This window comes from Rhizobium sp. CSW-27, assembly GCF_018760785.1.
GTDB lineage: Bacteria > Pseudomonadota > Alphaproteobacteria > Rhizobiales > Rhizobiaceae > Neorhizobium.
The window spans coordinates 553,107-667,237 of the sequence record NZ_JAHHZO010000001.1; the positions used below are offsets into that span (position 1 = coordinate 553,107).

Genomic DNA, 114,131 nt, shown 5'->3' on the forward strand with positions numbered 1-114,131 from the left:
GGGGCCGTTTTGCCGATGATGCAACTGTCTTCAGGACATGGCGACGGCTGGGGCAGGCCTGCACCCGAGGGCGAGACGCTGCTGTCGCCTGCTTCGAGATGACATCCGACGCACGCTTCCCTCCTCGCCGCAGCCCTGTCTTGTCCGAAAAAACCGGCGCCGACCCTCTGTCTGTCTTTCGCCCTGTCTTTCGTCAGTCCGTCTCGCCCTGCCAGTTCGGCAGGTAGTCGATCCGCTCGACGCCGGCAAAGCGGGCGAGCCGGAGAAGTTCCGCCTCCAGCCGCTCCAGCCGGCCGGCGGAGGGACGAAGGCCTGGCTCCCACCAGAGGCGCCGGACCGCAAGCGTGCCCGCCTTTCGATCCGCCTTCATGTCGATGCGGCCGACCAGACGCTCGCCCTCAAGCAGCGGGAAGACATAATAGCCGTATTGCCGCTTCGCCTCCGGCACGAAGACCTCGATCCGGTAGGTGAAACCGAACAGGCGCTCGGCGCGGTCGCGGTCGCGCAGCAGCGGGTCGAAGGGGCTCAGCACCCGCAGCCGGGCCGGTGGTTCCGGCGGCGACAGCAGGGTCGAGATCCCCTCGACAAAGGCGAAGGACGGCCGACGGCGGCCATCCACCGTTGCAACCTCCACCTCTTCCAATTCGGCCCGATGCGCGTTCACCCAGGCCTTTGCCTCCTGCGGCGTGACGAGATCCCAGAAGGCGGAAATCTCACCCGATGTCGCAAAGCCGAGCCGGCGCAACGCCTGCCGGCAGGCCCAGTCGACAAAGTCCGGATGGCTGACATCGGCGGCAAAATGGTCGGGCGGGATGACCCGTTCGGCCAGATCGTAGACCTTCTGGAAATTCTCCCGCCGGGCGATCGCCAGCTTGCCGGTATGCCAGAGGAATTCCAGCGCCGTCTTGGACGGATGCCAGTTCCACCAGCCGCCGGAACTGTGATCGTCCGCCTTCACCTCTCGGGCCATCACCGGGCCCTGCGTGCGGATGCGGTCATAGGTCTCGGCAAAGGCCGAATCGAAATCCCTGCCCTGCCACTTCGCCCAGTTTTCCCGGATCTTCGCCTCCCGGCGCACGAAACGGTGCTTCCAGTAGGGAAAGAAGGCGGAGGGAATGACGGAGGCGTCATGCGTCCAGTGTTCGAAAAGGCTGCGCTCCTCCTCCAGCAGTGCCGTCAGATGTTCGCGGCGATAGGTCTGGTTGCGCGAAAACAGGATCTGATGATGGGCGCGCTCCACGATCTGGATGCTGTCGACCTGCACGAATCCGAGATCATGGATCAGGTCCAGCAGGCCGTCACGACCAAGCTGCCTGTTGGGCGGCCGGGAAAGCCCCTGCCGCTCCAGAAACATGTGCCGGGCCTGCCGGTTTTCGATCAGAATCGCCATGATCCGAGGCTAGGTCATGTTCTTCTTTTGTTCAACCCGTCTTCATGCAGGGCAGCGTCTTTTCCGGCGCCTCACCGCAGGCCGACCACCCGCTGGTCCACGGCCGCCAGCGCCCGGTCCACATGGCCGGCAAAGACGAGGGAGGATTCGTCCGCCTCCACGGTCATCCTTGGCAGCCCGTTGAGACGCACATGCAGCGACTGGCGCAGCCCCTCCTCGATGCCGGGCTGCATCAGATCATAAAAGCGCGTGCCGGGACCGGTGACAATGACCGGCAGATCATCGTGCAGGCTCAGCACCCGTGACAGCCCCTGCCCCAGTGCCAGCCCCGCCTGCCGGAAAGCGTGCTGGGCCATGCGGGCGCCCTGCCTGGCGGAGGCGGCGATCTTCTCGATCTCCGCCAGCGGCACGAACCTGGCCGGTATGGTGTTGGGCGGCACCTGGAAGGCGATGCGCAGGATGCCGTAGAAGCCGGCGGTCGCCTCGATGCAGCCGCGCAGGCCGCAGCGACACAACCGATCATCCACCGCATTCAGCATATGGCCGAAGTTCGGTGCGCTGACATTGAGCTCGCCCTGGCTGATGCGGGCAATGCCAAGCCCGATGCTGTGGCCGAGCGAAAGCGCGATCAGCCCTGCCCCGCCCTCGGCTCCATTCTCCACCCCGCCCTGCATCCCGCTATGCACCCCTCTGGCGGTCGCGGGTTCGGCGAGCCGCCGCCGGGCCGCCGCATGCGCGACCAGCAGCGTCTCGTTACTGACGAACAAGGTCGCGGCGGGACAGGTTTCAAGCAGGACGGAGAACTCCACGCAGCGCTCGCCGAAGACCGGCGACCAGACCAGCCGCCCGCCCTCCACATCGACGATGCCCTTCGACGACAGCGAAATGGCGCCGATATCGGCCGGCTGCAGCCGGGAACGCTGGATCAGCCGGCCAAGGGCCGCGCCCATGTCGCCAAGCAGGCTGTCCGGCGTGCCGGCGGCAATGTCGCGCGGCCGGCTGAAGCGGTCGATCATCGTGCCGCCGTAATCGGCGAGGCCGTAATGCAGCGCATCGGAGGAAATCTGTACCGCCACCACATGCGAGAATTGGCGGCGGCGGGCAAACAGCACGCGCGGACGCCCCCGCCCGCCGGAGCCGGACTGCTCCTGCCGCTCGATGGCGCCGGCCCGTTCCAGATCGCCGGTGACGGCCGTGACCGTGGCGGATGCCAGCCCCGTGCGCTCCGATAGCTCGGTATGCGAAAGTCCCCCCTCCTCGCGAAGGGCGGCCAGCACCACAGCCAGATTATGCCGGCGCAGCTGTTCCGTCCCCGCGCGGGCGGCGGAGGCATGGACGGCAGGCGGTGGTGAAGACGATGCGGAAGACATTGTTTCGATGGTCGTCGCTAACTCTAAAATCCCGGTGTTGACAGCATGAAAATCATCTGCCAGTTATTTTCTCGACTGTCGAGAAAAACAATTCTCAGTTGGGATGACGGGGGTTTCGACGGTAATCGGCGGGGGGCCGAGCGGACAAGGAGGTCTGCAGCGACCCGCATTCACTCGGGAGGTAATCATGAAATCAGTTCTCAAGCTGATGGCCTGCGCGGCTGTCATCGCATCCGTTCACGCTCCGGCCTTCGCCAAGGATCTGGTCGTCGGCGTATCCTGGTCTAACTTCCAGGAAGAGCGCTGGAAGACCGACGAAGCCGCGATCAAGAAGGCGCTCGAAGCTGCCGGCGCCAAGTATATTTCCGCCGACGCCCAGACCTCTGCCGCCAAGCAGCTGACCGACATCGAAAGCCTGATCGCGCAGGGAGCCAATGCGCTGATCGTTCTGGCGCAGGATGCCGATGCCATCGGCCCTGCCATCGAAAAGGCCTCGAACGAAGGCATTCCGGTCATCGGCTATGACCGCCTGATCGAAAATCCGACGACCTACTACATCACCTTCGACAACAAGGAAGTCGGCCGCCTGCAGGCCAAGGAAGTGTTCAAGGTCAAGCCGACCGGCAATTACGTGTTCATCAAGGGCGGTTCCACCGACCCCAATGCCGATTTCGTCTTCTCCGGCCAGATGGAAGTGCTGAAGGACGCGATCGCCTCCGGCAAGGTGAAGAATGTCGGCGAGTCCTACACGGACGGCTGGAAGCCGGAAATCGCCCAGAAGAACATGGAGCAGTTCCTCACCAAGAACAACAACAAGGTCGATGCGGTCGTCTCTTCGAACGACGGCATGGCCGGCGGCGTGGTGGCGGCTCTCGAAGCCCAGGGCATGGCCGGCTCCGTTCCGGTCTCGGGCCAGGACGGCGACAAGGCGGCTCTGAACCGCATCGCGCTCGGCACGCAGACCGTATCGGTCTGGAAGGACAGCCGCGAACTGGGCAAGAAGGCCGGTGAAGTGGCCGTGGCGCTTGCCAAGGGCACCAAGATGACCGACCTGCCGGGCACGGTGAAGTTCAAGGGCGGCGCCAAGGGCATCGAGATGAACTCGGTCTTCCTGACGCCGATTGCCATCACCAAGGACAACCTGAACGTGGTTCTGGATGCCGGCTGGATCTCCAAGAGCGAGCTTTGCCAGGGCGTCAAGGCCGGTTCCGTCAAGGTCTGCGGCTGACGCATTCCCAGGCGAGCGCACGCCCGGCCGGCTCTCTCCTTCGGGAGGCAGCCATCCGGGCGGCCACGTCCCGGCGTCATCGGCGGGACAGGCATCTGCCATCGCCTGATCCGAAAAGACCATAAGCGGCAACCTTTCCGACAGTTCCGGACGTCGCAGCCAGGCTGCGGCGTTCTTCTCTGAAGGCTGGCTGCCGCGTAACGAGGGGAGTTCAAGGCTTATGACGGATCACACCATCGCGGTCCCCGCGACCCGCACCGCAACGGGTGCGCGCGCGGCGCCGGGCAATCCGCTGAAGCGCTTTTTTCAAGCCACCGAGATCGATACCCGCCTGCTCGGCATGGTGGTGGCGATGCTGGCGATCTGGATCGGTTTCCACATCATGTCCGGCGGGCTGTTCCTGACGTCGCGCAACCTGTGGAACCTGTCCGTGCAGGCGGCATCCGTCTCGGTGATGGCGACCGGCATGGTGCTGGTCATCGTGACGCGCAACATCGACCTGTCCGTCGGCTCGATCCTCGGCTTCGTCGGCATGATCATGGCCGTGACACAGACCAAATTCCTGCCGGCCTGGCTCGGCTATGACCATCCGGCCACCTGGTTCCTGGCGCTTGCCGTCGGCATCGTGCTGGGCTCGGCCATCGGCGCGCTGCAAGGCATGATCATCGCCTTTCTCAGCGTTCCCTCCTTCATCGTCACGCTCGGCGGCCTGCTCGTCTGGCGCGGCGCGGCCTGGATGGTGACGAGCGGCGCGACGGTTGCCCCGATGGACACCAATTTCCGCCTGATGGGCGGCGGCGCGGATGGCTCGATCGGCGCGACGGCCAGCTGGATCGTCGGCGTGATCGCCTGCGTCTTCATCGTGCTGTCGATCCTGCATTCACGCAAGCAGCGCAAGCGCTTCGGCTTTCCGCTGAAGCCGGTCTGGGCCGAGTTTTTCGTCGGCATCGTCAGCTGCGGCATCGTGCTCGGCGCGGTCAACGTGCTGAACAGCTATTACATGCCGGTCAACCTGGCACGCAAATATGCGGAAGAGAACGGCATAGCCTGGCCGGAGGGCGGGCTCGACATCCCGCTCGGCATCGCCATTCCGGTGCTGATCGCGCTTGGCATCGCGATCGTGATGACCTTCCTCACCAACCGCACGCGCTTCGGCCGCTATGTCTTTGCGATCGGCGGCAATCCGGAAGCGGCGGAGCTTGCCGGCATCAAGACGCGCTGGGTGACGGTGCGGCTGTTTGCCCTGATGGGCGCGCTCTGCGCCATTGCGGCGGCCATTTCCACCGCCCGCCTCAATGCCGCAACCAATGCCCAGGGCACGCTCGACGAGCTCTATACCATCGCGGCGGCCGTCATCGGCGGCACTTCGCTTGCCGGCGGTGTCGGCACCATCGCGGGCGCGGTTCTCGGCGCGCTCGTCATGCAATCGCTGAATTCCGGCATGGTGCTGCTCGGCATGGATGCGCCGCTGCAAAGCATCGTGATCGGCATGGTGCTGGTGCTGGCGGTCTGGCTCGACACCATCTATCGCGCCCGCGCTCGCTAGAAGGAGTAGGAAAGATGACCAAAGACAAGACTCCTCTGGTGGAAATGCGTGACGTTTCCATCTCCTTCGGCGGGATCCATGCCGTCGACGGCGCCTCGGTCGATCTCTATCCAGGCGAGGTGGTGGCCCTTCTCGGCCACAACGGCGCCGGCAAGTCGACGCTGATCAAGATCCTTTCCGGCGCCTACCGGCGCGATTCGGGCGAGATCCTGATCAATGGCGAACAGGCCGAGATCAACAATCCGCGCGACGCCAAGAAATACGGCATCGAGACGATCTATCAGACGCTGGCGGTTGCCGATAATGTCGATGCCGCCGCCAACCTCTATCTCGGCCGCGAGCTGCGCACCCCCTGGGGTACGCTGGACGATGTGGCGATGGAAGCCAAGGCGCGCGAGGTGATGGGGCGGCTCAATCCCAACTTCCAGCGCTTCAAGGAGCCGGTGAAGGCGCTCTCCGGCGGTCAGCGCCAGTCGGTCGCCATTGCGCGCGCCATCCTGTTCGACGCCCGCATCCTGATCATGGACGAGCCGACCGCAGCACTCGGACCGCAGGAGACGGCGCAGGTGGGCGAACTCATCACCCAGCTGAAGCGCGAGGGGATCGGCATCTTCCTGATCTCCCACGACATCCACGACGTTTTCGATCTCGCCGACCGGGTGTTCGTGATGAAGAACGGCCGCGTGGTGGGCCATGCCCGCACGCAGGACGTGACGAAGGATGAAGTGCTGGGCATGATCATTCTCGGCAAGGTGCCGCCGGGGGCCGTTCCAGGCCCCGGCGCCATGCAGACGGCCTGAGCAGGTCCTTTGAATGCGGCAGCGACACCAGGCTGCCGCATTCGACAATAGTCCAATAGTCGAAGCCTCATGCAATTGACCATGCCTCCCCCGCACTCCATGATGATGGCGGGAGTTCAAGAGACTTGGGAGGGTCATCATGAAGCACATCACACGCCGCGCCGTTCTTGCCAGTGCCATTGCCGCCGGGCTTTCGGCGGCAGCACCTTCGGCCAAGGCCGCTGAATTCATCAATGTCCTGACCGGCGGCACCTCCGGCGTCTATTATCCGCTCGGCGTCGCGCTGTCGGAAATCTACGGCCAGAACATCAAGGATGCCCGCACGCAGGTGCAGGCGACCAAGGCCTCCGTCGAGAACCTCAACCTGCTGCAGGCTGGCCGCGGCGAAATCGGCTTTGCGCTCGGCGATTCCGTCAAGATGGCCTGGGACGGCAACAAGGAGGCCGGTTTTCCGGGCAAGCTCGACAAGCTGCGCGGCATTGCCGGCATTTATTCCAACTATGTGCAGATCGTCGCCTCGAAGGACTCCGGCGTGACCTCGCTTGCCGATCTGAAGGGCAAGAGCCTGTCGGTCGGCGCGCCGAAATCCGGCACCGAACTCAATGCGCGCCAGATCTTCGAGGCCGCCGGCATGTCCTACAAGGATCTCGGCAAGACGGAATATCTGCCCTTTGCCGAATCCGTCGAGCTGATCAAGAACCGCCAGCTGGATGCGACCCTGCAATCGGCGGGTCTCGGCGTCGCCTCGATCCGCGATCTCGCCAGTTCGCTGCCGATCAATGTCGTGGCCGTGCCGGCCGATGTGGTGACGAAGATCGGCGCGCCCTATACGGCGGCCACCATTCCCGCCGGCACCTATGACGGCCAGACGGCGGATGTGCCGACCGCAGCCGTCGGCAATTTCCTCATCACCCATTCCGGCGTCTCGGACGAGACCGCCTACCAGATGACGAAACTTCTCTTCGAAAACCTGCCGAAGCTGACCGCGGCCCATGCCGCCGCCAAGGCGATCGACGTGAAAAAGGCGCTCGATGGCATGCCGGTGCCGCTGCATCCGGGGGCGGAGCGCTATTACAGGGAAGTCGGGCTGATCAAGTAAGGGGTAGATCTGTCCTGCACGATCCTGAGGCAAGGCAAGCGAGTGTCTCGAAAAGCCCCCCTCTGGCCTGCCGGCCATCTCCCCCACAAGGGGGGAGAAGGCAAGCGGCAGCGCTGCGCTCACCAGGGTTACCAGCCGTTTGGGGCAGCGATGGCGTGGCAGGTTAGTCCCTCCCCCTTGTGGGGAGGGGTTGGGGAGGGGTCTTTGTCACAAATGACAGCCGCACTTCTATTCCGGAGACGGATGACAGGCGACAGAGGTGGACCGGACGACAGACGGAAATGGGTGGGATGCGCATGACACAGACCCTGGTGGAACAGGACGCAGCGGCCGAGATCGAGGAGGCCCATACGGAGGGCCTGCCCTCCGGCTTCGGCGAGGGGCTGATGGGCCGCATCGCCTTCTGGATCGCCTTCTCCTTCTCGCTGTTCCAGCTGTGGACCGCAGCCTATGGCACCATGCCGAGCCAGGTTGTGCGGGCCATGCATGTGGGCTTCCTGCTTTTGCTCGGCTTCGGGCTGATCGGCAATCTGGTGGCAAAGACACCCGCCGGGCGTCTCTGGTTCTGGGGTCTCGGCCTCCTCGGCTTTTCGACCGGTATCTACAACTGGGTCTTCTACGAGGACCTGATCCTGCGCAGCGGGTTTCTGACCCCTGTCGATCTCGCGGTCGGCAGCATCGTCATCGTGCTCGTCTTTGAGGGCGCGCGCCGCCTGATGGGCCTGCCGCTGACGATCATTTCGGGCATCTTTCTCGCCTACTGCTTCTTCGGCCAATACATGCCCGGCCCCTTCGTGCATCGCGGTTATGATTTCGAGCAGATCATCGAGCATTTCGGCTTCGGCACGGAGGGCATCTACGGCACGCCGATCTATGTCTCGGCGGCCTATATCTTCATCTTCGTCGTGTTCGCATCCTTCCTGGAGCGCGGCGGCATGCTCGGCCTGTTCAACGATTTCGCACTCGGTCTCGTCGGATCGTGGAAGGGCGGCCCGGCGCAGGTCTGCGTCATGTCCTCGGCGCTGATGGGCACGATCTCCGGCTCCGGCGTTGCCAATGTGGTGGCCAGCGGCCAGTTCACCATTCCGCTGATGAAACGTTTCGGTTTTCGTTCCGCCTTTGCCGGAGGCGTCGAGGCGACCTCCTCCATGGGCGGGCAGATCATGCCGCCGGTGATGGGCGCCGTTGCCTTCATCATGACCGAGACGCTGAACGTGCCTTACGCCGATATCGTCAAGGCTGCGCTGATCCCGGCGATCCTCTATTTCGGCGTCTGTTTCTGGATGGTCTATCTGGAAGCCGGCAAGGCGGGGCTTGCGGGGCTTCCCAAGGCGGAGCTTCCCAACCCTTGGGCAGCCGTGAAGGAACACTGGCCGCTGATCCTGCCGCTCGCCGCCCTCGTCTACCTGCTGTTTGCCGGTTACACGCCGATCTTTGCCGGAACGATGGGACTGGCACTCGTCGTCGTGCTTTTGCTCGGCATGCCGCTTGCCGCGCGCATCGGACCTCTCGCCTTCCGCATCGTCTTCTGGCTGGCGATCGGTTTTGCCGCGAGCGCCTTCCTGAAATTCGGCGTCAACATCCTCGTCCTTATCATCCTTGGCATGATCGCCGCCTGTTTCTTCGTCAGGGGCGGGCGCGACACGCTGGTGATCTGCCGCGATGCCATGGCGGAGGGTGCCAAGAACGCGCTTCCCGTCGGCATTGCCTGCGCGATCGTCGGCATCGTCATCGGCACGCTAACGCTGACCGGCATTGCCTCCACCTTCATCGGCGCCATCATCCGCATCGGCGAGGAGCACCTGTTCCTCTCGCTCGTGCTGACGATGATCACCTGTCTGATCCTCGGCATGGGCATTCCGACGATCCCGAACTACATCATCACCTCGTCGCTTGCCGGGCCGGCTCTGCTGGAACTCGGCGTGCCGCTGATCGTCAGCCACATGTTCGTCTTCTATTTCGGCATCATGGCGGATCTGACCCCGCCGGTGGCGCTTGCCTGTTTCGCGGCGGCCCCCATGGCGAAAACCTCCGGCCTGAAGATTTCCATCGAGGCGACGAAGCTTGCGACAGCCGGCTTCGTCGTGCCCTTCATGGCCGTTTATGCCCCGGCGCTGATGCTGCAGGATGCCGGGCCGATTGCTGCGGCCTGGGGCTATCCGGTGGAGGTGGCCTATGTCTTCTTCAAGGCCTGTTTCGGCATCGGGCTGTGGGGGGCGGCGGTGGTGGGTTATCTCTTCTCCCGCCTCAACCTGCTGGAACGCGCCGTGGCGCTCATCGCCGGGGCCTGCATGGTGCTGGCATTGCCGCTGACCGATGAGGCGGGTTTTGCGCTCGGTTTTGCCTTCCTGATCTACCATTACCTGAAGACACGCCGCAGCACCGCGACACCGGCGGCAACGGCATGAGCCTCTGCATTCTGACGGCGGGCAAGACGCTTGTGCTTGCCGTCAGCAGCTTCACGCTCACCTGGACCCATTCGGTGGAAAAGGTGGAATGGCGCGAGAGCTACACAGTCGCCGGCAGCTATCTCCTGCTGAAGCAGGCAGCCGTGCAAGGCTCCGGAGCCGGCATGGAACCGGGTGCGGAAGCCGTGCTGCGCAATGGGTGGTGGGTGTGGGAACCGAAGCTGTCGCCACTGCCATCTCTCGTGCTGGCCGCCTCCGGCACCACCCCCGGCGGCTGGCGGCTGTGCCATGCCGGCGGCTGCATCACGCTTGGCGCGGAGGCCGGGCGTGCGGTGACGCTGAAACCCTGCGAATAGGGTTGCGGCAGCGTCAGGAGGGTTCGCCCGGCGTGAAGCCAATCATGTAGATCCCCGCCAGCACGATGGCGATGGCGAAGATGGTCAGTACGAAAGTGATCATGCCCCCGCGGGCCTTGGGTCCTGTGTCTTTTGCCATGGCCCGTCAACGTGTCGACCGGCCATTGGTTCCGCCGGGTTGCAGCGCCCGGCAAGGGGCGCGAGGCCGCCCTTGGTCCCAAGGGCGGAGACAGGTCAGGCGCCGTCCAGCGGTTCGACGCCCTGCGGCTGGCCGGCCCGGTCCAGGCGGATCTTCTCGATGCGGTTTTCGGCGGCGGCCAGCAGCTTTTCGCAGTGCTTTTTCAGTGCCTCGCCACGCTCGTAGATGGCAATCGACTCGTCCAGCGCAACGTCGCCGCGCTCCAGGCGGGCCACGATGCTTTCCAGTTCCGCCACGGCCTTTTCAAAGGTGTAGCCGCTGACGTCGTGGGCGGTAGCGCTCTCCGACATTCTTAGCCTTTCATCAGTCTGAGGATATGCAGGCCCGCCGATTCGGCGAGGCCTTCCAGATCATAGCCGCCTTCCAGCAGGCTGACGACCCGGTTGCCGGCGTATTTCCCGGCGATTTCCATCAGCCGTCCGGTGGCCCAGTCGAAATCGTCGCCGACGAGGTTGATCTGCGCCAGCGGATCGCGGTGATGGGCATCGAAGCCCGCGGAAATCAGCAGCAGGTCCGGGCGGAAATTGTTGAGCGCCGGCAGCACGCGGCTGGAAAAGGCCTCGCGGAAATGATCGCCCGCCGCATGCGGCGAAAGCGGTGCATTGACCACATTGTCATGCGCCCCGGTTTCCGAAAGCGCGCCGGTGCCGGGATAGAGCGGCATCTGGTGGGTGGAGCAGAACAGCACCGAGGGATCGTCCCAGAAGATATCCTGGGTGCCGTTGCCATGGTGCACGTCCCAGTCGACGATGGCGATGCGCTCGACGCCATAGGTCTTCTGCGCATGGCGGGCGGCAATCGCCACGTTGTTGAACAGGCAGAAGCCCATGGCCTTGGCCTTTTCGGCATGGTGGCCGGGCGGGCGCGAGGCGACGAACACATTGTCGGCTGCGCCGGCAAACACGTCGTCCACGGCGGCGATTGCCCCGCCGACCGCCGTCAGCGCCGCCTGCAGGCTCTTCTGGCTGACATGCGTATCCGCCTCGATCTGGCGGATCAGATCCTCTTCCTCGGGGATCTCGCGCATCACGGAGAAGAGGTGGCTTTCGGGATGGGCAAGGGTTACCGCATCCTCGTTGGCCTGCGGGGCTTGCCTGCGGTCCAGCCGGTCGAAATTCGGATGCTCCAGCGCCAGCGCCAGCGAGCGCAGCCGATCGGCCCGCTCCGGATGGCCATCCGGCGTGTTGTGTTCGAGGAAGATCTTATGCTCGTAAAGACGGGTGGTCATTGGTGCGGGCTCCTGCCACGGCCAAACACGGGCGCTGCCTGCGGAAATGGCGTAAAAACCAGCGGTTTTCAAGGCACTTCGGTGGCACGTGGCTTGTTCGAGCGGCTCGGCTCGTCTTAAATGCAGCCACAGCAACCGGCATGGGAGACGATGTGAGCGACGAGACGATCCACAGCTTCCGCGTGGCCTTCCGCGATGTGGGCATGCGCGGCGAGATGCACAGTTCCTCCTATGTCTCCTATGCGGAAGAGGCGCTTGCCGAATTCTGGGCCACCCACGCCCCCGACATGCCGACGCCGGCCTTCGGCGTGTCCCGGGTCGGCTGCCAGCTGCACAAGGCGCTGCATGTGGGCGAAACGGTGAAGACCGCGGTGCGCGTCAGCAAGATCGGCGGCAAGACAGCCGGCTTCTCCATCCTGATGGAGCGCGACAACGAACTGGTGGCCGAGGCCGAAATCGTCTGGACCGCCTGCAATCCGGAGACCGGCGAGCCGATTCCCCTGCCCGAGGACCTGCGCGACTGGCTCTACCAGTATCTGGACTGAGCGGCATTATCAGGCGGACTGCATGAGTCCTTAAGCAACCCGTCTCATCATCAAGATCCCGGCGCGCCCTGTTGGAAAAGGTGCGCGCCGGCCCTGGACGCGCCGTTCACGCCCGCTGCGGCAGAAGCGGATAGCCCACCATCACGGCGCGGGCGGCGAGCGTGGCGATGGCGGCTTTCAGGAGGTCGCCGGGCAGGAAGGCGAGCGAGCCGAGGGCAACCTTGGCAAAGGGCGTGCCGGTGACGAGCGACACGACCGGCATGCCGAAGGCATAGACCACCACGATGCCGCCGAGGATGCTGGCAAGGAAGAAGCCGCCCATCTGCACGAGGCCGGACTGGCCCTCGCGCACGAGGCGTTCGGCAACCAGCCCGGTGACAAAGGCGCCGATGACCCAGCCGGCGATATAGCCGGCGGTCGGTCCCATCAGCACGCCAAGGCCGCCGCGACCGCCGGACAGCACCGGCAGGCTGATGGCGACCAGCACCACCAGCAGCGCATAGGCCATTGCGCCGCGCCGGGCGCCGATGATGCAGCCGGCCAGCATGACGCCCATGGACTGCGCCGTGACCGGCACCGGGATGAAGCCGAGCGTGACCGGCGGAATGAGGCCGAGTACGATGATGATCGCGGTGAACAGTGCCGCAAGAACCAGATCCCTGGTGGTCATGGAATTTCTCTCCGGAAGAAACAGTGCATGAGGCAGGAAGCCTGTCGCGGTCTTTCCGCCTGGCGCCCCTCGCTTCAAGCTCGTCTTTGATCGCCTGCCGTCATCGCAAGACCGCTGCACGTTCCTGCGCGACATGCCTTAGTGACCGCGAATGCCGCGCGCGTCAATCGCCTCGGCAATGCTGTCGGCATCCTTCAAGGTGGAAATGATCAGCGGACCGAGCAGGCGGTGCAGCTTCACCGGCACGCCGCGGGCGCGATGCGCTTCCCTCAGCGTCGCATGGCGGGCGGCGATCTCCGGCACGAAGCGCAGCACCAGGCCCACGGCCAGCCCCACATCGCTGGCCTTCACCACGCCGAGCCGCTCCAGCGGCAGCAGCAGGCGGGTGAGAACCGCCATGAAATCGGCAATGGAGGTGGTGGTGGTCACGGTGGCCGCGAAAAACAGGATGGCAAGCAGCCGGAGCGTGGAGGAGAGCGCTTCCAGCGGCGAAACCAGCACGACATTGAGGAGGCCGAACAGGCAGATGGTGATCAGCACCGGCCGCACCCGCCGCAACGCTTCACCGACCGAAAGCCCGAGCCGAAGATAGAGCGTGCCCGTGAGGATGACGGCCAGGGCAAGCGGCAGGGCGCTGTGCACGAAGAACAGGACAAGGCTTGCCAGCGCCAGCGCCGCAAGCTTCGGCCCCGCCGGCAGGCGGTGCATCGCGGTGTTTCCCGTCACATGCAGGCCTGTCAGCATGCGGCGATCTCCCGGTAGCGGGCAATTGCTGCCGGCCCCTCGCCATCGAAGACGAGCGCCCCTTCGTGGAACACCAGCACCCGGCCGAAATCCCTGACCAGATCGAGATCATGGCTGATGACGATCGCCTGCTCCTGCAGACCGTCGATCGCCGCCTTGACCAATGCGCGGTTCCTCAGATCAAGCTGGTTGGTCGGCTCGTCGAACAGGATGAGCTTCGGGCGGTTCACAACGACGGCAGCGAGCGCGGCCAGTTGCAACTGCCCGCCGGACAGTTCATGCGGGCGTCTTGATGCCAGTTCGACAAGACCGAAGCGGGCAAGCACCGTCTCCACCCGCTCCTCGAGCTCCCTTCCCTTCAGGCCGCGGCTGCGCGGCCCGAGCGCGATGTCGTCGCGGATGACCGGCAGAATGATCTGGTGGCCGGGGTTCTGGAAGATGAAGCCGGTAGCCGCCATCACCGCCTTCTCATCCGCCACCGTGTCGAGCCCGTCCAGCGTCACCTTTCCGCGGCTTGGCTTGGCGAGACCGTTGACGAGGCGGGCAAAGCTGGTCTTGCCCGACCCGTTGAGGCCGATCACGCCAATGCGGTTCTCGCGAAGCGAAAGCGACAGCGGCTTCAGCGCCACCACCGGCCCATAGCTGAGTTCCGCCTGATCGAAGAGGATATGCACCTGCCCTGCCGTTCCCGGTTACGTCGCCCTGCTGTTGCCGCCCGTTCCTAGCGCGCCTTCAACGCCCCCGCCAGTTGGTGGATATGTTCCGCGCCGATGCCGCAGCAGCCGCCGATCATCGATGCGCCGGCCTCTGCCCAATTGCAGGCGAAGCGGGAATAGACATCGCTGGTGAGGTCCTTGCGGGTATCGTGCAGGCCCTCATTGGCAGCGCTCTCATCCGTATCGCTTTCGAAGGCATTGGCATAGACGCCGATCGCCAGCGACACGCCCTTGTCGCGGAAGACGTCGGAGGCCACCCGCACGGCCGCCTCCATCACCTCCGGACGGGCGCAGTTGAACAGAAGCGCCGCCGCACCGGACCCCGCCGCCCAGGCGGCCGCATCCGCGACCGCTTCGCCGGAGCGAAGCTTCGGCTTTGCCCCCGCCACCTGCGCCGCATCGTCGGCCAGCGTGAAGGAGATCCAGAAGGGTTTTCCCGTGCCGGCCACGGCGACGCGCACCGCCTCGCCCTCGGCGATCAGCGACAGCGTTTCGCCGAGCCACACATCCACGAAGGGGTCGAGGTTCTCGACCAGCACCGAAAGATAGTCCTGCACGCGGGAGGCATCGAAGTTTTCCGGCTCGTAGGAACCGAAGATCGGCGGCAGGCCGCCGGCCACCTTTACCGGCCGCCCGGCCGCATCCGCCGCCTCGCGCGCCAGCCGGCCGGACAGCGCGATGAGGGAAGCGCCCTGCGTCGCGAACCGCTCCTCGCCGATATGGAAGGGCACCAGCGCATAGGAATTGGTGGTGACGACATCGGCACCGGCAGCAATGAAGTCCGCATGCACCTGCCGCACGATGGCGGGGCTGTCGATCAGCGCCAGCGCCGACCATTCCGGCTGCTTCAACTCGGCCCCGAGCCGCACCAGTTCACGGCTCATGCCGCCATCGAGAATAACGAGATCGCCCATGCCCAACTTCCTTTCCTCCGGTCGCTCGGGTGGCGATAGCGCATCGGCGCGGCAAGCGGAACAGGATTTTAAGTGGCGAACGCAGTTCTCGCCCCAGTCCCAGCCTGAACAGCCGCTCGCCAACGAAAAGGCCGGCAGCACAAGGGCGGCTGCCGGTCTTCCGGTTCTTGCTCACGCTGCGGACGGGCCGATCAGGTGGCGGTCAGCTCCACCGGTCCTTGCCATTGGCCTTTTTCGGCTTGCCCTTGCCGGCAGGGGATTTTGCGGGCCTGGCGCCATCCTTGAAGGCGGGCTTGCCGTCCTTCTTGAAGGGCTTGTCGCGGAAGGGGCGCTCGCCGGCCGGCTTGTCGCCGTAAGCCTTTTCGCCATACGGCTTGTCGCCATAGGATTTTTCGCCGTAGCCCTTCTCGCCCTGGGGCCGATCGTTGCGGGCCGGCTTGTCGCGGAAGGGCTTGTCGAAGCTTTTCGCCGGGCGGGCGTCGTCGCCGGCATGGGCCGGCTTCGCCCTCGGCTTGCCCTTGCCCCAGTCGTCACGGGCGCGGTCGTCGCGGCCGCCTTCGCGCGGGCCATCGTTGAACTCGCGGCGCGGCGGGCGATCCTCGAAGCTGCGCTTTTCAAAGCTGCGCGGCTCGGACTGACGGGTGAGATCCGGAACGCTGTCCAGTACCGTCACCCGCACGCCCCGTTCCAGCATGCGGTTGGGACCGATGGCTCCGAGGAAGGTGTCGGCCACATCGGCGGACAGTTCCACATAGGTTTCCGTCTGCTGCATCTTGATCGCGCCGATGCCCGACTTGGTGATGTTGCCGTTGCGGCAGAGCATGGGGATCAGCCAGCGCGGCTCCGCATTCTGCTTGCGGCCGACCGACAGCGACAGCCAGATGGCCGGGCCGAAATCGCCGCGCGGCGTGCGCGGGGTGGAGGGGAAGCTTTCGCCGGCCTCGCCACGGAAATCGGCACGGTCATTGCCCCGCTCGCGCGGCTTGCGGCCCGGCGCATCGACGAAGACCTCGAGCAGATCCTCCGGCGCGGCATTGTTATTGCGGTGCAGGTTGACGAAGGCAGCGGCGAGCTTCTCGGCGCCGTAGCTTTCCACCAGACGCGCGACGAGATCCTGCTCCTCCTCGCGCACCTCCTCGGCAAACACGGGATCGGCGAGAAGGCGCTCCTGATCGCGGACGATCACCTCTTCGGCCGAGGGCGGGCGCACCCAGGCGGGCGTCACATTGGCGCCGCCGAGCAGGCGCTCGGCCTTGCGGCGCTGGTTGACCGGCACGATGAAGGCGCTGATGCCCTTGTTGCCGGCGCGGCCCGTGCGGCCCGAACGGTGCAGCAGGGTTTCCGGATTGGTCGGCAGATCCGCATGGATGACAAGTTCGAGGCCCGGAAGATCGATGCCGCGGGCAGCGACGTCGGTTGCGATGCAGACGCGGGCGCGACCGTCACGCATGGCCTGCAGCGCATGGGTGCGCTCGTTCTGGGTCAGTTCGCCGGACAGCGCCACCACGGAGAAATTGCGGTTGCTGAGGCGCGCCGTCAGGTGGTTCACATTGGCGCGCGTCGAGCAGAAGACGATCGCATTCTTCGCCTCGTAGAAGCGCAGCACGTTGACGATGGCGTTCTCGCGGTCCGACGGTGCCACCATCAGGGCGCGGTACTCGATGTCCGCATGCTGCTTTTCCTCGGACGCCACCTCGATGCGCACGGCATCGCGCTGATACTGCTTGGCGAGCTTGGCGATGCCGGAGGGAACGGTGGCGGAGAACATCAGCGTGCGACGATCATCCGGTGCCTGTTCGAGGATATATTCGAGATCCTCGCGGAAGCCGAGATCGAGCATCTCGTCGGCCTCGTCCAGCACGGCGACGCGCACTTCCGACATGTCGAGCGCATTGCGGCGGATATGGTCGCAGATGCGGCCGGGCGTGCCGACGACGATATGGGCGCCGCGTTCCAGGACGCGCCGCTCGGTGCGGATATCCATGCCGCCGACGCAGCTGGCGATCACCGCGCCGGTCATTTCATAGAGCCATTCGAATTCGCGCTTCACCTGCAGGGCAAGCTCGCGGGTCGGCGCGATCACCAGCGCCAGCGGCGCGCCGGCGCGGCCAAAGCGTTCGGCGCCATCCGGCAGCAGCGTGGAGGCCATCGTCATGCCGAAGGCAACGGTCTTGCCGGAGCCGGTCTTGGCGGAGACCAGCGCATCGGCATCGGCAAGCTTCGGGTCCAGCATCGCCTGCTGCACCGGCGTCAGCGTTTCATAGCCGCGTTTCGACAACGCCTTGGCAATCGCCGGAACGGCGTTATTCAGTTCGGACATACATAAGGTCTTTCGGAGTACGGCGCATTTTCGCGCGGGAGGCCGCGACGGGACGCGGCGGATATGGCGCGTGCTGTAGCGATTTGCGGCGCAAATGTCAAAGCGGAAGCCTTGGCAGGGTCATCCGGCTCGGCACAGGGTAAATGGACAAGACGGGGCGGGTCGTTCGTGGCAGAGTGACCGCACATATCTCACACGGAGCCCCGGCTCCGGTTTCCGCCATCGTCCTGACCAGATGGGTTCGCCATGCGGATGAAGACCCCTCCCCACCCCCTCCCCACAAGGGGGAGGGGCTAACCCGGCCGCACCGTGCGAGCTCCGACATCAGGGGTTTCGGATCTGGCTGGACGGGTGCCGCGGGTCTTCTCCCCCCTTGTGGGGGAGATGGCCGGCAGGCCAGAGGGGGTTTTCCTGCCGCACCCGCAAGCCCCCCTCCTCGCAAGGGTTTCCGGTGAAGATCGAGAGCAACCGCAGCCACACGAACAGGAGAACCAAGCATGTCCTTCTTTCCCGGAACCGATCCTGAAGCCGGCGATGCCTTTGCCTGTGATGCCATCGAGAACCTGATCATCCCGCGCTCCAGCGATATCGGCGGCTTTGAAGTGCGCCGGGCGCTGCCGACCCGGCAGCGGCGGCTGGTCGGCCCCTTCATCTTCTTCGACCGCATGGGACCGGCGATCCTGAAGGCCGGCGAGGCGCTGGATGTGAAGCCGCATCCACATATCGGGCTTTCCACCGTGACCTATCTCTTCGACGGCGAGATCAAGCACCGCGACAGCCTCGGCACCGAGCTCGTCATCCGCCCCGGCGACGTGAACCTGATGACGGCCGGGCGCGGCATCGTGCATTCGGAGCGCACGCCGGAAAACCTGCGCGGCCATCCGCTCTCCATGTCCGGGTTGCAGACCTGGCTGGCGCTGCCGGACGACAAGGAGGAGATCGACCCCGCCTTTGCCCATACCGCGAAGGAAAACATGCCGATCATCGATCTTGCCGGCATCAGCGGGCGAGTGGTCATGGGCTCGCTCGACGGCATCTCCTCCCCGGTCGAGACGTTGACCGATACGCTCTATGCCGATCTGACGCTGGCCGCCGGCCGGCGCTTTCCCTTTTCCGCCACCCATGAGGAGCGGGCGATCTATATCCTCTCCGGCTCGCTTGTTATTGCCGGAGACCGCTTCGCGGCCGACCAGCTGCTGGTGTTGCGGCCGGGCGATGCGATCACGCTCGAAGGCGGGCCGGAGGGCTGCCACCTGATGCTGTTCGGGGGTGCGGCGCTCAATTCGAAGCGCTACATCTGGTGGAACTTCGTGTCCTCCTCCAAGGAACGCATCGAGCAGGCCAAGGAAGAGTGGCGCACCGCCCGTTTCGACATCGTGCCGGGCGATGAAGAAGAGTTCGTACCTTTGCCTTGAAGGTTGAATTGCTATAGAAGCGCGGCTTCGTGACACTTGAAATAGCCGCGTTTCTGCTCATGTTGAGGGAGACAAAGGCTCCGACGAGAGCAGAAAAGGCATCAAACTCGTGACCTCCATGCCCCAGACGCCGCTCTTGGACCAGGTAAGCTGGCCCGCCGACCTGCGCAACCTCGAAGACCGCGACCTGCCGCAGCTGGCGCGCGAACTGCGCGACGAGATGATCGACGCGGTTTCGAAAACGGGCGGCCATCTGGGCGCGGGTCTTGGCGTGGTGGAACTGACGATCGCCATCCACAAGGTATTCAACACGCCGGACGACCGGCTGATCTTCGATGTCGGCCACCAGTGCTATCCGCACAAGATCCTGACCGGCCGGCGCGAACGCATCCGCACGCTGCGCCAGGAAGGCGGGCTTTCCGGCTTCACCAAGCGGGCCGAAAGCGAATATGACCCCTTCGGCGCCGCCCACTCCTCCACCTCGATTTCCGCCGGGCTCGGCATGGCCGTTGCCGCCGAGCTTTCCAAGACGCCGCGCAACGTGATTGCCGTGATCGGCGATGGCGCGATGTCGGCCGGCATGGCCTATGAGGCGCTCAACAATGCCGGCGCGCTCGATGCGCGCCTGATCGTCATCCTCAACGACAACGACATGTCAATTGCGCCGCCGACGGGGGCGATGAGCGCCTATCTGGCGCGGCTTGCCTCTGGCCGCAGCTATATGGGCTTTCGCGAGTTCGGCAAGAAGCTGACCGCCTATCTCGGCAAGAACATCGACCGCGCCATTACCCGCGCGGTGGAACATGCGCGCGGCTATGTGACCGGCGGCACCATGTTCGAGGAGATGGGCTTTTACCATATCGGCCCGATCGACGGGCACTCCTTCGAGCATCTGCTGCCGGTGCTGCGCAATGTGCGCGACAATGCGAAAGGCCCGGTGCTGATCCATGTGGTGACGCAGAAGGGCAAGGGCTATGCCCCCGCCGAAGCCGCCGCCGACAAGTATCATGGCGTCAACAAGTTCGACGTCATCACCGGCGCGCAGGCGAAAGCCAAGCCGAATGCGCCGAGCTATACATCCGTGTTTGCCGATGCGCTGGTGCAGGAAGCGGCGCTTGACGAGAAGATCGTCGGCATCACCGCCGCCATGCCCTCCGGCACCGGGCTCGACAAGCTGCAAAACCTCTATCCCGCCCGCACCTTCGATGTGGGCATTGCCGAACAGCATGCGGTAACCTTTGCCGCGGGCCTCGCGTCTGAAGGCTACAAGCCCTTCTGTGCGCTCTATTCCACCTTCCTGCAGCGCGGCTATGACCAGGTGGTGCATGACGTGGCGATCCAGGGCCTGCCCGTCCGCTTCCCCATCGACCGCGCCGGCTTTGTCGGCGCCGACGGGCCGACGCATGCCGGCTCCTTCGACACCGGCTTCCTCGCCTCGCTGCCCGGCTTCGTGGTGATGGCGGCGGCCGACGAGGCGGAGCTGAAGCACATGGTGCGCACCGCCGCAGCCTATGACGGCGGCCCGATCTCCTTCCGCTATCCGCGCGGCGAAGGGGTGGGCGTCGAACTGCCGGAACGCGGCGAAATTCTCGAAATCGGCAAGGGTCGGGTGATGAAGCAGGGCGCCAAGGTGGCGCTTCTCTCCTTCGGCACGCGGCTCGCCGACTGTCTGCTGGCGGCGGAAGATCTGGATGCCGCCGGCCTTTCCACCACGGTGGCCGATGCCCGCTTCGCCAAACCCCTCGACCACGACCTCATCCGCCAGCTCGCCCGCCACCACGAGATCGTGGTGACCGTGGAGGAAGGCGCCGTGGGCGGTTTCGGTTCACAGGTGATGCATTTCCTCGCCAACGAGGGTCTGCTCGACACCGGCCTCAAGATCCGCTCGCTGGTGCTGCCGGATCTCTGGATGGACCAGGCCAAGCCCGAAGTGATGTATGCCAAGGCGGGTCTCGACCGCGCCGGCATCGTGAAGACGGTGTTCAGCGCGCTGGGGCGTGGGGTTCAGGTGGGCGCGGCGGGGTGACCTAAGGGCCGGGGCTGTGACAGGCTGTGGCCGTGTGCGGATGGCATGGATCCTCGGGTCAAGCCCGAGGATGACGGCGGGGTGGGCGTTGCCGGAACAAGGGCACCGACGGCCAGAAGGATAGCGCGGACGCGGTCGATGGGGCGCGTACTCCTCGTGGGCGATGTCCGGCAGGACGGAAGAGGATGCCCCCGCACCGCCCTCTCGTGCCCCCCCAAAAAAGCCGGCGCGGCCCTGCGACCGCGCCGCCTGACGCCCTCAAGGCCGCTTCAGCACCTTGAACGCATAGAACTGCGTCTTCTGCTGGGCCGAAAAATTGTTGTCGGCGACGAAGAGGAGAAGATCGCTGCCATCCGTTCCCTTGGCAAAGGTCATGCCCTCGATATTGTCGGGCTCGAGGCCGAGGGCGCGCATGTCGAGCACCTGGCTCTTGCGCACCGGCACGATGGGCTGGTCTGTCTTCACCAGAGAGGCGATGGCGGAAACGTCGGTCGCGCCTTCGGTGTCGATCATGAACAGCTTGATCGAGGTGCCAAACCCTTCGGCAAAGCCGCGTTCGATGACAAGCAGGCGGTGGTCGTCGAGCGCGAGGATTTCCGGAACGCCGTTGTCGTTCCAGCCCTTCTCCTTCTTCGGCGCCTGGCTGATCGGCTCGACGGGATAGACATACTCGGCCTTCGGCTCACCGCTTGCCGCATCATAGCGGATCATGCGGGCAAGTGCGCCGGTGGTGAGGCTGGAGATCGGGCCGTCCTGGTTGAGGGCGGATTCGGTCTGAACCATCACATCGCCGTTCGGCAGGAAGGCGAGGCCCTCGAAGGCGAGGTTGTTGCGGATGCCGCTTGTATTGTCGGCGGTCGGGGCAAAGCCCTGCGGCAGGGTGAATTCACGCAGGAACGATCCGTCCGGCCGGGCCACGTGCACGAAGGGCGGCAGCAGCTGCTTGGCGTCACCCTCGCTCGTCCAGTAGATCCCGTCCTTGCCAAGACGGATCGCTTCCGGATCGACGGCCTTTGCGGCAAAGGCCTCGCCCTTTTCCGTCTTCAGGGTCACGGTGCGCAGAACCTTCACATCCTTGATGCCGGCGGCGGATGCGTCGATGGAAAGTTCATAGAAGCGGGCCGGCGCCTTTTCCGAGCGGTCGTCGGAGATGGCGATGTAATGGCCGGTCGCGGGGTCGAAATCGATGCCGGAGAGGCCGCCGAGTTCCACGCCGTCCACCTTGGTGCCGGTCGCGATGTCGAACTCGCCCGCATAGGCAAGGCTGATGGCGGCGGCGCAATCGCCAAACGGGCACGGCGTCGAAACCGTGGTGCCGGCTTCGGTGGCAAGCGCGAAACCGGAGGACAGAAGGATGAGGGCAGTACCGGCGAACAATGACTTGATCATGATGTCGCGTCCTTGAAAAAGGCCGTGGAGACGAAAGCGGGCGTCACGGCAAACCGCCTCGCCCCGCTTCCCTAGGCCTTCATCTTTGCAGGCATATAACGCCTAACGCCTTTTGCAGCCGTTGCGGCGGCCAGCGCCCGTCATGCCGAGACGAAAAGGGGCCGGACGAAGCCGGCCCCGATCGGATGCGGGAGGCGAAGCTGCGGGCGGTCAGAACTCTTCCCAGTTGTCGGCCGGGCGAGCTGCCGGGGCGGAACCGGCGAAGGCCTGGGTCAGCTTGTTGCGCAGCGCGCCGGCCGGCGACGGGGCGGGACGGGCAGACGCCGAAGCGGCAACCGGGCCGCGGGCCATGGCCGGGCGCGCTGCGGGTGCCGAAGCCTGGCGTGCGGCCGGCTGCGGCGCCGGGCTGCGGGCCGCGGAAGCCGAGGCTGCCGTCGACGGAGAGAAGACCGGGCGTTCGAGCGGCGCAGCCGCCCCGCTGCCGAGGCGGAACTGGCGCAGCAGCGCATCCAGCTCGCCGGCCTCCTTGGCCAGCGCATGGCTTGCGGCCGTCTGTTCCTCCACCATCGCGGCATTCTGCTGGGTGTTCTGGTCCATGGCGCTGATTGCCGTGTTGATCTCCTGCAGGCCGGTCGACTGTTCGCGCGAGGAAACGACGATCGCCTGGATGTTCTCGTTGATCTCCAGAACCTCGGTCACGATCGCCTGCAGCGCCTCGCCGGTTTCGCCGACCAGCGCTACCCCGGCATCCACCTGCTGGCTGGAATTGGTGATCAGGCTCTTGATTTCCTTGGCGGCATTGGCGGAACGCTGCGCGAGTTCGCGCACCTCCTGCGCAACAACGGCAAAGCCCTTGCCGGCTTCGCCGGCGCGCGCGGCTTCCACGCCGGCATTCAGCGCCAGAAGATTGGTCTGGAAGGCAATGTCATCGATGACGCTGATGATGTTGATGATCTCGTGCGAGGACTTCGAAATGCCTTCCATGGCCGCCACGGCCCGGCGCACCACATCGCCGGAGCGTTCGGCGCTCTGGCGGGCGCGCTCGACCCGCTGGCCGACATCCTCGGCCCGCTTGGCGGAATCGCGCACCGTGGTGGTGACCTCCTCCACCGCCGCCGCCGTCTGCTCGACGGAGGCCGCCTGGCGTTCGGTGCGCTTGGCGAGATCGTCGGTGGCGGCGCGGATTTCGGCCGCGCCGGCATTGATGGCGGAGGCATTGCGGCCGACGCCCTGCATGGCATCCTGCAGCTTCGCCAGTGCCTGGTTGAAATCCACGCGCAGGCGATCAAGATGCGGCGCGAAGGACTTGTCGATACGATAGGCGACATTGCCGTCGGCGAGATTGGAGAGGCCGCTTGCCAGCGCGTTCATGGCAAATTCCACCTCGGCCGCCTCGCGGGCCTTGCGCTCGTCGTTCGACTGGCGCTCCCGGTCGCTGGTCTGGCGGATCTCGTCGGTCTCGCGCGACAGGCGCAGCTTCTCGATGGCCGCATCCTTGAACACGGCAACCGCCTTGGCCATCTGGCCCACTTCGTCGCCGCGATCGAGCGCCGGCACGGTGATGTCATGCTTGCCCGCGGCAAGCTCCGACATGGCCTGCGTCATGCCGACGATCGGGCTGACGATGGCACGCGACAGCAGCAGGATGAGGCCGACGGAGATGACGCCGGCAACCGCGCCGCCGACCAGCAGCGTCAGAAGCAGGCTGGTATGGGCGGCCTCCTGGCGGGCCACCATCTGCTGCGTGAGATCGGAAACCTGCGCCTTGATGCGGGTCGCGGCAGCCTGGAATGCGGCAAGCTGGCTGACGCTGTTGCCGGCAGCGCTGGCAAGCGCGGCAAGATCCTCCGCTCCCTTGCTCTGGCGTGCCTTGATCTGCGGCTCGACCACTTCCTGGTGGAAGGCATCCGAGGCGCGGCGCATCTCGTCCAGCGTCGAAACCAGTGTCGGGAAGGCGGCGGCCTGTTTACGGGCCTCGGTCAGCGCCGCCACCACGCTGTCGCGGGCGACGCGCACATTGCGCAGCATGTCCTCGTTGCCGGACATCAGATAGCTGCGCTGGGAGAGGCTTTCCTCCAGCTGACCTTCGAGCGCCAGACTGACGGCAGCGGCGATCGCCTGCGCCTGCGCCTGATCGCGCGAGGCCTGGCTCGATTTCAGCCCCTGCCAGTAGACCACGGCCGAGGCAAGCAGGCAGACGGACATCAGGGCCAGAAAAGTGCTGATCAGCTTCTTGTTCAGGGAGAGGTTCTTCAAGGACATTGGCTTTCTGCGGCTTCTTCTCTTTCAATGGCGCGAGCGCGCCGATGACATGCGCCAAAGAGAGCGCAATTCGCTTAACATCGGATTGAGAAACTGTGCAGAATGTCGCGCTTTCCTCACATCTCCTTAAGCTTTGGCGGCGCCCTTGCGCCACAAAGCGCTTGCCTTGCGGCCATATCACCGTCATTGGACTGGCCATGACCTCTTCCAACGATTTAAGACTGGACCAGCTTCTCGTGGCCCGCGGCCTGTTTTCCAGCCGCTCGCGCGCCCGTGATGCCATCATCCGCGGCACCGTGCAGGTGAACGGCGAAACCGTGTCGAAGCCCGGCCAAGTGCTGCCGGCCAATGTGCGGCTTTCGATCGAGGATCCGGCCCGCGGCTACGTGTCGCGCGCGGCGCTGAAGCTTGTCGCCGCCCTCGACCATTTCGGCCTCGATCCGGCCGGCCGCCACTGTCTCGATATCGGCGCCTCCACCGGCGGCTTCACCGAAGTGCTGCTTGCACGGGGGGCGGCGCATGTGGTGGCGGTCGATGTGGGCCACGGGCAGATGCATCCGCGCATCGCAGACGATCCGCGCGTCACCAATCTGGAAGGGCTGAACGCCCGCAACCTCACCCGCGAGGATGTGAGCGACCTGCCCTTCTCTCTCGTCGTCTCGGATGTCTCCTTCATTTCGCTGAAGCTCGCGCTGCCGCCGGCGCTGGAGCTTGCCGAACCGCAGGCGCTGTGTGCCCTTCTGGTAAAGCCGCAATTCGAGGCCGGCCGCGAGGCGATCGGCAAGGGCGGCCTGCTGAAGGCGCCGGAAACGGCACCGGATGTGGCCGCCGGGCTGGAGCGCTGGCTGGTAGAGGAGATGGGCTGGACGAGCCTCGGCCTCATCCCCTCGCCCATCGCCGGCGGTGACGGCAATCAGGAATATCTGTTGGCAGGACGCAAACCATGAGCACCGAGACCGTTACCATAAAGCGCCTCGGCGCGCAGGGCCATGGCATCGCCAACGGCACGGACGGGCCGATCTACGTGCCCTTCGCGCTGCCCGGCGAAACGGTGGCGATTGCCCGCAACGGCAATCACGGCACCGTCATGTCGACCGCCACAACCTCGCCCGACCGCGTCGCGCCGCTCTGTCGCCATTTCGGGCCGGACAGCGATGCCTGCGGCGGCTGTTCGCTGCAGCATCTGGCGGATGCGCCCTACCACGCCTTCAAGCGGCAACTGGTGGTGGACGCGCTGAAATCCAAAGGGCTGGAGCCAGAGATCCGCGGTCTCGTGCAGGCCAAACCCCACCAGCGCCGCCGCGTGACCTTTTCCGTGCGCCGCACGGAGAAGGAACTGCTGCTGGGATTCAACCGCGGCGAAAGCCACACCATCATTTCGATTGCCGAATGTCCCATCGCCTCGGATGGCATCGTCAACAGGCTTGCGACGATCCGCCGCCTGGCAGCGGCCCTCAGCGTGACCTCGCTGCCCTGGCGGCTGACGGTGACCGAGACGCTGACGGGTCTCGACCTCGCCGCCGAAGGCCTCAAACCCCTGTCCGACGCCGCACGGCGGGCGGTGGTCGATTGCGTGCTGCAACTAAAGGGCATTGCCCGCGTCTCCATCGAGGGCGACATTCTCGTTGAACCGCAAAAGCCGCTCCTCGATTTCGGCGGCGTGCAGGTGGCGCTGCCACCGGGCGGCTTCACCCAGGCGACACGCGAGGCGGAGGAGACGATGGTCGCGCTGGTTCTTGCGCATCTCGGCAAGGCCAAACGCGTGGCGGACCTGTTTGCCGGCGCCGGCACCTTTGCTCTCAGGATTGCCCGGCAGGCCAAGGTGCATGCGGTGGAAAGCGCGCCGAAGGCAATCGAGGCGCTGGACCAGGCGGCGCGCCGCGCGCAGGGCCTGAAGCCGGTGACGGTGGAGCGGCGCGACCTGTTCCGCCGGCCGCTGACGGCGCAGGAACTGAAGGTCTATGATGCCGTGGTGTTCGATCCGCCGCGCGCCGGGGCCGAGGAGCAGGTCAGGGAACTGGCGCGATCCGGCGTCAGGAAGATTGCCGCCGTCAGCTGCAATCCGCTGACGCTGGCCCGCGACCTCGCCATCCTGACCGCTGCCGGCTACCGGATCTCGATCGTCACGCCCATCGACCAGTTCCTGTGGTCGACGCATGTCGAAGCGGTGGCGCTGCTGGAGAAATAGAGCCTTTCGGGGAAAAATGGAATCCGGCTTCCCTAAAAGACAAACGAAAACAGCGGCTGCCGGCTACAATCCGGGCCAGACAGGCTCGAGGGCTCAACCGCCGAGCCGCAGCGTGCCGCTGCCGGTGACATTGTCGCAGCGGCAGCGCCCGCCGACCCGGCCGGGCTCCGCCCGGCAGACCGAGGGACGCCTCGTGCCGGCGCTCTTCGGCGGATCGATGACGCAGTAATAGCGCTGAGGCGGCTGAAAATCCTTGTCATTGTAGACGCGGCTATTCGGTCCGTCGCCGGCAGCCCAGACGGCCGGTGCCGCCATCAGCAGAAAAAGGGAACCGGCCAGCAGCCTGGTCATGAGGGGCCTCCCCGCAGATTGAAAGGCCGCAAGCTTCCGCTCTTCGCCTTAACGCCGCGTCAACGGGAGGTTCAACGCTTGAGAAAGGCCTCGAAGGCGGCGCGCGCCTCGGCGCTCTTCAGCTGCGCGGCAAAATGTACCATCTCGGCATCGATGCGGGCGAGCACAGCCGCGGGGTTCGGGCGCACCAGATCGCGGGCGATCTTCAGCGCGCCGGCCGGCTTTGCCGCAAGCCTTGCGGCAAGAGCCAGCGTCTCGGCCTCGACCTCCTGCGGGTCCACCACCTTCCAGATCAGGCCGGCCGCGCGTGCCTCCTCGCCCGAAAAGCCCTCGCCGGCCGCCAGAAGCGCAAAGGCGCGCTGCTGACCCATCACGGCGGGCGCCAGCAGGCTGGAGGCCGCTTCCGGCACCAGCGCCAGATCGACGAAGGGCGTGCGGAACAGGCTGCGGGCGGAAGAGACGGTCAGGTCGCAATGCAGGTGCAGCGTGGTGCCGATGCCGATTGCCAGCCCGTCCACCCCGGAGACCAGCGGCTTTCCGAAGGTGGCGAGCGCCTTCAGGAAATCCACCGCCGCCGGCGGTTCGCTGCTGCCGGACATCGCATAGCTCAGGAAATCGGCCATATCGTTGCCGGCGGAAAAGCAGCCTTCGGTGCCGAGAAAGGCGACGGCGCGGATCGCCTCGTCCGCTGCCGCCTGCGTGAGGCCGCCGACCATCTTGCGATACATTGCCGCGGTGATGGCGTTCTTTTTCTCCGGCCGGTTGAGGCGGATCACCATGACGCCGGGATGGGCCTCGGGGCATTCGATCAGGATGTGGTCGGTCACGGCTGGGTCTCCTGGGGCGAACAGTTGGCGCACGCGGTGTTCAAGTCCCAGCATGCGGACGAACGGGAATAATCCCCCTCTGGCCTGCCGGCCGTCTCCGCCACAAGGGGGGAGATCACGAGAGGCGCGGCCTCGCCTGACGACGGAGGTCGGAGCGAGGCAGCAGAAGCCCCTCCCCCTTGTGGGGAGGGGTTGGGGAGGGGCTTAGGCCAGCAACACGCGCGCGGCCGCAAGGCTTGCCGCGCCATGGATGACGCGGTCCTTCAGCGTGGCGGTTTCGACGATCAGGTTTTCCGCGGCAAAGCGGCAGAGGGCGATGCGCTGATCCTGACCATGGGCCGTTTCCGCCAGCGCACCCTTGGCGAGATAGGCGCCGGTGAGCGCAAGGCCGAACAGGCGCAGATAGGGCGTGGCGCCCGAAAGGGCCTCCGCCAGCGCGCCCTCCGCCTGCCGGGTGAGCAGCCAGTCGGTCGCGGCTTCGAGATCGTCAAGGCTTGCGGTGAGACGGGCGGCCGTCTCGCCGAAGCCTTCGCGGTTCGAGGCGGCCACGGCCGCTGCCACCTCCCGCAACTCTGTGATGAAGCCGCGCACCTGCGTGCCCGTCGAGAGGGGCAGCTTGCGCACCACGAGGTCGATCGCCTGGATGCCGTTGGTGCCCTCATAGATCGGGGCGATGCGGGCATCGCGCAGCAGGCGGGCAGCCCCCGTTTCCTCGATGAAGCCCATGCCGCCATGCACCTGGATGCCGAGCGAGGCGACGTCAACGCCGACATCGGTGGCAAAGGCCTTGGCAATCGGGGTCAGAAGGGCCGCGCGCTCCTGGAAGTGGCGCGCCTCATCACCCTCTGCCCTGTGCGAGAGGTCGATCGCATGGGCACAGGCATAGCAGATGGCCCGCACGCCTTGCGTCAGCGCCTTCATCGTCACCAGCATGCGCACGACATCCGGGTGCTTGATGATCGGGCTCATGCCGGAAGCCCCCGGACCGGACGCGGCAGCGCCACCCCAGGCCGGCGCGCGACCCTGCGTGCGCTCGCGGGCATAGGCGATTGCCTTCTGCGTGGCGGCCTCGGCGGTCGCGACCCCCTGCATGCCGACGGCGAGGCGGGCATTGTTCATCATGGTGAACATGCAGGCGAGACCCTTGTTCTCCTCGCCGACCAGCCAGCCGATGGCGCCCGGCTCCTCGCCGAAACGGCCGTCGCCATAGATCATGGTGCAGGTGGGCGAGCCATGGATGCCGAGCTTGTGCTCCAGCGAATGGCAGAAGAGATCGTTGCGGGGGCCGAGCGAACCGTCATCGTTGACGAGGAATTTCGGCACCAGGAACAGCGAGATGCCGCGCGTGCCGGCCGGAGCATCCGGCAGGCGGGCCAGCACCAGGTGAATGATGTTGTCGGCCGCATCGTGATCGCCCCAGGTGATGTAGATCTTCTGGCCGAAGATACGGTAGGTACCGTCCGGCTGGCGTTCGGCGCGCGTCTTCAGCGCGCCGAGATCCGAGCCGGCCTGCGGCTCGGTGAGGTTCATGGTGCCCGTCCATTCGCCGGAGACGAGCTTTTCCACATAGCGTTCCTGCAGGCTGCGGCTGCCATGCGCCATCAGCGCCTCGATGGCGCCGATCGTCAGCGTCGGCCCCAGCGTGAAGCCGACGGAGGCGGAATTCCACATTTCCAGCGTCGCGACATTCAGCATGTGCGGCAGGCCCTGCCCGCCGAAGGCCTCCGGTCCGGTCAGACCGTTCCAGCCGCCGGCGCACCAGGCCTTGTAGAGATCGACCCAGCCATCCGGCGAGATCACCCTGCCCTCGATCAGCCGGGCGCCTTGCGTATCGCCGATGGGGCCGAGCGGCGCCATCTCCTCGCTGGCGAAACGCCCCGCTTCGGACAGGATGGCATCGACGAGATCCTCGCTCAGGTCTCCGAGCCGTCCGGCCGAAAGCGCGGCCGACAGGCCGGCGACATGTCTCAGGGTGAACGCAATCTCCTCGACGGGCGCCTTGTACATCCGATCTCCTCCAAAAGGCCGTGACGGACAGCAACGCCACCTCCTCGCGATGCCGCTTCTGCCCTGATGCTTCCCTTTCGGCTAATTGATTTTTACGTAAACGTCAAACGTTTTGCGCGGATGTGCTTCCGCTGACGGACCGCTGTCCCCCTCGCTCGGCTCAAAACCCGCAATCAAAAGATGTTCAACTTTGCGCCAGCACGCCAGCGTGTCACGAAACTGTATTGGTGACCGGCTATCGCATTAGAACAATTCTAGAGCCAACTTATGGGGAGTTGACCATGGCTGATATCGACACGAGCAAGCTGTCCTGGGACGAGTGGGACGAATTGCAGAATCCGCCGCCGGCCGAAACCGATTTCGACCGCGTGGTCGAGCGGGCCATCTCGCGCCGCGGCTTCCTCGGTGGCGTGCTCGCCTTCGGCTCTGCCGCTGCGGCCATGGGCACGCTCGGCAACCTGATGAGCTCGACCTCGGCTCAGGCCCAGGAAGCCGCATCGCGCTTCCCCTTCAAGCCGGTTCCGATCGCCACCGACAACACGATCCACGTGCCGGAAGGTTATTCGTGGAAGGCGCTTGCCAAGTGGGGTCAGCCGCTGTTTTCCAACGTTCCGGATGTCGATCCGGTCAAGGGCGTCAGCCTGGAGAACTCCGACAAGGTGTTCGGTGAAAACACCGACGGCATGGAACTCTTCGTCGTCGGCGACCACCAGCTGATCGCCGTCAACCACGAATACGTCAACCCGGACATCAACCTGCCGCACCGCGAAAAGGGCATTCCGGCCAATCTCGACGAAGTGCGCATCCTGCAGAACATGCAGGGCGTCACCGTGATGGAAGTGGCCGAAGGTGCAAACGGCTGGGAGATCGTCGTCGACAGCCCGTTCAACCGCCGCATCCACCACAACACGCCGATGAAGATTTCCGGCCCTGCCGCCGGCTCAGACCTGCTGAAGACCGCCGCCGATCCGAACGGCACGGACTGTCTCGGGACCTTCAACAACTGCGGCGCCGGCAAGACGCCGTGGGGCACCTACCTCACCTGCGAGGAAAACTTCAACGGCTACTTCGGCACCACCAATGCCGAGTTCAAGATGCCGGCCGACTACAAGCGTTACGGCATTGCCGCCGAGACGCGCTATGCCTACGAGAAGTTCGACGAGCGCTTCGACGTGGCGAAGAACCCGAACGAACCGCGCCGCGCCGGCTATGTCGTAGAAATCGACCCGTCGAATGCCAAGTCGGTTCCGGTCAAGCGCACCGCACTCGGCCGCATCAAGCACGAAAACGCCGCCGTGGTGGTTGCCCGTGACGGTCGCGTGGTCGTCTACATGGGCGACGACGAGCGCGGCGAGTTCCTCTACAAGTTCGTCTCGAACGGTATCTACGTGCCGGGCGGCGACACATCGAAGCTGCTCGACGAAGGCACGCTCTTCGTTGCCAAGTTCGCCGATGACGGCACCGGTGAGTGGGTTGCCCTGACGCCGGAAACGACCGGCATGAAGATGGACGAGATCTGCGTCTTCACCCGCCAGGCTGCTTCCAAGGTGGGCGCCACCACCATGGACCGTCCGGAATGGGTGGCGATCAACCCGGTTGCCATCGAAGCCTATTGCGCGCTGACCAACAACAGCAACCGTGCCGTCATGAAGGACGGCAAGATGCGCACCAATGCCGGCGGCGATGTCATGGCGATCAACGCCGCCAACCCGCGCGAGAAGAACGAATACGGCCAGATCGTGCGCTGGTATCCGGAAGGCGACGACCACGCCAACGGCAAGTTCAAGTGGGACCTGTTCTGCATGGCCGGCAACCCGGCCGTTCACAAGGACGCCTATGCCGGCTCTTCCAACATCAACGAAGGCAACATGTTCAACTCGCCGGACGGCATGATGTTCGACTCGACCGGCCTGCTCTGGATCCAGACGGACGGCGAAGACACCAACGAAGGCAACTTCGCCGGCCAGGGCAACAACCAGATGCTGGCGGGCGACCCGGCAACCGGTCGCATCGAGCGCTTCCTCACCGCACCGAAGGGCGCGGAAGTCACCGGCCAGACCTGGTCGGCCGACAAGCGCACGCATTTCGTCGGCATTCAGCACCCCGACGCGCCGTTCCCGGATGGCGAAGGCAAGCTGCCGCGTTCGACGGTCATCGCCGTCAAGCGCAACGACAATGCGATGATCGGCTGAGACCGCCCGTCAATCGGCAATGAGGAGAACGCGCCGGGCGATCCGGCGCGTTCTTCGTTTTCGAGCAAGACCTGCGGCCGGCACGACGATCAGGGCCGCCGGATGTGGCGCAAACTCCGCGCGCACCGTCCCACCGGTGTCACACGACCGGATGTATCTTGCCGCGTTCGACATCCCGTGTGTAGATGCTGCAAATGCGAAGGAGCCTGCCATGCTGTCCATCGTCCAGTCCATTCCAGGCCTCGTCTGGGCCTATCAGTTCGACGGTGACAGCCGCTCCTGCCGCCGCCTGCCGCCGGACGCGACGCGCGCCGACCTGGGAGACGAGCAGACGGGCTTCCGCTGGCTGCACCTCAACCTCGCCGACCAGCGTGTCGCCGCCTTCCTCGAGGAGTTCTCGAAGCTGCCCACGCAGGTGGTGACCGCACTGACCACCCATGAGACGCATGCCTCCATCACGCTGGAGGACGGCATGATCTACGGCACGCTGGTCGATTTCCAGCGAGAGTTCGACGAGGAGACGCGCGATATCGGCTGGCTGCATTTTGCGGTCTGCGACAACCTTTTGATCACCACCCGGCTGCAGCCGCTGCGCTCCATCGACCGGGTGCGTGCGGCCGTGGAAAAGAACCCGGCGCGCTATCGCCAGCCCATCGACATCTTCGAGCTGATCGTCGCCGAGTTCCAGCGCACGCTGATTTCGCTCGTCATCGAGCTGACGGAGGAGCTGAACCAGATCGAGGACGTGGTCTATGGGGCAACGACGCGGGACGAGCGCCGGCGTCTGGCGCCCGTGCGCCGCACGGTGGTGCGCCTGCACCGCCATCTGCGCACGGTGCTGACGCTTCTGCGCCGCGCCGCCGCCGCCGACGAGGACGAAATGCCGGAGGGTTTCCACGACGTCTCCGGCCGCCTGACCAGCCGGCTGGAAGCCGTGGACCACGATGTCTATGCCCTGCAGGACCGCGCGCGTCTGCTGCACGAAGAAATCGATTCGAAGCTCTCCTCGGAAACCAACCGCCACCTCTATATCCTGTCGCTGATGACGGCCTTCCTGCTGCCGCCCTCGCTGGTGACCGGCTTCTTCGGCATGAACACCGAGGCGCTTCCCTTCGCCCATGCCGAACACGGCACGCTCTATGCCTTCGGGCTGATGACGCTTTCGGTCGGCGGCGCCTGGTGGCTGCTGCGCCGGGCCGGCATTCTCTGACGCGAAAAGGCCGCCCGGCAAAACCGGACGGCCAATGAAGCGGGATGCTTCCCGGCTACTCTCAGTAATAGGGCGAGTAGCAGGCCTGGCGCGGCCCGGAATAGGGCTGGAAGGTGTTCGAATAGGCGTCATAGGAGCGGTAGCGCGCCGAGCACCATTCGAAATGTCGCGGGTTGACGCCGGACGGAATGCCGGGGGCCGCAGGCGCCACGTGGCGCGGCTGCGAGGTGGCGGCACCGGCAATCAGGGCACCGGCGGCAAAGGCGGCCAGCGGCACCCAGACCTTGCTGCCGGAAGAATGGTGGTGCCGGCGCTCGTAGCGGTCATCGCGACGGTCCCACCGGCGATCCCAGCGACGGTCGTGATGGCGCCAGTAGCGATCATCATCGCGGTACTGCACCTGAACCAACGGGGTGCCGGCGGACTGGGTCGCAGCAACGGGTGCCGGAGCAAACGGCATGGCCTGAGACGGCAGGACGGACACCGCCATCATCGAGGCGGACAGGCCGGCAATGGTCAGCTTTTTCATCAGTGTGTTCATGATCAATCTCCATTCCCTTCCCGACAGGAGCGCTGCCCGGCGGGACCGGAACTGAAACCGGATCGTGCAGGGCAGGCGATGAAGGCAATCTAGGATTTTCCAGCTGAACCGGTCATTAACGGCCCGTTCATCTGCGGATGGCAGGCCGCAGCCCCGAAAGGACGGCCGCGGCCCGCATCTCCTCAATAGGGCGAGTTGCAGACGCGGCGCTCGCCGCGGCTATTGGCGACATAGGTGTTGTCCGAGGCCCGGTAGGTCTTGTAGCGCTGCTCGCACCACGCGTAATGACGGGGCGAATAGCGACCCGGCCGCACGCGATCCGGCGTGATCGGTCGCGCCTGCTGGATGGCACCGCCGGTAATCGCGCCGGCGGCAAAGGCCGCGAGCGGGAACCAGAAGCCGTCGTGATAACGATAGCCCGGACGATGATCGCGATAGCCGCGATAGCCGTTCATGTAGCCCGAGCGCTCGGCCGGACGGGCGCGCGGGGGAATGCGGCGCAGGTCCGGCCGGTCATTGCCCCAGCGGTGCAGGCGGTAGCGCGGGTCTTCCCGGTCGCGAAACAGAACCTGTGCCTTGACGACCGGCAGCGTGTCTGCCGTCGCCGGAGCCGCGGCGGGAAAGGGCATGGCACCTGCCGGCGACAGGCCTGTTGCGGCAAGGCTCAGCGCCGTTGCCAGGATCGCGAGTGTCTTCCTCATTGCGGGTGGGTTTCCTCTTGCATGTTTATGATGAGGAAAACGCACGGCAGGGCTTGGCGGTTCCGTCACGTCCGCGTGCAGCCGAAAAGGACTTAGACCCCGACGCGCGAGGCCGACAATATCCTAAACCTCGATCTCGATGTCGCCCTTCGGCCGCGAGCAGCAGGCAAGAATATAGCCCTCTTCGATCTCCTCGTCGAGAATGCCGCCATTGTGGTTCATCTCCACGTCGCCGGACAGCATCATCACCCGGCAGGTGCCGCAGAGACCGGATTCGCAGGCCGCGCCGATGCGGATGCCATTGGCGCGCGCCGTCATCAGCACCGTCTCGCCCGGCTTGCAGGCCGCCTGCTTGCCGGCCAGCGCGAAGGAAATCATCGCCGGCGCCTCGCCATCGGCAAGGGCTGCCGCCTCCGGCTCCACGGTCTGCACCGCCGGCTGGAAGCTTTCCTGATGATAGCGGCTCATGTCGAAGCCGGCGCCTTCCAGCGCCGAGCGAACAGCCGCCATGAAGGGTTCCGGCCCGCAGCAGAAGATGGTGCGGTCGAGGAAATCCGGCGCGAGCAGCGAGATCTTTGCCCGGTCGACGAAGCCGCGCAGGCCATGCCAGGGCTCGGCGCGCCCGCAATGTTCGACGACGAAGCCGAGGTTCAGCTTCGGCATCAGCCGCGACAGGTTTTCCAGCTCGTGGCGGAAGATGATCTCGGAAGGCGAGCGGGCACAGTTGATGAAGACGATATCGGACAGCGGCGCCCGGTCGGCCATGTCGCGCGTCATCGACATCATCGGCGTGATGCCGGAGCCGGCCGAGATGAAAAGATACTTCTCGCCCGGATGCTTCACATAGGAGAAGTCCCCGAGCGGGCCATAGGCGCGGATCGACATGCCGGGCTTCAGGTTCTCGAACAGCCAGCGGGTGCCGATGCTGTCCTTCTGCGCCTTCACCGTCACCGCCAGCGCGTAGGGGCGCGAGGGGCTGGAGGAGAGCGTATAGGTGCGCATCACCGGATCCGGGCCGACCGGGATTTCGAGCGTGACGAACTGGCCGGGCAGATAGCGGAACCAGACCGGCCGTTCCGCCCGGAAGGTGAAGGTCATCACATCCGGGGCCTCCAGCGTCACGGAGGTGCATTCGAGGCGGTGCAGCCGGTCGCTCCACGGCTGCAGCTGGTCGACATGCTGGTAGGTCACGGCGATGTTCATGGCGCTCATCCTCCTGCTGTTCGTCCTTGCGCGTGCCCGATCAGGCGACGGCGTGGAGCCGCGCCTGATCGCCCTGCAGGCGGTTCAGCATGAAGTTGGTGTACCACTCGACGAACTGCATGACGCCGCCTTCGTGATCCGGCGAATAGGGACCGGGTTCATAGGCGGGCGAGCGGATGCCGAAGGCGTTTTCCTCAACGATCGAGCGGTCCTGGTCGTTGGTCATGTTCCACACATGCGTCAGTTCCTCGAGGTCGTAATCGACGCCCTCGACCGCATCCTTGTGCACCAGCCAGGTGGTGGTGACGGCAGTTTCCTCCGCCGAGATCGGCAGCACGCGGAAGGAGATCGCGTGGTCGCCCAGCATGTGGTTCCAGGTGGTCGGGTAATGGAAGAGCAGCATAGTGCCGATATGGCTGATCTTCACCTCATCCGACAGGGGACGCCTGACGGCGCGCTTTCCGGACATGGTGTAGCTTTCCGCATCCTGGATCAGCGGCATGCGGGCAACGCGGAACTGGCCGCTCTGGTGCATGTTGAAGCTGCTCGGCAGGCCGGCACCCTCGCAGCGTTCCCAATGTTCGGAAATGAACGGATCGTCTGCCGCGCCCTGCACGCCGGTCGCCGTCGGCGCCTCGGGATAGGTACGGCAGAGTTCCGGGTGGTTGCCGGCGCAATGGTAGCATTCGCGGTTGTTTTCCCAGACGAGCTTCCAGTTGCCCTTTTCGATGATGGTGTTCTTGTGGGCGACCTTGGCCTCCCAGAGGCGATGCGGCGCCATATAGGGCTCGATGGTGGCCCGCACCGGCGCAAAATCCGGCGCCTCGTTGGCAAGACAGATGAAGATATAGCCGCCGACCGTTTCGCAGTGGACGGGCTTCATGCCGAATTCCGACTTGTCGAAGTCCTCGCCCATCTGGCGGGCAAAGACCAGCGAGCCATCGAGATCGTAGGTCCACTGGTGGTAGGGACAGACGAGCTTGGCGGACGCGCCCTTTTCCTGCGTGCAGACGCGGTGGCCACGGTGACGGCAGGTGTTGTGGAAGGCGCGGATCACCTTGTCGCGGCCGCGCACGATGACGACCGGATAATCGCCGATCTGCACGGTGACATAGTTCCCGGCCCGCGGAATTTCGCAATCATGGCCGATGAACAGCCAGTCGCGATACCAGATCATTTCGAGATCGAGCTTGAAATAATCGGCATCGATGTAGAAGGGCTGCTCCAGGCTGTAGCCGGGACGCTGGTTCTTCAGTTGCCGCAGCACCGTATTGCGAATGTCCATCTTGCGTTCCTGTCGATGGCGGCGAGGCGTCGGCACGCGGACAGGCCGCCGGCCACCGAGCCTTGCGGTCCGTTACCGTCACCCACCGCGATGGGTCACACTGTCACTCGGGCTGGTGTGAGGCGGAAGGCGCCGGCACATGGCCCGGCCAGACCCTCCAAGTCTCCGCCTTGGGAAGGGGCGAAACCTCGAGTGTCCCATCTATAGCCGACGCCCTGTCGGAGCCACACGGTGCAATGCGACATGCTTTTCCGCATTGACGACAAAAACGCGACATGTCGCGGCACCGGCATCTGGTCTTTCCCCTGCAAAAGCAGGCGATTGGCGCCGCAGACGCGCCGCAAGGCCGGCCGCGTTGCGACGCAAACGGAACAGGCGCCATTTGCGCGGACGCAAGCCTGCGTCAAGGATCCCGGGTTACGCTTGCCCCATCGCGAGGGAGTGAAGAGCCGTGGACGCCAAGGCAAAGCGCCGATATTTCGACATCCGCTCCGCCCTGTCGGCGGAAACGCCGCAGAAGACGGCCGCCCACTCGGAATTCCTGCGCACCGGCCGCATTTCCCGCAACCGGCGCGACTGGCTGCCGGAAGAGCGCCGCTACCTCACCTATGAGGAGGTGGCCGAGCGTACCGAAAAGCGGCTGACCGCCGCCGGCGAGAAGACACATGAGCGGATCAATGCCGTCCATCGCACGATCCGCTTCCCCAAGATCGTCTTCAGCCGGGCGCTGTCCGAAAGCCCGCATCTCGGCTATTGCCACGTCACCGCGGCCCGCACCGTGTTCGAGCGCACCGCGCCGATCCACTGGTCCTTCTACATCTGCAATTTCCTCGCCGAGATCGGCGCGGACGAGCAGTTCTTCGAGCGCATCCGCACCGATTACGACCGCATGTATTTCGCCGTCGCCCTCGACCTGCAGCCAACCGGCGAGGCCCGCATCAACAGGACGGTGCGCGACAACGGCATCCTGTTCCGCACCAGCGACCCGATGGAGGCGCTGAAGAACGTGCTGATCCTCGGCGCGCCGGACGCGGCGCTGCGCCAGGTGATCCGCAGCCTGTGAAAGCGTTTGCGCCAGGGGGGCTTTTGGCGTTATTGCAGCCTTTATCATGGCTGCACGCATCATCGACATCGCGACGCATCGCACCCAGGCGCTGACCGAGGCCTCCGCAAGGCTCGGAGAAGGCTTGCCCATCGCCATTCCGACCGAGACCGTCTACGGACTGGCGGCCGATGCCACCAATCCGGCCGCCGTCACGCGCATCTACGAGGCCAAGGGGCGGCCGCGCTTCAATCCGCTGATCTGCCACATGGCGGATCTGGCGATGGCCGAGCGTCACGCGATCTTCGATCCGGTCTCACGCCTTCTTGCCGAAGCCTTCTGGCCGGGACCGCTGACGCTGGTGCTGCCGCGCCGCGCCGAAAGCGGCATACACGATCTGGCCACCGCCGGCCTCGATACGGTCGGCGTGCGGGTGCCGCGCGGCTTTACCAGCGATCTGATCGCCGCCTTCGGCCAGCCGCTCGCAGCCCCGAGCGCCAACACATCCGGCAAGGTCAGCCCCACCAGCGCCCGCCACGTGGCAGAGGATCTGGGCGAAAAGCTCAGCCTCATCATCGATGGCGGCAAGGCCCCGGTCGGGGTCGAATCGACCATCGTCAAGGTGGAAGGCGACCGGGTGCGGCTGCTGCGCCCCGGCGGCATTTCCGCAGAAGCCATCGAGCGGCTGACGGGCCGCAAGGTCGAGCGGCAGGAAGGCCTTTCCGGTGCCATCGAGGCGCCCGGCATGCTGGCCTCGCATTATGCGCCGGGTGCTGCCGTTCGCCTTTGCGCCACATCCGTCGAACCGGGCGAAGCCCTCATCCGCTTTGCCGGTCAGCCGGTGGCGGGCAGCGAGGCGGCAAAGGCCGTGTTCGATCTCAGCCCGGCCGGCGACCTCTCCGAGGCGGCCGCCCATCTCTTCGACTATCTGAAGCAGGCCGACGCGACGGGGGCCGCCCGCATTGCCGTGGCAGCCATTCCGGATGAAGGGCTCGGCGAGGCGATCAACGACCGGCTGGCCCGTGCGGCCGCCCCGCGCGATACCTGACGCCCGGACGGGACGTCCCGACAAAGCGGACGCCCGGCGGCGCCGACAAGACCGAGGAGACATGCCATGGATGCCCGCCTGCCCTCTTCCGATCTGATATCCCGCTTTACGGCCATTGTCGGGGCGGCAAATGTGGTCAGCGACCCTCAGGAGATCGCCCCGCGGCTCGTGGAAAATCGCGGGCTCTACAAGGGCGCCTCGCCGCTGGTGCTGAAGCCGGGCTCGACGCAGGAGGTCTCCGCCATCCTGACGCTTGCCAGCGAAACCGGCACCGCCATCGTGCCGCAGACCGGCAATACCGGCCTCGTCGGCGGCCAGACACCGAGCGCGGACGGCACGCAGCTGATCCTGTCGCTGGAGCGGATGAACCGTATCCGCGACATCGACCCTCTCGCCAACCTGCTGGTTGCCGAAGGCGGCTGCATCCTGGCCGATGTGCAGAAGGCGGCGGAATCGGTCGGGCGGCTGTTTCCGCTCTCACTCGGCTCCGAAGGTTCCTGCCGCATCGGCGGCAATCTCTCCACCAATGCCGGCGGCACCGCCGTGCTGGCCTATGGCAACATGCGCCAGCTGTGCCTCGGCCTTGAAGTGGTCCTGCCGACCGGCGAGATCTGGAACGGCCTGCGGCGCCTGAAGAAGGACAATACCGGCTATGACCTGCGCGACCTCTTCATCGGCGCGGAAGGCACGCTCGGCGTCATCACGGCGGCCGTGCTGAAACTCTTCCCGCAGCCGGTCGGCCATCAGGTGGCCTTTGTCGGGCTCGCCTCGCCGCAGCACGCGCTCGAACTGTTCGAAAAGGCCTCCAACCTCTGCGGCACGGCGCTGACCGGTTTCGAGCTGATGCCGCGCATCGGCATCGAGTTTACCACCCGCCACATTGCCGGCGTGCGCGATCCGCTGCCGACGGTGCATGACTGGTACGTGCTCGTCGATATATCCACCAGCGATTCGGCCGAGACGGCGGAGCGGCTGGCGCATGCGCTGCTGGAACAGGGGCTGGAGGCCGGCCTCATCGAAAACGCGGTGATTGCGGCTTCGGTCGCCCAGGCAAAGGCGCTATGGCACATGCGCGAAAGCATGTCGGATGCGCAGAAGCCGGAAGGCGGCTCGATCAAGCACGACGTCTCGGTGCCGGTCTCGAAGATCCCCGCCTTCATGGCAGCTGCGGAAGAAGGCGTGATGGCGGCCATGCCCGGCGCACGCATCTGCGCCTTCGGGCATCTGGGCGATGGCAATATCCACTACAACATTTCCCAGCCGGTCGGCGCCGACAAGGCGGCGTTTCTCGCCCGCTGGCGGGAGATGAACGCCATCGTCCACGGCATCGTGCTGGAGAAAGGCGGCTCGATTTCCGCCGAGCACGGCATCGGCCAGCTGAAGCGCGACGAACTGGCGGCGATCCGCCCGGAAATCGAGATCGAGCTGATGCGCCGCATCAAGCACGCCTTCGACCCGGCAGGCATCATGAACCCCGGCAAGGTGATCAGCGCCTGAGGAGGCTCGATCAGCCGGTTTGCGACAGCGAATAGAGCAGGTCGGCGCTGATGCCGGCGCTGTTGGCGCTGCCGGTAAGGATCGACAGCGCGGACGAGCTGGAATCGGAGTTTTCCAGATCGTACATCACGGTGAACTTGTCGACCATCTTCGAGACCTTTTCCGGATCCTTGAGGTCTTCGAGGTTCATGTACTTGTTGACCAGTTCAGCCTGCTTGTCGACGTCGAGATTGCTGAAGCTTTCCGGCAGCTGGAAGCTGACGCGGAAGAATTCGAGCAGCGCGGTGTCGCCCAGAATGTCGTAGGCGCTGGTGATGGAATGGGACATGCGCTCGAAATAGAGCGCCAGGCGCACACCATTGTTGCTCTCGCCCTGCTCCTCCTCCAGCGTCTGGCGGGTATAGCGGTTCTGGGTCTCCAGCACCTTGCCCTGGCTCTGCACGCCGGTGCTTTCGCGCGCCTCCAGCTTGCCGCTGGTGTTGAAGTTGAAGGTGCCGAGGATTTCCGCCCAAGCGGTGTTTTCCTGCTTGTTGACGAAGCTGTTCGGGTCGGAAAGATCCGAGGAAAACACCTGCTTGAGGAAATCGGTGGTCACGGTGGAGGCGTCGATGTCGTAGGCGGTCAGCACCACCTTCACCAGCCGCTCGTCGTTGATGAAGTCAGACGCGCTCTGGATCGACAGCATCTTTTCCGAATAGTAGGTCACCTCGTCGGACGCCTTTTCCTTGGCGGCCTCCTTCTCGTCATCGGCAAGGAAACGCGTCATCTGCACGGTATAGTCGGAGGCGATCGACTTGATCGTGCCCTGTGACTGGGCCGTCAGCGGCGCGGTGACATCGCCGCTGGTGGTGAAGTTGAAGGCCTTGGCGAGCGTCAGGTAGCGCTCGTCCTTCAGGCTGTAGACATAGCTCTTCGGATCGTCGAGATCGCTGGTCAGCACGCGCTTGATGGTCAGCTGCGAAACCTCGTCGGGATCGAGCCCCACGGCCTTGAGGGCGAAGTTGTAGACATCCTTGGTGGACAGGAACTCGGCCACCGAATCCACTTCGGAAATGGCCGCCTTGTAGAGGCTGATCGCCTCTTCGTCCGCCTCGTCCTGATCGTCGTTATAGGTGCTGTAATAGCGGTTGATGGTGGAGTCCTGCTGGGTCGCGGTCTGCGCCTGGCCGGCCGTCACGGTGCCGTCGGTGCTGAAGCCGAAATCCTTGGCCAGTTCCAGATAGGCGGGATTGCTGGCGCCGAAGCGGTTGGCATAGCTGTTCGGATCGTCGAGATCGCTGGTGAGGATCTGCTCGATGGTGGAGGTCACCACCGTGATGCCGGTCAGCCCGTAAGCGGTCTTGATGAACTTGTAGAGGCGCGTATCGCCGATGATGTCGGAGACATTGTCGACCGTGGCCATCTTCTCCTTGAAATAGTCGGCATCATTGAGCGCGGTTGCCGTGGACACGCGATCCTGCTTGCTCAGATAGAGGTCGTTGATCGTTGCCTTCTGCTCCGCGGTCTGCACGCCGCCGCTCGGCGCCGTGCCATCGGCGTTGAACTGGAAGGCATCGGCCATGTCGTAATATTTCTGGATCGTCTCGAGCTTGGCCTCGTATCCGTCGATCTCGGCCTGGATCGTGGTCTTTTCCGTCGTGTCGGTTGTGGCGGCAAGCCGGGTCTGCGCATCGGCAAGCTGCGTGTTCAGCGTGTCGCGCTGGGGGCCGAGCGTCTGGTTGATGTAGCTGGAGGAATCGCTGGTGTCGCTCGACAGCACGCCGCGCAGCAGGCTGCGCGAATAGTATTTCTCCGAAATGTCATAGGCAGTGAACAGGTAGCTGCGCAGGCGGTCGTTATTCAGCAGGTCGTCGACGCTGCCGACCTCGTCCATCATCGCATTGAAGTAGTTGGTTTCGGTGGTGACCGCATCGCCCTCGCTGACCATGGTGGCGGTGTAGAGATCCACCATGGCGGTGACCTGGGTGCCGGACTGCGCCGTCTTCTCCTCCGAGGAGAAATTGAAGGCGGTGGCGAAATCGCGGTAGCGGTCGTCGGTCAGCTTGTTGGCGAAGCTGTCTTCGTCGGACAGATCGCTTTCCAGCACCTTGCGCATGAAGGCCTTGGCATAGGTCATGTCCTCCAGCCCGTAGGCCTTCATGGCATAGGAATAGAGACGGTAATCGTCGAGGAACTCGTCGACGCTGGTAACCTTTGCGATGTTGGCCTTGTAATATTCGGCCTCGCGGCTGACGTCCGTCTGTTTGGATACCCGCTTCAGGCTGGCCTGAAGATCACGGCTGACGAGGTCGTAGCTGAGATAGGTCGATACCATTCGCGAAGCCTCTCGTTCTCCTGCCTGCGTGCGTTTACCGGTGCGCAGCATACGTCAACGAAACTTAAAGAATTGCTGTCGGGGCTTTGCACACGGGGCTTGCCCGGGGCTTTCCCTCCCCCGAAACCTGTTCTGGGCCCATACAAACGGGGCCTTGTTCATCTTCAGGAAACCCTGACGGATTCACTTTTGCTAACCATCAGGGGAGGCAGGAATTTCTTAACCGCAATTTTTAAGCGGTTCTGGAAAGGGGCCGCCTATGCTCCAGCCCATCAGAGGACAAAAGTCCCGCGAGAGATCGAAAACGGCTCTCAGGTAAAACAAGGGTAGCATTCGAGATGACAAATACGGTTCTGAAACCCTCTTGGGCAGGTGCAACGCTTCGGCTGGACCCGACGCGTTTCCCCCAGCAGATCACGTACGGGCTGCATGACGCCGCCGGCGATGTCACCATCACCATCGACGAACGGGGCGCAGTCCTTCGCAAGATCCTCCCCGGCAGCGGCCTGCCGCTGTCCTTTGCCCTTCCCGCCCGCGCCTTCAAGGGCGTTGCGGCCCGCGCCATCGACCATGGCAATGGCGAGGTCACGGTGACGCTCGAACTGCACCATGACGATCCCGATCTGTGCATCCCGCTGCTCGTCGCCCATGATCTGTGCGACATCGCCGCAGACTGGCGCAGCTGGTCGGATGCCTTCCGCATTCCCATGCTGATGGTCGAAGCCGATGGCGTTGCCCGCCCGCTGGAAAACCATCTCGGCGACATCCGCATGCAGGACAGCAAGCCGCGCCGCCGCCACTCCTATTTTGCAGCCCGCCGTCCGCGCTTCCTGGTTCGCCGATCCACCGGCAGCCTCGGCGTCGCGATGCGCATCGAAGGCAAGGAGATCATCGCGCGTCGCTGATCCCACCGGCCATCGACAGGCCACGCATCGCGGATGTTCCGGAAGGAGCAGACCTCCCATCCAGAAGCCCGGCCCCTGCCCGGGCTTCTTGCGTTGCGGCCCCTGGTTGCGGCCCCTGCCGGGCGCACGATCAGCGCCCCTGGGACACCAGCGACAGGACGAGGGCAAAGAAGATCATCGCGCCGACCGGATGATTGAACTTGAACAGCTTCATGCACTGGTCGGGATTGTCGATATCGAGGATCAGCACCTGCCAGGCAAGCATCAGTGCCACGATCACGAGGCCGACATAGCCGAGAAAGGCCACGTGACCGGCAATGAAGGCAAACAGCAGCAACAGTATCGTCAGCGCATAGAGACCGGACAGCCAGGCCTTGGTGTTCTCCCCGAACAGCCGCGCGGTGGAACGTACGCCGATCAGCGCATCGTCCTCCTTGTCCTGATGGGCATAGATCGTGTCGTAGCCGATGGTCCAGGCGATCGCCGCGCCGTAAAGCCAGAGTGCCGCCCAGGACAGGCTGCCGAACAGCCCCGCCCAGCCCATCAGCGCGCCCCAGGAAAAGGCAAGGCCGAGGAAGAACTGCGGCCAGTCGGTGAAGCGCTTGGCAAAGGGATAGATGGCGACGACGAGCAGCGAGGCAAAGCCGAGACCGATGGTGAAGCCGTTGAACTGCAGGAGCACCCACAGGCCGACCAGCGCCTGCAGCGCCATGAAGATCTTGGCCTGCAGCCGCGTGACCCGGCCGGATGGCAGCGGCCGCGAACGGGTACGCGCCACCTCCATGTCGATGCGGTGGTCGACAATGTCGTTATAGGTGCAGCCGGCGCCGCGCATGGCGACCGCGCCGATGAAGAACAGGAAGAGGTGGAAGAGCTTCACCTTCAGCGAAAACACCCCGTCCGGCCCCATGTCGGCATTGGCCGCCAGCGCCGAAGACCAGAAGCAGGGCCACATCAGCAACTGCCAGCCGATCGGCCGGTCCCAGCGGGCAAGCTGCGCATAGGGCCACAGCGCGCGCGGCAGGGCGCGATAGACCCAGTTGTCGGAAGGGGCGTCGGCCACGCGGCCCGAAAAATCATGCAAGGTGCTCATGGGCGAAGTTCTAAGCGGTTTGTCGTCAAAAGCAATCGCCCCCTCGGCAAGCACGGCAGCGCGAAGCGGGCGCCGGATGCCCGTTTCCATAACAGATCTCCATGATGGAAATCTGTCGGAGGCGCCGCCGTCCGGCGTCAGCCGACCGTCTAGAGCATGTCCAGCAAAAGTGCGTTAGCGGTCTTGCGTCCGGACTGCGTAAAAACAAAAAGATAGAGCATTTCACGTGATCCCGTTTTGACCGGAAATGCTCTAGCGAGATCGATGGAGACTACGGGCGGGCACCCGGCACATAGCCGAAGGTGTAGGTGGCCGTGACCCCCACCATGACCTGGTTGCGCGAGCCGCGCTCCCGCACCAGGCTGCTGTCGGCCGCATCGCCCATCAGCCGCCTATATTCGGCAAAGGATCCGATGGTCAGGCGATCGGTGCTCTTCCAGGAGATGGCCGCTCCGACACCCATGGCATGCAGGCCGCTCTGCGGATCGAAGGGGGCAAGGCCGGAGGCCTGCGACTGGCTGTCGCTCACGCCGAAATAGGTGGATTTGTAATCCTTGCTGGCCCAGGTGATGCGCGGGCCGCCGGACACCTGCAGCCCCGGCACCAGATCCGAATAGCCGTCGAGCGCCAGATCCGCCACCACGCCGTGATGCGCCCGCACGCCCTGCCGCACCTCGCCGCGCACGCGAATTCCTTCCACCGGATAGAGTTCCGCAAAGCCGCCGGCCTCCAGCCCCCATTTGACCGAGCCGAGCCCCTTCAGGTCGTCGCTGCGGCTTTCCCGCTGCGAGGGCACGAACCGCCCGACGAGCCCTGCGTGGAAGCCGCCTGCCCCCAGCAGCATGACCGAGGGGCTGTCATTGCGGGACACGAAGACCGGCCGCTGCCCGCGACCGAGCGCGATCACCGGTGAAAATGTCAGACGGCGCTGGTCATCGCCCTGATAGCGCGGCGCCTGAAACCCCATGCCGCCCAGGGTCAGATACCAGTCCTTCGACCAGCCTGTCGGCTCCTGGGCTAGGGCAGAGGCGCCGGCAAACGGCAGGAGAAACACACAGGCCGCACAGGCAGCCCTTCGGAAAAATGGCATCCGCAAACTCCGGTAACGCAAGACAAATAGCCAGAATGAGTCAATTGCGGACAGTAGTGTCTTGCGATTACCGATTCGTTAACCAGATTGTTAACCGGATATCACAACGTGACCAGTTCAAGAGCCTTGCGCGTTGCCTCGAATGTCTTCAGCTTTTCCTCCTGCACCGCAATATAATCGCGATGATGCGGAACGCTGTCGCGCGATTTCTTCAGCTGGATCTGGAAAATGAAGAAATTCTCGTGGGTAAAGGCCATTTCGGAGCCGGCCAGATAGAATTCCCACATGCGGAAGAATCGCTCGTCATACAGCGCCACGGCCTCGGCCCTGCGGGCCAGGAAACGCTCGCGCCAGTGGCGCAGCGTATGGCCGTAATGCATCGGCAGGATCTCGATGTCGGAGACCAGCAGGCCGGCCCGCTCGATATGCGGCAGCACTTCCGAGAGAGCCGGAATGTAGCCGCCCGGGAAGATGTATTTCTCGATGAAGGGGTTGGTGACGTAGCTCACGCTCGGCTGACCGATCGAATGCAGCACCATTACCCCGTCATCGCTGAGGAACTCATTCACCTTGCGGAAAAAGTTGCGGTAGTTGGTACGCCCGACATGCTCGAACATACCGACCGACACGATGCGATCGAACCGCTCGGCCGGTTCGAAGGTGCGATAATCCTGCAGCTGGAAACGAACCTTGCCGGCAAGATCGCGCCGGGCCGCGCGCTCGCGGGAGACCTTCAGCTGCTCCTGGCTGAGCGTGATACCGGTAACATCAACGCCCGCCGCTTCGGCAAGATACATCGCCATGCCGCCCCAGCCGGAACCGATTTCCAGCACCCGCTGACCGGGCTGAAGCAGCAGCTTTGCCGCGATGCGGCGCTTCTTGGCAAGCTGCGCCTCTTCCAGCGAAATGCCGGGGGGATGGAAATAGGCGCAGGAATATTGCCAGTCCGGATCGAGGAAGAGCGCGAACAGGTGCTCGTCCAGATCATAATGATGGGCGACATTGCGGCGATTGTGGTTGACGGGAACCCGATTGCGGAATTGCGAGACGGCGACGCGGGCAAGCCCGCGCCACAGCATGCCGAAGGTCAGCCCCTCGCTCAGCGTATTGTCCTTCACCAGCGCGAGGAACTCGTAGATGTCGCCCTCTTCGACGATGAGGCGACCATCCATGTAAAGCTCGCCGAGCTTGAGGGCCGGGTCGGCCGCCAGTTCCGCTTCCGCCGCATCATCGGTAAAGCGGAGGGTCACGCTGCGTCCCCCTCCGCCTCCGAACCGTTCCTCTCCCGCCGGTCCACGGACGGTCAGAGTTCCGATCTTGATGATCTTTGCCACCAGAAGACGCAAGGACGAGGCCATCATTACCTCCGAGATACTAAGGCACCCTTACTATTCCGGAAGAAACTAGTACGTCCCGCGCTGGAAACAAGCACAATTTCGCCACGCGATGGGCGCGCCGCGACGCAGCCGCCGAACCGATGCCGGCAGCCATTGTTCCCGTGCAAAGCTGAAAAATTCAGCGCTTCTTCAGGGCTTCGGCCAGAGCAGCCCCCAGGCCGCCCAGCTGGCTGCTCTCCGCTTTCGCAGGTCTGGCCTGCGCGTGCCGCATGGCGCCGGCGGCACCACGACTGTCACGCGGGCTGGCCGGCGCCGCCTCGCCGCCATCCTTGCGCATGGTCAGCCCGATGCGCTTGCGCTTCACATCCACCTCGACCACGCGCACCTTCACCACATCGCCGGCCTTTACCACCTCATGCGGGTCCTTCACGAAGCGGTCAGCCAGCTGCGAGACATGCACGAGGCCGTCCTGGTGCACACCGATATCGACAAAGGCACCGAAGGCCGCGACATTGGTAACGGTGCCTTCCAGCAGCATGCCCACCTTGAGGTCCTGGATTTCGTTGACGCCCTCGGCAAAGGTCGCGGTCCTGAAGCTGGGGCGCGGGTCGCGGCCCGGCTTTTCCAGTTCGGACAAGATATCCTTCACCGTCGGCAGGCCGAACTGCTCATCGACGAACTGGCGCGGATCGAGCTTCTTCAGCGCGGCACTGTCGCCCATCAGGTCGCGCAGATCACGGCCGCAGGCGGCGACGATCTTCTTCGCCACGCCATAGGCTTCCGGGTGGACGGCGGAGGCATCGAGCGGCTCCTTGCCGTTCGGAATGCGCAGGAAGCCGGCGCACTGCTCGAAGGTGCGGGCGCCGAGGCGGGACACCTTCAGCAGCTCCTTGCGGCTGGCAAAGGGGCCGTTCTGATCGCGATGAATGACGATGGCATCGGCAATCGACCTGCTGAGACCGGCGACGCGGGCGAGAAGCGGCGAGGAGGCCGTGTTGAGATCGACGCCCACCGCGTTCACCGCATCTTCGACCACGGCATCGAGCGAGCGCGACAGTTTCCCCTGGTCCACATCGTGCTGATACTGGCCGACTCCGATCGATTTCGGCTCGATCTTGACGAGTTCGGCGAGCGGATCCTGCAGGCGGCGTGCGATGGAAACGGCACCGCGCAGGGACACATCGAGATTGGGAAATTCCGCCGCCGCCAGTTCGGAGGCGGAATAGACCGAGGCCCCCGCTTCCGACACGATGACCTTGGTGGGCTTGGTGCCGGCGGGCAGTGCCGCCAGCATGTCGGCCACCAACTTTTCCGTCTCGCGGCTGCCGGTGCCGTTGCCGATGGCGATCAGTTCGACCTTGTGCTTGCGGATGAGGCTGGCGAGTTCCGCCTGCGTGCCGCGCACATCATTCTTCGGCGGGAAGGGATAGACGGTCGTCGTCTCCACCAGCTTGCCGGTGCCATCGACCACCGCCACCTTGACGCCGGTGCGGATGCCGGGATCAAGCCCCATGGTGGCGCGCGAGCCGGCGGGAGCGGCCAGCAACAGATCCTTGAGGTTACGGGCAAAGACGCGGATTGCCTCCTCTTCCGAACGCTCGCGCAGTTCGCGCATCAGATCGAGCGACAGCGACATGGAGAGCTTGACGCGCCAGGTCCAGCCGGCGACCTCCATCAGCCAGCGGTCGGCCGGGCCCTTGTCGCCGATCTGGAAGGCGCCGGCGATCATGCGCTGGGTGGGCTTGATCGGCGACGGATCGTCCTGATCCACCTCGATGGTCAGCGTCAGCACTTCCTCGTTCCAGCCGCGCAGCATGGCAAGCGCCCGGTGGCCCGGCGTCGTTGCCCAGCGTTCGTAATGGTCGAAATAGTCGGAAAACTTGGCGCCCGCCTCCTGCTTGCCATCCACGACCCTGGCCCGGAGCGTGGCGGTGTCGCGCATGTGCTGGCGCAGGCGGCCGAGCAACTCGGCGTTCTCGGTGATGGTTTCGGCCACGATATCGCGGGCGCCTTCAAGTGCTGCCTTCACATCCGCTACCTCGGCGGAGAGATAGCTTTCCGCCAGCTTCTGCGGATCGGCGGTGCGATCGGCCCAGATGGCATCAGCCAGCGGCCCGAGCCCCCGCTCGCGCGCGATTTCCGCCTTGGTGCGCCGCTTCGGCTTGTAGGGCAGGTAAAGATCTTCCAGCTCCGCCTTGGTGGTGGCACGCTGAAGCTTCACCGCCAGCTCGTCGGTCATCTTGCCCTGGCTGTTGATGCTCTCGACAATCGAGCTGCGCCGGGCTTCCAGCTCGCGCAGATAAACCAGTCGCTCGGAGAGATTGCGCAGTTGCGTATCGTCCAGCCCGCCCGTGACTTCCTTGCGGTAGCGGGCGATGAAAGGCACCGTCGCCCCCTCGTCCAGAAGGCCGATGGCAGCAACCGCCTGGTCCGGGCGGGCATTGATCTCGGCGGCAATGGTTGCGGCGATGGATTTGATGTCGGCGGCCATTTTCTTTCCTGGTTCTTGAAAGGTACGCGAATGTACCCATCGATGATGTCAAGGCAATGGCCAGGACCCGCCATCCACACATGCTCGCGCCGGCCGAGGACTGACCGAACGGAAATCCCTGCAAAAACCGCTTGATCTCAACCATGGTTGAGGTTCTATCAAAATGCTCGCAGACATCATTCTGGGAGACAGACATGCAATCCGAACCCATCGCCACCAGCATCACCGGCGTCTATGAAACGCATCTGCCGGTGCGGGATCTCGACCGCTCGATCGCCTTTTATCGCGACCGGCTGGGCCTTGAGCTGGCAACCGAGATTCCCGAGCGCCAGATTGCCTTCTTCTGGGTCGGACGGAGAGAGATCGGAATGTTGGGTCTTTGGCAGGTTGGAACCGGCCCCTTGCAGATGCGGCTTCACTTCGCCTTCCGCACGCAAAAAGAGGCCGTGATCACTGCAAGCGAGACATTGCGAAGCAGCGGGATCGAACCGCTCGACTTCCACGGCAACCCCACCGAGGAACCGGTCGTCATTGGCTGGGCACCCTCTTTGTCTGTCTACTTCAAGGACCCGGACGGACATTCGCTCGAGTTGATCCACATGCTCGACGAGGCACCCGATCCAGGCTTCGGCATCGGCCCGCTCTCTGCCTGGATGGCCCATCGCCGCCGCACGGACGGAAAGGCCGCTTGACCTTTTGCCCTCCTCCCCTTAACCGCGCAGGACATCCGGTGGCGATGGCAAAAGGGGAAAGACGTGAAGGTTCTTCTGATTGGGTCCGGGGGACGCGAGCATGCTCTGGCCTGGAAGCTGGCGCAGTCGCCCAGGCTGACCAGGCTCTACGCCGCCCCCGGCAATCCAGGGATTGCAGAGGTGGCGGAATGCGTTGCCCTCAATGTCGAGGATCATGCCGCCGTCATCGCCTTCTGCCGCGACACGGCAATCGATTTCGTGGTCGTCGGGCCGGAGGCACCGCTGGTGGCCGGCATTGCCGATGATCTGCGGGCGGAAGGCTTCGTGGTGTTCGGACCGTCGAAGGCGGCAGCCCAGCTGGAAGGATCCAAGGGGTTCACCAAGGACATCTGCGCCCGCTACGGCATTCCGACCGGCGCCTACCAGCGCTTCACCGAGGCCGAGCCCGCCAAGGCCTATATCCGAGAACAGGGCGCACCCATCGTCGTCAAGGCCGATGGGCTTGCCGCTGGCAAGGGCGTGACGGTGGCCATGACCCTCGACGAGGCACTTTCCGCAGTCGATGACTGCTTTGCCGGCGCCTTTGGCGCGGCCGGCGCCGAAGTGGTGGTGGAAGCCTATCTGGATGGCGAGGAGGCGAGCTTCTTCTGCCTCTCCGACGGCAAGACGGCGCTGGCGCTTGCCACCGCGCAGGATCACAAGCGCGTCGGCGATGGCGATACGGGCCCGAACACCGGCGGCATGGGCGCCTATTCCCCCGCCCCTGTCATGACGCCAGAGATGGTGGAACGCACGATGACGGAGATCATCGAGCCGACCATTCGCGGTATGGCCGAAAGCGGCCATCCCTTCACCGGCGTCTTCTTCGCCGGCCTGATGATCACCGCCAAGGGCCCGGAACTCATCGAATACAATGTGCGTTTCGGCGATCCGGAGACGCAGGTGCTGATGATGCGGCTGAAGAGCGATCTTCTGCCGATCCTTCATGCCGCCGCGACCGGCACGCTCGATCAGGTCACCGCCGAATGGCACGACGAGACGGCGCTGACGGTCGTGATGGCCTCGAAGGGCTATCCCGGTGCCTATGAGAAGGGCACGCCGATCACCGCCCTGCCCGAGGCGGAAGAGGGTGCCCGTGTGTTTCATGCCGGAACCGCGCTGAAGGACGGGCAACTGGTGGCAACCGGCGGGCGTGTTCTGAACCTGACGGCCATGGGCCGGACGGTGGCAGAGGCGCAGGCGCGGGCCTATGCGCTCGTCGACCGCGTCGAATGGGAAAACGGCTTCTGCCGCCGCGACATCGGCTGGCGCGCCATCGAACGTGAGGCGTGATGGGCGCGGCAGGGCTGCGCGCTTAACCTGCGCTTAACCGCATTTCCTGACCGGCTGGAAAGGAAAGACCGCTAGCCTTGGCTCCTCATTCGAGGAGACGCGCCGCCATGCATCGCAACCTTCTGCTGCTTTTCTGCGTGCTTGCCGCACCGCCGGCGCTGGCCGGGTCGATCGAGCGTTTGTCCGCCGCACCGCTTGCCGATGCGCCCAGCCTGGTTGCGCTTGGCTGCGCAGGCTGCAGCCAGTCTGTGCCCGATGACGGCGCTTCGCCATCGCTGACGCGCCTTCGCCTGCCGGAGGGACAGCAGATCCTCAGCATCGCCGAGCGGCACGGCCAGAAGGCGCTGCTGCGCACGGAAGCCTGGATGGGCGGATCGCCGGTCACCTTCGTCAGCCTCAACCCGCTGTTCATCGGCGAGGAGGAACGGATCATGGCACTGCGCCAGACACCCGCACCCATGGTTGCCGGCGATGGCGTCGATGCCGGCACCACTGCCGCCGTGCGTTCCGGTGCGGAAAATGCCGCGCCGGTCCTGCCCGATGCGCCCCTTCCCGCCGGACAGGCCGCCCCCAGCTTTTCCGGGTTCGAACTGCGTCTCTCCCCCTGACGACTCGCCGTCCGTCCGGCCTCTCGACCGACAGTGCCCCGGCACCACGATATCCGGATTGCGCATCCCGAATATGCACAACCACTGATGCATTAGATGTTTGTTTAGCGTTAAGCCCTATAACCGGGTCGGGGTGCGCTGCAGCATCCGTCAAGCGCAGAAGGCGCGGTAACGAAACACGTTGTCGCCCTCATGCCCCGGAAATCCCCCGGCAGAGGTTCCCGGCGACGACCAATCGCGGTGGTATCCATGAAAAACATGCGGATTTCTCTCCAGCTCTTCCTGCTGGTGGGAGCGATGATGGCGGTCTTTGCGGCCATGACCTTCTTCCAGATCCGGTCCTCCACCAATGCCGTCTACCACGAGCGCTACGAGATGCTGCGCACGCAGGTGGAAACGGCGCTTTCGGTGATGAAGGACTTCAACGACCGCGCCGTTGCCGGCGAATTTCCCGTGGAAGAGGCACAGAAGCGCGCCTTCGCCCTGCTGACCAAGATGCGCTTCGAGCCCGACGGCTATTTCTTTGCCTATGACTATGACGTCACCATGATCTTCCATCCCAACCAGAAGCTGGTCGGGGCCTCGCAGAAGGGCAAGGGAGACCCCAACGGCTTCCTCTATCGCGACGAACTGGTGAAGCTCGGCCGCGCCGGCGGCGGCTATGTGGAATTCATCGGCCCGAAGCCGGGCAAGGATCCGAACGACTACAGCTATCCCAAGGCCTCCTATGGCAAGGCCTTCGAGCCGTGGAAGCTTGTCGTGGTGACCGGTCTCTATACCGACGACCTGAAGGCCGATATCCGCGACACCATCATCAAGACCATCGGCGGCTCTGCCCTTCTGTTTTTTGCCGCGCTGGCCGGTGCCTACTACGTGATCCGAGGCATCACCCGGCCGCTGAATGCCATCCACGATGCGCTGGGCGCCGTCGCCGATGAAAATACCGGCATTGCCATTCCGCATACGGACATGGGCAACGAAGTGGGCATGATGGCCAAGGCCACCCGGGCCCTGCAGGAAAAGATCCGCGAGCGCCATGCACTGGCCGAACGCCAGAAGCAGCAGGAGCAGGAACTGCAGAGCGAGCGCGAACGCAGCATCGACATGCAGCGCGAGGAGGCCCGCGCCCAGGCGCATGTGGTCGCCACCATCGGCTCGGCGCTCGAACGTCTGGCGCAGGGCGACCTGACGGTGCGTTGCGAGGATCTGGGCGGCAAGTACGAGGGCCTGCGCCACAACTTCAACGACGCGCTGTCGCGCCTCGAACAGGCCATGGCCCGCGTCAACCTGAAGGGCAACGATATCGGCGTCTCGAAGGAAGAGATCCGCCGTGCTTCCAACGAGCTTGCCCAGCGCACCGAGCGCCAGGCAGCCAATCTGGAAGAAACCTCCGCAGCCCTCGACGAACTGACCGTGGCCGTACGCCAGACCGCCGATGGCGCCAGGGAAGCGGCCCAGCGCGTGCAGACGATCAGTTCGGAAGCCCGCCAGAGCGATTCGATCGTCGAACAGGCAATCAACGCCATGAGCGGCATCGAGCAGTCCTCTTCCGAAATCACGAAGATCATCGGGGTCATCGACGAAATCGCCTTCCAGACCAACCTGCTGGCACTGAATGCCGGCGTGGAGGCGGCGCGCGCCGGCGAGAGCGGCAAGGGCTTTGCGGTTGTCGCACAGGAAGTGCGCGAACTGGCCCAGCGGTCCGCCGCCGCCGCCAAGGAGATCAAGGACCAGATCTCCCGCTCCTCCGGCCAGGTGGAGCATGGCGTGCAGCTGGTTGCCCAGGCCGGCGAGGCGCTGAAGCGCATCTCCAGCCAGATCGAGGGCGCCAACCACGTGGTTTCGCGCATCGCCCACAGCGCCCAGGAGCAGGACACGACGCTGCGCTCGATCTCCTCCGCGCTCAACCAGCTCGACACCGCCACCCAGCAGAACGCCGCCATGGCAGAGGAAACCACCGCCTCGGCAGAGGTTCTGGCCAATGATACCGGCGACCTTCTGGAGCTGATCCGCGGCTTCCGCACCAGCCAGCAGAGCGGCCATCAGGGCCAGCGGATGCGCATGGCAGGCTGAGCCGTCCATCACCAGACCCGAACAAGAACGCCGGAGCGATCCGGCGTTTTTGTTGCGATATCGTCAGGTCAGAGCGGCCAGAACCTCGATCTCCCGGTCGGAAAACACGCCGATGCCGGCCCTCTTCAACAGAGCGGCCGTGACACCCTGGCCGGCATGCTTCACGCCGGAGAAGCTGCCGTCATAGATCGCCAGCGAACCGCAGGACGGACTGCCGTCGATCAGCAGCGCATAGGCGCAGGCTTTTTCACGGGCAAAGGCGAGCGCCTTTTCGGCCCCCTTCAGGAAGGCCGCGGTCACGTCACCGCCGGTCACTTCCAGCACGCGGGCACGCCCGGCAATCACATCCTCGCCGGTTTGCCCGGCCTCGATTTCCGCCGGCGGACGGGGCACGGCCATGCCGCCGGCCAGTTCCGGACAGAAGGACACCAGCCGCCCCTCCCCCTGCCAGCGCGCGAGTACCGGGTGCGACAGCAGCATGCCGCGCCCGTCATAGCGGACAGGCTGGCCAAGCAGGCAGGCGCTGATGAGGATGTTGGAGGACATGATTTCATACTTCCAGTTGGCGGAGCACGTCGGAGCGTTCATGAAGAATGCGGATCACTTCGATCATGTCGTCTTCGTGAATCACATAGAAAATCAGATGGGAGCCGGCCCGCCGTCGACGATAGCCCGGACGCACCCAGCTGACATCGCCACCCGCGAAGGGATGGCGGCCAATCTCGGCGATCGTTTCCAGGATCCGGTTCAAATAGCGCTCGGCCTGGGCTTCGGACCATCGATCCCGCGTCCGGTCGCCAATATCGAGAAAGTCGCGTCGCGCGGCGGGACTGAGCCGGACGTCAGCCACGGCTCTTCCATCTCTCCCGCGCGGAGGCCATCAGATGTTCGGGGTCGAAGGCCACGGAAGGTCCGCTGTTCTCTCCCTCAATCAGCGCATTGCGCAGCCCTTCCAGCTTCGCCTGTTCTTCCTCCAGCAGCCGAAGCCCCGCTTCCACGACCTGCTGCGGCGAAGAAAAGCGACCGCTTTCCACCTGCTCATCGACAAAGCGATCAAGCGGCTCATCCAAGATGATGTGAAAGGGCTTGTTCATCGGAAGCGTCCAGCGTTGAACCTGACGAACCCAATGTAACACACAGCGCCGACAAACAGGAAGGCAGATGCAGAAGACCCCGCCGAAGCGGGGTCCTGCAACACTCAGCCGGCGATCTTGGAAAAATCCGCCACGGTGCCGGTGGCTTCGCGCACGGCATAGAGAAGGGCAAGACGGTTGGCGCGGATGGCCGGGTCCTCGTCGTTGACCAGCACCTCCTCGAAGAAGCGGTCCACCGGGCCGCGCAGCGTGGAGAGCGCTTCCATGGCAGAGCGGAAGTCTTCCTGCACGATGGCATCGGAGGCCTTGGCGGAGGCGGCACGCACGGCGGTATAGAGCGCCTTTTCGGCCTCAAGCTTCAGCAGTTCGTCGGACACGCCATCGGCAACCACGGCGCCCTTCTTCTCCTCGGCGGCGAGAAGCTGGGTGGCGCGCTTGGTGCCGGCCAGCAGGTTCTTGCCGTCCTCGGAGGTGATGAAGGCCGTCAGCGCCTCGACGCGGCGGGCCACCAGCAGCAGATCGTCGGCCGCTGGCGTCAGCACGGCGTCGATCAGGTCATGGCGGGCACCCATGTCGCGCAGATAGACTTTCAGGCGGTCGTGGAAGAAGGAGAGAAGGTCGCCATCGCCGATCACCGAGAGCAAACGCAGCCGCACCTTGCGCTCCAGCATGATGCGCACGACGCCGAGCGCGGCACGGCGCAGAGCATAAGGATCCTTGGAGCCGGTCGGCTTTTCGTCGATCGACCAGAAGCCAACGAGCGTGTCCAGCTTGTCGGCCAGCGCCACGGTGAGGCCCACCTTGCCTTCCGGCAGGCGGTCGGAGGGGCCTTGCGGCTTGTAATGATCCTCGATGGCGGCCGCCACCTCGTCCGGCTCGCCCTGCAGAGCCGCATATTTGCGGCCCATCAGGCCCTGCAGTTCCGGAAACTCGCCGACGGCTTCGGTGCGCAGGTCGGCCTTGGCCAGAGCGACGGCACGATCAACGAGCGCCGCATCGGCACCGACCAGCGGCGCGAGCCTGGCGGCGAGCGCCCGGATGCGCGCCACACGCTGCCCTTGCGTGCCGAGCTTGGCATGGAAGGTGACGTTCAGCGCGTCGAGCTTGGCCATGCGCTGATCGAGCGGCTTCCTGAGGTCGAGGTCGAATCTCTCGGCAGAGGCCTTCAGCGTTTCCATATCCGGCAGGTTGCCCTGATCGCGGGTCCAGAAATGCTTGGCATCCGACAGGCGGGCGCGCACGACCTTGCCGTTGCCGTGAATGATTTCCTTGCCGCCATCCTTCGCGTCGATGTTGGAGACGAGGATGAAGCGGTTCGACAGCCCCTCGCCGCCTTGGCGGCGGGTGACGAAACACTTCTGGTTCGTCTTGATCGTCAGGCGGATGATTTCGGCCGGGATCGCCAGATATTCTTCCTCGAAGGTGCCCATCAGCACATGCGGCCATTCGACGAGGCCGGACACTTCCTCAAGCAGCCCCTCGTCTTCCACCAGATCGAGGCCGCTCGCGAAGGCGAGATCGCGTGCATCGTGCAGGATCACATCCTTGCGGCGCTCGGCATCCAGCATCACCTTCGCCTTTTCGAGGCTGGCGATATAATCATCGAAGCGGCGCACAGTGATGGCGTCCGGCGCATGGAAGCGGTGGCCATAGGTGATGTTGGCGGCGACGATGCCATCCACCTCGAAGGGGATCACCTGCGTCTCGTCATGCTCCGGCCCGAACAGGCAGAGGATGGATTGCAGCGGACGCACCCAGCGCAGGCTTTCCGAGCCCTTGCCGTCGATGCCGCCGAAGCGCATGCCCTTCGGCATCGAGGCGGCACCGGAGCGCATGCTCTTCGGCCAGGGGAAGGCGCGGATGATGCCGGGCATCACATCGCCGATGATTTCTTCCGCAGCCCGGCCGGGTTTGGTGACGATGGCCACGTAGAAATCGCCCTTCTTCGGATCGGAAACGACCTGCGCCTCCGATACCGAGGCAAGCCCCGCCTTGCGCAGAAAGCCCTGCACGGCCTGTTCCGGCGCCTTGGTGGAGGGACCCTTGATTTCCTCGCGCTGATCGGCGGAGCGGGCCGTCAGGCCGCGGATATCGAGCGTCAGGCGGCGCGGCGTCCAGTATTCGCGCGCCCCCTCGTAGGTCAGGCCCGCTTCCACCAGCGCATCGGTGACGAGCTTCTTAAGGTCGCCGGCAGCCTTGCGCTGCATGCGGGCAGGAATCTCTTCGGAGCGAAGTTCGAGCAGAAGATCGGGCATGGAAACTGGCTTTTTGCTTGTTGTTCAGGCTGCGGCGGACTTAGCAAGCCAGACGGCGCTTGTCACTCGAAAAGCCGAGTGGGCTGATGGGACAATGACGACTTACCAGCCGCCGCCCCCGCCGCCGCCGCCCCCGCCGCCGGATGAGCCTCCGGAAAAGCCTGAGGAAGACGAGGAGGAGGTTTCCGGGATGGTGGAAGCAATGCTGGAGGCCATGGAAGACGAGAAGCTGCCGATGCCGGACCCGAAATCGCCGATCGATCCGCCGTGATACCAGACAGGCTGATAGGTGGCGGCAGCCCCGGCGGCTGTCGCCAGCCAGAGGTTGAAGGTGTCACTCCATGGCCTTTCCACCCCGAGCGCCACGGCATAGGGCAGCAGGGTTTCGAAATGCTGCGGCGACATCCTTGGCGCGCCGGCCATGTTGAGACGATCCTTTTCAGCCAGCGTCAGGTAAAGCTCCAGCCCCGCGATGCCGGCCATCAGTCGGGCGCCCAGCGGCGTCGGCGCCCCCATCAGCACGAAGAACAGCCCGTTGACCAGGAACAGACCGCCGACGGAGGCAAATACCGGCCACTCGCCATTGTCGATACTGCCGAGAATGCTGACGACGAAGAAGCCGGCCGCGCTGAAGGCGATGAAGCCGACGATGGCAAAGCCGATCGCCGCCATCAGCCGCAGGAAAAGGGTGCGGCGGCGCATGAAGGCCCGGGCCGCGCTGACCGCCGCACGGCTCCAGATAACCCCGCCAACCGCCGGAACAGCAAGCGCCACGACGCTGTCCGGATGCACATTGCCAAGGACGAGCAGGGTGGCAAGCACGAGAAGGCTGACCACCGCGCCACCGATCACATGGCCGAGATTGCGCTTGTAGTAGCGGCCGCGATGCTCCTTCTCTATGGCCGAGCGGAAACTGCGCGCCACGCTCTGCACGCGCTCTCCGTTGTCCCTGTCGATCGCGAAGGTGCTGCCGGGGCCGCCGAGGTCACGCATCAGCACGGCCTGCCCCGTCGGCAGCGTTTCCGTCAGCGGCTTGCCGGTGCGGCGCACGACGATGCGGCTGTCGAGATCCTCCAGCGTCACATGGCCCTTCACGGCCAGATCGATGAAACTGGCAGAGAGCGCCTCCCAGCCGGCGCCGGAAAAGCCCCTGTTGTGCACGTAGTTGACGAGCGCCGGCGAAAGACCATCCGGCGCATCCCAGCGCGGCACCACCACGCCCTTCGGCGGATCGCGGCCGACGCGCCGCCAGCACCAGACGTAATAGAGGGTGACGACCGCAAGCCCGCCGAAACCGATGATCAGGTTGAGGTTGTCACGCAGGAACCAGTCGCGCCGCTGCGCCTCGGAAGGCGGCGCGATGGAACCCGCAGGCACGGCGATGACGATGGTGAGGCCTTCCCGGGGCCCCAGCGGACGGGTAGTCTCGAAGCGCGGCGCCGTTGCGCTGCCGCCGATGCGGGCATTCTTTTCGCGCGATCCCTGCCGCCCGGTATAGACCGTCATGTCCGTGGCGGACACGCCCGGCGGCAGGTTGACGACGGCAGAGGCCCGGCTGATCGGAAAGATCCAACCGGTGCCGGTCACGTTCCAGTAGAATTCCTCGTGGTCGGGGAAATAGCGCACCTGCCGGTCGGTGCGATAGGTCAGCTCATAGGTATGGCGACCGGGAGAGAGCAGCCGCTCGGAAGAGCCCATGAAGATGCGCAGGCCGCCCTCGATGGCTTCCGTATGCCAGTCCTCGGGCGACCCGTCACGCGCGACCGACAAAACCTCGAATCCGACCCGTTGCAGGCGGCCGTTGGCATCTTTCAGGAAGAGCGGAAAATCGCGAAAGATGCCGCGGCGAATGTCGCGGCCCTCGGCATTGACCGTGATGGTCTCCGTGACGGTCACGGTGCCGTCACGGGAGAGATCGATGTTCGAGCGGTAGCTTTCGATTCCCTCGGCAGCGACGGCCTTCCCGGCCGCCGCGCCGAAAAGCAGGGGCAGCAGCAGGGCGAGCAGCAAGCCTGCCTGCGAGAGCCCCGCCCGCATGGCGTCAGGCCCGATCGAAGCCGACCCCGAGCGAGGCAAGCGCATCCCAATAGCGGGGATAGGTCTTGCCGACGCAGGCCGGATCGAGAATGGTGATGCCGTCGATCTTGAGGCCGGCCAGGGCAAAGCTCATGGCGATGCGGTGATCGGCAAAGGTATCGATCTCGGCCGGCAGATGCTGGCCGGCAAGCCCGGGATCGGACGCGACCACGAGATCGTCCCCCTCTTCCCTCGCCAGCCCCGCGCGAATGGCGTTGAGGCCGGTGGAGAGCGCCCGGATGCGATCGCATTCCTTGACGCGCAGATTGGCAATGCCGACGAAACGCACCGGCGTCTCGTTGAAGGCGGCGAGTACGGCAATCGTCGGGATGGCATCCTGCATCTGGCTGCCGTCGATCACCGCCGGCATGTGCGGGAAGGCGGAAATCACCGCATGGGCGCGGGCATCCGGCTGAGTGAAGGCGGAAGCCGGCGTGCCGATATCGATCTGCCCGCCCGTCAGCACCTCGGCTCCCCACAGATAGGTCGCGGCGGAGGCATCCGGCTCGATGTGGAAATCGGTTGCGGTATAGCCGGTCGGCTCGATGCGCCAGACGGACGGAGACGGCTGCTCGACACGGGCGCCGAAGGCCCGCATGGCGGCAAGGGTCAGGTCGATATAGCCGCGTGCGCCAATCTCCGCACCGGCCAGTTCAATCTCGAAGGGAGCCGTCGCCGAGGCCGCCGCCATCAGCAGGGCCGAGACATACTGGCTGGAGAGGCCGGCATCGATGACGACGCGATTGCTGGCAAAGGCACCGGTCGCATTGATGGTCACCGGCGGGCAACCGGTCGGCGCCTCGACGGCAACGCCGAGCGCGGCAAGCGCGTCGACCAGCGGCCGGATCGGACGCTTGCGCATGTGCTGGTCGCCATCCACCACATACCGGCCCTTGCCGAGGGCCACGGCAGCCGTCAGGAAGCGCGTCGCGGTACCGGCATTGCCGAGGAAGAGCGGGGCGGACGGAGCCTTCAGCTCTCCCGTACCAGTCACGATGAAGGTGGTGTCATCCGGCTCCTCCACCGAAACGCCCATGGCGCGCAGCGCCTCTGCCATGTAGCGCGTGTCGTCGCTCTTCAGCGCGCCCGTCAGGCGGCTGGTGCCGCGGGCAAGTCCTGCCAGCAGCAGGGCGCGGTTGGTGATGGACTTGGAGCCCGGCGGGCTGACGCGGCCCTGCAGCGGGCCGGACACCGGGTGGATGGTGAGCTTGTCAGTGGTGGTCATGTCGATCTCGGCTGGCGCCGGGCGGCGCGAAAAACATCAGAACCGGACGGTCGGTACCGCACGGTCCGCCTCGTTGGCAATCTCGAAATAGGGCTTCTTGCCGAAACCGAACTGGCCGGCGATCACATTGGAGGGAAAACTATCCACCTTCACGTTCAGCGCGCGGGCGGCACCGTTGTAATAGCGGCGGGACATCTGGATTTCGCCTTCCACCCGCTCCAAGGCACGCTGCAATTCGGCAAAATTCTCGTTCGCCTTCAAATCCGGATAGGCTTCCGATACGGCGAGCAGCCGGCCGAGCGCCTGCCCCAGCAGGCTTTCGGCCTGGATGCGGCCGGGAACGTCGCCGGCGGGCACCGCCTGGGCCCGGTTGCGCAGGTCAATCACCGCCTGCAGCGTGGTCTTCTCGTGATTGGCATAGCCCTTCACCGTCTCGATCAGGTTCGGGATCAGGTCGGCGCGGCGCTTCAGCTGCACGTCGATGCCCGACCACGCCTCCTCCACCATCTGACGCGACGACACGAGACCATTGTAAGTAAAGATGACGTAGAGCACGGCAACCGCCAGGACGGCGAGTGCGATATACATGGCATTTCCCCCTCATTCTTGGGCGGCGCCACCCTACTGCGTTCGGTCGGGCCTGTCATGCGCCTTCGGCACCGCAAAATGGGAGCCATTCCTTACCCGTTCGTTACCCCACTGGTTCAAATGTAACGCCAGGCGTGCGCGTCAAGTTAAGCCGCACGCATTAGGATCATATTTCGGGACACAAAGCGCGGAGACGGGCATGCCGAACAAAACCTGGATCAACCTGCCGCCCTGGGCATTGCTGGCCAGCCGGGACATTCTTAGAGCCGCGACGGCCAACCGGCGGCTGGGCGACATCCTGAGTGAAATCACCGATGTCATCACCGGCATTGCCGATCTCGACCTCGCCTCGCAGGCGGCCCTCTATCTTGGCGAATGCGGGCAGGAAGGCCACCGGCTGATCTACCACCGCCAGAGCGAGGATTTCAGCTTCCCCCTGGTGATCGACCCGGAAAACATCAGCGACAGCTTTCCGCAGGGCTGGGGCCGGATGAGCTTCTATCCCGTGCCGCTGGCCGCCGAACAGGATGGCCGCATCATCGGCAGCGCCCTGTTCTTCGGCCGCACGGCCAAGCGCATGAGCGCGCAGAAGCAATCCATCCTGCAGCTTCTCGGCCAGGAGATCGCCCGCATCATCATCAATCGCGGCGGGCCGAGCGGCAATCTCATCGATCTGGTGGAGCTGTCCACCGACGAGATCTACATCTTCGATCCGCTCAGCCTGTCCATCATCCGCGCCAACCAGACCGCCAGCATCCGCACCGGCCACAGCATCGAGGCGCTGACGCGCCTGACGCCCGCGCAACTGAAGGTGGATATGGGCGAGGAGACCTATCGCAGGCACCTTGCGCCGCTTCTCACCGGCAACTGCAACAGCGTCTGCTTCGATGCCCGCCACCGGCGGCGAAACGGCACGGTCTATCCCGTCAAGGTGCAGGTCTGGCGCATCCGCGGCGGCGAGGACGGCGATTTCTACGCCGAGCTTGCCATCACCACCGCCGACCAGCGCAAGGCCTTCGGCCTGCTGGAGCAGGTATTCGATGCCATTCCCGGCGGCATCGGCGTGTTCGACAAGCGCTCGCGCCTGCTGATGGCCAATCGCCGGCTCTACGACCTGATGAACATCCCCCCGGAGCAGTTTCCGCCCGGCTCCCGCTTCGAGGACATCCTGCGCTACAACGCGACGCGCGGCGAATATGGCGACGGCAATGTGGAAGCCATGGTGCGCGAGCGGGTGGAACAGGCGGAGCTTGGCCTGCCCTACAGCTTCGAGCGCGAGCGGGCGAGCGGCAAGGTGCTGGCCGTGCGCTCCGAACCGTTGAGCGGCGGCGGCTATGTGCTCAGCTATACCGACATCACGCTGCGCAAGCGGGCCGAGAAGGAACTGATCCGCAACCGCGACGAGTTGGAGGCAACGGTGCGGCAGCGCACCGCCGAGATCGCTGCGCAGGCGGCGGCGCTGGAAGAGGCGCTGAAGCAGGAAAAGACCATCAATGCCATGCAGCGCCAGTTCGTGGCGATGACCAGCCACGAATTCCGCACGCCGCTTGCCATCATCGACGGCGCGGCGCAGCGGCTGATGCGCAAGAAGGGCGGCATCGAGGCCGACTTCCTGGTCGACAAGACGCACCAGATCCGCGCCGCCGTGATGCGCATGGTGGACCTGATGGAGAGCATTCTGTCCGCCGGCCGCATCGATACCGGCCGCATGGAGCTGACGCTGGTCGACTGTTCGCTGAAGAAGCTGATCGAGCAGGCCATTCACCGGCAGCGGATGTTTTCCCAGAACCACCGTTTCCAGGGCTTCCTGGAAGACCTGCCGGACGTCATCCGCTGCGATGCGCTGGCGATCTCGCAGGTGGTGACCAATCTGCTCGGCAATGCCGTCAAATATGCGCCACGCGCGCCGGACGTGACCATTCGCGGCTGGCGTGAGGGGGATTTCGCAATGATTTCGGTGCAGGATCAGGGGGTCGGCATCGATGCGGACGACATTCCGAAGCTGTTCCAGCCGTATTTCCGTGCCCGTACCTCTACCGGCATTGCCGGCACCGGCATCGGCCTTTCGCTGGTCAAGCAGGTGGTAACGCTGCATGGCGGCGACATTGCGCTGGAAAGCCGGCGCGGCCACGGCTCCACCTTCACCATCCGGCTGCCGATTGCAGGCCCGGTCATGCCTTCGATCGAACCACAACTGGAGGAAACCGCCTTCTGAGACACACCCCGCCCCTCTGGACGTGACGAACTGAACCGCACCGCAAGCAAAGGAAAAGCAGATGATCACCGTTCTGTGCGTTGAAGACGAAAAAGACGTCCGCGAACTGATCGTGGAGGAACTGGAAGAGGCCGGCATGCATGTTCTGCAGGCCGAAAACGGCAAGGAAGGGCTGGAAACGATCCTGGAACAGCGCCCCGACATCGTGATCTCCGACATCACCATGCCGGAAATGGACGGCATTTCCATGCTGGGCGAACTGCAGATCAACTATCCGCAATTCTCCAACATGCCCTTCATCTTCCTGACCGCACTGGCCGACCGGGAAAAGATGATCGAGGGCCTGGGCGCCGGCGCCGAAAGCTATCTCACCAAGCCGATCGATTTCGACGTGCTGATGGCCAAGATCCACGGTCTGGTGGTGCGCATCGAAAACCGCGTGGCGGCCGGGCTGGAATTCTGAAGGATGAAGCGGTGGCGCGCCTCCTCCCCTTCCGCTATGACGGCGATGAACGGAGGAGACGGGGATGCCTGCACTGGACGATGCCATCCGATCCAGGGGCCCCATCAATGGGGCGCACTTTGACGGTGAGGACCTGCTGGAGGCGCATCTGAGCGAGGCGGACTTCCGCGCCTGTCGGTTTTCCAACTGCCGTTTCGACGAGGCGGTGCTCCGCCGCCTCAGATTCGTCGCCTGCGTCTTCGACCATTGCAGCTTCCGGGAAAGCACGATCGAAGACTGCAGTTTCTCGGAGGGCGAGACGGGCACCCAGTGGCGCTACTGCGACCTCTCGAAGGCCATGTTTCGCCGCAGCAATCTCAGCCTCAACACCATGATCGGCTGCCAGGCCTATCTGACGTCCTTTGCCGACTGCGCGCTGTCCGGCGCGAAGCTCGATCTCGACACGCAGCGCAAGATCCGCACGCAGGTGATCGCCGGCGGCGTACAGTTTACCAGGTGCAAGCTGCAATATGCCGTCTTCGCGGCTGCGGATTTTCAGGAAAGCGTGTTCGAAGGCTCCGACCTCAGGGACTGCTCGCTGGCCGGCAGCAATCTGCGGCATGCGCGCTTTTTCGGCTCGAGCCTTCACAACATCGATCTTGTCGGGGCAACGCTCGACCATGCGGATCTTTCGCATGCGAGCTTCGACGATTTCGACCTGACGGCGCTGGCATCCTTCCGCGCCGCGATCGTGACGCGCGACCAGCACGAGGCGCTGCTCGCCTCGCTCGGGCTTGTCACGGCGGACTGAACAGAGAACCCCGGCACAGACCGCCGGGATTGCGAAGGATCAGGCCGCACTCTTGTCGATGTTGATGCCGCCGGCATCGGTCAGCAGGAAGGCTTCACCGCAGGCCTTGGCAAGCGTGCGGACCCTGAGGATATAGCTCTGGCGTTCCGTCACCGAAATCACGCCGCGCGCATCGAGAAGGTTGAAGACGTGAGAGGCCTTGATGCACTGGTCATAGGCCGGGAAGACGCATTTGTGCAGGCGCTGGTTGGCATTGTCGCCCGGCGCGCCGGCCGCCAGCAGCGCCGCGCATTCGCGCTCCGCATCCTCGAAATGGCGCAGCAACATCTCGGTATTGGCGAATTCGAAGTTGTGGCGGGAATATTCCTGCTCGGCCTGCAGGAAGACATCGCCATAGGAGATCTTCTCCTCGCCCTCGCGGCCGTTGAAGTTGAGGTCGTAGACATTGTCGACGCCCTGAACATACATGGCCAGACGCTCCAGACCATAGGTCAGTTCGCCGGCGACCGGCGAGCATTCGATACCGCAGACCTGCTGGAAATAGGTGAACTGGCTCACTTCCATGCCGTCGCACCAGCATTCCCAGCCAAGGCCCCAGGCGCCGAGCGTCGGGCTTTCCCAGTCGTCCTCCACGAAGCGGATGTCGTGCAGCAGCGGATCGAGGCCGATGGCGGCGAGCGAGCCGAGATAAAGCTCCTGCAGGTTGGACGGGTTCGGCTTCAGGATCACCTGATACTGGTAGTAATGCTGCAGGCGGTTGGGGTTTTCGCCGTAGCGGCCGTCGGACGGGCGGCGCGAGGGCTGCACATAGGCGGCCTTCCACGGCTTCGGTCCCAGCGCGCGCAGCGTGGTGGCCGGATGGAAGGTACCCGCACCCACTTCCATGTCATAGGGCTGCAGCACCGCGCAGCCCTTGTCGGCCCAGTAGTTGTGCAGCGTCAGGATCAGCGCCTGGAAGGAGCGCTTGGGGTCCATGTGCGGGGCGAGAGACGTGGTCATGGCAATGTCCGGCCTGTTTTATGAAACGTGCGCCGTCTGGTGCCACGGCGGGCCGGAAGGGTCAAGCAGGGTCGCACATTCTCGCCGCGTCCGGCGCATCCCTGGGGAACCGGCAAGGCTTTATTTCGAGCCTTCCAATGTCCCTATGGCGCGCCCCGACAGAAGACCAGAAACACAAGCGGGATCATTCTGTCCAAAGGCTGACAGAGAGTGAGTCTGCACCACGCGAGGCCGCTCGCAAAGAGCCAACAGGGCAACTGCCCCGAGATCACGGGGGCGACAGCAAAGCGATTTTCGCCTAGACTGGCCGTCTTCCGGCGAGGGCCCGACATGAACGTGAAAACCACCATCGAACTGCCCGAACATCTGCTACGCCATGCCGAACGGCTGGTGGCGGAAGGCCGCTATCCTTCGATCGACAGCGTGCTGACCGACAGCATGGAACGATTGCTCGGCGACCACGATGCCGCCGATCCGCTGGCCGGCATGACCGAGGAGATCCGCCGCCGCGCCGCCCTGCCGGCGGATCAGTGGGTGACCTGGGATGGCTCTTCACTGGCGGCACGCATCAAGGCACGGCTGGACGAGAAATACGGCACGCCAGAATGAACTACCATGTCGTCAGCCATCCTGAGGTGGAGCAGGATATCTTCGACATCGTGGATTACATCGCCCCCTTTGCCGGGCTTGCAAGCGCCAGGAAGGCGACCGACGACATCACCGGCTTCATCACCAGGCTCGGCGATTTTCCAAAGATCGGCAGCCTGCGCAATGATGTGCGGCCCGGACTTCGGGCCGTTGCGGTGCGCGAGGCGGCGATCTGCTTCGTGGTCGACGATGAGACAGCGACAGTCACGATCCTTGGCGTCGGCTTTGCCGGAAGTGACTGGACAAGGCGCGTCAGGGACCGCGGCTGACGAGGTTCAATCTGAACCAGCGAAACGCTAGTCATCCTCCCGCTGCACGCGATATTCGCCCGTGGCCGGATCCCTGACCAGCGTGCCGATGGCGCCGGTCTCGCGCTCGCGCTCCTGCTCGCGCCGGCGACGCGCCAGTTTTTCCGCATCGGCGACGAACTTCCGGTACAGAAGCCATCCCCCGCCGGCCAAGATGGCGAGAAACAGAAGCTGCGGCATGAAACCTCCCGTGGTCAGAGTCCGTATCGGCTCCACAATGCCCGGTCTTCAAGGGTGGCGGCAAGCCCTGCGGCCGCCGAGGCGGCGATCTCGCCGCCGCGATCGGCGCCACCGAAGATGACGCCCGGCACCCGGCGGCCGAACAGGCCGCGGCTGGCGCCCACCAGTTCGAGCCGGGTCTTCGGGCCGTAACGGCGCTTCAGCACCTCGCGCATCTCGCCCACCCCATCGACGAGGCCAAGATCGACGCCGCGCAGGCCGGTCCAGAACAGGCCGGAAAAAATGGTCGCGTCATCGGCCAGACGCTCGCCGCGCCGCATCTTCACCATGTCGATGAAGACCTTGTGGATCTCGAGCTGCAGCGTCTTCAGATATTCAATGTCGCCTTCCTTTTCCGGCTGGAAGGGATCGAGGATCACCTTGTTCTCGCCGGCCGTATAGACGCGCCGCTCCACGCCGATCTTCTTCAAGAGCTCCGGAAAGCCGAAGCCGCCCGATACCACGCCGATGGAGCCGACGATGGAGGTGGGATCGACCAGGATCTCGTCGCCGGCAAGCGCGATCATGTAGCCGCCGGAGGCCGCGACATCCTCCACGAAGACCAGCACGCGCTTGTTCTTCTCCTCCGCCAGCGCCCGGATACGCTGGTAGATCAGCCGCGACTGGACGGGCGAGCCACCCGGCGAATTGATGGAAATGGCAACGACCGGCGCATCCTTGCGCGAAAAGGCCCGCTCCAGCGCACCGGCGACATTGGCAAGATTGAGCGCCGGGCGGAACTGGCTGCCGCCGGCCATGATCGTGCCATGCAGCCGAACCACGGGAATGGTGACGCCTTCCTTGCGCAGCCGCTTCGGTATCCACCGCGTCCAGAACCCTGCCATGTCGTCTCCTGCATCAACCTGTTTGCCGAGATGTATGCAGCGGAACGGCCGGCGCAATGGCTGGCGCCATAAAATCCACGTCAGAACCGCTCTCAGCCAGCCGCGGCACATGCCGCTGCCGAAGCGAAGGCGCCCCCCTGAAATCTGCTATTGCGAATTATTTGCATTAGTGATTGTCTGGCGGTGATACGACGCACGGAGGCAGGCATGGACCAGGCAACAGGCACGGGCTGGCGCAAGGAAGCGGAAGATCCGGCGCTTTCGCCGGCGCTGTCGGATGTGCACGGCTCCATCCGCATCACCCGGCAAGGCCCCGGCTGGCGCAAGGCGCTGTCCTTCATCGGCCCCGGCTATCTGGTTGCGGTCGGCTACATGGACCCCGGCAACTGGGCGACCTCGCTCGCCGGCGGCTCGCAGTTCGGTTACACGCTGCTCTTCGTGGTGCTCACCTCCAGCCTGATGGCCATGCTGCTGCAGGCACTGGCCGCCCGCCTGGCCATTGCCACCGGCCGGGATCTTGCCCGCGCCTGCCGCGACAGCTATCCGCGCCCCGTCACGATTGTGCTGTGGCTGCTGGCGGAAATCGCCATCGTCGCCACCGACATTGCCGAGGTGATCGGCACGGCAATCGGCATCCAGCTTCTGTTCGGCATCCCGCTGGAAACCGGCGTGCTGATCACCGCGCTCGACGTCTTCCTGGTTCTCATGCTGCAGAAGCTCGGCTTTCGCTGGATCGAAGCCTTCGTGATTGCGCTGACAGCGATCATTGGCGCCTGCTTCGGTATCCAGCTGCTGCTGGCGCGACCGGACTGGGCGGGGGTGGGGCTCGGCTTCCTGCCCTCCGGCAGCATCGTGCAGAACCCGGAAATGCTCTACATCGCCATCGGCATCATCGGGGCGACCGTGATGCCGCACAATCTCTATCTGCATTCCGGCATCCTGCAGACGCGAAAACTGCCGCAGGATACGGCCGGCAAGCGCGAGGCCTTGCGCTACAGCACGCTGGATTCCACCGTGGCGCTCTCCTTCGCGCTGCTGGTCAATGCGGCGATCCTCATTCTGGCCGCCGCCGCCTTCCATGCACATGGCAAAATCGATGTGGCAGAGCTTGGCGATGCGCACACGCTGCTGGCGCCCCTTCTCGGCAGCGCGCTGGCGCCGGTGCTGTTCGGCGTGGCGCTGCTGTGCAGCGGCTTGAACTCCACCACCACCGCCACGCTCGCCGGCCAGATCGTCATGGAAGGCTTCGTCAAGCTCAGGGTCAAGCCCTGGATGCGACGGCTGGTCACGCGGGCGCTTGCCATCGTGCCGGCCGCCCTGGTGGCGCTGTGGTATGGCGAGAAGGGCACCGCCGAACTGCTTATCCTCAGCCAGGTGGTGCTGAGCCTCCAGCTTCCCTTCGCAATCTTTCCGCTGGTCTTCTTCACCGCCAGCCGCCGCAAGATGGGCGCGATGACAGCCCCGCGCTGGGTGACGATCACCGCACTGGCCATTGCACTGCTGATCACCGGGCTGAACCTGAAACTGGTCGCCGACGTGCTGACCGGGGCGGCCGGATAGGCAAAGGCGGCAGGGCGCGCCGTCAGCGGCGCGGATAGGCCTTTCGACCGTTGTTCAGGTCATCGACGAAAGCGGTGAAGGCGTGGCCTTCCTCCGCATGCATGACGAGCGGCGCACGCCATTTCAGCCGGGCGCGCGAGCCCTTGATCGCGGTGACCAGCAGGCGGATCGCTTCCTCGCCGGGACGCGGATGAATGGCCGTGAGCTCCAGGCCGCCGAAGCGCCGGCCGCAGGCGGCGAGGATCTCGCCCACCGATTCCGGCCGGGCGATCAGCGACAACTGCCCGCCCGGCACCATGATCGCGCCGGCGGTGCGCACCCAGCTTTCAAACAGGTCTTCCGTCATCGCATGCGCCTCCGCCTTCAGGGCATCCGGCGTGCGGCGGTCGCGCCCGTCGTTGAAGGGCGGGTTCATGATGACATGATGGAAGTGATCGTCGGCGAGGCCCGCCGCAACGCGCGCCCGCCCCTTCAGCGTCACATCCGCCTCCACCACCCGCACGCGGCCCGCCAGAAAGGCGTTTTCCGCAAGGGCAACCGTGCGGCGCGCATAATCGGCCATCAGCGGCGAGCGCTCGACCAGCGTCACCTCGGCAAGCGGCAGGCGCGCGGCAACGCCGAGCCCGGCCGCACCGGCGCCGGCGCCGAGATCCGCGACCCGCACCGGCCGGTCATCGGCCACCAGCGCCGCCAGCATCATGGCATCCATGCCGGCCCGGTGACCGCCGTTCTTCGGCTGCAGCAGGTGGAAGCGGCCGCGATGGAAGGCATCCAGCGTCTCAGTCATCGCCGTCCCTCAGCTCGGCGCCAAGTCCCGCATCGGTCAGCAGACGCCGGGCTGCCGGCTCCCGGTCCGCCTCCACCATCAGGCGCCGGGGCAGCAATCCGAGCGAACCTTCAAGAATGCTCATGGACTGATCCATAACGAGACAGTGAATGCCGGCATCCTTCAGCAGGCTGGTCGCGTAGGACAACAGCACCGCGTCATTGGCGCGTATCAGTTCTTTCATGGGGCAAACCGCCTCAAATCTCAGTCATAATTCCGATTGCCCCTTGCCGGGCCATGCGCCCCTTTCTATTGTCCGGCACAAATTTTGAACAGGAGGCCATTTCATTGGGCGTCGTTATTCCGCTCGAAGAGGGCAAAAACAAGCAGGCATCCGTGAAGCCGCTGGTCGATCTGACCAAGGCGGACATGGACCGGGTCAACCAGCTGATCCTGTCGAAGGCCGGATCGGACGTGCAGATGATCCCGGAAGTCGCCAACCACCTGATCTCTTCCGGTGGCAAGCGGCTGCGCCCGATGCTGACGCTGGCGGCGGCCGAGATGTTCGGTTACCAGGGCGAAGGCCATATCCGCCTGGCGACGAGCGTGGAATTCATGCACACCGCGACGCTGCTGCATGACGACGTGGTGGACGAGAGCGACATGCGCCGCGGCAAGTCCACCGCCCGGATGATCTGGGGCAACCAGGCGAGTGTTCTGGTCGGTGACTTCCTGCTTGGCCAGGCCTTCAAGATGATGGTGGATGTGGGTTCGCTCGACGCGCTCGACGTGCTGGCATCGGCCGCCGCCGTGATCGCCGAAGGCGAGGTGCTGCAGCTGTCCGTCGCCAAGAACATGGAGACGACGGAAGACGACTATCTGGCCGTCATCCGTGCCAAGACGGCCGCGCTGTTTGCCGCCGCCGCGGAAGTTGGGCCGATCATTGCCGGCACCGACAAGGCCACGCGCGGCGCGCTGAAATCCTACGGCATGAATCTCGGCCTTGCCTTCCAGCTGGTCGACGATGTGCTGGATTATGGCGGCAAGGCCGCCGATCTCGGCAAGAATGTCGGCGACGATTTCCGCGAGGGCAAGATCACCCTTCCGGTGATCCTCTCCTATCGCCGCGGCACGTCGGACGAGCGCGCCTTCTGGAAGACGGCGATCGAACAGGGCGAGAGCACCGACGAGAACCTGGAGCGCGCCCTGCACCTGATCGGCAAGTACAACGGCCTTGGCGACACCATTGCGCGCGCCAAGCATTATGGCACGATTGCCCGCGATGCACTCTCGCCGCTGCCGGAATCGGCCCACAAGGCGGCCCTCATGGAAGTGATAGACTTCTGCATCGACCGCGTTAACTGAGCGTGGAAGGGGAGCGCTCCTCCCCTGCCGTGCCGCGGCGAGATTCTTGCGGAGCTGCTCTAAAAAAGCCATTCTGTGGTGAATCATCGGCGCAGATTTCCCGTGGCGGCCACAGTGTCGCCGACAGCTTTTCATGAGAGGCACCTTCATGCGGCAGAACTTCGCCCATCGTCTGCTATCCGGCGCGGCCTTCGGTGCCGCGCTCCTGCTGGCGACGGCAACGCCTCATCTCGCCGGCGCGCAGGACCAGACACAGGACAAGGCGCCGGAGCCTGCCGTTACGGAACCGGCATCCGCCCCCGCCAATCCGGCCGTCACCGAAACGCTGGCCTTCGATGCCAGCCGGGTCAACAGCTTTTCCGGCGCCTTCCTGGCCGCCCGCACCGCCGATGTGGACCACGACTACGCAACCGCGATCGCGCTTTACCGCAAGGCGCTCGATTTCGATCCGGCAAACCTCGACATCCGCGAACGGCTGATGATCTCGCTGCTGATGAATGGCGAGTTCGACGAGAGCCTGAAGCAGGTGGATGCGCTGAAGGAGGACGGCGCGGTCGAACGCGTCACCAAGATCGTGCGCGGCCTCGATGCCATCCGCAAGGGAGATTATCCCGAGGCGGAAAAGATCCTGACCTACAAGGGGCTGAACGACCTCGACCGGCTGACGCAGGCACTGATCACCGCCTGGGCCAAGGTCGGCGCCGGCAAGGGCAAGGAAGCCATCAGCCTGGTCAAGGGCCTGAAGGGTCCCGACTGGTTCAAGGTCTTCACCGACTACCAGATCGGCAGCATGGCGCTGGTGTCCGGCGACAAGGGCACGGCCCGCACCTATCTGAAGGCTGCCATCACCAGCGAGGAAGGCGTTGCCACCACGCCGGATACCTTCATGCGGGCCGTCATGGCACTGGCAAGACTGGAAGCTTCCGACGGCAAGAAGCAGCAGGCGCTTGATGCGATTGCCGTCGCCGAGCGGCTGATCAGCAATTACGCGCCGCTGAAGGCGCTGCGTCAGAGCATCGAGAAGGGCGAGCAGCCCGAGCAGCAGGTGACGAATGCGGTCGAAGGCGCCTCCAGCGTGCTGTTCTCCGTCGGCAGCGCCCTGAACCGCCAGGGCGCCGAGGAAATGGTGTCACTCTACCTGCAGATTTCGCACGCGCTGGACCCGAAGAGCGCCGATACGCTGATCCTGCTCGGCGGCATTGCCGAGAAGCTGGACCAGCCGAAGCAGGCCATCGAACTCTACGGCCGCGTGCCGGACGGCTCCCCGATGCGGCGCATCTCCGAGCTGCAGCTCGGCCTGACGCTGGCCCAGACCGGTGACGTGGCGGGCGCCCGCGAGCATCTGAAGTCGCTGATCGAATCCGACCCGAGCGACATCCGCAGCTACATCGCCTATGGCAGCGTTCTGTCCGACGCCAAGGACTATGCGGAAATGGCGCGCAACTACGACAAGGCGGTCGAGATGATCGGCCCCGTGCCGCGCCCCTCGGACTGGACCGTCTTCTTCCAGCGCGGCATTGCCTATGAGCGGCTGAAGGAATGGGACAAGGCGGAGCCGAATTTCCGCAAGGCGCTGGAACTCAATCCCGACCAGCCCTCGGTGCTCAACTACCTCGGCTATTCCTGGGTGGACATGAACCGCAATCTCGACGAGGGCCTGGACATGATCCGCAAGGCCGTGGAGTTGCGTCCCGATGACGGCTACATCGTCGACTCGCTCGGCTGGGCCTATTACCGCCTCGGCCGCTATGACGAGGCGGTGGAAGAGCTGGAGCGCGCGGTGGAACTGCGCGCCGGCGATGCGACGATCAACGATCACCTGGGCGATGCCTACTGGCGCGTCGGCCGCAAGCTGGAGGCGAAGTATCAGTGGCAGCGCGCGCTGACCATGAAGCCGGAGCTTTCGGAAATTCCGAAGATCGAGCAGAAGATCCGCGAAGGGCTTGCCGATGCCGGCCCGCTGCCGGTGAAGACGGCCATGGCCTCGCCGGCCGCAACCGCGCCGGCCGTCACCCCGCCGCAGCAGGATCCCGCCGCCGCGGGCAACAAGGCGAGCTACATCGTCAATGACGGCGATACCCTGTGGAAGATCGCCGTCGACCAGCTGGGCGATGGCGAACGCTTCCGCGAACTGATCCGCATCAACCCGGAACTGCGGCGCAACCCGAACCGGCTCTATCCCGGCCAGGTGCTGGAACTGCCCGGCCCGGCCAACTGATGCCCGGCGGATGCAGTGAAACACTGACGCAATGACGGGCAGCATCCGCGAAACGGCGCCGGCCAAGATCAATCTGGCGCTGCATGTGACCGGTCGCCGGGCAGACGGCTATCATCTGCTCGACAGCCTCGTGACCTTTGCCGGCGATGGCGACAGCCTGGAGCTTGCCCCGGCATCGCAGGACGGATTTCGCGTCACCGGCCGGTTCGGCGCCCTGCTCGGCGACGGACAGGACAATCTGGTCGTGCGGGCGCGCGACCTGTTGCGGTCCGCCGTTCTGGCGGCCGGCCATGCGGCCCCGCCGGTTGAAATCAGTCTCGACAAGGCGCTGCCGGTCGCTTCCGGAATCGGCGGCGGCTCGGCCGATGCGGCCGCCACGTTGCGCGGCCTCGCCCGCCTCTGGGGCGTGACCCTGCCGCAGGGGCAGATGCAGGCCCTTGCGCTTTCTCTGGGTGCGGACGTGCCGATGTGCCTCGCCAGCCGCCCTGTCCTGGCGCGCGGCATCGGCGAGGAACTGACGCCCGTTGCGGCCCTGCCGGCCCTGGCGCTCGTGCTGGTCAATCCGCTCGTCTCGGTTTCGACACCGGACATCTTCCGCCGGCTGGAGACGCGCGACAACCCGCCGATGACGGCGCTGCCCGCGACGCGACAGGCAGACTGGACGGCCTATCTGCGCGCCCAGCGCAACGATCTGGAGCCACCGGCGCGGGCGCTGGTCGACGAAATCGCCGCCGTGTCGACGGCACTCGCATCAGGCGGGGCCGAGCTCGTGCGCATGTCCGGCTCCGGAGCCACCTGCTTCGGCCTCTTTGCTTCGCCGCACGCCGCCGCAGAAGCAGCGGCCCGGCTGACGGAACAGCACCCGCTCTGGTATGTTCAGGCAACAACCACCATTGCAGGGGAGTGACCGATGAGCCGTCTCGATGAAAGCCGCCCCTTCATTCCGGTCGGCATTGCCGTTCTCACCGTCTCCGATACGCGCACGCTGGCCGACGACCGCTCCGGCGACACGCTGGTGGCCCGCATTGCCGAGGCAGGGCACCGGCTGGTGACGCGCGCCATCGTGCCGGATGACCGCGAGGCCATCTTCGAAACGGTGCGCAACTGGACGCTGGCGGACGAGATCGACGTGGTGATCACCACAGGCGGCACCGGCTTTACCGGCCGGGATGTGACGCCGGAAGCGCTGGAACCGCTGTTCGAAAAGCGGATGGACGGTTTTTCCGCGGTGTTTCACCGCATGTCCTACGACAAGATCGGCACCTCGACCATACAGTCGCGCGCCACGGGCGGCGTGGCAAACGCCACCTTCATCTTCGTGCTGCCAGGCTCCCCCGGTGCCTGCAAGGATGCCTGGGACGGCATCCTGAAGGCCCAGCTCGACTATCGCCACATGCCCTGCAACTTCGTGGAAATCATGCCGCGGCTGGACGAACACCTGCGGCGCAGCGGCAAGGCCTAGAACTTCGCGGGCAGACGCCGGGGCCATACTTTCGACAGGCGACACGAGGCGAAAAGCCCGGCGTCCGGCCGCTTCGGCATGACGCCGTCCTCTCCGGGAGAATTCATCAGCGCGCTGCCCAGGCCGGCACCATTTCGCTCACAAGCCGGTAGGCTCTCGTCTGGCTCCTGGCCAGATCCGCCAGCCCCATGCCGGCGCGGGCGCGGCCGACGGCTTCCGCCTTGTGCACGACAAGCCCATGCTCCAGCGGCGCCGGGCGCGACACCAGCCGCGAGACCAGCGAGCGTCGGTGATTGCGCGACGGCGAAAAGCGCGCCGCCTGCCGGTTCAGCGCGATATGTTCGGCCACCTCGTCGATCCAGCCGACCTGCGGGCGCGCGCCGGGCTCGATCAGCAGCAGCCATTCGCCACGCGTCGCACGCAACACCTCATCAAGGCGCCAGTCCACATGGAAACGGCAGCCGGCCGCATCGGCCACCCGCGACGAGGCATCCTGCGAGCCACGATCGAGCACGCTGACATCGCTGACAAGCCCCTCCACGGCTCCCGCAACCAGCACGGACAGGGTCTGTGCCAGCTCGGTTTCCTGGTCTTGGCATTCCATCAGAACACTCAGCATGTCTCCTGCTTTATCGCATTGCAGCAGGAATTGCCACAAAGCTGTCACATCGAATTTGTTCTTGCAATGTTCTCATTTCTGTCCTAGGAATGGAAGCACGGTGATCGATGGATCGGCCGCAGGAGTTTCCCATGAACGAGCTGTCCCATTTGCGGCAGGACGCACTTGCGCCTGCCCACACGGCGGATATTGCCGATGCCCTGGTGCAATCCTCGGGCCTGAGGATCGACATCGACCGGCGGCGTGGACGCGGCGCGGCGCTGAACCCCGGCGGCCGTTTCGAGACCGAACGGCGGGAGGTCTTCGATGACGGCTGGCAGACGCTGGAGGAGCTTGAGCCCTTCCGCACGGAAGTGCAGGTGGAAAAGCCGCGCACCATCATCACCCGCAACGAGTCGCCGGACATTCCGTTCGACCGGTCGGTCAATCCCTATCGCGGTTGTGAACACGGCTGCATCTATTGCTTCGCGCGCCCCACCCACAGCTATATGGGTCTTTCGGCCGGCCTCGATTTCGAGGCAAAGCTGTTTGCCAAGCCGGATGCACCGAAGCTGCTGGAACGGGAACTTGCCCGACAGGATTACAAGGTCCGCACGATCGCCATCGGCACCAATACCGATCCCTACCAGCCGATCGAGCGTGAATGGCGGGTGATGCGCCAGATGCTGGAAGTGCTGGCCAAGGCCAATCATCCGGTGATGATCGTGACGAAATCGGCGCTGGTGACGCGCGACATCGACATTCTTTCCGAGATGGCGGCCAGGGGTCTCGTCAAGGTGGGGATTTCGGTGACGACGCTCGACCGCAAGCTGGCCCGCAGCATGGAACCGCGCGCCGCCACGCCCACGCGGCGGCTGGAGGCGATCCGGCAGCTGACCGAGGCCGGCATTCCGACCGGCGTTCTGGTGGCACCGGTCATTCCGGCACTCAACGACCACGAGATCGAGCGCATCCTGGATGCCGCAAGGGCGGCGGGCGCGACGGAAGCGAGCTACGTGCTGCTGCGGTTGCCGCTGGAGGTGAGCCCCCTCTTCCGCGACTGGCTGCTGCGCAACTATCCGGACCGCTATCGGCATGTGATGTCGCTGGTGCGCTCCATGCGCGGGGGCAAGGATTACGACGCCGAGTTCGGCAAGCGCATGAAGGGGGCCGGCCCCTATGCCTGGCAGATTTCGCGCCGCTTCGAACTGGCGACCAAGCGGCTTGGGCTCGGCCGTCGCGGCATGTCGCTGCGCGACGACCTGTTCGTGCCGCCGGCGGGCGGCGGCGTGCAACTGTCTCTGCTCTGAGATTGACCTTATGCGCCGCATCAGACGCGGCAGGCAGGGAATGTCGTCGGGGCAGGTGTCATTGGTCGAGGCGGCGCGGCTGTGTCGCACGAAGCCGTCTGCCACCGCAGTGCCTCGGCGGAAAAGGGGCCGGGCGGCGGCCGACGCAGCGATCTGATGCCGGGGGGCGTCCTCCGGAATGACATGAAGCGGCGCGATCTATGATGGCCGCATCAGGACAGAAAAGTCTTCGGCACGGTCCACCGCCTCACCCGTGCCGGAACACCCCGGCCCGCCTTCCCCTGGCGGTACAGGCGTTGCCGCATTAAGCGCCTTGCCGGGGCTTGCAGGGGATCGGGTGTGCGTGCGAGTTTCCGCCGCATGTTACAGAGCACGCCACCCGATTCTCCCGGCCTCTTCGATGAGGTTCCACTCGTTCCCGATTTCAGCCTGGAGCTTGCCGCGCGCAAGGCCGGCCACTGGCCGGTAGCGGGCACCGATGAGGCAGGCCGGGGGCCGCTCGCCGGTCCGGTGGTGGCTGCGGCCGTCATTCTCGACCCCGACCGCATCCCCGAGGGGCTGAACGATTCCAAGCAACTGTCGCTGAAGGCGCGTGAGCGCCTCTATGCGGAGATCATGGCAACCGCGCATGTGGCCATCGCTTCTTCCGGACCCCGGCACATCGACGAGAAGAACATTCTGCGAGCGAGCCTCGATGCCATGCGCCGTGCGGTGCTGTCGCTGCCGGTGGCGCCGGCCCTGGTGCTTTCCGATGGCCGCGACGTGCCGCCCGGCATCGCCTGCCCCGGCCGCGCCGTCATCAAGGGCGATTCCCGCTCGCTGTCGATTGCCGCAGCCTCGATCATCGCCAAGGTGATGCGCGACCGGATGATGGAACGTGCCGACAAACTCTACCCCGCCTATGGCTTTGCCGGCCATGCCGGCTATGGCACCGCCAAGCATCGCGCCGCTATTGAAAGCGAAGGCCCCTGCCCGCTGCACCGGATGAGTTTTCGGCCGCTGCGGCGCGACTGACGCCATTCAGCCTTGCCAGCTCCGCCGACGCCTGCGCGCCTGCAAGCCCCTCCGACATACCTGCCGGGCCGTCCAGAGGCCGTTGCACATGGCCCGTGCTGCTGGCGGCAGAGCGCCCCGCTCCGTGGGCAACGTCCTTACCGGCCGCAGACAGCCGGACCGGGACTGTCCACAACGCCTGCCCTTGCCGCCGCGCCCGCGCAGCCTCGACGCAAGAAAGCTGTTGGCCGATGGCCGATCCGGCCGAAGAGCGAAGCGGTGCCTTTCCTTGTTCCGCACAAACGCAAGAAGCCGGACCAAAGGCCCGGCTTCGAAAGCAAGCTGTCAGGCAGGCGCGGCGCCCCTTTGCCGTCAGTTGAGGCGCGTCTTCACCTGGCCGATCGACTTTTCGAAGAGCGACTGCTGGGTGGCGGCGTCCGCCTTGGCGGCGATGACCTGCTGTGCAGCGGCAATCGCCAGATCGACGGCAGCCGAGCGCACGGCACCGATGGCATCGGCTTCGGCCTGACGGATCTTCTGTTCGGACAGCGCGTTGCGGCGTGCGACGAATTCCTCGGTCTTCTGCCGTGCTTCCTCGGTGAGGGCAGCAGCTTCACGCTCGGCGACAGCCACGATATGGGCGGCTTCCGCTTCGGCTTCCTTGCGCTTGCGCTGGTATTCGGCCAGCAGCGCCTGGGCTTCCTCGCGCAGGCGCTTGGCCTGCTCCAGTTCGTCGCGGATATTGTCGGCGCGCTTGTCGAGAGCCTCGGCAATCATGCCCGGCACCTTGAGATAGGCGATCAGGGCAAGGAAGAGAACGAGGCCGACAAAGGCGAAAAATGTTGCGTCAAATGCCATGGACGATCACGCCTCCAGCTTGGCGGCAGCAACTGCCGCCTTCACGTCTTCCGGGGTTGCCTTGGCGCCGATCAACTGATCGACGATCGCGGCAGCGGTCTCCTCGGCAATGGTGCCGACCTCGGCGAAGGCGCGCGCCTTGATGTCCGAAATGCGGGCTTCCGCCGCAGACAGCTTGGACGAGAGTTCCGCCTCGATCGCCGCGCGATCGGCGGCAGCCTTGGTCTTGGCCGCGTCGCGCGCCTGATCGGCAATGCTGCCGGCCTTGGCGCGGGCAGCCGCGAGTTCCTTTTCATAGGTCTCGACGGCAGCGTCGGCTTCCGCCTTCAGGCGCGAGGCCTCGTCGAGGTCCTGGGCGATCCGGTCGTGGCGGTGCTCGAGAATGCCGCCAACGCGCGGCACGATCACCTTCTGCATGACCAGATAGAAGAGCCCGAAGGTGATGACCAGCCACAGAAGCTGCGACGGATAGGTGGACTGGTCAAACGGCGGAAACACGCCGGTACCATGTTCGCCATGTGCAACGCCGGTTTCCGTGTGCACGTTGCCAGCTGCTCCATGGGTTTCGCCATTGGCCGGCGCGCCGTCCTGCGCGAATGCCGGTGTCACGAACATCATCACCTCCAGGGGTATTCAATACAAAGGATCACGGCACGCTGTTTGAAAAAACCCACGGCCGTGATCCAATACGGTTGCCGGTTATCAGACGGCGAACAGCAGGAGGAGAGCTACGAGCAGCGAGAAGATGCCCAGAGCTTCCGTAACGGCGAAGCCGAATACCAGACGGCCGAACTGGCTGTCAGCGGCAGACGGGTTGCGCAGAGCGCCGGAAAGGTAGTTGCCGAAGATGTTGCCGAGGCCGAGAGCCGTGCCGGCCATGCCAAAGCAAGCCAGACCTGCACCGATGAACTTTGCTGCTTCCGCTTCCATGTGAATGCTCCTTCGAATGGGTTGTTGCGGCGGATGACTGACGCTTCAATACGCCAATGTCGCTCCTCAGTGGCCGCCCGGATGGACCGCGTCGTTGAGGTACATGCAAGTCAGCACCGCAAAGACGTAGGCCTGCAGGAAGGCTACGAGGAATTCGAGACCGGTCAGAGCGACCGTCATGATCAGGGGCAGGATCGCGCCACCGATTCCGAGTGCGCCAAGGGCTCCGAGCGATACGACGAAGCCGGAGAAGACCTTGAGCGTGATGTGTCCCGCCAGCATGTTGGCGAAAAGACGAACCGACAGCGAGATCGGACGGGACAGGAAACTAATGATTTCGATGGCGACCACCAGAGGCAGAAGCACGCCCGGAACGCCGCTCGGAACGAACACGTTCAGGAAATGCAGGCCATGCTTGTAGAAGCCGTAGACGATAACCGTGCCGATGACGAACAGCGCCAGCGCAAAGGTGACGATGATCTGGCTGGTCACGGTGAAGAAATAGGGGAACATGCCGAGCAGGTTCGCCGTCAGCACGAACATGAACAGCGAGAAGACCATCGGGAAGAACTTCATCCCGTGGCTGCCCGCCCCTTCACGCAGCATGGAGGCGATGAATTCGTAGGACATTTCCGCGACGGACTGCATGCGCGACGGAATAAGGCCGCGGTTCGCCGTGGAAAAATACAGGAAGCCGGCGGCGCAGGCCACCGTGGCAACCATGAACAGCGAGGCATTGGTGAACGAGAAGTCCATGCCACCGATCTCAATCGGCACGATCTTCGAGATCTGGAACTGATGGGTCGGATCGTTAGACACCGCTCTACCTTCTTTCTTCCTTGCACCCGCCACAATCGGCAGATTAACTCACCACGTCGATTTACCGATCGCCCCGGCTACCGATCGCCCTTGTCGTCGCCTGGCCGGAGAGGTCCCGGCTGGGCGACAACGCCCAGGCTCCGCATGACGTTCAGCACTCCGGCACAGAAACCGAGAAGAAGAAGAATGATCATCCCCCACGGCGTCGTCCCGGCAAAACGGTCGACCACATAGCCGAGCACAGCCCCAACGGCGATGGCCGCGATGAATTCGGATGAAATCTTCAGCCCGAGCGCCATGCCTTTGCGGCTCTCCTCGGACCTGCTTTCCTTCGCCTTCCCCGCTGCCTCGCCCTTTGCCCTTTCCGCCAGTTTGGCGGAAAGATCCTTGCGACGCTGCTCCAGACTGTCGTTGCGGTCTCCGGTCATGCATCCCCCTGGCCTTGCCTGCCCTGACCGAAAGATCAAAGCCTCTCTCGAAGCCCGGGAAATAGCGCCTTCCGGCCCGTTTCGAAGTCGCGCGCACCATAGTTTTGCGCGCACCCATAGTCAAGGCGTCAAAAGACGCTCATCCAGAACAAATTAATCACGGATTTTCAATCGTTTAAGTCACAACCGGATCGAGTCGCGATCCGTTGTTGAGGGAATCACACATTTCAGCTCCAGCCGCCGCCATGGGTGCGGTAGAAAACATGCAGTCCGATGCGCCCGACCTTTTCCATGCTTCGCGCCCAGCCGGGCCGCACATAGACAGCGTGATAATGGGTGGCGGACCCCACCTGCGGCAGCCATATCTTGCCGGCGGTGACCGCGATCGCCACCTCGCGCGCCGTCTGCCAGTGCTCGCGTGAGCGCACGCGGTCGCGGATGTTGTCGCAGGCGAAGGAAAACTGGCAGCGGTTACGCCAGTCCTTGTTCTGGTAGACGACGCCGCAGATCGTGTCGGGATAGCTCGGATTGCGCACCCGGTTGAGGATGACCTGGGCAACCGCCGCCTGCCCCTTCACCGATTCCCCGCGCGCCTCGAAATAGATGCCGGAGGCAAGACACTGCTGCTCGCGCGCGCTGAACGCATCGGCCGGCAGCACGGCAGCGGCCCAGGCGTGATCGTCCGGCCCGATCTCCGGCACGAAGCGCCCCTCCTCGCCGCCCTTGCCGAGCAGCGCGTCGAAGGGCGAACGTTCCGGCTTGCCGGTCGCGGCGGGCGCATAGGCGCTTGCCAGAATATCGCCGCCGGGATTGGTGACGAGGCGCGCCACCATTGGCGACAGGCCGAGGTCGAGGCGGCGCGGCTTCGGCCGGTGGAATTCGAAAGAGGCCACCTGCACGGCGGCAACGGCCGGCGGCCGGGCGGAAAAGGCAACGCGCTCGGCGGCACCGGCAGGAGGCGCAAGCAAAGAACTGCTGCGCTGGAGAATGGAGCCAGCGGTGAAATCCTTCGGCGGCTGCATGGGCTCGACGGCAATCACGCGGCCGCGCTTTTCGGCCCGATTCACCCGGTCTTCGTCGGGCGTCAGGCCGGATGTGTCGCGCGGGGCCGAAAAAGCGATCCTGCGTCCGTCCGGCAATTGCATGCCGGCGCCCGCAACCATCCGCTCCTCGCCCTTCGGAAAGGCAAGCTCGGCCACGTGGAGCGAACCCGCCGGAGAATCGGTCAGCACCATGCGCCACTGGCTGCCGGGATGGGCAGCGCCCGCCAGAAGTCCCGAAAGATCGGCCTGCGCCGGCAGCGAGGGAAGCAGGAGCCAGGCAGCCAGACCGAAAACGGTCGGCGGCGCCCACCGGTCCATCAGGGACGAGGTCGGCTTTTTCGATCGCTTCTGACGCACACCGCAACTCCAACGCACAATCTTCGAATGCGCGAAGGATCTAATATTAACCTAAATGGAGGGTTAACGCGGCGGTCGCTGCAGGACCCGGCCGACGCCGATCCCGCAGCGACCTGGCCCGAAACGCGTCAGATGATGACGTGCGAGCCGAGTTCCACCACACGGTTGGCCGGAAGATGGAAATAGTCTGACGGATCGGAGGCGGCATTGGCCAGCGCGATAAACAGCCTGTCCTGCCACATCGGCATGCCGGATTCCGCATCCGGCACAAGCTTGCGCCGGCCCAGATAGAAGGAGGTGGCCATGATGTCGAACTTGAAGCCACATTTGCGCAGATAGGCGAGCGCCTGCGATACGTTCTGCGACTGCATGAAGCCGAAGCGCAGTTCGATCAGCACGAAACGCTCCGACATCTTCTCCACGTGGAAGCAGTGCTCCTGCGAGACCCGCGGCTTGTTCACCGTGCGGATGGTCAGGATGACATTCTTCTCGTGCAGCACGTGGTTGTGCTTGAGATTGTGCATCAGCGCGGCCGGAGCCGATTCCGGATCGCTGGTCAGGAAGATCGCCGTGCCCGGCACGCTGACCGGCGCATTAGGGCTCTTGCTCTCGATAGATTTCTCGATCGATTCGGCAAAGGTGGTCAGCGGAACATCGGTGCGCTTCATCTTCTCGGCCAGAATGTCCGTGCCGCGTCGCCAGGTCCACATGATCACGGTAAAGGCGGCCGCCAGCAGCACCGGCACATAGCCACCGTCATGGATCTTCAGCAGATTGGCGCCGAAAAACACCAGTTCCAGCGCCAGCAGCGGCGCCAGCGCAAGCGCGGCCACGCCGCGCGGCCAGTGCCAGCGGGCACGCACGAATTCGAAGGCCATCAGCGTGGTGACGACCATGGCGCCGGTGACGGAGATGCCGTAGGCAGTGGCCAGCGCATCGGAACTTTCGAAGCCCAGCACCAGCGCCAGCACGCCGATCAACAGCAGCATGTTGACGCCCGGCAGGAAGATCTGCCCGGTATTGGTTTCCGAGGTGAAGAGGATTTCCATGCGCGGCAGATAGCCGAGATGGATCGCCTGGCGCACCAGCGAGAAGGCGCCGGTGATCACAGCCTGGCTGGCGATGATGGTGGCGGCGGTGGCCAGCAGCACGACCGGGATCAGCGCCCAGCTGGGAAACATCAGGAAGAAGGGATTGTCCATCGCCTCCGGATGCCTCAGCACCAGCGCCCCCTGCCCCAGATAGTTGAGCGTAAGCGCCGGGAAGACCAGCACGAACCAGGCCCACTGGATCGGGCGTCGCCCGAAATGGCCGAGATCGGCATAAAGTGCCTCGGCCCCGGTCACCGTCAGGAAGACGGCGCCCAGCACCACGAAGCCGACGAAGCGTTCCTGCAGCAGGAAGGTGACGGCATGCACCGGGTTGAAGGCCCAGAGGATGCTGAGGTCGTCGGAGATGTGGGCAATGCCGCCGGCGCCCATCACCAGAAACCAGATGGCGGTGATCGGGCCGAAGAAGCGGGCAACCATACCCGTTCCATGCGACTGGATGGCAAAGAGCGCGATCAGGATGACGATGGAGATCGGCAGCACCGCCTCGTCCAGCGCCGGCGTGATGAGCTTGACGCCCTCCACCGCCGAAAGCACGGAGAGCGCCGGCGTGATCATCGCATCGCCCATGAACAGCGCCGCGCCGACCAGGCCGAGCATCATCAGCACCGCCCTGTTGCCGCCGGCCGTCTTCATCAGCATGGCGAGAAGCGAAAGCGTGCCGCCCTCGCCGTGGTTGTCGGCCCTCAGCAGGAAGAGCACGTACTTGAGGGTGACGATGATCGTCAGCGTCCAGATCATCAGCGAGATGATGCCGATGACTTCGGCCTGGGTCACGCCATCGCCGGCCACCGGCCGCAAAGCCTCGCGAAAGGCATAGAGCGGGCTGGTGCCGATATCGCCATAGACAACGCCGACCGAGCCCAGCGCCACCATCAGGAAGTGTTTCAGGCTCTTGTCGTGCGACATATGTTCGTCAGCTGCGTGTGACATCCGGTTTTCTGGCCTAGAGCCAGCCTTTCCAGCGGAAAAAGAAGAACGGCACCAGAGCCGAGACCAGCATGGCCAGCAGAGCCCAGGGATAGCCGAAGGTCCAGTCGAGTTCCGGCATGAGATGAAAATTCATGCCGTAGATCGAAGCCACGAGCGTCGGCGGCAAAAAGACCACCGAGGCAATGGAGAAGATCTTGATGATGGCATTCTGCTCGACATTGATGAGCCCGAGCGAGGCATCGAGCAGGAAGGCGATGTTGCCGGCAACGAAGGCTGCATGTTCCGACAGCGTTGCGACGTCGCGCGCCACCGTGCCGCAAAGGCCGGAGACCTCGCTGTCTGAGGCAATCGCCGGCGCGTTCATCAGGAAGGACAGAAGGCGGGAGAGCGAACCCAGGCTGTCCCGCACCTTGCCCACCAGGCGGTGGGAGGCGGCGATATCGGCAAGCTTGGTCTCGAGAAACTGCGGCGGCCGGCGCTTGTCGCGCCCGCGAAAGATGTCGCTCGACAGCGCATCGACGCGCGCCACCAGGGTTTCGAGGATTTCGGCGGTGCGGTCGGCAATGGTTTCGATCAGGTGGGAGAGCAGCAAAGGGGCGCTCTTCAGCATCTCCGGCGTGCGGGTCAGCGAGGTCGTGAACAGGCTGAAGGAGCGCGGCTCGGCATAACGCACCGTGACCATGCGGTTTGCCGCCAGAATGAAGGCGACATCGGTCAGTTGCGCTTCATCGGTATCAACCCGCCAGACCAGCGAGGCGGTCATGAAAAGGGCATTGTTTTCCGCATAGAGTCGGCTGGACGGCTCGATGTCCTTCAATTCGTCGCGCGTCGGCACGGAGATGCCGAGAAGCTGCTCGACATGGCGCTCCTCTTCGCGCGTCGGGTTGAGGAGGTCGATCCAGGTGATGTCGTCGGACAATGGCATGACGGGCACGGCCGAGGCCGGCACCGAGAGGGAGCCATTGGAGGAACCATAGGCATTGATCAATGCGACGTCTCCGTGCCGGCGCCCCTCTTCCGGCACAATTGAACGTTAGGGCCAGTCTGCAGTTCCCTCGTCCCAGGCGAGACGCGCCTATAAGACCAGCCACAGCTTAATGCAAGTCGAACGAAGAACCGATAACGTTCACTCAAAAATGATGGCGGGCGCCGAACGCTGCGTTCTGCCGGTCAATTGCTGCCAGACACGCCCGGCAATATCCCTGTAGATTGCGGCCGACGCACCGTCCGGGTCGGAAACGACCACCGGCGTTCCGGCATCGGAGCGCTCGCGGATATCCATAGTCAGCGGCACCTCGCCGAGGAAGGGAACGCCGATGCGCTCGGCCTCGGCCTTTGCTCCGCCATGGCCGAAGATATCGTAGCGTGTGCCGGTGTCGGGGGCGAGGAAGTAGCTCATGTTCTCGACGATGCCGAGCAGCGGAACCTCCACCTTGCGGAACATGGCAATGCCCTTGCGCGCATCGATAAGCGCGAGATCCTGTGGCGTGGACACGATCACCGCGCCGGCCAGCGGCACCTGCTGGGCCATGGTCAGCTGCGCATCGCCGGTGCCGGGCGGCATGTCGACCACCAGCACGTCGAGATCGCCCCAGGCCACTTCGCGCAGCATCTGCAGGATCGCCGACTGCACCATCGGACCGCGCCAGATCATGGCGGCTTCCTCTTCCACCAGGAAGCCCATCGACATGGCCTTCAGGCCGTAATTCTCCATAGGCACGATGATGCGGTTTTCGATCTGCTGCGGGCGGCCGGAAATCTTCAGAAGGCGAGGCACCGAAGGACCGTAGATATCGGCATCCAGCAGGCCGACCTTCAGACCATTGGCCATCATGGCGAGCGCGAGATTGACGGCGGTGGTGGATTTTCCGACGCCGCCCTTGCCCGATGCCACTGCGATGATGGCGCCGACGCCGGGGACGCCGGCCTTCTGCGGACGTGCGGGGGGCGCTGGCTGGCCGGGCGCCCTTGCCTGCGGCGCGTGCGAATGCCCCGCATGGGCGCCATGATCGTGGGCGGGCGCCTGCTGTGGCGGGCGGGCGGGAGCAGCCTGCGCCTTGCGATCGGCCGTCAGCGTCACGAGCGCGCCCTTGACGCCGGCGATGGCGGTGACGGAGCGTTCGGCCGCCATGCGCAGCGGCTCCAGCTCGCGTGCCCGTTCGGCAGGCACGGTGATCGAGAAATAGACCTTGCCATCGGCGATAAAGACATCGGACACCATGTTGAGCGAGACGATGTCGCCCTCCAGATCCGGCCCGCGCACACGGCGCAGCGCCTGGATCACCATGTCCTTCGTCACATCGGCCATCGAGAACTCCCAGAGTTGTTGCCGAGGCCCTGCCATGCGGCATGCGGCCTCTCCTGTCACGCGCCGGCCCGCGAAGAGCGGGGCCGCTGTCGCGCTGGCTCGGTCTTATAGGTGGTGCATCCGGGTGGGGGCAACAAGTATTAAGCCGCCGTCCGGGACGTGCGGCGATCTGACGACGCGCAATGCCCGGACGACGGCTCTTTCTTGGGCGCGTCTCTTGGGACGCTTTTTCAGTCCCCTCTGGACCTGCAAAAGAAGATGCAGGATGCGTGCCAGATGCGGAAGATCCGATAAACTACCGGATTTTCGGTGGCGATCCGCTCAGGCGGCTTCGCAACTGCAAAAAACTTGAGCGCCGCTCACGAAACCGGCAGAAAAACTGCCTGTCACTTGATCAGGCCGGTGCGCAAGGCCTTGGCGACCGCCTGCGTGCGGTTCACGGCATCGAGCTTCTTGGTGGCGCGGTTGAGGTAGTGATTGACCGTATGCTCGGAGAGTTCGAGAATATCGGCGATCTCGGCGCTGGTCTTGCCGGCAGCGGTCCAGTTGAGGCAATCGATTTCCCGCTCGCTCAGGTGGTCGCTGACACGCACATCGATGTCGCGGATTTCCGCCAGCCCCTGGTAGACATGCACCGACAGATACATAAGTTCCACCATCTGCTGCACCGTGAACATCACCCCATCGCCGCAGAAAGAGACGCAGCCGCGCTTTCCGGACGAATCATGCACCGGAAAATACACGCCACTGGTCAGGCCGAAGCGCTGGAAGAGCTCGAAGGACACCATGTCGCCGCGCTGGCGGGCGATATCGGCCATCGAATAGGTGAAGGGCAGCGTTGAACCGCGCAGGCGCTGCAGAATCGGGCTCGACTGCAGCAGGCTTGCCTGATCGAAATGCGACAGCAGTTCCGAGGGCCAGTTGGTGATGATCGTGTTGCCGGACAGTTCCAGCGTGGTCATCGACGGTAGCTCGCAGACCATGAAGGCGCGGCAGCCATTGCTTTCGGTGACCCGGCGCATGAAACGGAAAATGTCGAATTGAGTCTTGAAAGACTTCAGTTCTGCCACAAGGGCGGCCACGGAATAGGTGGCATCAAAGCTTTCGGTCTTATCCATTGTTCATGACAATCTTGGTTAGAAGGCCTCAGAAGCCGGCATTGGCCGTATTTCCGAGTGACAGCGCACCGGCAGCAATCAGACCGGTCTTGCGTGGTGCCATCATGGCCGCAATCATCACGACAGAATCATGCCACGATCCGAGAGTTTTGACAAACACTCAATTCCGGTCGGGCAAAGAAAAGCGCCTGCTAAAACAGCGATCAGCGACGCGGACCAAGTCGCTGCGAAGCATCCTGAACAATAGCACGCGCCGCGGCACAGACATTCACCGACCAGGCCTGCAACTGATCCATATCCGCGCGGAAGGCCGGGGCGGTGACCGAGATGCCGCCAAGGATATTTGCCTCCGGAACGAGGATGGCGGCGGCCACGCAGCGGATGCCCGGCTGATGTTCCTCCAGATCGAAGGCATGGCCGCGGGCACGGATCGCCTCGATCTCCGACAGCAGCGCGTCTGCATCCCTCAGCGTCGCCGGCGTGAAGGGCTGGAAGACGAGATGCGATGCCAGCGCCGCCAGCCGCTCGCCCGGCAGGCAGGCAAGCGCTGCCTTTCCGACGCCCGTGCAATAGACCGGCGCGGCATTGCCGACCTGCGAATGCATGCGCACCGCCTGCCGGCTTTCGATCTTGTCGAGATAGACGATCTCGCCCTCGCGCAGCAGGCCGAGATGCACGGTCTCGCCGGTCAGGTCGTGCAGATGCTTCAGATGCGGCTCGGCCACCTGACGGAACGAATGACGCGACCAGGCCCGTGAGGCAAACTGCAGCAGGCGCAGGCCCGGCGTATAGCCGCCATCCGGCCCGAGTTCCACCAGACCTTCCATGGCAAGATGCCGCAGTTGCCGGTGCAGGCTGCCGCGCGGCTGGCCGCTGAGCGCCAGAAGATCGGTGAACCTCGGCGGCACATCGGCCCGCGCGATCAGATCGAGCAGGGCGATCGCCTTGCCGAGCGTGCCCGTGCCGGCATCCTTGTCCACGTCCCTACCCGCGTCCTTGTCCGTTTCCGATGCGTCCGATTGCGCACCCGTGACCTGCTTCTGGTTCACCCCGTGCTCCCGACATGGCCGCATGCCGCCCTGAATGGCGACGGTGCTTGACAGTCTTTCCCGATTATACTCTTTATTCCAGATAGTCAAACTCAGTTCCAAATAGCGGAACATCGAGGATCATCATGGACACTGACGCACAGCTGAAACCGGCCTTCCGCTTTGCCGACCTGGAAGACCGGGCGGTGCTGGTCACCGGCGGCGGCTCGGGCATAGGCGCGGCCTTCACCGAGGCCTTCGCCCGCCAGGGCGCACGTGTCGCCTTTGTGGACATTGCCCGCGACCAGAGCCTTGCGCTGGTCGCGGGCCTGGAGGGGAAGACCCGTCATCCCGTGCATTATATCGAGGCGGATCTCGCCCGGGTATCGCAGATCCGGGCGGCTGTGGCGGAGGCCGCCGAGCGGATGGGCGGCATCGGCGTTCTCGTCAACAATGCCGCGCTCGACGACCGCCACGAATTTCTGGAGGTCACGGAAGACTACTGGGACCGCAACCAGGCCATCAACCTGAAGCAGATGTTCTTCTGCGCCCAGGCGGCCGCGCCGCATCTGATGGCCGATGGTCGCGGTGCGATCGTCAACCTGTCCTCGATCTCCTTCCTGCTCAACATGGGCGGACTGCCGAGCTACACCACCGCCAAGGCCGGCATTCTGGGCCTGACGAAGAGCCTTGCCGGACGCCTCGGCCCGGACGGCGTCCGCGTCAACGCGCTGTTGCCCGGCATGATCGTCACCGAACGGCAGAAGGCGCTCTGGCTGACCGATGACAGCATCGCCGCCATGATCGACCGCCAGTGTCTGAAGCGCAGCCTGACCGCCATCGACATGGTCGGCCCCTGTCTTTTTCTGGCCTCCTCGGCATCGGCCGGCATGAGCGCCCAATGGATCACCGTAGATGGAGGAACACTCTGATGGCTGACGCAGCCTATATCGCCGTCGACTGGGGCACGACCAGCTTCCGGCTCTGGCTCATGGATGGCGAACACCGGGTGCTGGCCGAACGGCGCAGCGGCGAAGGCATGACCACAGCCGCCGAAACGGGGTTTGCCACGGTGCTCGCCGCGCATCTTGCCGCCGTGTCCGCCGGGCCGGATCTTCCCGTCATCATCTGCGGCATGGCCGGCGCCCGCCAGGGCTGGGTGGAGGCCGGCTATGCCGATGCGCCCGCATCGCTTGCCACCGTTCTGGAAGGCGCCGTGCGCGTGCCCGGCGAAACCCGCGACATCCGCATCCTGCCCGGCATCGCCCAGCGCACCGAGGCGGCGCCCGACGTGATGCGCGGCGAGGAAACCCAGCTGCTCGGCGCGCTGGGCCCCGCCTCTGCCGGCAAGGCGCTCGTCTGCATGCCCGGCACCCATTCGAAATGGGTGAATGTGGAAGACAGCCGCGTGACCAGCTTCGCCTCCTTCATGACCGGCGAACTCTTTGACGTGATCACGAAGCATTCGATCCTGAAGCATGCGGTGGCGGGTGCGGAAGCCTTCGACGCCAGCCACCCGGCCTTCCAGGCCGCCGTCGTCAAGGCCGCGGCCGAGCCGGCGCTGCTGACAAGCCTGATCTTCACCGCCCGTTCCGGCCAGCTGCTGCACGGGCTCGATGCCACCGGCGCCGCCGCGCGCCTGTCCGGCACGCTGATCGGCGTGGAAATCGCCGGCGGCCTGCATGTAGCCGGCCAGCGCCCGGATCTGGTGCGGCTTGTCGCCTCCGGCCGTCTGCAGGGCCTCTACGAGGGGGCCCTTGCCGCCCTTGGCCTTGCCTTCGAGACGATCGATGCCGATCTTGCCGTTCGACAGGGACTGGCCGCCGCCGCCCAATCGCTTTTCCTCAGCCATGCAAGGATGCCCGCATGACCCGCATTCCCTTTCCCTCCATGCAGCGGCCGCTGGTCGCCATTCTCCGCGGCATCAAGCCGGAAGAGACGCAAGCCATTGTCGGCGGCCTGATCGAGACCGGCTTCACCGCCATCGAAATTCCGCTGAATTCGCCGGATCCGTTCCGCTCGATCGAGATGGCGGCACGGCTGGCGCCGGCGGATTGCCTGATCGGCGCCGGCACGGTGCTGACCGTCGAGGACGTCGCCGGGCTGGATTCCGCCGGCGGCCGGCTGATGGTGAGCCCGAATGTCGAGCCGGCGGTGATCGAAGCGGCTGCGGCGCGCGGCATGGTGACGCTGCCGGGCTGCTTCACCGCCACGGAAGCGCTGTCTGCCGCCCGCGCCGGCGCAACGGGGCTGAAGTTCTTCCCCGCCAGCGTGCTTGGCCCCTCCGGCATCAATGCGATCCGCGCCGTGCTGCCGAAGGACCTGGTGATCGCCGCCGTGGGTGGTGTCTCCGACAGCAATTTCGAGGAATATGTGAAGGGCGGCATCACCGCCTTCGGCCTGGGCTCCAGCCTCTACAAGGCCGGCATGGGCACGGATGAGGTGCTGCGCCGCGCCCGGGTGACGATCGAGGCCTATGACCGGGCGCTGGAGGCGGCACGATGAGCGAGATCCATCCGTTCAAGGGCAGCATTCTGTCGCGCCACACCTCGGAACTCGGCGAAGGCCCGACCTATGACGCGGCGACCGACACCATCTGGTGGTTCAACATTCTCGGCAGGGAACTGCATGAGCTGAACCTTGCGACGGGCGCGGCGCGCCTGCATGCCCTGCCCTTCAAGGCGAGCGTGCTGGCCCGCATCGATGCCGGCCGCCAGCTGATCGCCAGCGAGCAGGGGCTGCTGATCCGCGACGTTACAAGCGGCGCCTTCACCCCCTATCTGGAGCTAGAACCGGCACATATGGGCAACCGGTCGAATGACGGGCGCGTGCATGCCTGCGGCGCCCTGTGGATCGGCACCATGGGGCTGAAGGCGCAAAACGGCGCCGGCTCGATCTATCATGTGGCAAAGGGCGTGGTGACACGGCTTTTCACCGGCATCAGCATCCCCAATTCCATCTGCTTCTCGCCCGATGGCGCGACGGGCTACTACACCGACACCCGCATCGGCGACATCATGCGCGTACCGCTCGATCCCGCAACCGGCCTGCCGGTGGGCGAGCCTTCGGTCTTTGTGGCGGCAGGCGCCGAAGGCGGGCCGGATGGCTCGGTCTGCGATGCGGAAGGTCATGTCTGGAACGCCCGCTGGGGCGTGGGCGCGGTCGATCGCTATGCGCCGGACGGCCGCCACGTGGCGCGCTACAGCGTGCCCACATCGCGCACCTCCTGCCCGGCCTTTTTCGGCAGGGATGCCGACCGTCTGCTGGTGACGACAGCCCATGAAGGCGCCAGCCCCGAGGAACTGGCGGCCGATCCCCAGGCCGGTTTCCTCTTCGATCTCGGCATCTCCGTGAAAGGCCGTTTCGAGCCCGCCTATATCCTCTGAGGCGACCGACAGACCACGCGCAGCAGGGCGTACCAAACTCGAATCAGGCGAAAACGTTCCGGCGTTTTCGCCTATTTTTTTGGCATATTGCCTCGGAACCAAGTCCGGCAGCGAGCATTCTTCCGTCGAACCGGCGCGACATTCCACCCCGCGCGCCGGAGCAACCCGGATTGAACAAAGGTAGGTTCGTTATGAAGAAGACCCTTGGTACCATGGCAGCCGCTGCCATTCTGATGGCTTCCACCGCCGCTGCACCGGCGCTTGCCCAGACAACGGCTCCCTCGGCAACGCCTGCCGCTCCCGGCGCCCAGACCGACACCACCATGCCGCCGGCCGGCAATGGCGCAGCCACCCCGTCGACCGGTTCGTCCGCCACCGGCACCACGGGCACGACCGGCTCCATGGGCGCCGCCAACACCGGCGCCGGCGCCCAGGATTACCTGACCCAGCAGACGGAAACGCAGATCAGCGCCAACGACTATATCGGCCAGAGCATCTACAATGGTGAAGACAAGAGCATCGGCAATGTCAACGATCTGATTCTCGAGGAAAACGGCGGCATCGTCGCAGCCGTGGTCGGCGTCGGCGGCTTCCTCGGCATCGGCGCAAAGAACGTCGCGGTGCCGATGAGCAAGATCAATGTCAGCCGCGACCCGGAAAACAACAATGTACGGCTGACCACCATGGAAACGGCCGAGTCGCTCAAGGCCGCACCGGAGTTCCGTACGCTGGACGACCAGCAGACCGACAACACCACCACCTCTTCGACCGGTGGCGCCGCCACCACCACGGCCCCGGCCGGTGGAGCCACAACCCCGTCGACGACCTCGCAGCCGTAACGGTCGCAGGGTCCGGAGCGTGGCACGTTCCACCAGACCGGAACAGGACGACAGGGGTGGCGCTGCGGCGCCACCCTTTCTTGTTGCGGGCCGGCGCCCGCAGACGGGCGCCAAGGTCGGATGGCGGGGGCGGCGGATGGCGGGACGGCAGGGACCGGACAGGCTCAGGCGGTTTCCTGGGCGGGCATGAAATCGCGATGATGGGTCTGCAGGTAGCGCAGCGTCGCTGCGGCATCGACCGGGCGGCCATAGTAATAGCCCTGCCCCATGGCGCAGCCGAGCGTCTTCAGCTTCTCCGCATCCGCCCATTCCTCGATCCCTTCGGCCACCACCTGCAGGTCGAGCCCATCGCACATGGCAATGATCGCCTTGACGATATGCTCGGAAGCACGATCGGTGGTGATGCGGGAAATGAAGGCGCGGTCGATCTTCACCTTGTCGAAGGTGAAATCACGCAGCCGTCCGAGGCTCGACTGGCCGGTGCCGAAATCGTCCAGCGAGATGCGCACGCCCGACTGGCGCAACTCGGCAATGATCCGCTCGGCGGTATCGGCCGAGGTCATCACGGCCGTTTCGGTGATTTCCAGCTCGAGGCGGGCGGGATCGAGCCCGACACGGCCGAGCGTGGCGAGGATGGTGGCCGCCGTGCCCGGATCCATCAGCTGCGCCGAGGACAGATTGAACGACAGGAACAGCTCGCGCGGCCACGAGAGCGCCGCCTCCGCCGCCTTGCGCAGCAGGGTATCCGACAGGGCATCGATGAAGCCGCGCTCTTCGGCGAGCGGCACGAAGACCGCCGGCGATACGAAGCCGAGATCCGCATCGTTCCAGCGCGCCAGCGCCTCGAACCCCACCACGGAGGCATCGCGAATGCGAACGATCGGCTGGAAATGCACCTCCACCGAATCGGCGATGATGGCGTTGCGCAGTGCCTGCTCCAGCTGTGTGGAACGTTTCATCTCCTGGGCGATCTCGCGGGAATAGACGGTGATCTGGCCCCGCCCGCGGCGCTTGGAACGATAAAGCGCCGTCTCGGCGCTCTTCAGCAGTTCCTCGAATTCCTCGCCGGCGAAAGGATAGACGGCAAAGCCGAACGAGGCAGACAGCCGCACATTGCGATCGCCGAGATCGTAAGGCGCCGACAGAACCTCCTTGATCATCTGGCCGAGACGTTCGGCGCTGGTCTTTTCGAAGACCAGTGGCAGCAGGAAGGCGAATTCGTCGCCGTCATGACGGGTGACGGTGGCGCCATCGGGAATGCAGGCCTTCAGGCGATGCGCCACCTGGCAGAGAATGTCGTCGCCCGCCTGTGAGCCAAAGAGATCATTGATCGGCTTGAAGCCATCCAGGTTGACGATGCCGATGGTGAAGGGCGCGGGGTCGTCGGCGCGTTCGGCGGCAATCAGGCGCACCTTGTCGCGCAGCCGGTAGCGATTGCCGAGGCCCGTCAGCGGATCGCGATAGGCCATGGCCTGCAATTCGTTCTGGCTGACCTGCGGCACCGGACGGCCGGCCGTTTTCATCACGCGCTCCACGCATTTCAGGTTTTTGCGCAGAATGCTGCCGAAAGATTAACAAAACCATAGCATTGATCAGCATACGACGCCCGGCTGCCGTGCATCCGCCCCCATGCACCCGCCTCCGGTGCATCGGAGTCGGCAGATCCGCGCTCAGCGCGAATCGCCGCGCCGGCGCGGTTCGCCGTCCCGCGTGCCGAGGAAGCGACGGAACTTTTCCTCCAGCGCATCCGGGCTCAGCGGCTTCAGAACCACATCGTCCATTCCGGCCGCCCAGCAGGCATCGCGGTCGCCTTCCACCGCAGGCGTCAGAACGCCGATGATCGGGGTCCGTTCGCCGCCGCTCTCGCTCTCGCGGATGCAGGATGCCGCCTCGAAGCCGTTCAGCATCGGCAGCGTGATGTCCATCAGCACGATGCGCGGCTTCATCTCCCGCCACAGGCGCACGGCCTCTTCCCCATCGGAAGCAATGGCATATCGATAGCCGAAACCTTCGAGGATCTGGGCAAACACGATCTGGTTGACCTCGTTGTCCTCCGCAACCAGCACGTCGATGGCCGCGACCGAGGCGATCTGCCAGTCGTCCTCGTCCGCCTTGCGCGCCGCCGGCAGGGCACGCGGCCGCAGCAGGCGACGCTGCACGGCGGCCAGAAGTTCCCGCTCCACCTGGAAGGCTTCCAGCACCAGCACGTCAATGCCGGAGGCTTCCGCCTCTTCCAGGCAGCCGATGTCCATGGCGGAATCGACGACGACGAGATCGATCACCACCTGCCGTTCGCGGGCGATGTCGAGAATGCCGCGCAGTTCGCGCAGATCGCGCGCCGCCGTCGCGTCGAAGCCGGCACGCAGAAGCAGCGCCACACCATCCGCCTCCACCTTGCCGTCGTCGGTGACGATCAGCACGCGGCGGCTGCCGGAACGCTCCGCCGGCACGGCGGCCGGCCACTCGGTCCGGTCCAGGCGCATGTCGGAATGCACGAAGTCCACGCCCTCAAGCCCGGTAAAGGTCCATTCGGGCTGCTCGCCGGTCGAGAGAACCTCGGCAATGTCCTCCATCGCGGTGACGACGAAATAGCGGCCGGGCTTTCCGGCCCTGAGCTTGCGGGTCAGCATGGCGGTGCGGCTGCCATCCGGACGGATCACCTGTTCGCTGATGCTGAAGGGAACCCCGGTCTCCAGCACCTGGCGGTTGGCCTGGTCGATGCGGGCGGCGAGTTCCGGCGGGTGAATGTCGTCGCTCTTTCGCCCCAGGATCTCGTCGGCGCAAAGGCTGTAAAGAGAACAGGTGGCCTTGTTGACCGCGACATAGGTGAAGTTGCGGTCCATCACCATGATCGGGAACGGCAGGTTGTCGAGAATGTCCTCGGTGATCTGCACCCGCTCCAGGTCGGAGCGCCACTGGTCCTCGCGCTTCTTGTGTTCGGAAACGTCTCGGAACAGGCACAGGCCATAGCCGGAGGGCGTGCGCCGCTTGCTGAGGCTCATCCAGCGGTCGAGCGCCCGCCGCTCCACGGTTTCGGATCGCTCGCGCCAGAGGCTGGCGATCTCGCTGGTGATCCATTCCTCGCGCCCCATCGGCGGGTGGCGCAGACGCCCGGTCAGATCGGGAAAATAACCGCCATGGTCGTAGACGATCGACAGGAAATCCCTGAGCCGCGTGCCGGGCGCCGGAACCAGCGGCAGGGCCGGCAGGAAGGTGCGCAGCTGGGCGCTGGCGAACACGATGGTGTCGTCGCGATCATAGATCAGCACGGCCCCGGAAACCGCCTCCGCGAGAAGGTCGAGCAGCGCCGGCTGCATCAGCCCATCCGGATGCGCGCCCTCGCCCGTCATCGCGGGGCCTTCCGTCTCGTGCGGGTGGCTCCCGCCGCCGGGAGCCGGCTGTCGATCCGTAACGGTCGCATCATCTCGCTTCCTGTTTCCCGCCTTCGCCTGCGGCGGGGCCTTCAGAACGCCGTGCCGGCAATTGCGCAAAGTCGCGAATCTGCCGGTCACCATGTCGTTGTGAAGCAATATCGGCTTCCTGTTAAGTTGCTCTTAACGCTAGCGGAAAAGGTCGCGCAGCAGCAACCGTGCGACGCAAGCCGGTGCACAACGGCAGACGGGGCTTTCCTTGCGACACCGAATCCCCGACAATGGTGGCATGCCCGTCAAACAGTTGCCCGAAACGCTGATCAACCAGATAGCCGCCGGCGAGGTGATCGAACGCCCCGCCAGTGCCGCCAAGGAGCTGATCGAAAACGCCATCGATGCCGGCGCCACCCGGGTGGAGATCGCCACGGCCGGCGGCGGCAAGAGCCTGATCCGCATCACCGACAATGGTTGCGGCATGGATGCCGCCGATCTGGACCTTGCCGTGCGCCGTCATTGCACTTCGAAGATCTCCGAGACGCTGGACGACATCCGCACGCTCGGCTTTCGCGGCGAGGCCCTGCCCTCGATCGGCTCGGTCGCCAAGCTTTCGATCACCAGCCGCACGGCAGGCGCAGAAACGGGCGTGGAGATTTCCGTCGCCGGCGGACGCCTGACGCCGGCAAGGCCGGCCGCGGCAAACCAGGGCACCGTGGTGGAAGTGCGCGACATCTTCTTTGCAACGCCTGCCCGACTGAAGTTCCTGAAGAGCGAAAGGGCCGAGGCCGGCGCGATCACCGAAGTGGTCAAGCGCATGGCGATCGCCTTCCCGCAGGTGCGCTTCGTGCTTTCCGGCAGCGATCGTTCGACGCTGGAATTTCCCGCCTCCCCCGGCGATCCGCTGGCCCGCATGGCGCAGGTGCTGGGCGCCGAGTTCCGCGACAATGCCATCGAGATTCGTGCGGCGCGCGAGGATGTGACGCTGACCGGCTTTGCCGGGGTGCCGACCTTCAACCGCGGCAATTCCACCCACCAATATGCCTTCGTCAACGGCCGTCCGGTGCAGGACAAGCTGATCCTCTCGGCTATCCGTGGCGCCTATGCGGAAACCATTCCGGCCGGGCGCTATCCGGTCGCGGTGCTGTCGATCACGCTCGATCCGGCGCTGGTGGACGTCAACGTGCATCCGGCCAAGGCGGATGTGCGCTTCCGCGATCCCGGCCTGGTGCGCGGGTTGATCGTTGGTGCACTGCGCGAGGCGCTGGCGCGCGAGGGCGACCGCGCCGCCACCACCGGCGCCAGCGGACTGATGCGCGCCTTCCGCCCCGGCTTCGGCCTGGGGGCCGGTGCCGGTATCGGCTCGGCGTCCGGCGCGGGCGCCGACCAGATGCCCGCAGCAGGCCGAAGCTTCGGCGCGGGCCATGTGCCGCCGCGGCCGGCCAATCTCGGCTGGACGGCGGATACCTCGCCCTACCGGCCGATGGCCATGCCGGCGGGCAATGCGTTCGCCGAACGGCGCCAGTCCGCCTTCGACACGCTGATGACGCCAAGCGCGCGGGCCGATGCCATGCAGGCGCCGGTGCCGGCCGCCGGACAGGCGGACGCCGCCCAGCCGGATCCCGCGATTCGTCACCGGCTCGGCGCGGCACGGGCACAACTGCACGAAAACTACATCGTCGCCCAGACCGAGGACGGGCTGGTGATCGTCGACCAGCACGCGGCCCATGAACGGCTGGTGTTCGAAGCGATGCGCAAGGCGCTGGAGGCGGACCGGCTGCCTTCGCAGGTGCTGCTCATTCCCGACATCATCGACCTGCCGGAAGAGGATTGCGACCGGCTGACCATGCATGCGGCGGAACTGGAAAGGCTGGGACTGGTGATCGAACGCTTCGGCCCCGGTGCCATCGCCGTGCGGGAAACGCCTGCCCTGCTTGGCGAGGTGGATGCGACCGCGATGATCCGCGACCTTGCCGACGAGATCGGCGAATGGAACACGGCGGGCGGGCTGAAGAGCCGGCTGGAGCATGTGGCTGCCACCATGGCCTGCCACGGCTCCGTGCGCTCCGGCCGCAGGCTGCGCCCCGAGGAGATGAACGCGCTGCTGCGCGAGATGGAAGCCACCCCCGGCTCCGGCCAGTGCAACCACGGCCGGCCGACCTATATCGAGCTGAAGCTGAGCGACATCGAGCGGCTGTTCGGCCGCAGCTGAAGCCGGAGGACCGGCTCGTTCCGCATCGCCCCGCGCATCATTGCGTGCGATTTCCGGGATGCGGTTTCAAGACCGATGCTGTAGAGCAGGACCATGATATTTCGCAGGAGACGAGTGATGAACCGATTCGAAGGGGGTGGAAACCGCGAGGCCAGGATCCGGTACCTCGATGGCGATTACCAGATCCTGACGGCAGGTTCCCATGTTCCCTGCGCCATCACCGGTGTTGCCATTCCCGTCGATGAGCTGCGCTACTGGAGCGTGGCGCGACAGGAAGCCTATGCAGATTGCGCCGCCTCCCTGGAAGCCGACAAGCGCGCCGGCATTCTGCCCAACCAGTCGCGCGGCTGAGCCGCCGGCAAGACCGCGCCGCCTGCGGCCGACCGGCTTCATTCACTGTGCCTGTTCCCGCGCCTGCTCCACCAGACGCCGGCGGCAATGGGCGATCGCCTCCTCGATCATCAGCGCGGGCGCGTGCGGATCGTCGAAAACCATCTCCACCTCCACGATGCGGACAAGCGACAGCAGGCGTTCGGCAGGTCCGCCGCGACCGGCAAGCCGTACGGCATCCTTGGCCGTGGTGACCGGCAGCAGCCGCTCCCGCTCTGCCTGTCCGAGCAGGCCGAGGATCTCGTCGTCGGTAAAGGGATGATGGTCCGGGAAGGAGCGCTCCACCGCCACCTCGCCGCCGATCGCCGCCACCGTGCGGTAGAATTTCGAGGGATCGGCAATGCCTGCAAAGGCCAGAACGCGCGCGCCGGCAATCGCCGGGTCGGGACGCGCCACGAGGCTTGCGAGACGCACCGGCTTGCCCGCGCGCGCTGCCCGGCGCACGACGGGATCGGCCGCCTCCCCCTCACCCACCTTCAGCAGGGCGGACATCTGCCGCATCTGTTCGGAAAGCGGGGCCCGCAGCGGACCGGCCGGCACCAGGTGGCCGTTGCCGATGCCGCGGCGGGCGTCGATCACCACCAGCGCGAAGTCGAGCATCAGGCGGGCGCTCTGGAAGCCGTCATCCATGATGATGAAATCGCATCCTTCCGCTGCCAGCCGTTCGGCTCCATCCACCCGTCGACGGGAAATCACGGTCATCGCCTCGCGGGCCAGAAGCAGCGGCTCATCGCCCACCGCATCGGCTCCATGACGGGCCGGATCGACCAGCGTGGTGGCCTTCAGGCGTCCGCCATAGCCACGGCTGAGAAAGCCGGGCGTCAGGCCCCGTGCTCTGGCTGCGCGGGCAATCGCAACGGCCGTCGGCGTCTTGCCGGCACCGCCCACGGTGAAATTTCCGACACAAAACACCGGCACCGGCACGCAGGGCCGCATGGCTTTTGCCATGCGATTGCCAGCGATGCGGCCATAGAGAAGGGAGACCGGCCAGAGGCCAAAGGCCCGCCAGTCCGAACGTCTCCACCAGAAGGCAGGCGCTTGAGAAACCATGGCTCGTCCTCCTCTGTCTCGGCCGCGCGGCAGGACACGGCGACCGTGCGCGGCATTCGCAGCCTTCAGTCGCTGGCCGCAGGGGCTGCGGATCTCAGGCGAGCTGACGCTCCGGCAGCAGCGTTTCCAGGTCCGTGATATCGCCCAGCACATGATCGGCAGCAGCCTGCAGGCTTGCCACCGAACCGGTACCGGTCAGCACCGCGACCTTGAGGCCGCAACCGGCGGCAGCGGCCATGTGCAGATCGTGATTGTTGTCGCCGACCATGGCGACCTGCGAGGGGAAAAGGCCGACGGCCTGGCAGAAGCCCAGCACCATGCCCGGCTCCGGCTTGCAGCCATGGCCGCTGTCGTAACCCGCGATGAAATCGAGATGTTCGAGAAAGCCGAAGCGCCGTGCCGTCTCGCGGATCGCCCGCTCGTTGTCGCTGGAGGCGACGCCGAGGCGAAAGCCGCGCGCCTTCAGCCTTGCGAAGAAACCGGAAAGATCGGTGACGGGTACGGAATGCTGCGCGCCCCGCACGAAGAGATCATCGAGCGCCTCGGTCAGCGGACCGACCGGAACGGGAGAGCCGGCCGCGACGAAGCCGGCGGCGATCTGGGCCGCTGTGCCGGCGGCAAACAGGCTGTCGGCAGCGGTACGGCCGCTTTCGGGATCCATGCCAGCGGCACGCAGCAGGCGCTCCTCCAGCGCCACTCCGCCACCGGCTGCGCCGATGCGCGCCGCCTCGCGGTTCACCGGGCCCCAGCTGTCGTCATAGCTCAGAAGCGTGCCGTCCTTGTCGAACAGGATGCCGGCAATATCGGAAAGCCGTGTGGTCATGCGCCTCCGCCGGCACCGGCCGGACGCAGGCGTGCCGCCACGGTCAAGGGATTGAGATAGGGTTCGAGCGCCTTGATCGTGGTGGAAAGCGCGCCGCGCATGTCCTGCACGGCCTCGTGTCCGCTGTCGATCATCTTGCGGCGCGCCACGTCATTGGTCATCAGGTAATGCACGGCCTTGGCCAGCATTTCGGTGTCGCGCACCATGCGGGCACCGCCCTTGCGGATGACCTGCTGGTAGGTCTCGCGAAAATTCTGCACGTTCGGGCCGGACAGCACCGCGCAGCCGAGCATGGCCGATTCGAGCGGGTTCTGCCCGCCTTCGGCCGTCAGCGACCGCCCGACGAAGGAGACTTCCGTCAGGCGCAGGTAAAGCCCCATCTCGCCGATGCTGTCGCCGAGGAAAACGTCGGTTTCCGGCGTGATGGCATCGTTGCGCGAGCGACGGGCAACCATCAGCCCCTTCTCGCGCAGCATGGCCTCGATCTCGTCGCCGCGCTCCGGGTGACGGGGCACGATGATGGTCAGTTGCTGGTTGCGCGGCTTTATGGCGCGGTGCACGAAGGTCGCCGCCTCTTCCTCGCCCGGAAAGGTGCAGATGGCCGCCCAGGTCTTGCGCGTGCCGATCTGCGCCCGGTACTGCGTCAGGACAGTCTCGTCGACCGGCGGCGGATCTGTATCGCCCTTCAGGTTGCCGGAGATCACCACCGGCCAGGCACCGAGATCGCGGAAGCGTTCGGCATCGAGATCGGAGCGCGCCACGACCAGCGCAAGGCGGCCGAACAGCAGCTCGGCAATCGCACTGCGGTTGCTCCAGCGCTCGTAGGAACGGTCGGAAATGCGGGCATTGACCCGGATCTGCGGGATGTTGCGGCGGGAAAGCTCGGCCATGGTGGTCGGCCAGATCTCGGATTCGGCGGTGATCGCCGCATCCGGATGCCAGTAGGCGATGAAGCGCTTGATCGGAAACTTCACATCGAGCGGCACATACTGGTGGATCACCTCATCGCCCAGCCGGTTGCGGCTGAGCATGGCCGAGGTGACCGTGCCGGTGGTCAGAAGAACGTGGATTTCGCGCCGGCGCAACTCGCGGATCAAGGGGATGACGGCCAGCGTCTCGCCGACGCTTGCCGCGTGCACCCAGATCAGCGGACCATGCGGGCGCGGCACGCTCGGATAGCCGAAGCGTTCCAGCCGGCGCTGGCGGTCTTCCTTGCCCTTCAGCGTGCGATAGGCAAGATAGGGAGAAGCCAGAGGATAGGCGCAGATGCCGGCCACGCGGTATCCGAACAGGGCCATGCGCGCCAAGCCGTTGCTCACTGCCATCGCCCTCGTTCACCCGTCATCCGCATTGTCCGTTCGCAGCCTTACATTGCACTGATGTATGCGTCGCAATTGCGTCAAAAACGCGCCACGCCCGTCGTCAGGCATCCCGCCTGTGCGTGATCTCAGGCCTTGCTGTCGGGGTCCAGCAGACGGTGCATGTGGACGATGAAGTAGCGCATGTGCGCATTGTCGACCGTCATCTGCGCCTTGCTCTTCCAGGCTTCGAGAGCGCTGGCGTAATCCGGGAAGATGCCGACGATGTCGAGCGCGTTCAGATCCTTGAAATCGAGCCCCTGGAGGCTTTCCAGCTCGCCGCCGAAAACAAGATGAAGCAGCTGTTTCTTTTCGCCCTGCACGGTCATTCTATGCCTCGTTCTGTCAACTCCCCCGCCCCCTTCTCCTGCGGCATTCCGCATCAAAGGTCAACCCGATGCGAGGCCGCGCACAAGGCTTTCCAGCAGATGTTCGGCGCCGGCGCAAAGCACGCCGTGGGTAACGCCCTGCCGGTTGTAGGCAAGCGGCAGACGATCGAGACCGACCAGTCGGCCGCCGGCCCGTTCCAGGATGAGATCGGCGGCGGCGAGGTCCCAGTCATGGCTGTTGCGCATGACCACGGTGCCGTCGATGCGTCCGTCCGCCACCATGGCCAGCCGGTAGGCGAGCGAGGGCACGTGGCGAATGCGATGCAGCGTGCTGCGGAAACCGTCATCGAAGCGGCGCAACATCTCCTCGGCCACCGCGATGCGACGCGCTTCGCCGGGGCGCGGCTGCGAGGTGCAGATCTCCACACCGTTCTTTTGCGCCGCACCGCCCGCCACCGCCATGAATTCCTCGCCAAGGGCCGGCGCATAGAGCACGCCCGCTACCGGCCGTCCGCGATGCACGACCGCGACGCTGACGCACCAGGTCGCCTCGCCATTGATGAAGGCGCGCGTGCCGTCGATCGGATCGACGACGAACAGCGTCTTGCAGGCAAGCCTGGCAGGATCGTCGTCCGTCTCTTCGGACAGCCAGCCATAGGCCGGGCGCGCGACCCGCAGCAGCGTCTCCAGCCGGTCATTGGCGGCGAAGTCGGCGGCGCTGACCGGCGAGCGGCCCTCGTTCTTCCACCACACCTCGGGCGAGCGGCCGAAATAGCCGAGCGCCACGTCGCCAGCCTCGCGCGCGGCGCGGCGGATGAGTTCCAGATCCTCTGCCCAGTTCCCGGCGGTCGTGTCCGTCACCTCAGCGTCCTGCCAGCGTCATGCCCTCGATGGCGATCGTCGGTGCGGCGACGCCGAACTTGCGGTCGATGTCGTTCGCCGGCGTCATGCGCATGAACATGTCCTTGAGATTGGAGGCGACGGTGACTTCCGAGACCGGGAAGGTCAATTCGCCGTTCTCGATCCAGAAGCCGGTGGCGCCACGGCTGTATTCGCCGGTGATCATGTTGACGCCCTGGCCGATCAGTTCCGTCACGTAGAAGCCGGTGCCGATGCCGCGGATCAGGTCCTGCGGGGAGATGTCGCCGGGCTCGAGCGCCAGATTGGTGGAGGCAGGCGACACGGAGGTTCCACCACGCACGCCGCGCCCATTGGTTTCAAGACCGAGTTCGCGGCCGGTCGAGGTCGAGAGGAACCAGTGCTTCAGCACGCCGTCCTCGATCATCACCATGCGCTTGCCGGTCACGCCCTCGCCATCGAAGGGACGCGAGGAGGAACCGCGCACGACCAGCGGGTCATCGGTGACGTGAAGGCCCGCCTTCAGCACCTGCTGGCCCATCCTGTCGCGCAGAAAGCTCGTCTTGCGGGCGACGGAGGCGCCGTTGATGGCGCCGGCAATATGCCCGACAAAGCCGCGCGCGATGCGCGGATCGAAGACGACGGTGACATTGCTGCCGGTCTCCACCTGGCGCGGATTGATGCGGCCGACGGCGCGTTCGCCGGCACGGCGGCCGATCAGTTCGGCCGGGTCGAGATCGGCGACATAGAGGCGGCTGTCATAATCGTAGTCACGCTCCATCTTCGTGCCCTCGCCGGCAATGACGCTGACGGAGCGGCCGAAGCGGCTGGCCATGTAGCTGCCGGCAAAGCCGTGCGAGGTGACGAGAACGAGGCCGCCCGCGCCGGCGGAAGCACCGGCACCGGAGGAATTGGTGACGCCTGCGACCGACAGCGCCGCCTGTTCGGCGGCAAGCGCCGCCTCGGCCAGCGCGTCGGTGGAGACCTCGGTCGGATCGTAGAGATCGAGATCCGGATAGGCCGCAGCCAGATTGCCCTCGTCCGCCAAACAGGCGAAGGGATCCTCCGGCGAGACCTTCGCCATGGCAACGGCCCGTTCGGCCAGCTGCTTCAGGTCAAAGCCGGGATTGGCCGAGACGCTTGCCACCCGCCGCCCCACGAAGACGCGCAGCGAAAAATCGTCGCTTTCGGAGGCCTCCGTGTTCTCCACCTTGCCCAGGCGGACGCTGACGGAACGGGAGCGGGAGCGCACCACGACGGCATCCGCCTGATCGGCGCCGGCCGCCCTGGCCAGGTCGATCAGTTCGGAGGCACGCGACAGGAGGGCACTGGAATCAATTGCGGAGGGCATTTCAGACGACATGGGATGAGCCTTTCGTTGCCAGACCATGTATTGTGCACGAAAGAATGCATCAAGAGCGGCCGGGCGATTCTTGCCGCAACAACAAAACGAGAGGCCGCATGGCGACAACCGATCCGATGTTGAACGAAACGCTTCTGCTGCTCGCCGGCGCCGTTCTGGCGGCACCCGTGTTCAAGAAACTCGGCCTCGGCACCGTGCTGGGTTATCTCGCCGCCGGCATCGTCATCGGCCCCATCCTGCGGCTGGTCAGCGATCCGCAGGAGGTTCTGCATGTCTCCGAACTCGGCGTGGTCTTCCTGCTGTTCATCATCGGGCTGGAGCTGAAGCCCTCGCGCCTGTGGCAGATGCGCGGCGACATCTTCGTGCTGGGCACGGCCCAGGTCGTGCTGTCCGGCCTGGCGCTGACGGGGCTTGCCTGGCTGACCGGCATCGCCAGCTGGCAGGGCAGCGTGATCGCCGGTTTCGGCCTGGCGCTGTCCTCCACCGCCTTTGCGCTGCAGATCCTGGCCGACAACGGCGAGTCCAACACGCTCTACGGCCGGCGCGCCTTTTCCGTGCTGCTGTTCCAGGATCTGGCCATCGTGCCGCTTCTGGCGCTGGTGACGCTGCTCGGCTCGGGCCAGGAAGCGCATGCAGACAGCTTCTTCGCCGATTTCGCCATCGCCGCCATTGCCATCTGCCTGCTGATCCTGGCCGGACGCTACCTGCTGACGCCGATGTTCCAGGTGATTGCCCGCACCGGCGCCCGCGAGGTGATGCTGGCGGCCGCGCTTCTGGTGGTGCTGGGATCGGCGATCCTGATGCAGCTTGCCGGCCTGTCCATGGCCATGGGCGCCTTTCTCGCCGGCGTGATGCTGGCGGAATCCTCCTATCGGCATGAACTGGAGGCGGATATCGAACCGTTCCGCGGCCTGCTGCTCGCCATGTTCTTCATCGCGGTCGGCCTGTCGCTGCAGCTCGACGCCATCCTCAACAACCTTCTGCTGATCCTGTTGGGCGTTCCGCTGTTCATGATCCTCAAGGCCCTCATTCTCTACGGGCTGGCACGGCTGTGGGGCTCCAGCCACGACGATGCGGTCAGCATAGCCGCGCTCCTGCCGCAGGGCGGCGAATTCGGTTTCGTGCTGTTCACCACCGCCGTTTCCGCCAGCCTGCTGACGCCCGCCACCTCTTCGCTGCTGATTGCCAGCGTCACCCTGTCGATGGCGCTGACGCCGCTCGGCACGGCGCTGTCGCGGCGGCTTCTGGTGCGCGAGACGCGCGAGGAGATCGCCGAGGATTTCGAAGGCGCCGGCGCCGACGTGCTGATGGTGGGCTTTTCCCGCTTCGGCCAGATCGCCGCGCAGATCCTGCTTGCCGGCGGCAGCGATGTCACCGTGATCGACGATTCGCCGGACCGCATCCGCCAGGCGGCAACCTTCGGCTTCCGCATCTATTTCGGCGACGGCACGCGCCGCGAGGTGCTGGTGGCCGCCGGCATCGAACGCGCCAAGATCGTTGCAGTCTGCACCCACAAGCAGGAGATCACCGACAGGGTGGTGGATCTCATCCGCGCCGAATTCCCGGATGCACGCCTCTTCGTGCGCTCCTACGACCGCATCCACACGCTGTCGCTGAGGGCGCGCGAGGTGGAATACGAGCTGCGCGAGACGCTGGAATCGGGCCTTCTGTTCGGCCGCAAGATGCTGGAGGGGCTGGACAAGTCGGAAGCGGAAGCCGCCGAGATCGGCGACGACATCCGCCGCCGCGACGAGGAGCGCCTGCAGATCCAGGCCGCCAAGGGCATCACCGCCGGCCAGCACATGCTGCACACCCGCCCCGTGCGCCCCGAACCGCTGACCAAGCCGAAGCGCGCGCCGGTGCGCGACGCGATGGAGGCGGAGGAAGAGGCCGACACGATCTGAGCCGAAGCGATCAGCCGGCTTCATGCGCAACGGGTCAGGCCGGGCTCGCGGCCGCCTCGAACAGGCTTTCAAGCCCGCGCTTCACCTCGTCCTTGATGCTTTCGCTCTCGTCGAGGATCTCGCGCACCTTGAGGAAGTCCAGAACGCCGAACCGGTTGACAGGCGGGCGCAGGAAGAGATGCGGCGGATGCAGTCTGAGCTTCAGCGCGATGCAGGCCTGCATCATCAGCTGGCTGGCGCCGAACATGCTGTCCAGCCGGTTCGGCGGGTGTGTGCCGTCACCCTCCGGCCCGCCGACCACGTCGACGCCGATGACGATGTCGGCCTCCTGCGCCACATGCTCGTAAGGCACCGGATTGAAGATGCCGCCATCCACCATGATACGGCCATGGATGCGCACCGCCATGAACAGGCCCGGAATGGCGGCGGAGGCGGCAATCGCGGTGCGCAGGTCGCCCTCCTCCACGATCACCTCCGCCTGACCGTAATAATCGGTGACGGCAATCTTCAGCGGGATGGCCAGTTCCTCGAAGCTCGCCGGCACCTGCGCGGGCAGGAAGGCGGTGAGGATGCGTTCCAGGTTGAAATGGCCGAGGCGAAAGCCACCCACCATGTCGCGCATGCTGTCGGGCCCGAGCGACCAGAGGCGGTTCAGAACCGTGCCGCGATTGCCGAGCGTTTCCAGAGTGTAGTCGCGGATCTCCGCCCCGCTCATGCCGGCGGCCATGCCGGCGCCGAAAATGGCGCCGATGGAGGAGCCGGCGATTGCCACCGGCCTGACACCCATTTCGTCGAGCGCCTCGATGACGGCAATATGGGCAATGCCCCGCGCACCGCCGCCACCGAGCGCCAGCCCCACCGAGGGCATCGTTCCAAGCGAACGCTTCATCTCGTGGGGCAGCGACAGCCGGGTGCTCATCATCGGGCTCCTCAGACGGGCCGGTAGCGGAAGAAATCGACCCGGGTATCACCAAAGACGCGTTGTTCCAGCGGCTGGAAGACCGGATCGACGGCAAGCGTCACATCCGCCCGTTCTTCCAGCACCACCAGCGCCTCCGGCATCAGCCAGCCGCCCTGATGCGCCGAGAGAAGCGCCGCTTCTCCGAGCCCCTGACCATAGGGCGGATCGGCGAAAAGAAAATGGCAGGGCTCCATCGTGCCGGCCGGCCCGAGCCGCGTCGCATCGCGGCGCAGGATGCGCGCCCGGCCGTGCAGGCCGAGGCTTTCGATGTTTTCCCACAACAGGCCGCGGCCCTCGACGCTGTTTTCCACAAACAGCGCGCTGCGACAGCCGCGCGACAGGGCTTCCAGCCCCACCGCGCCGGTGCCGGCGAAGAGATCGACGACACGGGTGCCCTCGATCGCCTCCGGATAGACATGGCCGATGATGTTGAACAGGCTTTCGCGCGTCCGGTCGATGGTCGGCCGGATCGCGCTGGACTTTGGCGTGGCCAGAGAACGGCCCCGAAACTCACCACCAACGATCCGCACGGCCACTACCCTCTTGGTGTTCTCGAACGCGAACCGCCCTTGGGACCGGAGCCCGGGCCGCGGCCACCGGCCGGACGACCGCCCGGCTTGCCACCGGCCGGTTTCCCGCCAAAGGAGGGCTTGCCGCCGAACGACGGCTTGCCACCAAAGGGCTTGGCACCGGGCTTGCCGCCGGAGGGCTTTGCGCCGAACGGCTTGCCACCGGCGGGCTTGGCGCCGAAGCCGCCGCGCTCACCCTCGGAGCGACGGCCTTCGGGACGCCCGCCCTCCGGCCGGCTGAAGGCGCGTTCTGCGTTTTCACGGGCCGAACGGCCGGGACCGGAACCCGCGCCATAGGGCTTGGAGCGCGGACGGTCACCATCCTCGCGCGGCTTGCGGTCGCCGCGCGGGCGGTCGGAAAAGCTGCGCTCGCTGCGGTCACCGCTGCGCTCCCCACGCTCGAAGCGGTCGCTGCGCTCACCCCGTTCCGGACGCGGGCCGCGGTCCGGGCGGTCGCCACGCTCACGACGGTCACCACGATCCGGCCGGTCACCGCGATCGGCACGGTCGCCGCGGTCACGGCGGCCGAAGCCGCCTTCATCCTCGTCGCGCGGACGGCGCGCGGGCGCCTCGGCGCGGATCCAGTCGCTATCGCCCTCGACGCGGTTTACCTGAACGCTGGCACGGCGCTGCGGCTCGGCACTCTTGTTGAACAGGCGCTCTGCCTCGGCGCGGGCGGATTTCTTGGCGCCGGCATCGGCCGTCGGACGCGCACCGGGCGCCATCCACACATTGGCAGTGCGCGTCGAGCCGAGCGGCGGGCGCTTCTTCGGCTTGTCCTCGCCAAAGCCGTCACCACCGAACTTGCCGCCGCGCTTGTCGAAGTCACGCCCCTTGGCGGGACCCTTGCCCTTTGGCGCCGGTTTGCCGCCAGCACGATCATTGTCGCGCTCGGAGCGTCCCTCGCGGCGCTCTTCGGCGCCCCAGGGCTTCTCCTCGCGTGCCACGGCCGGACCCTTCGGCTGCGGCTTCTCGTCGTCGGCAACAGGATTGCTGTAGATGGGCGCCTCGAAATTGGCCTTGGATTCCTCAATGAGGCGCGGGCCCAGCTGATCGCGCAGCATGCGGCCCCGCACTTCCACCACATGGCCTTCCGGCAGGTCGCCGAGCTGGAACGGGCCGTAGGAGATGCGGATCAGGCGGTTGACGTCGAGGCCGAGCGCGCCGAGCACGTTCTTGATCTCGCGGTTCTTGCCTTCGCGCAGGCCCATGGTGATCCAGACATTGTGGCCCTGCTGGCGGTCGAGCGTCGCATCGATCGCGCCATAGAGCACGCCATCGACGGCAATGCCTTCCTTGAGCTTGTCGAGCGCTTCCTGCGTCACCTCGCCGTGGGCGCGCACGCGGTAGCGGCGCAGCCAGCCGGTGGTGGGCAGTTCGAGAACGCGCGACAGGCCGCCGTCATTGGTCAAGAGCAGCAGGCCCTCGGTATTGATGTCGAGGCGGCCGATCGACATCACGCGCGGCAGGTCGTCCGGCAGGTTGTCGAAAACGGTCGGGCGGCCTTCCGGATCGGAATTGGTCGTCACCAGACCGGCGGGCTTGTGGTAGAGCCAGAGGCGGGTGCGCTCGATGCCGCGGATCGGCTGGCCGTCCACTTCGATGCGGTCGGAGAGCGTGGCATTGACGACCGGCGTGTCGAGCACCTGGCCGTTGAGGCGCACGCGGCCTTCCATGATCATCCGCTCCACGTCGCGGCGCGAGGCCACGCCGGCGCGGGCGAGAATCTTGGAGATGCGTTCCGGCTTGCCGGCGGTTGCCTCTGCCGCTTCTGCGGCCGGTGCTGCGGCCTTGCGGACGGGCTTTGCGCCGACATCGAACGTCTTTTTCGGCTTGAGGGTATCTTTCCTGTCGCGATCGAAGGGCTTGCCTCCCTCGCGCTTCGGCTTGTCTTTGAAGCTCATTTGTTGTTTGCCTGAAGCAGAGTGTCGGACGGATATGTCCCGAACATGTGCGTGTTGACTGAATTTTCGTCTGGTCGCGCCGCGGAGAACGGCTGGCACGACGCAAGGGTTGGACCGTTCCTACCAGTTCGTGTTGCCCTGGTTAAGAGGAAATCGCCGTATGAGCGGGACAAATCGCTTCATGGACGAGGCATTGGCGGAGGCCATCAAGGCGGGGGAGCGCGACGAAGTGCCCATCGGCGCCGTCGTTGTGCTGGACGGGCGCATCGTCGGACGGGCCGGCAACATCACCCGCGCCACCTGCGACGTGACCGCCCATGCCGAAATTGCCGCGATCCGCATGGCCTGCGAGGCACTTGGCCAGGAGCGCCTCTCCGGCGCCGATCTCTACGTGACGCTGGAGCCCTGCACCATGTGCGCGGCGGCGATTTCCTTTGCCCGCATCCGCCGGCTCTATTACGGCGCACGCGATCCGAAGGGGGGGGCGGTGGAAAGCGGCGTGCGCTTCTTCAGCCAGCCGACCTGCCATCATGCGCCGGAGGTGTATTCCGGTTTCAGCGAGACGGCCGCGGCCGAACTTCTCATCGACTTCTTCAGGACGAAGCGGCAAGAGCCTGACTGAGGGCTGCCGGTTCCGTTCGGGCCGGCCCCTGCGCAGCGTCCGTCTTACTCAAACACCTTCCACCAGGACGAGGTCTTGCTGGCGGCTTCCGCAGCCTTCTTGCGCTCGCGTTCCTTCTTGGCCTCGGGCTCGCCGAGATCCGTCAGGTTGGCGTTGTCGGCCATGCGGTATTCCGGCGGCGGATCGGTCAGCGTGCGACGCTGGCCGGAGATGCCGGGATCGTTGGCATTCGCCTTGGCCTTGCGGAAGGCTTCCCACTTCTGGGTTTCCGTCAGCGTGCCGGCCGTGCCGTTGCCGGCCAGAAGCGGCGAGCGGTAATTGGGATTGTTCTTGTTGGCCTCGGCCTCTTCGCGCAGGCGGGCGCGCGTTTCTTCCGGAGATTCCAGCCATTGCGGATTGTTTTCGCGGCTGGCGAGCGAGTCCTGCGGCGCGGGCAGGCCCAGCTCCACCTTCTTGTTGACCACGAGCTGCGGGCGCGGGTTGTAGGCGGTCTTCTTGTCTTCCTTGTCGAGGCCGAGCGAAACCGACTCGCCGAGGTCGTCGGCCAGCTGTTCGGCGGCCGTCTTGCTGGTGCCGTAGGTGGGGCTGGACATGCAGCCCGACAGCCCCAGGCTCGCCACGGCAACGGCGAGAATGCCTGCACGCGCGCAAATGACCTGCATCGTTTTCATTCAAACCCTTCCAGCCGCGCCCGTCCTCGACGCCTGCGAGATTACATCGGATCGCAATGGCCGAGAATTCCGGCCAATTTCAGGCAGACTTACCGGATGACGCGCCAAAGCGCAATCATCCGGCATGGTTTGTTACGCCAGCGCGGCAAGTTCGCGCAGGGCCTGCGCGTCGCGTGCGGAGACATCCGGATAGTCCGGATCGGACCCGACATCCCTGGTGATTTTCCAGGAGCGGGCGCAGCGGGTGCCTTCGGCCAGCTTCGGCTCCACCGCAACCTTGGTGCCATCGTCCAGACGGAAGGCCTCTGCCGGCCCCTCGCCCGCCACGACGGAAATATCCGAGGTGATGCAGATTTCGGCGAAATCCAGACCGTCCAGCGCCTTCAGAAGCTCCGGATCGGCCACATGAACGACCGGGGCTGCCTCCAGCGACGAGCCGATGCGCTTTTCCTTGCGCTCCACTTCCAGCGCGCCGGTGACGGCCCGGCGGACGGTGCGGACATGCTTCCACTTCTCCGCGACCGCCTCGTTCGCCCAATCGGCCGGGATGGTCGGGAACTGTTCGAGGTGGACGGATTCGGCGGACGGATCGCGCGAGAGCCAGGCCTCTTCCGTGGTGAAGGGCATCATCGGGGCAAACCACAGCACCAGGCAATCGAAGAGCTTGCGGATGACGTGGAGTGCCGCGCGGCGCTTCAGGCTCGAGGGCGCCTCGCAGTAAAGCGTATCCTTGCGGATGTCGAAATAGAAGGCCGACAGTTCCACATTGGCGAAGTCGCTCAGAGCGCGGACGATGCGCTTGAAATCGAACTCGTCATAACCCTTGCGCACCAGCTGGTCGAGTTCGCTCAAGCGATGCAGCATCAGCTTTTCGAGTTCCGGCAGCTCGGCATAGGCGATCTCCTCGCCCTTGTCGTGGGCGAGCGTGCCGAGCATCCAGCGGATCGTGTTGCGGATCTTGCGGTAGGCATCGATATTGGTCTGGATGATCGTCTTGCCGAGGCGCTGGTCCTCGGCATAATCGGTCGACATAACCCAGAGGCGCAGGATATCGGCGCCGGATTCCTTCATCACATCCTGCGGCGTCACCGTGTTGCCGAGCGATTTCGACATCTTGCGGCCGTCTTCGGCCATGGTGAAGCCATGGGTGATGACGGCGTTATAGGGCGCGCGGCCGCGCGTGGCGCAGCTTTCCAGAAGCGAGGAATGGAACCAGCCGCGATGCTGGTCGGAGCCTTCCAGATAGACATCCGCCGGCCATTTCAGGTCCGGGCGGTCTTCCAGCGTAAATGTGTGGGTCGAGCCACTGTCGAACCAGACGTCGAGAATGTCGGTGACCATCTGCCACTTCTCGCCGTCATGCTCGTTGCCGAGGAAACGCTCCTTGGCACCGGCCGCAAACCAGGCATCCGCCCCTTCCGCCTCGAAGGCTTCGAGAATGCGGGCATTGACCTTTTCGTCCTTCAGGACATTGCCTTCGGCATCAGCGAAGACGCAGATCGGCACGCCCCAGGCACGCTGGCGCGACAGCACCCAGTCCGGACGCTGCTCGATCATGGCGCGCAGGCGGTTCTGGCCGCCGGCGGGGACGAAACGGGTCTGGTCGATGGCCGAGAGCGCGCGGGTGCGCAGCGTCGTGCCGTCGCCGAGTTCCTTGTCCATGTAGACGAACCACTGCGGCGTGTTGCGGAAGATCACCGGCTTCTTGGAGCGCCAGGAATGCGGGTAGTCATGCTTGATGCGGCCACGGGCAAACAGATTGTTCGCCGCGATCAGAGCCTCGATCACCCGCTTGTTGGCATCGCCCTTCTTACCGTTATCGTCGATGACACGCGCCGCACCGCCTTCGGCGGAGGGGCCGAAGCCGGGAGCGTCTTCCGTGTAGAAGCCGGCGTCATCGACCGGGAACGGGATTTTGGTGTCGATGCCGCGCTCCGCCAGAGCCTT

At 65.1% G+C, this 114,131-nt stretch carries 101 protein-coding genes and 1 pseudogene (1 of these 102 only partly in view); 42 read left to right on the forward strand and 60 right to left on the reverse strand.

The genetic code is table 11. From position 1 onward, the window contains the following. Positions 1–193 precede the first annotated feature (193 nt). The gene (locus KLP42_RS02850) at positions 194–1,390 is read right to left on the reverse strand and encodes a winged helix-turn-helix domain-containing protein (RefSeq protein WP_215564606.1); all 1,197 of its coding nucleotides are present in this window, start codon (positions 1,388–1,390) and stop codon (positions 194–196) included. Positions 1,391–1,461: 71 nt separating this feature from the next. Continuing rightward, on the reverse strand, positions 1,462–2,760 hold the full coding sequence (locus tag KLP42_RS02855; protein ID WP_215564608.1) for an ROK family transcriptional regulator: 1,299 nt from the start codon (positions 2,758–2,760) through the stop codon (positions 1,462–1,464). A gap of 187 nt (positions 2,761–2,947) precedes the next feature. Between KLP42_RS02855 and xylF the strand changes: the two genes are divergently transcribed. The 6 genes from xylF (at position 2,948) to KLP42_RS02885 (ending at position 10,197) form a co-directional block, all read left to right on the forward strand. Then, the gene (gene xylF / locus KLP42_RS02860) at positions 2,948–3,988 is read left to right on the forward strand and encodes a D-xylose ABC transporter substrate-binding protein (protein ID WP_215564610.1); all 1,041 of its coding nucleotides are present in this window, start codon (positions 2,948–2,950) and stop codon (positions 3,986–3,988) included. Positions 3,989–4,208: 220 nt separating this feature from the next. Further along, a complete protein-coding gene (locus tag KLP42_RS02865) occupies positions 4,209–5,534 on the forward strand; it encodes a sugar ABC transporter permease (protein ID WP_215564613.1) in 1,326 nt (441 codons plus the stop codon). Positions 5,535–5,548: 14 nt separating this feature from the next. Beyond that, entirely contained in the window at positions 5,549–6,334 is a 786-nt protein-coding gene (locus KLP42_RS02870; protein ID WP_215564615.1) for an ATP-binding cassette domain-containing protein, read from the forward strand. Positions 6,335–6,473: 139 nt separating this feature from the next. After that, a complete protein-coding gene (locus KLP42_RS02875; protein ID WP_215564616.1) occupies positions 6,474–7,433 on the forward strand; it encodes a TAXI family TRAP transporter solute-binding subunit in 960 nt (319 codons plus the stop codon). A gap of 296 nt (positions 7,434–7,729) precedes the next feature. Continuing rightward, positions 7,730–9,841 (forward strand): TRAP transporter permease, encoded by a 2,112-nt coding sequence (locus tag KLP42_RS02880; RefSeq protein ID WP_252192707.1) that lies wholly within the window; start codon positions 7,730–7,732, stop codon positions 9,839–9,841. Further along, entirely contained in the window at positions 9,838–10,197 is a 360-nt protein-coding gene (locus KLP42_RS02885) for a DUF1850 domain-containing protein (RefSeq protein WP_215564620.1), read from the forward strand. Before KLP42_RS02880 ends, KLP42_RS02885 begins: the two co-directional genes overlap by 4 nt. Positions 10,198–10,431: 234 nt before the next feature. Here KLP42_RS02885 and KLP42_RS02890 read toward each other — a convergent pair whose 3' ends face one another. Then, complete coding sequence (locus KLP42_RS02890; protein WP_149744854.1) at positions 10,432–10,686, reverse strand: exodeoxyribonuclease VII small subunit; 255 nt, start codon at positions 10,684–10,686, stop codon at positions 10,432–10,434. A 2-nt stretch (positions 10,687–10,688) separates the two neighbouring features. Beyond that, positions 10,689–11,624, reverse strand: coding sequence for a histone deacetylase family protein (locus tag KLP42_RS02895; protein ID WP_215564622.1), 936 nt, complete (start codon positions 11,622–11,624; stop codon positions 10,689–10,691). 152 nt (positions 11,625–11,776) lie between these two features. On the opposite strand from KLP42_RS02895, the gene KLP42_RS02900 reads away from it, so the two are divergent. After that, entirely contained in the window at positions 11,777–12,169 is a 393-nt protein-coding gene (locus KLP42_RS02900) for an acyl-CoA thioesterase (RefSeq protein ID WP_353844792.1), read from the forward strand. A 106-nt stretch (positions 12,170–12,275) separates the two neighbouring features. On the opposite strand, the gene KLP42_RS02905 is transcribed toward KLP42_RS02900, so the two are convergent. From KLP42_RS02905 to KLP42_RS02925, 5 genes are all read right to left on the reverse strand, one after another. Further along, positions 12,276–12,839 (reverse strand): biotin transporter BioY, encoded by a 564-nt coding sequence (locus KLP42_RS02905; RefSeq protein ID WP_215564624.1) that lies wholly within the window; start codon positions 12,837–12,839, stop codon positions 12,276–12,278. A gap of 138 nt (positions 12,840–12,977) precedes the next feature. After that, positions 12,978–13,583 carry an energy-coupling factor transporter transmembrane component T family protein gene (locus KLP42_RS02910; protein WP_215564625.1) on the reverse strand — a complete coding sequence of 202 codons (606 nt, stop codon included), beginning with the start codon at positions 13,581–13,583 and terminating at the stop codon, positions 12,978–12,980. Continuing rightward, positions 13,577–14,257: an energy-coupling factor ABC transporter ATP-binding protein gene (locus KLP42_RS02915; protein WP_215564627.1), complete on the reverse strand. Its 681-nt coding sequence runs from the start codon at positions 14,255–14,257 to the stop codon at positions 13,577–13,579. The genes KLP42_RS02910 and KLP42_RS02915 overlap by 7 nt, the downstream gene beginning before the upstream one ends. Positions 14,258–14,304: 47 nt before the next feature. Continuing rightward, on the reverse strand, positions 14,305–15,213 hold the full coding sequence (locus KLP42_RS02920) for a homocysteine S-methyltransferase family protein (protein ID WP_215564629.1): 909 nt from the start codon (positions 15,211–15,213) through the stop codon (positions 14,305–14,307). Positions 15,214–15,415: 202 nt separating this feature from the next. Continuing rightward, a complete protein-coding gene (locus tag KLP42_RS02925) occupies positions 15,416–17,533 on the reverse strand; it encodes a DEAD/DEAH box helicase (RefSeq protein ID WP_215564630.1) in 2,118 nt (705 codons plus the stop codon). A 497-nt stretch (positions 17,534–18,030) separates the two neighbouring features. On the opposite strand from KLP42_RS02925, the gene KLP42_RS02930 reads away from it, so the two are divergent. Beyond that, on the forward strand, positions 18,031–18,948 hold the full coding sequence (locus KLP42_RS02930) for a pirin family protein (protein ID WP_215564631.1): 918 nt from the start codon (positions 18,031–18,033) through the stop codon (positions 18,946–18,948). Between the two features lie 109 nt (positions 18,949–19,057). Then, the gene (dxs, locus tag KLP42_RS02935) at positions 19,058–20,974 is read left to right on the forward strand and encodes a 1-deoxy-D-xylulose-5-phosphate synthase (RefSeq protein WP_215564632.1); all 1,917 of its coding nucleotides are present in this window, start codon (positions 19,058–19,060) and stop codon (positions 20,972–20,974) included. A 258-nt stretch (positions 20,975–21,232) separates the two neighbouring features. Here dxs and KLP42_RS02940 read toward each other — a convergent pair whose 3' ends face one another. Beyond that, complete coding sequence (locus KLP42_RS02940; protein ID WP_215564634.1) at positions 21,233–22,363, reverse strand: esterase-like activity of phytase family protein; 1,131 nt, start codon at positions 22,361–22,363, stop codon at positions 21,233–21,235. Between the two features lie 210 nt (positions 22,364–22,573). After that, on the reverse strand, positions 22,574–24,625 hold the full coding sequence (locus KLP42_RS02945) for a methyl-accepting chemotaxis protein (protein ID WP_215564636.1): 2,052 nt from the start codon (positions 24,623–24,625) through the stop codon (positions 22,574–22,576). A 197-nt stretch (positions 24,626–24,822) separates the two neighbouring features. Here KLP42_RS02945 and KLP42_RS02950 point away from each other — a divergent pair, with 197 nt between their 5' ends. Continuing rightward, a complete protein-coding gene (locus KLP42_RS02950; RefSeq protein ID WP_215564638.1) occupies positions 24,823–25,572 on the forward strand; it encodes a TlyA family RNA methyltransferase in 750 nt (249 codons plus the stop codon). Continuing rightward, positions 25,569–26,813: a class I SAM-dependent RNA methyltransferase gene (locus tag KLP42_RS02955; RefSeq protein WP_215564641.1), complete on the forward strand. Its 1,245-nt coding sequence runs from the start codon at positions 25,569–25,571 to the stop codon at positions 26,811–26,813. Before KLP42_RS02950 ends, KLP42_RS02955 begins: the two co-directional genes overlap by 4 nt. A gap of 93 nt (positions 26,814–26,906) precedes the next feature. Here KLP42_RS02955 and KLP42_RS02960 read toward each other — a convergent pair whose 3' ends face one another. The 3 genes from KLP42_RS02960 to KLP42_RS02970 form a co-directional block, all read right to left on the reverse strand. Beyond that, positions 26,907–27,164: a hypothetical protein gene (locus KLP42_RS02960; RefSeq protein ID WP_215564642.1), complete on the reverse strand. Its 258-nt coding sequence runs from the start codon at positions 27,162–27,164 to the stop codon at positions 26,907–26,909. Between the two features lie 71 nt (positions 27,165–27,235). Further along, positions 27,236–27,991 carry a crotonase/enoyl-CoA hydratase family protein gene (locus KLP42_RS02965; protein WP_215564644.1) on the reverse strand — a complete coding sequence of 252 codons (756 nt, stop codon included), beginning with the start codon at positions 27,989–27,991 and terminating at the stop codon, positions 27,236–27,238. A gap of 204 nt (positions 27,992–28,195) precedes the next feature. Then, positions 28,196–29,998, reverse strand: a complete 1,803-nt coding sequence (locus KLP42_RS02970; RefSeq protein WP_215564646.1) for an acyl-CoA dehydrogenase family protein — start codon at positions 29,996–29,998, stop codon at positions 28,196–28,198. Positions 29,999–30,279: 281 nt separating this feature from the next. On the opposite strand from KLP42_RS02970, the gene KLP42_RS02975 reads away from it, so the two are divergent. Together KLP42_RS02975 and KLP42_RS02980 are read left to right on the forward strand one after the other, a co-directional pair. Next, a complete protein-coding gene (locus tag KLP42_RS02975) occupies positions 30,280–32,190 on the forward strand; it encodes a PhoX family protein (RefSeq protein WP_215564648.1) in 1,911 nt (636 codons plus the stop codon). A 211-nt stretch (positions 32,191–32,401) separates the two neighbouring features. Next, the gene (locus tag KLP42_RS02980) at positions 32,402–33,400 is read left to right on the forward strand and encodes a transporter (protein ID WP_215564650.1); all 999 of its coding nucleotides are present in this window, start codon (positions 32,402–32,404) and stop codon (positions 33,398–33,400) included. Positions 33,401–33,461: 61 nt separating this feature from the next. Here KLP42_RS02980 and KLP42_RS02985 read toward each other — a convergent pair whose 3' ends face one another. The 4 genes from KLP42_RS02985 to KLP42_RS03000 all read right to left on the reverse strand — a co-directional run bounded on the left by KLP42_RS02985 (position 33,462) and on the right by KLP42_RS03000 (position 37,130). Further along, on the reverse strand, positions 33,462–33,941 hold the full coding sequence (locus tag KLP42_RS02985; RefSeq protein ID WP_215564652.1) for a BA14K family protein: 480 nt from the start codon (positions 33,939–33,941) through the stop codon (positions 33,462–33,464). 182 nt (positions 33,942–34,123) lie between these two features. Further along, positions 34,124–34,642 carry a BA14K family protein gene (locus KLP42_RS02990; protein ID WP_215564653.1) on the reverse strand — a complete coding sequence of 173 codons (519 nt, stop codon included), beginning with the start codon at positions 34,640–34,642 and terminating at the stop codon, positions 34,124–34,126. Between the two features lie 123 nt (positions 34,643–34,765). Further along, positions 34,766–35,845 carry an FAD-binding oxidoreductase gene (locus KLP42_RS02995; RefSeq protein ID WP_215564655.1) on the reverse strand — a complete coding sequence of 360 codons (1,080 nt, stop codon included), beginning with the start codon at positions 35,843–35,845 and terminating at the stop codon, positions 34,766–34,768. Positions 35,846–35,885: 40 nt separating this feature from the next. Next, on the reverse strand, positions 35,886–37,130 hold the full coding sequence (locus tag KLP42_RS03000) for an aromatic ring-hydroxylating oxygenase subunit alpha (protein WP_215564657.1): 1,245 nt from the start codon (positions 37,128–37,130) through the stop codon (positions 35,886–35,888). A gap of 451 nt (positions 37,131–37,581) precedes the next feature. Between KLP42_RS03000 and KLP42_RS03005 the strand changes: the two genes are divergently transcribed. The 3 genes from KLP42_RS03005 (at position 37,582) to KLP42_RS03015 (ending at position 40,717) form a co-directional block, all read left to right on the forward strand. Then, positions 37,582–38,193, forward strand: a complete 612-nt coding sequence (locus KLP42_RS03005; RefSeq protein ID WP_215564659.1) for a DUF6656 family protein — start codon at positions 37,582–37,584, stop codon at positions 38,191–38,193. A gap of 46 nt (positions 38,194–38,239) precedes the next feature. Further along, the gene (locus KLP42_RS03010; RefSeq protein ID WP_215564661.1) at positions 38,240–39,220 is read left to right on the forward strand and encodes an L-threonylcarbamoyladenylate synthase; all 981 of its coding nucleotides are present in this window, start codon (positions 38,240–38,242) and stop codon (positions 39,218–39,220) included. A gap of 66 nt (positions 39,221–39,286) precedes the next feature. After that, a complete protein-coding gene (locus tag KLP42_RS03015) occupies positions 39,287–40,717 on the forward strand; it encodes an FAD-binding oxidoreductase (RefSeq protein WP_215564663.1) in 1,431 nt (476 codons plus the stop codon). 10 nt (positions 40,718–40,727) lie between these two features. On the opposite strand, the gene KLP42_RS03020 is transcribed toward KLP42_RS03015, so the two are convergent. Continuing rightward, on the reverse strand, positions 40,728–43,031 hold the full coding sequence (locus KLP42_RS03020; RefSeq protein ID WP_215564665.1) for a DUF1217 domain-containing protein: 2,304 nt from the start codon (positions 43,029–43,031) through the stop codon (positions 40,728–40,730). Positions 43,032–43,369: 338 nt separating this feature from the next. On the opposite strand from KLP42_RS03020, the gene KLP42_RS03025 reads away from it, so the two are divergent. Beyond that, entirely contained in the window at positions 43,370–43,936 is a 567-nt protein-coding gene (locus tag KLP42_RS03025; protein WP_215564667.1) for a DUF6101 family protein, read from the forward strand. A 130-nt stretch (positions 43,937–44,066) separates the two neighbouring features. On the opposite strand, the gene ubiA is transcribed toward KLP42_RS03025, so the two are convergent. The 4 genes from ubiA to KLP42_RS03045 all read right to left on the reverse strand — a co-directional run bounded on the left by ubiA (position 44,067) and on the right by KLP42_RS03045 (position 49,947). After that, positions 44,067–45,029 (reverse strand): 4-hydroxybenzoate octaprenyltransferase, encoded by a 963-nt coding sequence (gene ubiA, locus KLP42_RS03030; protein ID WP_215564668.1) that lies wholly within the window; start codon positions 45,027–45,029, stop codon positions 44,067–44,069. Positions 45,030–45,300: 271 nt separating this feature from the next. After that, positions 45,301–46,119 carry a MipA/OmpV family protein gene (locus KLP42_RS03035; protein WP_215564670.1) on the reverse strand — a complete coding sequence of 273 codons (819 nt, stop codon included), beginning with the start codon at positions 46,117–46,119 and terminating at the stop codon, positions 45,301–45,303. Positions 46,120–46,220: 101 nt separating this feature from the next. Next, the gene (locus KLP42_RS03040) at positions 46,221–47,477 is read right to left on the reverse strand and encodes a cyclopropane fatty acid synthase (RefSeq protein ID WP_215564672.1); all 1,257 of its coding nucleotides are present in this window, start codon (positions 47,475–47,477) and stop codon (positions 46,221–46,223) included. A gap of 157 nt (positions 47,478–47,634) precedes the next feature. Next, positions 47,635–49,947 (reverse strand): Tex family protein, encoded by a 2,313-nt coding sequence (locus tag KLP42_RS03045; RefSeq protein WP_215564674.1) that lies wholly within the window; start codon positions 49,945–49,947, stop codon positions 47,635–47,637. 194 nt (positions 49,948–50,141) lie between these two features. Here KLP42_RS03045 and KLP42_RS03050 point away from each other — a divergent pair, with 194 nt between their 5' ends. The 4 genes from KLP42_RS03050 (at position 50,142) to KLP42_RS03065 (ending at position 54,652) form a co-directional block, all read left to right on the forward strand. Then, complete coding sequence (locus KLP42_RS03050; protein WP_215564676.1) at positions 50,142–50,639, forward strand: VOC family protein; 498 nt, start codon at positions 50,142–50,144, stop codon at positions 50,637–50,639. A 63-nt stretch (positions 50,640–50,702) separates the two neighbouring features. Continuing rightward, positions 50,703–51,971 carry a phosphoribosylamine--glycine ligase gene (gene purD / locus KLP42_RS03055; protein ID WP_215564678.1) on the forward strand — a complete coding sequence of 423 codons (1,269 nt, stop codon included), beginning with the start codon at positions 50,703–50,705 and terminating at the stop codon, positions 51,969–51,971. Positions 51,972–52,078: 107 nt separating this feature from the next. Next, a complete protein-coding gene (locus KLP42_RS03060; RefSeq protein WP_215564680.1) occupies positions 52,079–52,579 on the forward strand; it encodes a plant virulence effector HPE1-like domain-containing protein in 501 nt (166 codons plus the stop codon). Between the two features lie 249 nt (positions 52,580–52,828). Next, positions 52,829–54,652 carry a methyl-accepting chemotaxis protein gene (locus KLP42_RS03065; RefSeq protein ID WP_215564682.1) on the forward strand — a complete coding sequence of 608 codons (1,824 nt, stop codon included), beginning with the start codon at positions 52,829–52,831 and terminating at the stop codon, positions 54,650–54,652. A gap of 63 nt (positions 54,653–54,715) precedes the next feature. On the opposite strand, the gene KLP42_RS03070 is transcribed toward KLP42_RS03065, so the two are convergent. The 7 genes from KLP42_RS03070 to KLP42_RS03100 all read right to left on the reverse strand — a co-directional run bounded on the left by KLP42_RS03070 (position 54,716) and on the right by KLP42_RS03100 (position 61,890). Next, the gene (locus tag KLP42_RS03070) at positions 54,716–55,198 is read right to left on the reverse strand and encodes a 2-thiouracil desulfurase family protein (protein WP_215564684.1); all 483 of its coding nucleotides are present in this window, start codon (positions 55,196–55,198) and stop codon (positions 54,716–54,718) included. Between the two features lie 4 nt (positions 55,199–55,202). Continuing rightward, positions 55,203–55,502 carry a type II toxin-antitoxin system RelE/ParE family toxin gene (locus KLP42_RS03075; RefSeq protein WP_215564686.1) on the reverse strand — a complete coding sequence of 100 codons (300 nt, stop codon included), beginning with the start codon at positions 55,500–55,502 and terminating at the stop codon, positions 55,203–55,205. Further along, complete coding sequence (locus tag KLP42_RS03080) at positions 55,495–55,746, reverse strand: type II toxin-antitoxin system ParD family antitoxin (RefSeq protein ID WP_215564688.1); 252 nt, start codon at positions 55,744–55,746, stop codon at positions 55,495–55,497. The genes KLP42_RS03075 and KLP42_RS03080 overlap by 8 nt, the downstream gene beginning before the upstream one ends. Before the next feature lie 104 nt (positions 55,747–55,850). Continuing rightward, a complete protein-coding gene (gene glyS / locus KLP42_RS03085) occupies positions 55,851–58,001 on the reverse strand; it encodes a glycine--tRNA ligase subunit beta (RefSeq protein WP_215564690.1) in 2,151 nt (716 codons plus the stop codon). 102 nt (positions 58,002–58,103) lie between these two features. Beyond that, positions 58,104–60,038, reverse strand: a complete 1,935-nt coding sequence (locus tag KLP42_RS03090) for a DUF2207 domain-containing protein (protein ID WP_215564691.1) — start codon at positions 60,036–60,038, stop codon at positions 58,104–58,106. A 4-nt stretch (positions 60,039–60,042) separates the two neighbouring features. Next, on the reverse strand, positions 60,043–61,302 hold the full coding sequence (locus KLP42_RS03095; RefSeq protein ID WP_215564692.1) for a 3-phosphoshikimate 1-carboxyvinyltransferase: 1,260 nt from the start codon (positions 61,300–61,302) through the stop codon (positions 60,043–60,045). Between the two features lie 36 nt (positions 61,303–61,338). Then, complete coding sequence (locus KLP42_RS03100; protein ID WP_215564693.1) at positions 61,339–61,890, reverse strand: LemA family protein; 552 nt, start codon at positions 61,888–61,890, stop codon at positions 61,339–61,341. A gap of 199 nt (positions 61,891–62,089) precedes the next feature. Between KLP42_RS03100 and KLP42_RS03105 the strand changes: the two genes are divergently transcribed. The 3 genes from KLP42_RS03105 to KLP42_RS03115 all read left to right on the forward strand — a co-directional run bounded on the left by KLP42_RS03105 (position 62,090) and on the right by KLP42_RS03115 (position 65,358). After that, positions 62,090–64,105 (forward strand): sensor histidine kinase, encoded by a 2,016-nt coding sequence (locus KLP42_RS03105; RefSeq protein WP_215564694.1) that lies wholly within the window; start codon positions 62,090–62,092, stop codon positions 64,103–64,105. 61 nt (positions 64,106–64,166) lie between these two features. Then, the gene (locus KLP42_RS03110; protein WP_215564695.1) at positions 64,167–64,568 is read left to right on the forward strand and encodes a response regulator transcription factor; all 402 of its coding nucleotides are present in this window, start codon (positions 64,167–64,169) and stop codon (positions 64,566–64,568) included. 64 nt (positions 64,569–64,632) lie between these two features. Next, entirely contained in the window at positions 64,633–65,358 is a 726-nt protein-coding gene (locus KLP42_RS03115; protein ID WP_215564696.1) for a pentapeptide repeat-containing protein, read from the forward strand. A 39-nt stretch (positions 65,359–65,397) separates the two neighbouring features. Here KLP42_RS03115 and KLP42_RS03120 read toward each other — a convergent pair whose 3' ends face one another. Further along, complete coding sequence (locus KLP42_RS03120; protein WP_185969788.1) at positions 65,398–66,333, reverse strand: glycine--tRNA ligase subunit alpha; 936 nt, start codon at positions 66,331–66,333, stop codon at positions 65,398–65,400. A gap of 354 nt (positions 66,334–66,687) precedes the next feature. Here KLP42_RS03120 and KLP42_RS03125 point away from each other — a divergent pair, with 354 nt between their 5' ends. Further along, positions 66,688–66,966, forward strand: coding sequence for a hypothetical protein (locus KLP42_RS03125; protein ID WP_215564698.1), 279 nt, complete (start codon positions 66,688–66,690; stop codon positions 66,964–66,966). Continuing rightward, complete coding sequence (locus KLP42_RS03130; protein WP_215564700.1) at positions 66,963–67,274, forward strand: type II toxin-antitoxin system RelE/ParE family toxin; 312 nt, start codon at positions 66,963–66,965, stop codon at positions 67,272–67,274. The genes KLP42_RS03125 and KLP42_RS03130 overlap by 4 nt, the downstream gene beginning before the upstream one ends. A 27-nt stretch (positions 67,275–67,301) precedes the next feature. On the opposite strand, the gene KLP42_RS03135 is transcribed toward KLP42_RS03130, so the two are convergent. Together KLP42_RS03135 and KLP42_RS03140 are read right to left on the reverse strand one after the other, a co-directional pair. Then, the gene (locus KLP42_RS03135) at positions 67,302–67,493 is read right to left on the reverse strand and encodes a hypothetical protein (RefSeq protein WP_215564702.1); all 192 of its coding nucleotides are present in this window, start codon (positions 67,491–67,493) and stop codon (positions 67,302–67,304) included. Between the two features lie 14 nt (positions 67,494–67,507). After that, positions 67,508–68,377, reverse strand: coding sequence for a S49 family peptidase (locus tag KLP42_RS03140; protein WP_215564703.1), 870 nt, complete (start codon positions 68,375–68,377; stop codon positions 67,508–67,510). A 207-nt stretch (positions 68,378–68,584) separates the two neighbouring features. On the opposite strand from KLP42_RS03140, the gene KLP42_RS03145 reads away from it, so the two are divergent. Next, positions 68,585–69,937, forward strand: a complete 1,353-nt coding sequence (locus tag KLP42_RS03145; RefSeq protein WP_215564704.1) for an Nramp family divalent metal transporter — start codon at positions 68,585–68,587, stop codon at positions 69,935–69,937. A gap of 22 nt (positions 69,938–69,959) precedes the next feature. On the opposite strand, the gene KLP42_RS03150 is transcribed toward KLP42_RS03145, so the two are convergent. Together KLP42_RS03150 and KLP42_RS03155 are read right to left on the reverse strand one after the other, a co-directional pair. Further along, a complete protein-coding gene (locus KLP42_RS03150) occupies positions 69,960–70,724 on the reverse strand; it encodes a tRNA1(Val) (adenine(37)-N6)-methyltransferase (protein ID WP_215564706.1) in 765 nt (254 codons plus the stop codon). Next, entirely contained in the window at positions 70,717–70,947 is a 231-nt protein-coding gene (locus tag KLP42_RS03155) for a putative signal transducing protein (protein ID WP_215564708.1), read from the reverse strand. Before KLP42_RS03155 ends, KLP42_RS03150 begins: the two co-directional genes overlap by 8 nt. 104 nt (positions 70,948–71,051) lie before the next feature. On the opposite strand from KLP42_RS03155, the gene KLP42_RS03160 reads away from it, so the two are divergent. The 4 genes and pseudogenes from KLP42_RS03160 to moaB all read left to right on the forward strand — a co-directional run bounded on the left by KLP42_RS03160 (position 71,052) and on the right by moaB (position 75,748). Beyond that, complete coding sequence (locus tag KLP42_RS03160; protein ID WP_215564710.1) at positions 71,052–72,068, forward strand: polyprenyl synthetase family protein; 1,017 nt, start codon at positions 71,052–71,054, stop codon at positions 72,066–72,068. 148 nt (positions 72,069–72,216) lie between these two features. Then, a pseudogene (locus tag KLP42_RS03165) lies at positions 72,217–74,097 on the forward strand (tetratricopeptide repeat protein); the annotation flags it as partial. 220 nt (positions 74,098–74,317) lie between these two features. Beyond that, positions 74,318–75,193 carry a 4-(cytidine 5'-diphospho)-2-C-methyl-D-erythritol kinase gene (locus KLP42_RS03170; protein WP_215564713.1) on the forward strand — a complete coding sequence of 292 codons (876 nt, stop codon included), beginning with the start codon at positions 74,318–74,320 and terminating at the stop codon, positions 75,191–75,193. Positions 75,194–75,196: 3 nt separating this feature from the next. Next, a complete protein-coding gene (gene moaB / locus KLP42_RS03175; RefSeq protein ID WP_215564714.1) occupies positions 75,197–75,748 on the forward strand; it encodes a molybdenum cofactor biosynthesis protein B in 552 nt (183 codons plus the stop codon). Between the two features lie 106 nt (positions 75,749–75,854). Here the strand turns inward: moaB and KLP42_RS03180 are convergent, their stop codons facing one another. Further along, a complete protein-coding gene (locus tag KLP42_RS03180; protein WP_215564715.1) occupies positions 75,855–76,367 on the reverse strand; it encodes a glycosyl transferase in 513 nt (170 codons plus the stop codon). Positions 76,368–76,498: 131 nt separating this feature from the next. Between KLP42_RS03180 and KLP42_RS03185 the strand changes: the two genes are divergently transcribed. Together KLP42_RS03185 and rnhB are read left to right on the forward strand one after the other, a co-directional pair. Next, the gene (locus KLP42_RS03185; protein ID WP_215564716.1) at positions 76,499–77,656 is read left to right on the forward strand and encodes a PA0069 family radical SAM protein; all 1,158 of its coding nucleotides are present in this window, start codon (positions 76,499–76,501) and stop codon (positions 77,654–77,656) included. A gap of 360 nt (positions 77,657–78,016) precedes the next feature. Continuing rightward, entirely contained in the window at positions 78,017–78,670 is a 654-nt protein-coding gene (gene rnhB / locus KLP42_RS03190; protein ID WP_215564717.1) for a ribonuclease HII, read from the forward strand. A 351-nt stretch (positions 78,671–79,021) separates the two neighbouring features. On the opposite strand, the gene KLP42_RS03195 is transcribed toward rnhB, so the two are convergent. The 11 genes from KLP42_RS03195 to KLP42_RS03245 all read right to left on the reverse strand — a co-directional run bounded on the left by KLP42_RS03195 (position 79,022) and on the right by KLP42_RS03245 (position 89,532). Then, complete coding sequence (locus tag KLP42_RS03195) at positions 79,022–79,507, reverse strand: F0F1 ATP synthase subunit B (protein WP_215564718.1); 486 nt, start codon at positions 79,505–79,507, stop codon at positions 79,022–79,024. Positions 79,508–79,513: 6 nt separating this feature from the next. After that, positions 79,514–80,122, reverse strand: coding sequence for a F0F1 ATP synthase subunit B (locus KLP42_RS03200; RefSeq protein ID WP_215564825.1), 609 nt, complete (start codon positions 80,120–80,122; stop codon positions 79,514–79,516). Between the two features lie 87 nt (positions 80,123–80,209). Further along, complete coding sequence (locus tag KLP42_RS03205) at positions 80,210–80,437, reverse strand: F0F1 ATP synthase subunit C (protein ID WP_010026583.1); 228 nt, start codon at positions 80,435–80,437, stop codon at positions 80,210–80,212. 66 nt (positions 80,438–80,503) lie between these two features. Further along, complete coding sequence (locus KLP42_RS03210) at positions 80,504–81,256, reverse strand: F0F1 ATP synthase subunit A (RefSeq protein WP_215564719.1); 753 nt, start codon at positions 81,254–81,256, stop codon at positions 80,504–80,506. Positions 81,257–81,333: 77 nt separating this feature from the next. Continuing rightward, positions 81,334–81,684, reverse strand: a complete 351-nt coding sequence (locus KLP42_RS03215; protein WP_215564720.1) for an AtpZ/AtpI family protein — start codon at positions 81,682–81,684, stop codon at positions 81,334–81,336. A gap of 227 nt (positions 81,685–81,911) precedes the next feature. Continuing rightward, positions 81,912–83,084: a cell wall hydrolase gene (locus KLP42_RS03220; RefSeq protein WP_502941256.1), complete on the reverse strand. Its 1,173-nt coding sequence runs from the start codon at positions 83,082–83,084 to the stop codon at positions 81,912–81,914. A gap of 128 nt (positions 83,085–83,212) precedes the next feature. Next, complete coding sequence (locus tag KLP42_RS03225; RefSeq protein ID WP_215564827.1) at positions 83,213–85,102, reverse strand: potassium transporter Kup; 1,890 nt, start codon at positions 85,100–85,102, stop codon at positions 83,213–83,215. Between the two features lie 37 nt (positions 85,103–85,139). After that, entirely contained in the window at positions 85,140–86,114 is a 975-nt protein-coding gene (locus KLP42_RS03230; protein ID WP_215564721.1) for a magnesium transporter CorA family protein, read from the reverse strand. Between the two features lie 138 nt (positions 86,115–86,252). Next, positions 86,253–87,434 (reverse strand): Mrp/NBP35 family ATP-binding protein, encoded by a 1,182-nt coding sequence (locus KLP42_RS03235; protein WP_215564722.1) that lies wholly within the window; start codon positions 87,432–87,434, stop codon positions 86,253–86,255. 386 nt (positions 87,435–87,820) lie between these two features. Continuing rightward, a complete protein-coding gene (locus KLP42_RS03240; protein ID WP_215564723.1) occupies positions 87,821–88,552 on the reverse strand; it encodes a helix-turn-helix transcriptional regulator in 732 nt (243 codons plus the stop codon). A gap of 203 nt (positions 88,553–88,755) precedes the next feature. Beyond that, complete coding sequence (locus KLP42_RS03245) at positions 88,756–89,532, reverse strand: IclR family transcriptional regulator (protein ID WP_353844797.1); 777 nt, start codon at positions 89,530–89,532, stop codon at positions 88,756–88,758. 194 nt (positions 89,533–89,726) lie between these two features. On the opposite strand from KLP42_RS03245, the gene KLP42_RS03250 reads away from it, so the two are divergent. From KLP42_RS03250 to KLP42_RS03270, 5 genes are all read left to right on the forward strand, one after another. After that, positions 89,727–90,512: an SDR family NAD(P)-dependent oxidoreductase gene (locus KLP42_RS03250; protein WP_215564725.1), complete on the forward strand. Its 786-nt coding sequence runs from the start codon at positions 89,727–89,729 to the stop codon at positions 90,510–90,512. Further along, entirely contained in the window at positions 90,512–91,450 is a 939-nt protein-coding gene (locus KLP42_RS03255) for a 2-dehydro-3-deoxygalactonokinase (RefSeq protein WP_215564726.1), read from the forward strand. Before KLP42_RS03250 ends, KLP42_RS03255 begins: the two co-directional genes overlap by 1 nt. After that, positions 91,447–92,085 carry a 2-dehydro-3-deoxy-6-phosphogalactonate aldolase gene (locus KLP42_RS03260; protein ID WP_215564727.1) on the forward strand — a complete coding sequence of 213 codons (639 nt, stop codon included), beginning with the start codon at positions 91,447–91,449 and terminating at the stop codon, positions 92,083–92,085. The genes KLP42_RS03255 and KLP42_RS03260 overlap by 4 nt, the downstream gene beginning before the upstream one ends. Then, entirely contained in the window at positions 92,082–92,966 is an 885-nt protein-coding gene (locus KLP42_RS03265; protein WP_215564728.1) for an SMP-30/gluconolactonase/LRE family protein, read from the forward strand. The genes KLP42_RS03260 and KLP42_RS03265 overlap by 4 nt, the downstream gene beginning before the upstream one ends. A 191-nt stretch (positions 92,967–93,157) precedes the next feature. Continuing rightward, on the forward strand, positions 93,158–93,805 hold the full coding sequence (locus KLP42_RS03270; RefSeq protein ID WP_215564729.1) for a PRC-barrel domain-containing protein: 648 nt from the start codon (positions 93,158–93,160) through the stop codon (positions 93,803–93,805). A gap of 164 nt (positions 93,806–93,969) precedes the next feature. Here KLP42_RS03270 and KLP42_RS03275 read toward each other — a convergent pair whose 3' ends face one another. Then, a complete protein-coding gene (locus tag KLP42_RS03275) occupies positions 93,970–95,328 on the reverse strand; it encodes a putative bifunctional diguanylate cyclase/phosphodiesterase (protein WP_215564730.1) in 1,359 nt (452 codons plus the stop codon). 147 nt (positions 95,329–95,475) lie between these two features. Further along, a complete protein-coding gene (locus KLP42_RS03280; RefSeq protein WP_215564731.1) occupies positions 95,476–97,155 on the reverse strand; it encodes a response regulator in 1,680 nt (559 codons plus the stop codon). A 310-nt stretch (positions 97,156–97,465) separates the two neighbouring features. Between KLP42_RS03280 and mutL the strand changes: the two genes are divergently transcribed. Continuing rightward, positions 97,466–99,382, forward strand: coding sequence for a DNA mismatch repair endonuclease MutL (gene mutL / locus KLP42_RS03285; protein WP_215564732.1), 1,917 nt, complete (start codon positions 97,466–97,468; stop codon positions 99,380–99,382). Positions 99,383–99,499: 117 nt separating this feature from the next. Beyond that, a complete protein-coding gene (locus KLP42_RS03290; protein WP_215564733.1) occupies positions 99,500–99,733 on the forward strand; it encodes a DUF2093 domain-containing protein in 234 nt (77 codons plus the stop codon). A gap of 42 nt (positions 99,734–99,775) precedes the next feature. On the opposite strand, the gene lpxK is transcribed toward KLP42_RS03290, so the two are convergent. The 6 genes from lpxK to KLP42_RS03320 form a co-directional block, all read right to left on the reverse strand. Further along, a complete protein-coding gene (gene lpxK / locus KLP42_RS03295) occupies positions 99,776–100,822 on the reverse strand; it encodes a tetraacyldisaccharide 4'-kinase (RefSeq protein ID WP_215564734.1) in 1,047 nt (348 codons plus the stop codon). 94 nt (positions 100,823–100,916) lie between these two features. After that, positions 100,917–101,645: an HAD family hydrolase gene (locus KLP42_RS03300; RefSeq protein ID WP_215564735.1), complete on the reverse strand. Its 729-nt coding sequence runs from the start codon at positions 101,643–101,645 to the stop codon at positions 100,917–100,919. Next, a complete protein-coding gene (gene waaA, locus KLP42_RS03305) occupies positions 101,642–102,964 on the reverse strand; it encodes a lipid IV(A) 3-deoxy-D-manno-octulosonic acid transferase (protein WP_215564828.1) in 1,323 nt (440 codons plus the stop codon). Before waaA ends, KLP42_RS03300 begins: the two co-directional genes overlap by 4 nt. Positions 102,965–103,092: 128 nt before the next feature. Continuing rightward, entirely contained in the window at positions 103,093–103,332 is a 240-nt protein-coding gene (locus KLP42_RS03310) for a DUF4170 domain-containing protein (RefSeq protein WP_215564736.1), read from the reverse strand. Positions 103,333–103,392: 60 nt separating this feature from the next. Beyond that, positions 103,393–104,193, reverse strand: coding sequence for a 3'(2'),5'-bisphosphate nucleotidase CysQ (locus tag KLP42_RS03315; protein WP_215564737.1), 801 nt, complete (start codon positions 104,191–104,193; stop codon positions 103,393–103,395). Between the two features lies 1 nt (position 104,194). Then, positions 104,195–105,541, reverse strand: coding sequence for a TldD/PmbA family protein (locus KLP42_RS03320; RefSeq protein WP_215564829.1), 1,347 nt, complete (start codon positions 105,539–105,541; stop codon positions 104,195–104,197). A gap of 110 nt (positions 105,542–105,651) precedes the next feature. On the opposite strand from KLP42_RS03320, the gene KLP42_RS03325 reads away from it, so the two are divergent. Next, positions 105,652–107,457, forward strand: a complete 1,806-nt coding sequence (locus KLP42_RS03325) for a monovalent cation:proton antiporter-2 (CPA2) family protein (protein ID WP_215564738.1) — start codon at positions 105,652–105,654, stop codon at positions 107,455–107,457. A gap of 34 nt (positions 107,458–107,491) precedes the next feature. Here the strand turns inward: KLP42_RS03325 and KLP42_RS03330 are convergent, their stop codons facing one another. Genes KLP42_RS03330 through KLP42_RS03340 form a run of 3 tightly spaced genes read right to left on the reverse strand, consistent with a single transcriptional unit; the run spans position 107,492 to position 110,891 of the window. Then, complete coding sequence (locus KLP42_RS03330; RefSeq protein ID WP_215564830.1) at positions 107,492–108,376, reverse strand: patatin-like phospholipase family protein; 885 nt, start codon at positions 108,374–108,376, stop codon at positions 107,492–107,494. An 11-nt stretch (positions 108,377–108,387) separates the two neighbouring features. Continuing rightward, positions 108,388–108,948: a 16S rRNA (guanine(966)-N(2))-methyltransferase RsmD gene (gene rsmD / locus KLP42_RS03335; protein ID WP_353844794.1), complete on the reverse strand. Its 561-nt coding sequence runs from the start codon at positions 108,946–108,948 to the stop codon at positions 108,388–108,390. 5 nt (positions 108,949–108,953) lie between these two features. Next, positions 108,954–110,891, reverse strand: a complete 1,938-nt coding sequence (locus tag KLP42_RS03340; protein WP_215564740.1) for a pseudouridine synthase — start codon at positions 110,889–110,891, stop codon at positions 108,954–108,956. 160 nt (positions 110,892–111,051) lie between these two features. Between KLP42_RS03340 and KLP42_RS03345 the strand changes: the two genes are divergently transcribed. Further along, entirely contained in the window at positions 111,052–111,513 is a 462-nt protein-coding gene (locus KLP42_RS03345) for a nucleoside deaminase (RefSeq protein WP_215564741.1), read from the forward strand. 44 nt (positions 111,514–111,557) lie between these two features. Here KLP42_RS03345 and KLP42_RS03350 read toward each other — a convergent pair whose 3' ends face one another. After that, the gene (locus KLP42_RS03350; RefSeq protein ID WP_215564742.1) at positions 111,558–112,184 is read right to left on the reverse strand and encodes a hypothetical protein; all 627 of its coding nucleotides are present in this window, start codon (positions 112,182–112,184) and stop codon (positions 111,558–111,560) included. 132 nt (positions 112,185–112,316) lie between these two features. Further along, a protein-coding gene (ileS, locus tag KLP42_RS03355) for an isoleucine--tRNA ligase (protein WP_215564743.1) crosses the window boundary here: on the reverse strand, positions 112,317–114,131 show its 3' portion. 1,119 nt of this gene lie beyond the right edge of the window; 1,815 of the gene's 2,934 nt are visible here — the last part of the coding sequence; the start codon falls outside the window, past its right edge; the stop codon is at positions 112,317–112,319.

Bases quoted from the DNA above. Each gene is read 5' to 3' on its own strand.
- KLP42_RS03110 (WP_215564695.1), top strand. From the start codon at position 64,167: ATGATCACCGTTCTGTGCGTTGAAGACGAAAAAGACGTCCGCGAACTG.
- KLP42_RS03130 (WP_215564700.1), top strand. From the start codon at position 66,963: ATGAACTACCATGTCGTCAGCCATCCTGAGGTGGAGCAGGATATCTTC.
- KLP42_RS02980 (WP_215564650.1), top strand. From the start codon at position 32,402: ATGCTGTCCATCGTCCAGTCCATTCCAGGCCTCGTCTGGGCCTATCAG.
- KLP42_RS02925 (WP_215564630.1), bottom strand. From the start codon at position 17,533: ATGTCCGAACTGAATAACGCCGTTCCGGCGATTGCCAAGGCGTTGTCG.
- KLP42_RS02985 (WP_215564652.1), bottom strand. From the start codon at position 33,941: ATGAACACACTGATGAAAAAGCTGACCATTGCCGGCCTGTCCGCCTCG.
- KLP42_RS03065 (WP_215564682.1), top strand. From the start codon at position 52,829: ATGAAAAACATGCGGATTTCTCTCCAGCTCTTCCTGCTGGTGGGAGCG.
- KLP42_RS03170 (WP_215564713.1), top strand. From the start codon at position 74,318: ATGACGGGCAGCATCCGCGAAACGGCGCCGGCCAAGATCAATCTGGCG.
- KLP42_RS03180 (WP_215564715.1), bottom strand. From the start codon at position 76,367: ATGCTGAGTGTTCTGATGGAATGCCAAGACCAGGAAACCGAGCTGGCA.
- KLP42_RS03045 (WP_215564674.1), bottom strand. From the start codon at position 49,947: ATGGCCGCCGACATCAAATCCATCGCCGCAACCATTGCCGCCGAGATC.
- KLP42_RS02955 (WP_215564641.1), top strand. From the start codon at position 25,569: ATGAGCACCGAGACCGTTACCATAAAGCGCCTCGGCGCGCAGGGCCAT.
- KLP42_RS03120 (WP_185969788.1), bottom strand. From the start codon at position 66,333: ATGGACCCCAAGCGCTCCTTCCAGGCGCTGATCCTGACGCTGCACAAC.
- KLP42_RS02880 (WP_252192707.1), top strand. From the start codon at position 7,730: ATGACACAGACCCTGGTGGAACAGGACGCAGCGGCCGAGATCGAGGAG.
- KLP42_RS03200 (WP_215564825.1), bottom strand. From the start codon at position 80,122: ATGTTCGTGACACCGGCATTCGCGCAGGACGGCGCGCCGGCCAATGGC.
- KLP42_RS03150 (WP_215564706.1), bottom strand. From the start codon at position 70,724: ATGACTGAGACGCTGGATGCCTTCCATCGCGGCCGCTTCCACCTGCTG.
- KLP42_RS03270 (WP_215564729.1), top strand. From the start codon at position 93,158: ATGAAGAAGACCCTTGGTACCATGGCAGCCGCTGCCATTCTGATGGCT.
- KLP42_RS03260 (WP_215564727.1), top strand. From the start codon at position 91,447: ATGACCCGCATTCCCTTTCCCTCCATGCAGCGGCCGCTGGTCGCCATT.
- KLP42_RS03020 (WP_215564665.1), bottom strand. From the start codon at position 43,031: ATGGTATCGACCTATCTCAGCTACGACCTCGTCAGCCGTGATCTTCAG.
- KLP42_RS02920 (WP_215564629.1), bottom strand. From the start codon at position 15,213: ATGGGCGATCTCGTTATTCTCGATGGCGGCATGAGCCGTGAACTGGTG.
- xylF (WP_215564610.1), top strand. From the start codon at position 2,948: ATGAAATCAGTTCTCAAGCTGATGGCCTGCGCGGCTGTCATCGCATCC.
- KLP42_RS02910 (WP_215564625.1), bottom strand. From the start codon at position 13,583: ATGCTGACAGGCCTGCATGTGACGGGAAACACCGCGATGCACCGCCTG.
- KLP42_RS03185 (WP_215564716.1), top strand. From the start codon at position 76,499: ATGAACGAGCTGTCCCATTTGCGGCAGGACGCACTTGCGCCTGCCCAC.
- KLP42_RS03340 (WP_215564740.1), bottom strand. From the start codon at position 110,891: ATGAGCTTCAAAGACAAGCCGAAGCGCGAGGGAGGCAAGCCCTTCGAT.
- KLP42_RS02850 (WP_215564606.1), bottom strand. From the start codon at position 1,390: ATGGCGATTCTGATCGAAAACCGGCAGGCCCGGCACATGTTTCTGGAG.
- KLP42_RS02895 (WP_215564622.1), bottom strand. From the start codon at position 11,624: ATGACCACCCGTCTTTACGAGCATAAGATCTTCCTCGAACACAACACG.
- KLP42_RS02975 (WP_215564648.1), top strand. From the start codon at position 30,280: ATGGCTGATATCGACACGAGCAAGCTGTCCTGGGACGAGTGGGACGAA.
- KLP42_RS02945 (WP_215564636.1), bottom strand. From the start codon at position 24,625: ATGTCCTTGAAGAACCTCTCCCTGAACAAGAAGCTGATCAGCACTTTT.
- KLP42_RS03115 (WP_215564696.1), top strand. From the start codon at position 64,633: ATGCCTGCACTGGACGATGCCATCCGATCCAGGGGCCCCATCAATGGG.
- KLP42_RS02865 (WP_215564613.1), top strand. From the start codon at position 4,209: ATGACGGATCACACCATCGCGGTCCCCGCGACCCGCACCGCAACGGGT.
- KLP42_RS03140 (WP_215564703.1), bottom strand. From the start codon at position 68,377: ATGGCAGGGTTCTGGACGCGGTGGATACCGAAGCGGCTGCGCAAGGAA.
- KLP42_RS03060 (WP_215564680.1), top strand. From the start codon at position 52,079: ATGCATCGCAACCTTCTGCTGCTTTTCTGCGTGCTTGCCGCACCGCCG.
- KLP42_RS02990 (WP_215564653.1), bottom strand. From the start codon at position 34,642: ATGAGGAAGACACTCGCGATCCTGGCAACGGCGCTGAGCCTTGCCGCA.
- KLP42_RS02855 (WP_215564608.1), bottom strand. From the start codon at position 2,760: ATGTCTTCCGCATCGTCTTCACCACCGCCTGCCGTCCATGCCTCCGCC.
- KLP42_RS03040 (WP_215564672.1), bottom strand. From the start codon at position 47,477: ATGGCCTCGTCCTTGCGTCTTCTGGTGGCAAAGATCATCAAGATCGGA.
- lpxK (WP_215564734.1), bottom strand. From the start codon at position 100,822: ATGGTTTCTCAAGCGCCTGCCTTCTGGTGGAGACGTTCGGACTGGCGG.
- KLP42_RS03205 (WP_010026583.1), bottom strand. From the start codon at position 80,437: ATGGAAGCGGAAGCAGCAAAGTTCATCGGTGCAGGTCTGGCTTGCTTT.
- KLP42_RS03215 (WP_215564720.1), bottom strand. From the start codon at position 81,684: ATGACCGGAGACCGCAACGACAGTCTGGAGCAGCGTCGCAAGGATCTT.
- KLP42_RS03280 (WP_215564731.1), bottom strand. From the start codon at position 97,155: ATGACGGGCGAGGGCGCGCATCCGGATGGGCTGATGCAGCCGGCGCTG.
- KLP42_RS03100 (WP_215564693.1), bottom strand. From the start codon at position 61,890: ATGTATATCGCACTCGCCGTCCTGGCGGTTGCCGTGCTCTACGTCATC.
- mutL (WP_215564732.1), top strand. From the start codon at position 97,466: ATGCCCGTCAAACAGTTGCCCGAAACGCTGATCAACCAGATAGCCGCC.
- KLP42_RS03350 (WP_215564742.1), bottom strand. From the start codon at position 112,184: ATGAAAACGATGCAGGTCATTTGCGCGCGTGCAGGCATTCTCGCCGTT.
- KLP42_RS02875 (WP_215564616.1), top strand. From the start codon at position 6,474: ATGAAGCACATCACACGCCGCGCCGTTCTTGCCAGTGCCATTGCCGCC.
- KLP42_RS02970 (WP_215564646.1), bottom strand. From the start codon at position 29,998: ATGTACAAGGCGCCCGTCGAGGAGATTGCGTTCACCCTGAGACATGTC.
- KLP42_RS03235 (WP_215564722.1), bottom strand. From the start codon at position 87,434: ATGGCCGATGTGACGAAGGACATGGTGATCCAGGCGCTGCGCCGTGTG.
- KLP42_RS03125 (WP_215564698.1), top strand. From the start codon at position 66,688: ATGAACGTGAAAACCACCATCGAACTGCCCGAACATCTGCTACGCCAT.
- KLP42_RS02930 (WP_215564631.1), top strand. From the start codon at position 18,031: ATGTCCTTCTTTCCCGGAACCGATCCTGAAGCCGGCGATGCCTTTGCC.
- KLP42_RS03240 (WP_215564723.1), bottom strand. From the start codon at position 88,552: ATGGATAAGACCGAAAGCTTTGATGCCACCTATTCCGTGGCCGCCCTT.
- KLP42_RS03250 (WP_215564725.1), top strand. From the start codon at position 89,727: ATGGACACTGACGCACAGCTGAAACCGGCCTTCCGCTTTGCCGACCTG.
- KLP42_RS02885 (WP_215564620.1), top strand. From the start codon at position 9,838: ATGAGCCTCTGCATTCTGACGGCGGGCAAGACGCTTGTGCTTGCCGTC.
- KLP42_RS02905 (WP_215564624.1), bottom strand. From the start codon at position 12,839: ATGACCACCAGGGATCTGGTTCTTGCGGCACTGTTCACCGCGATCATC.
- KLP42_RS03070 (WP_215564684.1), bottom strand. From the start codon at position 55,198: ATGTCCTCCAACATCCTCATCAGCGCCTGCCTGCTTGGCCAGCCTGTC.
- moaB (WP_215564714.1), top strand. From the start codon at position 75,197: ATGAGCCGTCTCGATGAAAGCCGCCCCTTCATTCCGGTCGGCATTGCC.
- KLP42_RS03025 (WP_215564667.1), top strand. From the start codon at position 43,370: ATGACAAATACGGTTCTGAAACCCTCTTGGGCAGGTGCAACGCTTCGG.
- rnhB (WP_215564717.1), top strand. From the start codon at position 78,017: ATGTTACAGAGCACGCCACCCGATTCTCCCGGCCTCTTCGATGAGGTT.
- KLP42_RS03330 (WP_215564830.1), bottom strand. From the start codon at position 108,376: ATGAGCACCCGGCTGTCGCTGCCCCACGAGATGAAGCGTTCGCTTGGA.
- KLP42_RS03095 (WP_215564692.1), bottom strand. From the start codon at position 61,302: ATGACCACCACTGACAAGCTCACCATCCACCCGGTGTCCGGCCCGCTG.
- KLP42_RS03345 (WP_215564741.1), top strand. From the start codon at position 111,052: ATGAGCGGGACAAATCGCTTCATGGACGAGGCATTGGCGGAGGCCATC.
- ubiA (WP_215564668.1), bottom strand. From the start codon at position 45,029: ATGAGCACCTTGCATGATTTTTCGGGCCGCGTGGCCGACGCCCCTTCC.
- KLP42_RS03105 (WP_215564694.1), top strand. From the start codon at position 62,090: ATGCCGAACAAAACCTGGATCAACCTGCCGCCCTGGGCATTGCTGGCC.
- KLP42_RS03325 (WP_215564738.1), top strand. From the start codon at position 105,652: ATGGCGACAACCGATCCGATGTTGAACGAAACGCTTCTGCTGCTCGCC.
- KLP42_RS03000 (WP_215564657.1), bottom strand. From the start codon at position 37,130: ATGGACATTCGCAATACGGTGCTGCGGCAACTGAAGAACCAGCGTCCC.
- KLP42_RS03275 (WP_215564730.1), bottom strand. From the start codon at position 95,328: ATGAAAACGGCCGGCCGTCCGGTGCCGCAGGTCAGCCAGAACGAATTG.
- KLP42_RS03135 (WP_215564702.1), bottom strand. From the start codon at position 67,493: ATGCCGCAGCTTCTGTTTCTCGCCATCTTGGCCGGCGGGGGATGGCTT.
- KLP42_RS03080 (WP_215564688.1), bottom strand. From the start codon at position 55,746: ATGAACAAGCCCTTTCACATCATCTTGGATGAGCCGCTTGATCGCTTT.
- KLP42_RS03035 (WP_215564670.1), bottom strand. From the start codon at position 46,119: ATGCCATTTTTCCGAAGGGCTGCCTGTGCGGCCTGTGTGTTTCTCCTG.
- KLP42_RS03195 (WP_215564718.1), bottom strand. From the start codon at position 79,507: ATGGCATTTGACGCAACATTTTTCGCCTTTGTCGGCCTCGTTCTCTTC.
- glyS (WP_215564690.1), bottom strand. From the start codon at position 58,001: ATGCCCGATCTTCTGCTCGAACTTCGCTCCGAAGAGATTCCTGCCCGC.
- KLP42_RS02870 (WP_215564615.1), top strand. From the start codon at position 5,549: ATGACCAAAGACAAGACTCCTCTGGTGGAAATGCGTGACGTTTCCATC.
- KLP42_RS03015 (WP_215564663.1), top strand. From the start codon at position 39,287: ATGGATGCCCGCCTGCCCTCTTCCGATCTGATATCCCGCTTTACGGCC.
- KLP42_RS03225 (WP_215564827.1), bottom strand. From the start codon at position 85,102: ATGTCGCACGACAAGAGCCTGAAACACTTCCTGATGGTGGCGCTGGGC.
- KLP42_RS02940 (WP_215564634.1), bottom strand. From the start codon at position 22,363: ATGATCAAGTCATTGTTCGCCGGTACTGCCCTCATCCTTCTGTCCTCC.
- KLP42_RS03090 (WP_215564691.1), bottom strand. From the start codon at position 60,038: ATGCGGGCGGGGCTCTCGCAGGCAGGCTTGCTGCTCGCCCTGCTGCTG.
- KLP42_RS03050 (WP_215564676.1), top strand. From the start codon at position 50,142: ATGCAATCCGAACCCATCGCCACCAGCATCACCGGCGTCTATGAAACG.
- KLP42_RS02950 (WP_215564638.1), top strand. From the start codon at position 24,823: ATGACCTCTTCCAACGATTTAAGACTGGACCAGCTTCTCGTGGCCCGC.
- KLP42_RS03300 (WP_215564735.1), bottom strand. From the start codon at position 101,645: ATGACCACACGGCTTTCCGATATTGCCGGCATCCTGTTCGACAAGGAC.
- KLP42_RS03145 (WP_215564704.1), top strand. From the start codon at position 68,585: ATGGACCAGGCAACAGGCACGGGCTGGCGCAAGGAAGCGGAAGATCCG.
- KLP42_RS02960 (WP_215564642.1), bottom strand. From the start codon at position 27,164: ATGACCAGGCTGCTGGCCGGTTCCCTTTTTCTGCTGATGGCGGCACCG.
- KLP42_RS02890 (WP_149744854.1), bottom strand. From the start codon at position 10,686: ATGTCGGAGAGCGCTACCGCCCACGACGTCAGCGGCTACACCTTTGAA.
- KLP42_RS03010 (WP_215564661.1), top strand. From the start codon at position 38,240: ATGGCTGCACGCATCATCGACATCGCGACGCATCGCACCCAGGCGCTG.
- KLP42_RS03320 (WP_215564829.1), bottom strand. From the start codon at position 105,541: ATGCCCTCCGCAATTGATTCCAGTGCCCTCCTGTCGCGTGCCTCCGAA.
- KLP42_RS03155 (WP_215564708.1), bottom strand. From the start codon at position 70,947: ATGAAAGAACTGATACGCGCCAATGACGCGGTGCTGTTGTCCTACGCG.
- KLP42_RS03265 (WP_215564728.1), top strand. From the start codon at position 92,082: ATGAGCGAGATCCATCCGTTCAAGGGCAGCATTCTGTCGCGCCACACC.
- KLP42_RS03310 (WP_215564736.1), bottom strand. From the start codon at position 103,332: ATGACCGTGCAGGGCGAAAAGAAACAGCTGCTTCATCTTGTTTTCGGC.
- KLP42_RS03255 (WP_215564726.1), top strand. From the start codon at position 90,512: ATGGCTGACGCAGCCTATATCGCCGTCGACTGGGGCACGACCAGCTTC.
- KLP42_RS02995 (WP_215564655.1), bottom strand. From the start codon at position 35,845: ATGAACATCGCCGTGACCTACCAGCATGTCGACCAGCTGCAGCCGTGG.
- KLP42_RS03290 (WP_215564733.1), top strand. From the start codon at position 99,500: ATGAACCGATTCGAAGGGGGTGGAAACCGCGAGGCCAGGATCCGGTAC.